The following is a 110493-nucleotide window of genomic DNA, read 5'->3' as shown; positions in this document are numbered from 1 at the left end:
GAAGCTCGCCCACCAGCTGCTCGCCACGCTGGCGCGCGCGGTCGCCAGCTACCTGGCGGCGCAGGCCGCCGCGGGCGCGCAGGCGCTGATGGTGTTCGACACCTGGGGCGGCCTGCTCGGTCCCGCGCCGTTTCGCGAGTTCTCGCTGCGCTACATGAGCGAGGTGGTCGCCGCGTTGAAGGCCGACCCGCAGGCCCGCGACCTGCCGGTGATCCTGTTCTCCAAGGGCGCCGGCCCGCACCTGGCCGAGATGTCGGGCACCGGCTGCGACGCGCTGGGCGTGGACTGGACCATCGATCTAGCCGACGCCCGCCGCGCCGTGGCGGGCAAGGTCGCCCTGCAGGGCAACCTCGACCCCGCCGTGCTGCGTTCCAATCCCGAGGTCATCCGCCGCGAGGCACGCGCCGTGATGGACAGCTACGGCAACCATCCCGGCCACGTCTTCAACCTTGGCCATGGCATCACGCCCGAGGTGGAACCCGATCACGTCAAGGTGCTGGTCGACGAGGTGCACGCCTACGGCCGCCGGCTGCGCGAGGGTTGAGGTGGCCTGGCTGATCACCAAGTACCTGGTTACCGCCGCCGTGGTGGTGCTGGTATCGGAGGCCGCCAAGCGCAGCGACCGGCTGGGCGGCCTGCTCGGCGCACTGCCGATGGTGACGATCCTGGCGCTGGTCTGGCTTTACGTGGAACACCAGTCGCCGCAGAAGATCGCCAACCACGCCTGGTACACCTTCTGGTACGTGCTGCCGACGCTGCCGATGTTCCTGGTCTTCCCGGCCCTGCTGCCCCGGCTGGGCTTCTGGTTCACCCTGCTCGCCTGCGCCGTCATCACGGTGGCGTGCTTCGGCCTGTTCGCGCTGGCGGTGCGACGCTTCGGGATCGAGCTGCTCTAGCGGGAAGCGCCCACCTACCATACCCCCGCTTGCCCTGTCCATACCTCAGGCGCATAGTGGGGCCGCCGGCGACTGGCCGGTCGGCAAAAAGGCATGGGGGTGCCGTTATGTCGCGAGTCAATCCTTTCAGCACGCCAGGCTCGATCACGAGCCAATCATCGGCGCCATCGGGGCAATACGTCTTTCGCTCTCCGAACTCACTCGGCAATGGGGTCCGGGGCGTGATCGGGGCCTTCGTCCTGCTGACGCTGGCGGTCCTCGGCGTCATGGCCTACGGGCTGCAGCTGCTCCAGCAGGGCATCGACAGCGGGATCACCGCGACACTGCAGGACAAGCTGGCGGGGGCCGGCTGGCTGCAACTGAACCTGTTCCGCCTGCAACTGGTGCTCATGCTGGCCTGCTACATCTGGGCCGGCTGCTGGGTGTACCGGATGGCCTGCAATGTCCGTGCGCTTGGGGCCAGGGGCCTGGACGACTCGCCCGGTTGGGCAGTTGGCTGGTACGCGGTCCCGGTCATGAACCTGGTGCGGCCGTTGCGCGCGATGACGCAGATCTGGCTGGGTTCCCAGGCACCGACGCGCTGGCAGAAGCTCGGCACGCCGTCGCTGCTTCGCCTGTGGTGGGTCTTCTGGATCGCCGGCAACCTGTCCTACTGGTTCGTCACGCAGTACCTGAAGCCCGAGCACACGTTCGATGGGCTGCATACCCAGCAGTTGCTGCTGATCGGTGGGCAGGGCCTGAACCTGTGCGCCGCGGCGCTGTTCCTGCTGGTCGTGACCCGCCTGACGCGCGTACAGGTGGAGCAGCACGAGCAACAGCAGGCGGTGCCACCTGTACACGCGGCGTCGCTGGCCGACGCCTTCGTGGCCTAGCTCCGGCCGTGATCTGGCCCATCCGGGGCCCTGGCTCGCCACGAGCCGGGGCCTTTCGGCTGTCTGCGTGAGACTGGCCGGCGGACGGTCTGCTTGGGGCGATCACGCGCGCCCCGTACAATCACCGGCTCACCTTCCATGACGCGCGCGCCGCACGGTGCGCATCGCGAGCCCCCGATGGACAAGAGTTTCGAACCCGGCCAGATCGAATCGAAGTGGTATGCCCATTGGGAAGAGCGCGGGGCGTTCAAACCCGCCGGCCACGGCGAGCCCTACTGCATCCTGCTGCCGCCGCCGAACGTGACCGGCACGCTGCACATGGGCCACGCGTTCCAGCAGACCGTGATGGACATGCTGATCCGCTACCAGCGCATGCGCGGCATGAACACGCTGTGGCAGGTGGGCACCGACCACGCCGGCATCGCCACGCAGAAGATCGTGGAGAACCAGCTCGCCGCCGAGGGCAAGTCACGGCATGACCTGGGCCGCGAGCCCTTCATCGAGCGCGTGTGGCAGTGGAAGGAGGAATCCGGTTCCACCATCACCAACCAGATGCGTCGCCTGGGCGTGGCCGCCGACTGGTCGCGCGAGCGCTTCACCATGGACGAGGGTCTCTCGGCCGCGGTGCGCAAGGTGTTCGTGCAGTGGTACCGCGACGGCCTGATCTACCGCGGCAACCGCCTGGTGAACTGGGACCCGGCGCTGGGCACGGCGGTGTCGGACCTGGAGGTCAACAACGTCGAGCGCGACGGCCACATGTGGTCGATCCGCTACATGACCGCCGATGGCGCCGGCTCCGTGGTGGTCGCCACGACGCGCCCGGAAACCATGCTGGGCGACGTCGCGGTGGCGGTGCACCACGAGGACGAGCGTTACGCGCACCTGATCGGCTCGATGCTGCACCTGCCGCTTTCCGGCCGGCAGATTCCGGTCATCGCCGACGACTACGTCGATCGCGATTTCGGCACCGGCTGCGTGAAAATCACCCCGGCTCACGACTTCAACGACTACGCGATCGGCCAGCGGCACAAGCTGGCGCCGATCAACATCTTCACGCTCGACGCCAGGGTCAACGAGAACGCGCCGGAGAAATATCGCGGTCTGGACCGGTACGAGGCGCGCAAGGCGGTGCTGGCCGACCTGGAAGCCGCGGGCCTGCTGGTCGAGAGCAAACCCCACAAGCTGCAGGTGCCGGTCAGCCAGCGCTCGGACGCGGTGATCGAACCGATGCTGACCGACCAGTGGTTCGTCGATCTCACCTCCGAGGTGCTGGCCGATGGCCGCCCGGGTGGCCGCACGGCGATCACCGAGCCGGCGCTCGAAGCGGTCAGTTCGGGTGACATCCGCTTCGTGCCGGAGAACTGGACCACCACCTACACGCAGTGGCTGGACAACATCCAGGACTGGTGCATCAGCCGCCAGCTCTGGTGGGGCCATCGCATTCCCGCGTGGTACGACGAGGCGGGCAACATCTTCGTCGGTGAGGACGAGGCCGATGCCCGTCGTCACGCCACCGCCCCGCCGGTGGGTGGACTTCGCCAGGACGAGGACGTGCTCGACACCTGGTTCTCCTCCGCGTTGTGGCCCTTCTCCACGCTCGGCTGGCCGATGCAGGGGCCGGTCAGGAACGAGCGCGGCGAGATCGTCGCCAACTGGGAGCAGGACAAGCTGTTCCTGCCCAGCGCGGTGCTGGTCACCGGCTTCGACATCATTTTCTTCTGGGTCGCGCGCATGGTGATGGCGACCCTGTACTTCACGAAGCAAGTGCCCTTCCGCGAGGTCTACATCAACGCCATCGTGCGCGACGCCGAGGGCCAGAAGATGTCCAAGTCCAAGGGCAACACGCTCGACCCGCTGGACCTGATCGACGGCATCGAGCTGGAACCGCTGGTGGAGAAGTCCACGCGCTCGCTGCTGATCCCGCAGGTGCGAGAGAAGGTGGAGAAGCGCATCCGCAAGGATTACCCGCAGGGCATCCCCTCGATCGGCACCGATGCGCTGCGTTTCACGTTCGCGGCGCTGGCCAGCTACAGCCGCACGATCAACTTCGACATCAAGCGCGCCGAAGGCTACAAGGCGTTCTGCAACAAGTTGTGGAACGCGGCACGGTTCGTGTTGATAAACCTGCCCGAGGGGGAGATTCCGGCACCCGCAGGCTGGCCGGCCACCGAGGCGGAGCGCTGGATCCTGACGCGGCTCAAGCAGACGTTGACCGAAGTGGAGGAACACTTCGCCACTTACCGGTTCGACCTGTTGGCGCAGGCGATCTACGAGTTCGTCTGGAACGAGTACTGCGACTGGTTCCTGGAGCTGTCCAAGCCGGCGCTCAACGGCGACGACGCGCAGTCCGCAGCCTCCACTCGCCACACGCTGCTGGTGGTGCTGGAAACCGTGCTGCGCGCGCTGCATCCGGTGATTCCGTTCATCACCGAGGAAATCTGGCAGTCGGTGGCGCCACGGCTGGGCATCGGCGCATCCAGCATCATGGAGCGGCCGTGGCCCGAGGTTCACAAGCTCGCAGGGAATGACACCACCGCCAGCGCAGAGATCGAATGGTTCAAAGCGGTGCTCTCCGGCATCCGCCGCATCCGCTCGGAAATGAACATCGCGCCGGGCAAGACCATTCCGCTGCTGCTGGCCGACGGCGACGCGGCCGACCGCTCGCGCACGGCCAAGTTCGCCGCGCAGATCGCTTTCCTTGCACGCACCGAGGCGCCGCAGTGGATCGAACCGGGTGCCGACGAGCCGGCGTCGGCCGCGGCGGTGGTCGGCAGCCTGCGCGTGCTGATCCCGCTGACGGGGTTGATCGACCTCACCGCCGAAAAGGCGCGCCTGGCCAAGGAGATCGCGCGCATCGAGGGCGAGATCAGGAAGTGCGAGGGCAAGCTGGGCAACGCCAACTTCGTGGCCAACGCACCGGCCGAGGTGGTGACGCAGGAGCGCCAGCGGATCGTGGACTGGGGCACGCAGCTCGAGGCGCTGAGGGAACAGGCGCGCAAGCTGGGCTGAGCCGGATCTGTGGAGTACACCTGTGCGGGATGATCCGGTCGCGCGCAGGGTGCGCTCCTACAGGGACGCCGACTCCCGATCCAGCGCCATCACGATCGCATCCTCGCGCCCGCCCTTGGCCGGGTAATAACGCGGGCGCCGGCCGATTTCCTTGAAGCCGACCGAGGCGTAGAGTTCCTGCGCCACCGGGTTGGACGGGCGTACCTCCAGGAACACCCGCTCGGCGCCGCTCCAGCGCGCCACGTCGAGCAACCGGCCGAGCAGGTGCCGGCCCAGGCCGCGGCCGCGCCAGGCAGGGCCGATGCAAAGGTTGAGCACGTGCGCTTCGCCGGCGGCCACCGAGAGGATTCCGTAGCCGGCCACGTCGCCCTCGCAACACAACACCCAGCACGGATGCCCGGCCTTCAGGCAGTCACTGAAAATGCCGGACGACCAGGGGAAATCGTAGGACGCGCTTTCGAGCGCACTGACCGCGGCCACGTCCTCGCGCCGCATCGCACGGATCTCGATGCGCGGACGTGCCACCGCGACCATCACGCACCTCCCGCCAGCGCACGCCGCAGTTGGCGCAGCGCGGTCCACAGCCTGCGCTTGCCGGCACCGTTGGCGAGCACCTCGTGCGGCTCGTCGGCCAGCACGATCTGCGCCTGGTTCATCACAGCTGCGGGCAGCTCACGCCCCAGCGCGTGCGCCTGCGCCTGGCCGAACACGAGGTAGGCGCGCACTGGCGGCACCGTGGCGGTGGGCCGCCCATCCCTGACCGTGATCCGCCCGGCGCGCGCAAGCCCGGGACCATAGGCGGCCAAGGCGCGGCCAAGCAGGTCCAGCTCACGCGCGACGCAACCGTCCGGCAACAGCACCACGCAGGAAGCTGGTGGCGCCATGGGCTCCGCAAGCGCCTCGTTGGGCTCGGCCGTCTGCGCTTCCGCGGTCGCGCGGCGCACCCAGGGCGTCACGCCGAGCACGCGCAAGACCCTCGTGCGGCGCGAGACGGGTCCGCGGCTGGCCGGCGCCGGGCTCATGGCCTGGCGCGACGGGTCCGCCGGCGATGGGCCGCGCGGCCCCACAGCGTCACCACTGGGCCGGACAGCAGGTACAGCGTGAACACCACGAACAGCACCCGCGGCGGATCGATCAGGAAAGGCACCAGGACCAGCACCGCCACCAGCACCCAAAGGAACGGCACGCGATCACGTTCGCCCATCGGCAGCGACTTGAAGCTGTAGTAGCGGAAGCGGCTGACCATTAGCAGGCCGACGACCACCGCCATGGCCAGGGTGAGGAAGCACAGGCTCGGGCCGGGAACCTGGAACTTCTCCATGGTCCATACGAACGACATGCACACCGCCGCCGCCGCCGGGCTGGCCAATCCCTGGAAGTAGCGCTTGTCGATCACTCCGACCTGGGTGTTGAAGCGCGCCAGGCGCAGTGCGCCACAAGCGGCATAGAGGAACGCCGCGGCCCAGCCGATCTTGCCCCAGACCAGCCCGTAGTCGCGCAGCGAGGACAGCGACCAGTTGTACATCACCAGCGACGGCGCCAGGCCGAAGCTGACCAGGTCCGACAGCGAGTCGTACTGCACGCCGAATTCGCTCTGCGTACCGGTCAGTCGCGCCACGCGCCCGTCCATGCCGTCCAGCACCGCGGCCACGAAAACGGCGATGGCGGCCTCGGTGAAGCGATGGCCGATGCTCGCCACCACGGCGTAGTAGCCGGCGAACATCGCCGCCGTGGTGAACAGGTTCGGCAACAGGTAAATGCCCCGATGGCGGGGCGTTCGGACTGGCGTGTTCTCGCTCATGCAACGATCCGTGACGGAATGCGCGAGAGTGTAAACCATCGCCCGTCAACGGCCCCGCCATGCTTGAGTCCGGCCGTTGGGAGTGTTAACTAGTGCCGGGGCCCCATGCCCCTCGGAGAATCCCATGCGCCGCCTGCCCTTCGCCCTCGTGTTGCTGCTGCTCGCGCCCGCGGTCGCCGCGCAGGTGTACAAGTGGACCGATTCCCACGGCACCGTGCACTACTCCGAGACCCCGCCGCCGCAGGGCACCCGGTACAACCGCATCGACACCAATGGCATGGAACAGCCCGCGGCGCCTGCGCCGTCGGCCGCCGCCGCACCTGCAACTGCCGCCAAGGCTGCGTCCACGGGGACCGGCGGGATGGCCAATACGCCCGAAAATCGCGCCAAGCTGTGCACCTCGCTGAAGACCAACCTGGACCTGCTCAAGGGCAAGGAAGGCGTGGTACTCGAGCAGGATGGTAAGTCGGTGCCGCTGGACGAGACCCAGCGCAGCCAGCAGGTCGCGCTGGCCGAACAGCAGTACCAGCAGTTCTGCAGCCAGTAGGACTCTGCACCGGCGTCTTTGACGCGTAAGCCGGGGATGGCCCACGTATAATCGGCCTCTTTGCCCCCGGATTACCCGCCATGCGCCTCAGCCAATTCCACCTGGCCACCGTCAAGGAAGTACCCGCCGACGCCGAAGTCGCCAGCCATCGGCTGATGCTGCGCGCCGGCATGATCCGCAAACTCGCCTCCGGGCTCTACACCTGGACGCCGCTGGGCCTGCGCGTGCTGCGCAAGGTCGAGAACGTGGTTCGCGAGGAAATGAACCGCGCCGGCGCGATCGAATTGCTGATGCCCGCGGTGCAGCCCAAAGAGTTGTGGGAAGAGACCGGCCGCTGGGAAAAGTTCGGCGGCCAGCTGTTGAAGATCCGGGATCGCAAGGACCAGGAGTTCTGTTTCGGTCCCACGCACGAGGAAGTCATTACCGACTTCGCCCGCAACGAACTGAAGAGCTACAAACAGCTGCCGGTCAATTTCTATCAGATCCAGACCAAGTTCCGCGACGAGATCCGCCCGCGCTTCGGCGTGATGCGCGCGCGCGAATTCCTGATGAAGGATGCCTATTCCTTCCATCTCTCGCCCGAATCACTGGGCGACACCTACGAGGTGATGTACCAGGCCTATTCGCGCGTTTTCGAGCGGCTCGGCCTTTCGTTCCGCGCCGTACAGGCGGACACCGGCGCGATCGGCGGCAACGCCAGCCATGAATTCCAGGTGCTCGCCGATTCCGGTGAGGATGCGATCGCGTTCTCCGACGGCTCCGATTACGCCGCCAATATCGAAAAGGCCGAAGCCCTGGCTCCCGCCGTCGGGCGCCCTGCCGCGCAGGCAGCGCTCGAGCGCGTGGACACGCCCACGCAAAAGACGATCGCCGAGGTCAGCGCCTTCCTGGGCGTCCCGCCCCAGCGTTGCGTCAAGACCTTGCTGGTTCGCGGTCGCGAGGGGTTGGTGGCGCTCTGCCTCCGCGGCGACCACGAGATCAACGAGATCAAGGCCGGCAAACTGGCCGAATTGCCGGATGAGCCGGTGCTCGCCACGGAAGAAGAGATTCTCGCCGCGACCGGCACGCGCCCCGGCTTCATCGGCCCGGTCGGCCTGCCCGATACGATCCCGGTAATCGTCGACCGCAGTGCCGCGGTGCTGGCCGATTTCGTCTGCGGTGGCAATGCCGACGGCACCCATTACACCGGCGCCAACTGGGAACGCGACGCGCGTATCACCCGCGTAGAGGACATCCGCCAGGTAGTCGAGGGCGATCCTTCACCCGACGGTCAGGGCACGCTGCGCCTGGCCCGTGGCATCGAGGTCGGCCACATTTTCCAGTTGGGCCAGAAATACGCCCAGGCACTGGGTGCCACGGTACTGGACGACCAGGGCAAGGCGCAGGTGATGATGATGGGTTGTTACGGTATCGGCGTGAGCCGCATCGTGGCCGCCGCGATCGAGCAATCGCACGACGAGGCCGGCATTATCTGGCCGGAAACCATGGCGCCCTGGCGGGTAGCGGTCTGCATCATCAACCCGAAGAACCTGCCCGACGTGCGCGCGGCTGCCGAAACCCTTTACCGCAAGCTCGAGGAACGCGGTATCGAAACGGTCCTGGACGACCGTGGATTACGCCCCGGCCAGATGTTTGCCGACCTGGAATTGATCGGCATTCCGCACCGCGTCGTGGTAAGCGAGCGGGGCCTGGCTGCCGGTACGCTCGAATACCGTCGACGCTCGGAATCGGAAAACCGCGCCATTACCGAGGACGAATTGTTCACATTGCTGGCGTAAAAGTAAGTGGCGATCCGGCGGCACGGTGAATTACCGTGCCGCCGGGTTTGGCAATGAACCGGGCGGTTTTTATGCGGTGGATCGCATTATTCCGTCCCGCGGGATAATCGGCCGTTTTGCAATCGCCCCCGTCATTGGGCGAGAATGCCTCCGACAGGAAGCACCGCTCTCATGACGAGAGGCAGAAAACACATAATCGAAGACTTATCCGGGAGCCCACGCATGGCAGTCGACATCAAGAACCTCAATCACAACCAGCTCAATGAACTGATCAGCAAGGCGCAGGTGCGCCAGAACGAGCTGCGCAAGGAGAAGGTCGCCAAGCTGCGCGAGAAGATCCATGCCATGGTCAAGGCCGAGGGCTACAACATGGAAGACATCTTCGGCGGCACCCGCAAGGCCCGTCGCAGCACCGGCACGGTGGCGCCGAAGTATCGCAATCCGGCCAATGCGGAACAGACCTGGTCCGGCCGCGGCAAGCGCCCGCGCTGGTTCAACGATGCGCTGAAGGCCGGCAAGAAGGAAAAGGATCTGGCGATCTGATCCGACGGCTGCAATGAAGTAAAAGAACACCGGCCTCGCGCCGGTGTTTTTTTATGCGCTGGATTTGGCCCCGCTCTGCTTCCGGCAAGCCTGGCCTCACCCAATCCTCTCTCTGGAGAAGGGGTAATCGTACGTCAGGCGGCGGTGCCGCCCATGGTCATGCCGTCGATTTTCAACGTCGGCTGGCCCACACCCACCGGCACGCTCTGGCCGTCCTTGCCGCACACGCCGATGCCCTCGTCGAGCTTGAGGTCGTTGCCGATCATGGACACGCGGGTAAGCACTTCCGGGCCGGCGCCGATCAGGGTGGCGCCCTTGACCGGGGCAGTGATCTTGCCGTCCTCGATCAGGTAGGCCTCGCTGGCGGAGAACACGAACTTGCCGCTGGTGATATCGACCTGCCCGCCGCCGAAGTTGACCGCGTAAAGGCCGCGCTTCACCGAGGCGATGATCTCGGCCGGATCGTGCGAACCGGCGCGCATGTAGGTGTTGGTCATGCGCGGCATCGGCAACTGCGCGAACGATTCGCGTCGGCCGTTGCCGGTCGGTTTCATGCCCATCAGGCGCGCGTTCAACTTGTCCTGCATGTAGCCCACCAGGATGCCGTCCTCGATCAGCGTCGTGCATTCGGTCGGCGTGCCCTCGTCGTCCACGCTGAGCGAGCCGCGACGGTTGGGCAGCGTGCCGTCGTCGACCACGGTGACGCCGGGCGCGGCCACGCGCTGGCCGAGGCGGCCGGCGAACGCCGAGCTGCCCTTGCGGTTGAAGTCGCCCTCCAGGCCGTGGCCGATCGCCTCGTGTAGCAGCACGCCGGGCCAGCCGGGGCCGAGCACGACGGTCATCTGCCCGGCCGGGGCATCGACCGAATCGAGGTTGACCAGCGCCTGGCGCACCGCCTCTTCGGCGAAGGCCAGCGCGCGGCCGTTCTCGATCAGCTCGCGATAGCCGTAGCGTCCCCCGCCGCCGCCGCTGCCCTGCTCGCGACGGCCGTTGGCTTCGACGATCACCTGCACGTTCAATCGCACCAGCGGGCGCACGTCCGCCGCCAGGGTACCGTCGGCGCCGGCCACCAGCACGGTGTCCATGGTCGCGGCCAGACTCACGATCACCTGCTTGACGCGCGGATCGCGCGAGCGCGCCCAGGCGTCCACCTCGCGCAGCAGCGCGATCTTGTCGGCATTGGGCAGGCTCTCGACCGGGTCCAGCGCCGGATAGAGCGACCGCGCGCCGTTGAGCGCCAGCGGCTTGCCGGCGCCCTGCCCGCCCTGGGCGATCGCGCGCGCGGCCTTGGAAGCCTCCAGCAACTGCGGCAGCACGATCTCGTCGGAATAGGCGAAACCGGTCTTCTCGCCACTGATGGCGCGTACGCCCACGCCTTGTTCGATCGAATGGCTGCCGTCCTTGACGATGCCTTCCTCAAGCAACCAGGACTCGCTGCGCGAATGCTGGAAGTACAGGTCCGCCGCGTCGATGTCCGGCCCCATCAGCTGCGCGAACACGCGCTCGAGGTCGGTGGTGACCAGGCCGCCGGGGGCCAGCAGCTTGTTCTCTACGTGGGCAATGAGTGAATCCATGGAGCCGGCAACCTTGGGCGAAAGGGACGACTATCCCACATGGGGTCGTACGGGGCCCTTTAAAGCACGTCGCGCGCGGCTGCCGCTACCATGCGCCGACGTCACCCATGGAGAGGCCACATCATGAGCAGGGATACCAGGCACAGGCGCACCCGCGGGCTGCTGGACAGCGCCGTGAAGGCGCCCATCGGCGAGACCCACGATCTCCTGCAACGTCACGGCGCGCTGCGCCCGGGCGTGGGCAAGCTCAGCAGCGTGGTGGCCTTGTCGCTGGGTTTCCTGAGCCTGCTGGCAGTGCTGGCCTTCCACTTCCCGCAGTACCTGACCACGCCGGACCTGCGCCACCGGTACTCGATCGACGTGCTGCGCCAGCTGCTGCTGGTGGCGCTGTTGGTCGCCGGCGGCATGTCGCTGGGCAACCTGGTGCTCGGGCGCCAGCGCAACCTGAACCTGGTCGCCTTTGCCCTGGTGCTCGCTGCAACCGCGCTGGGCGGCTCGCGGGTGCCGGTGGGCAACTTCCCCGACCACACGCCCTACATCGGGCTGGACTGGTTCATTCTGGACCTGCTCGGTTCCACGTTGGTGTTCGTCGTGATCGAGAAGCTGTTTCCGTTGTACAGGGGGCAGACGCTGTTCCGCGCCGAGTGGCAGACGGATCTGAAACATTTTGCGGTCAACCATTTCATCGTCGGGCTGGCGCTGCTGAGCGTGAACTTCCTGCTGCACCATCTGTTCGGCTGGCTGGTCAGCAGTGGTTTCCAGCAGGCCGTGCGGGATGTCCCGTTCCTGCCACAACTGCTGTTGTGCGTGCTGGTGGCGGACCTCGCGCAGTACTGGACGCACCGCGCGTACCACGAAGTGCCATTCCTGTGGCGCTTCCATGCCGTGCACCACAGCGTCAAGACGATGGACTGGCTGGCCGGCTCGCGCCAGCACATGCTGGAATTGATCGTCACGCGCGTGTGCGTGCTGGCACCGCTGTACATCCTGGGCTTCTCCGAGGCGGTGATGAACGGCTACATCCTCATCGTCGGGTTCCAGGCGGTGTTCAACCACGCCAACGTGCACCTGCCGTGGGGCCCGCTGAAGTACCTGCTGGTGACGCCCGACTTCCACCACTGGCACCACGCTTCGGACGAGGAGGCAATCGACCGGAACTATGCGGCGCATTACGCCTTCCTCGACCACCTCTTCGGCACGGCGGTGAAGTCGCCCAAAGTGTTTCCCGAGAAGTACGGCGTGGTGGGCGATTACATGCCGGACGGATTCGTGCGGCAGCAGCTGTTTCCGTTTCGGCGGAAGTAGGCCGAGTCGCGCCGCAAAAGCGACCCTGCCGGCCTTTGGGGCACCCTCCGTGATTCGGCGCATCGCGTCGTGCTTGCCGAACCTTCCCCGCGAACGCGTGGAAGGTGACGGCAGGCGGGGCGGAAGGGGCGCGACCTTGCAACGACTGGTTTCAGCGTCCCGCGCTTGACGCCGGTGCCGGGACCGAAGTGGCGGGCACCGGCTGCGCCTCGTGTTTTTCCACCAGCGTGAACACCGGCTTTTCCCAGCTCCCGGTGACGTGGTAGCGCGCGCTGGCGGCCTTGTTCAGCCCCTTGCCGAGCAGCCCCTGCACGGCGAAACCGGCGGCGGCCCCAACCGGTCCGGCGACCACCGCGCCGACCACCGGCAAGCTGTTGCCCACGTGTGGCAGCACGTAGACCTGCTGGTCGTAGTCGCGCGTGCGCAGGCCGGTGCGGCCATGAATGTCGATGTCCGCGGCGGGCCCGCGGATTTGCAGGTTGTCGGTGGTGGCGTTGCCGTCGGCGAAGCGGAAGTCGCCCTTGATCGAATCGAACGCCAGCCCCTTGCCGAACACGTCGCCGAAATCGAGCGTGAGGCGTCGCGGCAACTCGGCCACTGAAACCAGCCCGAACAGACGTCCCACGCCAGGAGCGAGCTCGGGAATACGGCCGTGGCTGACGTCGATGCCCAGCGTGCCGGTCATGTTCGCCAGCGCGAAGGACGTGGGCGCTCCGGGCCAGCTCGCATCCAGCACCGCATGCGTCTTGCCGCCGTTGAACAGCCCTTCGTACCCGAAGGCGGTCAGCATGCTGCCCAGGTTCTGCGCCGCGAAGTCGATGCGCATCTGCGTGTGGCTGGCCTGCGCCGTGCCGTTCCAGTCGCCGCCGGCATTGAGCTGCACACTCTTGGACAGCGCGCGCAACTGGTCGATGTGCATGCCCTGCGCGGTTGGCCAGGTCTCCAGCCGCGCCTCGCCAAGCCGGGCCGCGCCCAGTCGCAGGTCTCCAATCCACAAGTGGAACGGCGGCAGCGACCCCGGCTCGATGCCCGTAGCGGACGGATCGGCCAACGGTTCGGCCGGGGGTTGCGACGTGACAGCAGGCGTTGGCTGCGCGGCGCCTCGGGCCGGGCTCGGGGGCTTGCCCGCGGGCGGTGGCGCCGCCTGCGGCCAGTACAGTCGTTGCAGGCGTGCGGTGATGCCGCGCTTGCGCAGGTCGGCCGCGGGCACGTCCACATGGCCGGCCAGCGCCGGACTGTCCACGTCGATCGCCAGCCCGTCGGCCCCGGGCATGGCCTTGATATGCATCTGCGGGAAATCGTGTTCGAACACCAGCGCGCGGTCGGCCTGGGCGTCGATGCTCTCCAGACCGGGGCCATCGCTGCTGCTGCCGGCTACCGCATGCTGCACCCAGCCGGACACGTCGAGCGCCGTGGCGTGGCCACGGATGCGCAGGCCCCGGTCCGGCAGGCTCTCGGGCATGGCGGTGCCGAAAGCGATCGCCGCGGCCAGCGGCTGGGTGTCGCCCGCGGGGAGGCGGAAGCGCGCGCGCATCACGTCGCCCAGCGCCACGTCCAGCCGGGCGTTATCCACCGGCAAGCCCACGGTCAGGTGCAACGGCAGCACGGCATCGGCCGGCTTGGACAGAGGCACCGGAAGCTTCAGCGTGGTGCCGGCGAGCGTGCTGTCGGCGCTGAGCGTCTGCACCGACTCACCGCCACCGCCGTGGGCGATGTCGAAGCCGATCGTGTAGTCGCTGCGCCCTTGGGCGGCCTTGCCCAGCCATTCAAGTTGCGGATAGCCCTGCACCAGTTCGGCGATGGCATAGCGCCCCTGGAGCCGCGCCGAGAGCACCGTGTCCGGCTGGCCGGTCGCATCGGCGATCGCCAGGTCCAGCGACGAGGGCTGGCCGCGGAAACCGCCGGCGAGCGGACCGGCGTGCACGCCGTGGGCGTCGAAGCTCACCGGCCCATTCAGCTTGTCCAGTTTGAGCTTCCACTCGGGCGCGTCCACGTCCATGCCGGTGAGCCGGGCGCTGCCATCCAGTCGCAGCGCCCGGGTGTCCTTCACCGGCAGTGACAGGTGGAAGCCGAACGCACCGCTGCCGCCCAGGCGCAACTTGGCCAGCGTGTCGGCCTGGTCGCGCGCGATCGGGCTTTGCCGAAGGAACTTGATCAGGTCCGCGCCGCTGCCATTTCCCTGTGCGTTGAGATCGACCGTGGTGTCGGAGAACTCGGGGATCAGCGCCACCGCGCGATCGATCTTGATGCCGAGCGACTCGCCACCCTGGGCCTCGGCCAACATGCCGTTGCCGACGAAGCTCGCGTCCACGGATAGTCCCGTGGCCAGCGGCCAGCCCTCGCCGTAGTCGAAGGTGAGGCCGCTGATGCGCGCATGCGCCTCGAAGCGGCCTTCGTTGTGGCGGAACGGCCAGTCGGCCAGACTGCCGCGCACGATGAGGTCGCCCGCGTCCACCGTACCCGCGACCAGGGCGCGGTCCAGGTATTCGATGGCGGTCGGCGACATGGAATCGACCGGCCAGAACAACTTGGCGGCCACTACCTGTGCCTGGTCGATGTGCGCATAGAGATCGAGGAAGGGCCGGCGCCCATCGTCGGGCAGCGCCATCGTGCCGCGCGCGCTGCCGGCGAAGCCCTCGCCCTGGAACGCCAGCGGGTCGATGCCGACCTGCCACGCCCCGTCGGCATGCCAGGCCGCTACGGTGGTGGCCAGCTGCGTCAGCGCGAACGGCATGCGGAAGCCTGGGGTTGCGTCCACCACGGTGGCCTGCGCCGGGAGTTCCAGCGCAAAGCCCTGCGCATCCCCGCGCAGCGTGCCGTCGAGGCGGCTGATGCCGGGCAACTTGCCGATCGCGTCGATGCCGGCATTCGAGAACGACACCTGCAGATCCCGCACGCCGCCTGCACGCGACCATTGCAGCGCGGCCCGCTTCAGCAGGCCATGCGGATGTCCGCTACCGAGCCAGGCCCCCAGCGACGGCGCCAGGCCGGGCTTGAGCGCCAGCCATGGCAGCAGCGGCGCGAGGTCGAGATCACGCGCCGCCAGGCTCACGCTCGGCGTGCTCTCCGGCCGGTGCAGCGCCAGCGCCAGCGCCCCGCCGTTGTCGGCGGCATAGCGAACCTCGTAACCGTCCGCGCTCTGGCTGATGCCAGCCATCCCGCGCAGGACGGGCACCCGCGCGGTTCCCGCGGGCCCCTCGACGGCAAGGCCGGCAAGGTCCAGGCGCAAGGTGGCGCGCACGACCTTGCGATCCTTCCAGTCCAGCCAGGCGGCCAGGCTGCCGGTACCGGCTTTGGCCACATAGCCGTCCATCGCCACGTCGCCGAGCAGCGTGCGCAGGTCGAACCGATCGCCGGCCAGCCATAGGCGGCCCTCGCTGCCGTCCTCGCGAAAGCTGCCGGCACCACGCCACTGGCCGCTCGCACCCTCGCGCTGCAGCACCACGCCAAAGCGAACGCGGCTGCCTTGCCGGCTCAGCCGCAACTGGTCGGCAAGCACGGCGTAACGACGCCCGCTGGCCTCGTCGGTGACGATCAGGCGCAGGTCGCGCAGCCAGATGCCCAGCGAGACCGGGCCCATCGAAAAGTCCTGCCGCGCACCGCCATCGGGTCCGCCGATGCCGTTGACGTGCCAGCGGCCCTGCGCGCCGTGGCTCAGGTCCAGCTCCAATCCGCGCGCGCGCAGATCGAGCATGTGCCGCGAAGGCAACAGCCAGCTGCCGAAGTCGATCTTGAGTTCCGACTCGGGCAGATGCAGCGGGCTGCCGCCGCCGGGGCCGGGGCCGACGGTGACGTCGCGCATCACGAACAGCGGTCCGGAACCGCGCCAATGGCCCTCCATCGAAGCGAAGCTCACTGGTCGATGCAGGCGCTCGGAGAGCTGGGCGGCGACCCATTGCGGATGGCGCGCCAGCAGCGGCAGCAGCAATTGCGCCAGCGCGACCAGCACGGCCAGCGTGATCACCGCGATGCCGGCGCCCCAGCCGAGGCCGCGCAGTGCCAGGTGCAGGCGCTGTCGCCAGCGCGCGTTCACCTCGTTCCGTCCCGGCGGGCGTTGCGGGCAATCCTTCGCTTACAGCAAGACCACATCGAACTGTTCCTGCGAGTAATGCTCTTCCGGCTGGAAGCGTATGCTCTTGGAGATGAACTCCTCCAGTTCGGCCACCGCCGCCGATTCCTCTTCGAGGATGCGCGAGACGACCTTGGGGCTGGCCATCACCAGCAGCTTCTCGGCGTTGAACTGGCGCACTGCGCGGGTGATCTCGCGGAAGATCTCGTAGGTGACCGTCTCGGCGGTCTTGATGGTGCCGCGCCCGCCGCAGGCCGGGCACGGCTCGCACAGCTGGCGCTCCAGGCTTTCGGTGGTGCGCTTGCGGGTCATCTCGACCAGGCCCAGCGCCGACATCGGATAGACCGTGGTCTTGGCGTGATCGCGCGCCAGGCCCTTCTCCAGCATGCGGATCACCTGGCGCTTGTGCTCCTCATCGTTCATGTCGATGAAGTCGATGATGATGATGCCCCCGAGGTTGCGCAGGCGCAATTGGCGCGCGGCCGCCTGGGCGGCCTCCAGGTTGGTGCGGTAGACCGTCTCCTCCAGGTTGCGCGTGCCGAGGTAGCCGCCGGTGTTGACGTCGATCGTGGTCATCGCCTCGGTCTGGTCGACGATGAGGTAGCCGCCGGATTTGAGCGGCACTTCCTTTTTCATCGCGCGCTGGATCTCGTCCTCCACGCCATAGAGGTCGAAGATCGGCCGCTCGCCGGCATAGTGTTCGATGCGGTCGTCCAGGCTGGGCATGAACTTGTGCACGAACTTGACCACTTTCTCGTGCGTCTCGCGCGAGTCGACGCGGACCTTCTCGATGTCGTCGGTGAGCATGTCGCGCAGGCTGCGCAACGGCAACGAGAGTTCCTCGTAGACGCGCTCGCCGACCTTGGCCTTGGCGATGTTCTCCTGCACCACGCGCCAGACCTTGCTGAGGTAGGTCACGTCGAAGGCCAGCGACTCGGCCGACTGCCCTTCGGCGTTGGTCCGCACGATGTAACCGAGCGGATTTTCGCCGATGAGCCCGCCGAGCACGTCCTTCAGGCGCGCACGCTCGGTCTCGTCCTCGATACGCGCTGAGATGCCCAGGGTGCGTGCATGTGGCAGCAGCACGAGGTAGCGCGAAGGAATCGACAAGTGGCTGGACAAGCGCGCACCCTTGGTGCCGATCGGGTCCTTGACCACCTGCACGACGATCTCCTGGCCCTCGTGCACCAGCTCGCTGATCGAGGGCGTGTGGCCATTGCCATGCACCTCGGCACCCTCGGGCAGCGGCGGGCGCACGATATCCGAGGCGTGCAGGAACGCCGCGCGCTCCAGCCCGATTTCCACGAACACCGCCTGCATGCCGGGCATCACCCGCTGCACGCGGCCCTTGTACACGTTGCCCACATAGCCACGCCGGGAGGCGCGCTCGACGTGCACCTCCTGCAGCATGCCGTTCTCGACGACGCCCACCCGGGTTTCACGGGGCGTCACGTTGATCAGAATCTCTTCGCTCACACCCACCCCCGTTGATCTGTGTCTTTATAGCGGGTGGGCGATGAAACTGTCGATGCGCCTGCCCATGGGACGGAGGGACAGCCTCCAACCCCGCCATCCTTCCGGCGGGCGCAACGGCCGCCCACTGGGTAGACTCCGCCCACATGAAACTCCTGCTGGTGGAAGATTCCGAACGCCTGCGCGGCACCCTGCAGCACGGCCTGCGGGGCGCCGGCTTCACGGTCGACGCGGCGGCAGACGGTATCGAGGCCAAGGGCTTCCTGGCCGGCTACGACTACGACCTGGTCGTGCTGGACCTGATGCTGCCGAGGCTGGACGGCCTGGGTGTGCTGCGCACCCTGCCCGCCGGCGGACGGCGCCCGCGCGTGCTTGTACTGTCCGCGCGTGACCAGGTGGGGGATCGCATCGAGGCGCTCAATGCCGGTGCCGACGATTACCTGGTCAAGCCCTTCGCCTTCGACGAACTGGTCGCCCGCCTGCACGCGCTGGCACGCCGGCCACTGCAGGCACAACCGGTGGTCCTGACGCTGGGCGCGCTGGCGTGGGACCCGCTGGCCCAGCGCGCCAGCGTGGATGGCCAGCCCCTGCCGCTCACGCCGCGCGAATTCGCCGTGCTGGGCTTGCTGCTGCGCCACCGCGGGCGCGCCTTCACGCGCCAGGAAATCCTCGAACGCACCGCCGGCAGCGATACCGACGTCTCCGATCGCAGTGTCGAAGTGCTGGTGTTCGGCCTGCGCCGCAAGCTCGATGCCGCCGGGCTGGCCGGCCTGATCGAAACCCGCCGCGGCGCTGGTTACCTGATCCCGTGAAACCGCCCTCGCTCGCGGCACGCATCACCCTGCTGCTGGTGGGTACCAGCCTGGCCCTGCTCGGCGGCGGTGCGCTGCTGATGGACTGGCGCATCGACCACGCGATGGAAACCCGCTACCGCGAGAATCTCCTGACCCAGGCGCAGGCGCTTACCACGGTGGTGGAGATCGAGCAGGAGGCCGGCGAACCGCAGGGGCCCGCGGGGCTGCTCGGGGGCAGCGACGGCGAATGGTACGAGTTGCGCTGCGAGGGCATGCCTTCCCAACACAGCACGCCACCGCCACCGGCGATGCCTCGCGACTGGCCTGCGGCCGCCGGGGCCACGCCGCGCTTCGTCAACCTTCACCACGGGTCCGGACGGCTGGGTGCGGTGATGTTCGCCTTCCAGGAGCCCTCCTCCACCCGACCACCCACGCACCGCTGTGCGTTGCTTTTCGTGCAGGACCGCCGCGCGTTCGATCGCCTGCTGACCACGCTGGACTGGATTCTCGCCCTGGGTCCCGCGCTGGCGCTGCTGGTCGCGCTGGCGGCCGTGCCGCTGATCGTGCGGCGGGGCCTCAAGCCGGTGCGCGCGCTGGTCGAGCGCATGCGCGACATCGGCCCGCATGCCCCCGGACAACGACTGCCCGCCAGCGGCATGCGCGAGCTCGACCCGCTGGTGACGCGCTTCAACGACGTGCTGGTGCGGATGGACGAGGGCCTCGCCCGCGAGCGCCAGTTCGCCAGCGGCCTGGCCCACGAAACGCGCACGCGGCTGGCCGAACTGCGCGCGCTGGCCGAGGTGGAGGCGCGCTATCCGAGCGGGCGAGATCTGGGGCAGATTCTTGGCGAGATCGGCCAGATCGGCGCGGAGCTGGAAGCGACCGTCGCCGCGCTGTTGTTGCTCACCCGCCTGCAGTCGGGCCTGGAGCACCCGCAACGCCAGCCGCTGGAACTGGCGCCCTGGCTCGAGCGTCAGTTCCAGCGCCAGCGCGCGCATGTGGCTGGACGGGGCGTTGCGCTGTCCGTGTCAGGCAGGCCGCCGGCCAGCCTGTACACCGATCCGGCGTTGCTGGAGGTCGTGCTGGGAAACCTGCTCGGCAACGCCCGCGCCTATGCGCCCGCCGGCGATACGGTGCGGATCGACCTGGATGCCGAGAGCCTGCGCATAAGCAACGCCGCACCCGAACTGGAACCGGCCGACCTCGCGCGCTTCGGCCAACGCTTCTGGCGCAAGCAGCCGCCACACGCCGGGCATGCGGGCCTGGGGCTGGCACTCGCGCACGCCGCGGCCGAAGCGCTCGGCATGGAGCTGTGCTTCGAACTCCGCGACGGCCGGGTCCATGCACGGCTGGCATGGGCGTTGAACTGAGCACCGAAGGGTGCGGCCCACCGGGCTTTCCACTGGGCGGCGGTGGGCTCTAGCCCACCTACGGATGTTCTCGTAGCTGGTCGACCACTCCCGGCGGTTCTCCTACCTCCGCGCGCATCCGCGGCAGGCTGTCCGGATAGTGCTGCTGGACGAACGCGATCATCCCCTCGCGCACATGGCAGCGCAGATCGAAATTGCTGCCCGAGTCGGCCGAACTGGCGAGGATGCGTATCTGCAGCGTGCGATCGGTAGTGTCGGTCACTTGCAGCACGCAGACGCGCCCATCCCACTGCGTCGCTTCCTTGCACAAGCGCCTGACCTCCTCGCGCAGCGGTTCCAGCGGCACGCGGTAGTCCAGCCACAGGTAAACGGTGCCGATCAGCTGCGAACTGGTGCGCGTCCAGTTCTGAAAAGGGTTCTCGATGAACCAGTTCAGCGGCACCACCAGCCGCCGCTCGTCCCAGATGCGCACCACCACGTAGGTGCCGGTGATCTCCTCGATGCGGCCCCACTCGCCTTCGATGATCACCACGTCGTCCAGCCGGATCGGCTGGGTGATGGCGATCTGCAGGCCGGCGATCAGGTTGCTCAGCACCGGCTTGGCGGCCAGGCCCACGGCCAGCCCCGCCAAGCCAGCCGAGGCGAGCAGGCTGGCGCCGATCTGGCGCACGCCGGGGATCATCATCAGGCAGGCGGCCAGGCCGATGAGGATCAGCAACACCGAGCCCGTGCGTCCCAGTACGCGCGCCTGGGTAAGCACCCGCCGCGCGCGCAGGTTGTTCTCGGTGTTGACCGGAAAGCGCCGGCAGAAGAAGAACTCGACCGCGTTGATGCAGCGCACGCCCAGCCAGGTGGCCACCGCGATCAGGGCGATCACCAGGATCTGTTCGGCGGTTCCGGCCACGCGCAACTGATCCGCTTCCGGTCGCGTATGCAACGCCACCACGAGCACCAGCAAAGGAACCAGCCAACCCATCGGCGAACGCGCCTGCCTGAGCATTTCGCGCGCCATCGGATGGCCCTCGCTGAAGCGCCACAGCAACGCACGCACCAGCCGGTGGACGACGATCGCAACCAGCAAGGCCACGACTACCGTCACGCCCAGGCGGACCCAGGGCTGGTGGTTCCATATCTCCAGCAGGTTTTCCGTCATCCCCCAACCCTGCCCGTCCGCGCGTCCACGCCGCGTGGGCAGGCCATAGGCGGAACGTTCAGACGGCCAGCCTGACACCGTAGGTGTGGACATTACCCTCCCGCTCTTCGCTCACCGGCAGCATGAGCCGAAGTCCACCTGCGGAGTTCGGCGTGCCGTAGAGTAGGACGATGACTGCGACTCCCATCCTCCTCGCATGGAGCGGCGGCAAGGACTGCCTGATGGCCCTTGAGCGGCTGCGCGCCGATCCGCAGTGGCAGGTCGCCGCGCTGTTGACGACCGTCAATCGCACCTACGGGCGCATCGCCATGCACGGCGTGCGCCGCGACATCCTGCTCGCGCAGGCCGATGCGCTGGGCCTGCCGCTGCTGGAAGTGGAGATGGACTGGCCCGGCAGCAACGAGGCCTACGAAGCGGCGCACGAACACGCGCTCGCCGAGGCGCGCATGCGCTGGCCAGGCATTCGCCACTGCGCCTTCGGTGACCTGTTCCTGCAGGACGTGCGCGACTACCGCGTGCGCCAGCTCGGGCGCGCCGAGTGGCGAGCGGTGTTTCCGATCTGGGGCGAGGATACCGAGGCGCTGTCGCGCCGCTTCGTGGGCCAAGGGCATCGCGCGCTGCTTTGCTGCGTGGATACGCACCAGCTGGCGGCGGAGTACTGCGGCCGCCCCTACGACGGCGCCCTGCTCGACAGCCTGCCCGCTGGCGTAGATTCCTGCGGCGAGCGCGGCGAATTCCACACGCTGAGCTACGGCGGCCCGCTCTTCACGCGCGACCTGCGCCTGCGCCGCGGCGAGTCGGTGTTGCGTGACGAGCGTTTCCAGTTCACCGATTTCATGCTCGATGAAGCTACCGGCTGAGCAGCACGTACTGCCCGACCTGCTGCGTCCGGGCCTTGCGCTGGTGTTCTGCGGCACCGCGGCCGGCGAGCGCTCGGCGCGCGAGGGCGCGTACTACGCGCACCCAGGCAATCTGTTCTGGCGCGCGCTGTTCGAGGCCAGCATCACGCCGCGTCGCCTCCGACCGACCGAGTACCCGCAATTGCTGGACCTGGGCATCGGCCTCACCGACCTTGCCAAGCGTCACAGCGGCAACGATGCCGATCTGCCGCGCGATGCGTTCGACGTCCCCGCGCTGCTCGCCAAGATCGAACGCTTCCAACCGCGGCTGCTCGCCTTTACCAGCAAGACCGCCGCGCGCGCGGCGCTTGGCCGGCCGATCGGGGATTGTGGATTGCAACCCGAGCGGATCGGACAAACCCGCGTGGTCACCCTGCCCTCGCCTTCGGGCCAGGCGCGCGGGCACTGGGACCTCGAGCCCTGGCGCGCACTGGCAAGACTGGCCGCCGGATAGCGTGCGGCCCGCGCGGCGGCCGCCCCGCGACAGCCCCGCCGGCTTGTTATTCGACAGGCGTGTGTCGATACGCGGCGACGTCACGCTCCATCACCGGAGCGGCATTGTTGTCCCAGGCGTGGCGGATGTAGCTGACTACCGAGGCCACGTCACCATCGCTCAGTTGCTGGGCGAACGGGGGCATCGAGTAGGGACGCGGGTGGGCGGCGGTGGTGGGTGAGAAACCACCGAGCAGCACGATGCGGATGGCATTGATGCCGGTCGGTTCGGTCACCGAGGTGTTGCCGGCCAGCGGCGGGTACACGCCCGCCACGCCCCGGCCGTCCTTGCCATGGCAACTGGCGCACTGTCGGCCATACACACCGGCGCCGCGGTCGAGCAGCGCGGTGGCGTCGACCTGGCTGCCCTTGTTGGCGGGCGCGGGACGCGGCGGCAGCGACTGCAGGTAAACCGCGATGGCGCGCAGGTCCTCTTCATGCATGTGCTGCGTGCTCTGCATGACCACGTCGGCCATCGGACCGAAGGCTGCTCCCTTGCGGGACTGCCCGGTCCTGAGCAAGGTCACGATGTCGTCCGTACCCCAGCCTTCCAGACCACCGTGGGCGTGGGTACTCAGATCCGGGGCGTACCAGTTCTGCGCGGGAATCTGTCCGCCGGTGAGCGTCTCGTTGCTGGGCAGGCCGCCGAGGTTGTCGCGCGCGACGTGGCACTCGTTGCAGTGGCCCAGGCCCTGCACCAGGTAGGCGCCGCGATTCCATTCGGCCGACTGCTTCGGATCAGGCACGAATTCGCCGGGGCGGAAATAGAGCGTGCGCCAGGTGGTCAGGCCCGCCCGCAGGTCGTAGGGAAAACGCAGCGATGGCGCGGCCGTATGGTTGCGTACCGGCGGCAGGGTCCTGAGGTAGGCGAACAGGGCGAACGCGTCCTCGCGGCTCACCCGCGTGTAGGAGGTGTAAGGGAAGGCCGGATAAAGCGCGTGGCCGTCCCTCCCGATGCCTTCGTGCAGCGCGCGCCAGAACGCGTCGAACGACCACTGCCCCAGTCCCGTGGCATCGTCGGGCGTGAGGTTGGGTGCGGGAACGTCGCCGAACGGGGTGGGCAGCGCGCGCCCGCCGGCGTATGGCTTGCCGCCTTGGGCGGTGTGGCAAGCCGCGCAGTCGCCGACCGTCGCGAGGTACGCGCCGCGGGCGATCAACGCAGGTTCCTGCAACCTGGCCGCAGTGGTCTGCGAGGGCGGCAAGGCGGCGTGGTGGCGCGCGGACAACCACCAGGCCAGGACGGCTACGGCCAGCACCAGCAAGGCGAAAAACGCACGCAACAGCCACTTCATCGCTTCGCATCCTTCGTGCCCAGGACACCGCAGGCCAATGGAGGCTTCACTGATCCGGCCGGCTGGGCATGGGTGTCGGCGGGCACCTCATGGCTGGCCAGCCAGGCCGATACCGCGGTGATGTCCGCCTCGCTCAGGCGGCTGGCGATGGCCGCCATGCAATCGGGGGCCACCATCGCGCGAGTGTGGGTGCGCCACGCGCCCAATTGGGCGCTGATGTAGTCGTAGGGGAGGCCGATCAGCCCGGGAATATCCGGTTCCACGCCGGTCAGGCGCTCGCCGTGGCAGGCAGCACAGGCCGGCACCTTGCGCGCCGGATCGCCCTGGGTCGCCAACACCTGGCCGCGCTCGAGGATCGCATCGGTGACGCGCGGCAGCGGCGAGGGCTGGTAGGGCACCTGTTGCGCGGCGAAGTAGACGGCGATCTCGTGCATGTATTCGGGCGTCAGTCCGCGCACCGTGTATTCCATCGGCGCGTACTTGCGCAGGCCATCCTGGAAATTGCGGATCTGCCGCGCCAGGTAGCCAGCCGGCTTGCCGGCCAGGCGCGGGAAGAAGCCGCTCTCGGGCGTACCCTCGCCGTGCTCGCCATGACAGGCGGTGCAGGCGGCGATGCGCTGCTTGAGGGTATCGGGCACGGTCGGGGCATCGGCGGCCCGGGCGACGGTGGCGAACAGCGCGACAACCAGGATGGCCGGCGCCAGGCACACGGAGGAAAGCAGGCTCATGCGTCGGATTATAGGTAGCGTCTGATGCGCGACCGGCGCGCGGGAAGGATATGCTGCGTCAGCGCGACACCATGCCGCACCGTCATGCGCCATTGCACACCGACCCACCGGAGGCCGCCGTGAAACCCTCGCCCGCCCGCCTTGCCCCGCTCATCGCCCTGTTGCTCGCCGCCCCGGCGATGGCGGCCCAACCGGCCCAACCGCTGGCCTTCGCCTCGATCGACCAATTGCAGCAGCAGATGGACGCCGGCACGCTGGACAGTCGTACGCTGGCGCGGCAGTTCCTCGACCGCATCGCGCAGCTCGACCAGGCCGGGCCCACGCTGCGGTCGGTGATCGAAACCAATCCGGACGCGCTCAAGCTTGCCGCGGCGCTGGATGCCGGGCGCGCCAAGGCCAAGCGCGGGCCGCTGTACGGCGTGCCGGTGCTGCTCAAGGACAACATCGACACCGGCGACCGCATGCTCACGACCGCCGGCTCGCTGGCGCTCACCGACGCTCCGGCGCCCCGCGACGCGGGACTGGTCGAGCGGCTGCGCAAGGCCGGCGCGCTGGTGCTGGGCAAGACCAACCTGAGCGAGTGGGCCAACTTCCGTTCCAACCACGCCAGCAGCGGCTGGAGCGGTCGCGGCGGGCAGACGAAGAACCCCTACGTGCTCGATCGCAACCCATGCGGTTCCAGCGCCGGTTCCGGCGCGGCGGTGGCGGCGGGCCTGGTGACCGTGGCGATCGGCACCGAGACGGACGGCTCGATCATCTGTCCGGCCGCTAGCAACGGCATCGTCGGCATCAAGCCGACGCTGGGCCTGGTCAGCCGCAGCGGCGTCGTGCCGATCGCGCACAGCCAGGACACCGCCGGCCCGATGGCGCGCAGCGTGGCCGACGCCGCGGCGCTGCTGAGCGTGATCGCGGGCAGCGATCCGCGCGATCCGGCCACGGCCGAGGCCGACAAGCACGCCACCGACTACACCCGCTTCCTCGACCCCAACGGCCTCAAGGGCAAGCGCATCGGCGTGGTGCGCCAGCTCGCCGGCGCCGAGCCCAATGCCGATCGCGTGCTCGAGCAGGCGATCGCGCTGATGAAGGCACAGGGCGCGGTCATCGTGGACCCGGTAACCGTGCCCCACCTGGCGGATCTGGGGGGACCGGAAATGACCGTGCTGCTGTACGAGTTCAAGCACGACATCAATGCCTATCTCGCCACGCGACCGAACCTCAAGGTGAAGACGCTGGCCGACCTGATCGCGTTCGACAAGGCGCATGCCGAACAGGAGATGCCCTGGTTCGACCAGGAACTGTTCGAACAAGCGCAGGGCAAGGGTCCGCTGACCGATAAGAACTACACCGATGCGCTGGCCAAGGCGAAACGGCTGGCCGGGCCCGAGGGCATCGACGCGGCGCTGACCAAGGACCACCTGGACGCCCTGCTCGCACCGTCCTGGGGACCGGCCTTCGTCACCGACCCGGTGCTCGGCGACCACATCGTCAGCGGCGATCCGACCGTGGGTGGCGCGTCGCAGCCCGCGGCGGTGGCGGGCTATCCATCCATCACCGTGCCAGCGGGATTCGCGCACGACCTGCCGGTCGGCATCGTGCTGTTCGGCGCCAGGTGGAGCGAGCCCACGCTGATCTCGATCGCCTACGGCTTCGAGCAGCATGCCCGGGCCTGGCAGCCGCCGCGCTTCCTGGATACGGTGGGCGGCAAGTCGGTGGCGGGCTTGCCCTGAGCGCCGTGCAGCCGCGCCTGCAAAGCACGTTGACCTGCCCGCGTTGTGGGCATCGGTCGGTGGAAACCATGCCGACCGACGCCTGCCTGTTCTTCCACGACTGCCCCGGCTGCGGTGCGTTGCTCAAGCCGAAGCCCGGCGACTGCTGCGTGTTCTGCTCCTGGGGCGACGTGCCGTGCCCGCCGGTCCAGGCCCAAAAGGGATGTTGCCGATGAGGGAACCGTCGAGCCCGACGGCGGTCTGACACCGGCCTCCCTGGCAAGGACATGGCCATGCACGCTTTTTCGCGCTTCCTGCTGCGCAACCGCGGCTTCTTTCTTTTTCTGCTCGGCATGCTGATGTTCCGCAGCGCGCTGGCCGACTGGAACACCGTTCCCACCGGTTCGATGCAACCGACCATCCGCATCGGCGACCGCATCGTGGTCGACCGGATGGCCTACGACCTGCGGCTGCCGTTCACCCATGTCTCCCTGCTGCACCGGGCGGACCCGCAGCGCGGAGACATCGTGATCATCGACTCCGCCGCGACCGGCGAGCGGCTGGTCAAGCGCGTGATCGGCCTGCCGGGCGATACCGTCGCGCTGCGCGGCAACGTGCTCTACGTCAACGGGCACGCGGCACGTTACCAGCCCGCCCGCGTGGCAGGCATCGCGGCGGACCGGGCGCTACCGGCCAGCTATGCGGTGGAATCGCTGGACGGACCCGGCCATCTCGTCCGGCTGTCGCGCTACCTGCCGAGCCCCGCCAGCAACTACGGCCCCGTCACCGTAACGGCGGGGCATTACCTCGCCATGGGGGACAACCGCGACGACAGCTATGACTCGCGGTTCTTCGGTTTCGTACCCCGCGAGGAGATCGTCGGTCGGGCGCGTTTCGTGGCCTTGTCGCTCGATCCGGCGAGGCACGGCCTGCCCCGGGCAGATCGGTGGGGATTGACACTGCACTAGCGCAACAGTCGCTGCAGGCGTGAGCGAGCTGGTCGGCCGTCCGCAGCCTACCGAGGCTCCTCGTAGGCGCCCGGGCAAGAGCGGGCTTTCCCTTTTGCTTTTCCCTTTATTGAACGAAAGGACCTCAACGCCCTTCGGTCAACCCCCTTTCCTCCATGGGCGGGATGACTGGGCAATCATGCGACAGGCCGGCATCAGCCGCCGGCACCCTCGGACTTGCGCACGATAAGCATGGCCAGCTCCAGCGACTGCTCGTAATTGAGCCTTGGATCGACCATCGACTTGTACGCGCGCTTGAGATCCGACTCGGACAGGTCGCGCGCGCCGCCCATGCATTCGGTGACATCCTCACCGGTCAGTTCCAGATGCACACCGCCCAGCCGCGTGCCGGACGCCGCATGGATGTCGAATGCCTGGTCAAGCTCGCCACGGATATTGTCGAAGCGGCGAGTCTTGTAGCCGTTGGAAGTGCTTTCGGTATTGCCGTGCATCGGATCGGCCACCCACAGCACACGCCGCCCCTCGCGCCTGACCGCCTCCAGCAGCGGCGGCAGCGCACGGGCGATGCCGGCGTTGCCCATGCGATGGATCAGGGTCAACCGTCCGGGTTCGTCGTGCGGGTTGAGCGCGTCGATCAGCGGTAGCAACTGATCGGCGGTGACCGAAGGACCGACCTTCACCGCGACCGGGTTGCGGATACCGCGGAAGTACTCCACGTGCGCACCGTCCAGCGCAGCCGTGCGCATGCCGATCCAGGGGAAGTGCGTGGACAGGTTGAACCAGCCGGGATTGCGCGGCACCTCGCGGGTCAGTGCTTGCTCGTAGTGCAGCAGCAGCGCCTCGTGCGAGGTGAAAAAATCCACCCGCGAAAAGCTGGCAATGGGGCCGGCGAGGGTTTCCATGAAGCGCAGCGAGTCGCCGATGGCGGCGACCATGCGCCGGTAGTCGGCGGCCAGCGGTGAATGCTCGACCCAGGCCAGATCCCAGTATTCGGGATGATGCAGGTCGGCAAAGCCGCCGTCGATCAGGGCACGCACGAAGTTCATGGTCAACGCGGAGTGCGCATGGGCCTGGATCAATCGCTGCGGATCGGCGCGGCGCGCCTCGGCGGTGAAGGCCGGACCGTTGACCACGTCGCCGCGAAAACTGGGGAGCGTCACGCCGTCGCGCGTCTCCGTGTCGGCCGAACGCGGCTTGGCGTACTGGCCTGCGAACCGGCCAACGCGCAGCACGGGTTTCTTCAGCCCATGCACGAGCACCAGGCTCATCTGCAACAAGACCTTGAGCCGGTTGGAAATCACCGGACTGGTGCAGTCTGCGAAACTCTCGGCGCAGTCGCCGCCTTGCAGCAGGAACCGCTCGCCGTCTTGCGCTTCGGCCAAGGCCTGCTTGAGCGCAAGCACTTCCCAGGAAGTCACCAGGGGCGGCAGCGCGGCCAGTTGCGTCGTGGCCCGCGCCAGTTCCGCCGCATCCAGGTATTGCGGCTGCTGCAATGCCACGCGTCGCTGCCACGATGCCGGTGTCCAGTCTGCGGGCAGTTCGGCCAATCGGTTCGGTCGGTTGTTCACGAGGATGTCCGGTCAGCTATTGCGGCGACGCGCGGTGGCGACGAGTGCGAGGATCGCCAACAGCACGAACCACAGCAGGGTCCAGGCGGGCATCGGCAGTCCGAGAACAGGCTCGACCTTGGCGCATTCGCCCGAGCCGGTAAACACCATGCGCAGCACCTGCGCGAACGGGAAGGCGTCGAACATGTAATCGAGCGGTGGCCCGCACGAAGGCACCTGGTCGGCCGGCAGCGACTGGATCCACAAATGCCGACCCGCCACGGCGATGCCCCACAAGGCCCCCGTCAACACACCGGCGGTGTACATCCAACGCAGCCCCCGCCGCGGCGCGTGCAGTGCGCCGATCAGGAAGAAAACTGCCATCACCAGGAAGCCGATGCGCTGGAAGATGCACAGCGGGCAGGGGACAAGCCCCCACGCGTACTCGGTGTACAGCGCAAAGCCGAGCAGGGCCGCGCAGACGACGAAGCCCAAGAGGAAGCTGATGCGGTACGACCAGTGCAGAGGGTTCATGGCGGATTGTTGCGTTGCGGAAAGTCGACATTACCCGCTTGCCGGGGCGCTGTCAGCAAGCGGTCCCGAAAAACAAAAAACCCCGGCAGGTTGCCCGGCCAGGGTTTCGTGTTTGGACGTCTGGACGCCCGAATATCAGGAGGCTTACTCGGCCTCGGCCGCCGTGGCGTTCTGCGGGCGGTCGACCAGCTCCACGTAGGCCATCGGGGCATTGTCGCCCGGGCGGAAGCCGCACTTGAGAATGCGCAGGTAGCCGCCGGGACGCTCGCGGTAGCGCGGGCCCAGTTCGACGAACAGCTTGCCCACGGCTTCCTTGTCGCGCAGGCGCGAGAAGGCGAGGCGGCGGTTGGCGACGCCATCGGCCTTGGCCAGCGTGATCAGCGGCTCGGCGACGCGGCGCAGTTCCTTGGCCTTGGGCAGGGTGGTGCGAATCAGCTCATGCTTGATCAGCGAGGCGGCCATGTTCTTGAACATGGCTTCGCGGTGCGAGCTGGTGCGATTGAGCTTGCGGCCCGATTTCTGGTGGCGCATGGTGAGAACTCTCTTCAGTCTGTTGTTATGAAAAACCGGCGGTTGTGTCCGGCTTTCCGCGGTTGCCCGCTGTTCCGAGCCCTTTGAGAACAGGCTCTCGTGAGAAGTGCGACCATGAATGGCCGTCTATTGCTCTGGCGATCGCAAGGACCGCTTGGGACCAAGCAGGTCCCACAACGGGCGGTCAAAACGACCGCTCAACAAGGACTGGCACGAACCGGTCGGAACCCGCCAGCTTGAAACGCCGGCGGCGATCTCGCGATCGCCGCCGCAAACATCAACCCAGCTGCATGCCGTGCGAAAGGCCCGGCGGCGGCCAGTTTTCCAACTTCATGCCGAGAGCCAGACCGCGCGAACCGAGCACGTCCTTGATCTCGGTGAGCGACTTCTTGCCCAGGTTGGGAGTCTTGAGAAGCTCGACTTCGGTCTTCTGCACCAGGTCGCCGATGTAGTAGATGCTCTCGGCCTTGAGGCAGTTGGCCGAACGCACGGTCAGCTCCAGGTCGTCGATCGGGCGCAGCAGCAGCGGGTCGAAACCGCCCTTCTCCGCCTTGTCCGAAGCGCTCTCGCGACGCGAGAAATCGCCGAACACCGACAGCTGGTCGTTGAGGATCTCGGCGGCCTTGCGGACCGCGTCTTCCGCACCGATGGTGCCGTTGGTCTCGATGTCGAGCACCAGTTTGTCGAGGTTGGTGCGCTGTTCCACGCGCGCCGCGTCGACCTCATAGGCCACACGCAGCACCGGAGCGAAGGAGGCATCGAGCTGCAGGCGGCCGATCGGACGCGCTTCGTCGTCCGGATGCTGGCGCGCGCTGGCCGGCTGGTAGCCGACGCCGCGACGCACCTTCAGGCGCATGTTGAGCGCGATGTCCTTGGTCAGGTGGCAGATCACGTGTTCGGGATTGACGATTTCCACGGTATGGTCGACGACGATGTCGCCGGCCGTGACCACGCCTTTGCCCTTCTTCGACAGGGTCAGGGTGACCTCGTCGCCGGAGTGCTGACGGATGGCCACGTCCTTGAGGTTGAGCAGGACTTCGATCACGTCCTCCTGCAGACCTTCAAGGGTGGTGTACTCGTGCAGCACGCCATCGATCTCCACTTCGATGATGGCGCTGCCCGGGATCGACGAGAGCAGCACGCGGCGCAGCGCGTTGCCCAGGGTGTGGCCGAAGCCACGCTCGAGCGGCTCCACCACCACCTTGGCGCGGTTGGCTCCGAGCTGCTCGACGCTGAGGCCACGAGGCCGCAGCACACTAGTTGACGAAACTGCCATGCAGGGCTCCGGTAATTACTTCGAATACAGCTCGACGATCAGGGCTTCGTTGATGTCCGACGGCAGATCGCCGCGGTCGGGCATCGACTTGAAGGTGCCAGTGAACTTCTTGGCATCGACTTCGAGCCAGATCGGACGCAGGTCCATGGTGTCGAACACGGTCGCCGCTTCCTGCACGCGCAGCTGGCTGCGGGCGCGCTCGGTCAGCGCAACCTCGTCGCCAGGCTTGACCTGGTACGAAGGGATGTTGACCTTCTTGCCGTTGACCAGCACCGCCTTGTGGGCGACGAGCTGGCGGGCCTGGGCGCGGGTCACCGCGAAGCCCATGCGGTAGACGACGTTGTCCAGACGGCTCTCGAGCAGGCGCAGCAGATTCTCACCGGTGTTGCCCTTGAGGGTCGACGCCTTGGTGTAGTAGTTGCTGAACTGGCGCTCGAGCACGCCATAGATGCGCTTGACCTTCTGCTTCTCGCGCAGCTGGACGGCGTAGTCGGACATGCGCATGCGCTTGTTGGCGCCATGCTGGCCGGGCTTGTTTTCAAGCTTGCACTTGGAGTCCAGCGCACGCGCCGGGCTCTTCAGGCTGAGATCCGCACCCTCGCGGCGGGCGAGCTTGCAGGTAGCTCCACGATAACGGGCCATGGGTTACTCCTTAGACTCGACGCTTCTTGGGGGGACGGCAGCCGTTATGCGGGATCGGCGTGACATCGATGATGTTCAGGACCTTGTAACCCAGCGCGTTCAGCGAACGCACGGCCGACTCGCGGCCCGGGCCGGGGCCCTTGATTCGGACTTCCACGGTCTTCACGCCGTAATCGCCGGCCGCGCGGCCAGCCTTCTCGGCAGCGACCTGGGCAGCGAACGGGGTGGACTTGCGCGAACCGCGGAAACCCGCGCCGCCGGCAGTCGCCCACGACAGCGCGTTGCCCTGGCGGTCGGTGATGGTGACGATGGTGTTGTTGAAGGAGGCCTGCACGTGGGCCACGGCATCCGTGACAACGCGCTTGATCTTCTTCTTGGTCTTGACAGGCTTGGCCATAATTGGAATCCGTTACTTCTTGATCGCGCGACGCGGACCCTTGCGGGTGCGTGCATTGGTACGCGTGCGCTGACCGCGCACCGGCAGGCCGCGACGGTGGCGCAGGCCACGATAGGTGCCCAGGTCCATCAGGCGCTTGATGGCGATACCCACCTCACGGCGGAGGTCGCCCTCGACAACGTACTTGCCGATTTCGTGGCGGAGCTTCTCCACCTCGCCCTCGCTGAGGGATTTGATCGGCGTGGTCGGAACCACCCCGGCATCCGCACAGACCTTCTTGGCCCGGCTGCGGCCGATGCCGTAGATGCTCTGCAGGCCAACCCAGACATGCTTCTGGACCGGCAAATTGACACCCGCGATGCGCGCCATGATGTACTTTCTCCGATGCGTTTCTTGCGCGGTAAACGCGCAATTTTAACCTGAATTACCCTAACAGGAAAGCCCTGCGGCGCTGTGCCGCCCGCCTTCCGACGTGACCCGCCTCCACCGCCCCAGCAGCCACTAGCTGCGGCGGAGGTTAGCCTTCTTGAGCAGACTTTCGTACTGATGGCTGACCAGATGCGCCTGCACCTGGGCGGTAAAGTCCATGACCACCACCACGATGATCAGCAGCGATGTGCCGCCGAAATAGAACGGAACGTGCCAGTAGTTCTGCATGAACGTGGGCACCAGGCACACCAGCACCAGGTAAATCGCACCCACGCCCGTCAGCCTGGTCATCACGCCGTCGATGTACTCGCCGGTGGCCCGGCCCGGACGGATACCCGGGATCAGTGCACCCGACCGCTTGAGGTTGTCGGCCGTTTCCTGCGAGTTGAAGACGATCGCCGTATAGAAGAAGGCGAACACGATCACCAGTACCGCGTAGACGATCTCGTACAGCGGCTGGCCCGGAGCGATCGCCTGGGTCAGGCTCTGCAGCCAGCGCGACTGGTGACCGGCACCGAACCAGCTCACCGCGGTCGCCGGAAACATCAGCAGACTCGAGGCGAAGATCGGCGGGATCACGCCCGACATGTTGATCTTCAGCGGCAGGTGCGAGGTCTGGTTCATGTACGCCCGCTGCCCACCGGACCGCCTTGCGTAATTCACGGTGATGCGCCGCTGGGCGCGCTCCATGAACACCACGAAGGCAGTTACCGCCAGCACCAGACCCACCACCATGATCAGGCGCAGCACCGACAACTCGCCATTGCTGGCCATGCCCAGGGTGCTGGACACCGCGCCGGGGAGACCCGCCACGATGCCGGCGAAGATCAGCAGCGAAATCCCGTTGCCGATACCGCGCTCGGTGATCTGCTCGCCCAGCCACATCAGGAACATCGAACCGGCGGTGAGACCGACGACCGACGCCAGGATGAAGCCGAAACCGGGGGTATAGACCACCGGCGCACCGCCCGCAGCCGTCTGAGACTGCAGCGCCGCGGCGATACCGAATGCCTGGAACGCGGACAGACCCACCGTACCGAAGCGCGTGTACATGGTCATCGTGCGACGACCCGCCTCGCCTTCTTTGCGCAGCGCCTGAAGGCTCGGTACCACCGAACCCATCATCTGCACCACGATCGACGCGGAGATGTACGGCACCACGCCTAGCGCGAACACCGAGAAGCGCTGGAGCGACCCGCCGGAGAACATGTTGAACATGTTCAGCAGGCCACCGCCGCCCTGGATCAGGCGCGTCATGGCTTCCGGGTTGACGCCCGGCACCGGAATGAACGAGCCAAGACGGAAGACGACCAGCGCACCGATCACGAAGAAGATGCGCTGGCGGAGTTCCGTCAGCTTGCCGAGCGCGCCGAGCGCATTGCCCTGGGCTTGCGCCACCGTCTTACTCCACGCTGCCGCCGGCAGCCTCGATGGCCGCCTTGGCACCGGCCGTGGCGAGCACGCCGGAGAGCTTGACCGCGCGGCCGATTTCGCCCTTGGCGACGACCTTGATCTTCTTCGCCTTGCTGTCGACCAGACCCGCCTGGTGCAGCGCGATCGGGTCGATCACGTCCGCCTTCAGGTTGGCAAGCTGGTACAGGAACACTTCCTGGCTCTCGGCCTTCTTCTTCGAGCGGAAGCCGACCTTGGGCAGGCGACGCTGCAGCGGCATCTGGCCGCCTTCGAAGCCGAACTTGTGGGTGCCGCCGGCGCGGGCGTGCTGACCCTTGTGGCCGCGGCCGGCAGTCTTGCCCAGGCCCGAACCGATACCGCGACCGACGCGCAGGCGCGTCTTGCGCGCACCGGCAGCCGGCTTGATGTCGTTGAGACGCATGATGATTACTCCTCGACCCGGACCAGGTAATAGACCGTGTTGATCAGGCCACGCACCTGCGGGCTGTCCTTCAGTTCACGGACATCATTGAGCTTGTTCAGACCCAGCGCCTTGACGCTGAGACGGTGACGCCCCTGCACGCCGCGCAGGCCCTTGACCAGGCGCACGCGCACGGTGGCGGCGGTGTCGTTGTTCTTAGCCATTGCCCATCACCTCTTCCACGGTCTTGCCACGCTTGGCGGCGATGCGCTTCGGCGAGGCGATCGCCTGCAGGCCCTTGATGGTGGCGCGCACCAGATTGATCGGGTTGCGCGAACCGACCGCCTTGGCCAGCACGTTCTTGACGCCGACCACTTCCAGCACGGCACGCATGGCGCCGCCCGCGATCACGCCGGTACCCTCGGCAGCCGGCTGCATGAACACGCGAGCCGCGCCGTGGTTGGCCTTGATGGCGTACCACAGGGTGCCGTTGTTCAGGTCGATGCTCACCATGTTGCGGCGGGCACGGTCCATCGCCTTGGAGATGGCAACCGGCACTTCACGCGCCTTGCCATAGCCGAAACCGACCTTGCCTTCGCCGTCGCCGACCACGGTCAGCGCAGTGAAGCTCATCTGGCGGCCACCCTTGACGGTCTTGGCCACGCGGTTGACGGCAATCAGCTTCTCGAGCAGGCCGTCCGAATTTTCGCGATCGTTCGAAGACATTTCTCTATTCCGTGTGCCCGGACCATCCGGGACTTTTGCTTGCGGCTTGGCCGCTTGTTGTTGTGTGTGGTGCTACGGGACCAGGAGCAATCGCTCCCGGTTCCTCAGAATTTCAGGCCCGCTTCGCGCGCCGCATCGGCCAGGGCCTGGATGCGACCGTGATAACGGAAGCCGGAGCGGTCAAAGGCGACCGACTCGATACCCGCGGCGAGCGCACGCTCGGCCACGGCCTTGCCCACCGCCGCGGCGGCGGTCAGGTTCTTGGTGCCCTTCAGCCCTTCGGCCACCGACTTCTGCACGGTGGAGGCAGCCGCCACGACCTTTTCGCCGGAGGCGTCGAACACCTGGGCGTAAAGATGCTGACCGGTGCGATGGACCGACAGGCGGGCCACGGCGAGCTTGCGGATGTGGGCGCGCGTGGACTTGGCGCGACGCAGGCGGGATTCGTTCTTGTTCATCTGTCTGTTCCTCGAAAGCGGATCGGCGGTAGTTACGCAGTGCTCTTGTGAGTAGTGCGGCCATGGATGGCCGCTCCCACACGCAGGGAAAGCGTACTCAAGCCTTCTTGGCTTCCTTCAGGGTGATCTTCTCGCCGGCATAGCGCACGCCCTTGCCCTTGTAGGGTTCCGGCGGACGGAAGCCACGGATCTTGGCGGCAACTTCGCCGACGCGCTGCTTGTCCGTACCCTTGATCAGGATCTCGGTCTGCGTCGGGGTCTCGAGCGTGATGCCTTCAGGCGCGTTGAACACCACCGGGTGCGAAAAGCCCAGGCTGAGGTTCAGCGCCTTGCCGGCCATCGAGGCGCGATAGCCCACGCCGACCAGCTCGAGCTTGCGCTCGTAGCCGTCGGACACGCCCTTGACCATGTTGGCCAGCAAGGCGCGCGCGGTACCGCCGAACTTGTCGTCGGCGCCGTCGGCGAGCGTGATGTTGGCGACGCCGTCATTGACGGCCACCGACACGCCCGGCAGGACATGAATCGACAGCGTGCCCTTCGGGCCCTTGACGGAAATGCCGCTGGCGTCGGACTTAAGTTCCACGCCCTTGGGCAGATTGATCGGTTGTTTGGCAACGCGGGACATGGAAACTCCTTACGCCACTTGGCCGATGACTTCGCCGCCCAGACCCTTGGCGCGGGCCTGTGCATCGGTCATCAGACCGGCGGAAGTCGAAATGATCGAGATACCCATGCCGCCGAGCACCTTCGGCAGCTCGTCCTTGCCGCGATACACGCGCAGGCCGGAGCGGGAAACACGGGAGATGGCCTCGATGGCCGGGCGGCCTTCGAAATACTTGAGCTTGATCTCGAGCACCGGCTTGCCTTCCTGGGCGGAAGACTTGGCGTCGAGGATGTAGCCCTCGTTCTTGAGGAGGTTGGCGATCGCCAACTTCAGCTTCGACGACGGCATGCTTACGGCCTGCTTGCCCGAGAGCTGGGCATTGCGGATGCGCGTAAACAGATCGGCGATGGGATCAGTCATGCTCATGAAAACATCCTTCAGAGTGCACCGATATCCGATAAAACCGGAAATCAATCAAATTGTGAGCTGACAAAAAGCAGCCAGCCTGCGTTGCGCAGACCGACGACTATAGCAGCTATTTCCACTTTTAGCGAACATCGGCGCGATTTATGCACCGGGCAGCCGCGAAGGCGGCCTGCGGAGTGGCGGGCGCAAGGACGCCCGCCGCCTGGAGACTTACCAGCTGGCCTTGCGCAGGCCCGGCACGTCGCCGCGCATGGTCGCTTCGCGCAGCTTGTTGCGGCCCAGGCCGAACTTGCGGTACACGCCGCGCGGACGACCGGACAGTTCGCAGCGGTTGCGCTGGCGCACCGGGCTGGCGTCGCGCGGCAGCTTCTGCAACTTGGTCTGCGCGTCCATCTTCTCGTCGTACGAGGCGTTCGGGTTCACCACGATCGCCTTCAGTTCGGCGCGCTTGGCGGCGTACTTCTTGACGAGCTTGGTCCGCTTGATGTCGCGGTTGACCATCGAGGTCTTTGCCATTGCGTTTCTCTCGCTCTTAAGTTCGGCGCGATCAGTTGCGGAACGGGAAGCTGAAGGCTTCCAGCAGCGCCTTGGCTTCTTCGTCGGTCTTGGCGGTGGTGGTGATGGAAATATCCATGCCACGCATCGCGTCGATCGCGTCGAAGTCGATTTCCGGGAAGATGATCTGTTCCTTGATGCCGAAGTTGTAGTTGCCACGGCCATCGAAGGCGCGACCGGACACACCGCGGAAGTCGCGGGTACGCGGCAGCGAGATGTTGATCAGGCGATCCAGGAATTCCCACATGTTGGCGCGACGCAAGGTGACCTTGCAGCCGATCGGCCAGCCGTCGCGGATCTTGAACGAGGCCACGGACACGCGCGCCTTGGTCGTGATCGGCTTCTGACCGGCGATCTTGGTCATGTCGGCCACGGCGTTCTCAAGAATCTTCTTGTTGCCGGCAGCCTCGCCCACACCCATGTTCAGGGTGATCTTGGTGATGCGCGGAACCTGCATCACGTTCTCGTAGCCGAACCGCTCGGTGAGCTTCGGAACGACCTGTTCTTTGTAAAAACTTTCAAGGCGCGTCATGACATTTGTTCCTTACACGTCCAGCTGTTCGCCATTGGAGCGGAACACGCGGACCTTGCGCCCATCCTCGAGCGTCTTGGCACTCACGCGCTCACCCTTGCCCGTGGCGGGGTTGAACGGCTGCACATTGGAGATGTGGATCGAAGCCTCGCGCTCGACGATGCCGCCGGCCTGGTTGGCCTGCGGGTTCGGCTTCGTGTGGCGCTTGACGATGTTCGCGTTGGACACGAACACGCGGTCACCATCCACGCGCAGCACGTCACCGCGCTGACCCTTGTTCTTGCCGGCGATCACGAGGACCTGATCACCCTTGCGGATACGGTTCATGGTTCTTATCTCCGCTCAAAGCACTTCGGGCGCGAGGGAGACGATCTTCATGAACTTCTCGCCGCGCAGCTCACGCGTGACCGGCCCGAAGATGCGGGTGCCGATCGGCTCGAGCTTGTTGTTGAGGAGCACCGCTGCATTGCCGTCGAAACGGATCAGCGAGCCATCGGCGCGGCGCACGCCCTTGGCGGTACGCACCACCACGGCGTTGTAGACCTCGCCCTTCTTTACCTTGCCGCGCGGAATCGCATCCTTCACGGTGACCTTGATCACGTCACCGATCGCGGCGTAGCGACGGTGGGAACCGCCGAGCACCTTGATGCACATCAGTTCCTTGGCGCCGCTGTTGTCGGCCGCGGAAAGCGTGCTCTGCATCTGGATCATGTCTGCACCCTCCTCAGACGGCCGCGCGCGTGACGATTTCGACCACGCGGTGATGCTTGGTCTTGGACAGCGGACGGCACTCGGTGATGCGCACCAGGTCGCCCTCGTTCGCACCGATGTCGTCCTGCGCGTGCAGCTTGGTCGACCGGCGGATGATCTTGCCCAGCAGGCCGTGCTGCACCTGGCGCTCGATCAGGACGGTGACCGTCTTGTTCATCTTGTTGCTGATGACGCGACCCTCGAGGGTACGCGCCTGCTTCTGGTTGTCGCTCATGTCGGCGGTCCCTTACTTCTTCGTGCCGAGCACGAACTTCGTGCGGGCGATGTCGCGCCGGACGCGGCGCAGCTGGTGCGGCTGGCTGAGCTGGCCGGTACCCTTCTGCATGCGCAGGTTGAACTGCTCCTTGCGCAGGTCCAGCAGGTGCTGCTTCAGCTCGTCGGCCGACTTGGTGTTCAGATCGTTGGTGGCCATCACATCACCGCCCGGGTCACGAATTGGGTCTGCACCGAGAGCTTGGCGGCGGCCAGGCGGAACGCTTCGCGCGCCGTGGTCTCGTCGACGCCCTCGATTTCATAGAGCATGCGGCCCGGTTGGATCGGGGCGACCCAGAACTCGACGCCGCCCTTGCCGGCACCCATACGCACTTCGATGGGCTTCTTGGTGATCGGCTTGTCCGGGAACACGCGGATCCACAACTTGCCGCCACGCTTGACGAAACGGGTGATGCAACGACGGGCCGCCTCGATCTGGCGCGCGGTCAGCGCGCCGTGGGTGGTCGCCTTCAGGCCGTACTCGCCAAAGCTGACGAGGTTCGAGCACTGGGCCAGGCCATCGTTGCGGCCCTTGAACTGCTTGCGGTATTTGGTTCGCTTCGGTTGCAACATGGCAACTCTCCTTACTTCGCCGTCCGCTCGCGGCGGCCTTCACCGCCCTCGCGACGCGATTCACGACGACCCTCGCCACCTTCGCGGCGCGGCTGCGACTGCTCGTCCTTCGACTCCTGCGACGCTGCCGCCAGATCGAAGATCTCGCCCTTGTAGACCCACACCTTGATGCCGATGATGCCGTAGGTGGTCTTCGCCTCGGCAAAACCGTAGTCGATGTCGGCACGCAGGGTGTGCAGCGGCACGCGGCCCTCTCGGCTCCACTCGGAACGGGCGATCTCAGCGCCGTTCAGACGGCCGGACACGTTGATCTTGATACCCAGGGCGCCCAGGCGCATCGCGTTGCCGACGGCGCGCTTCATGGCGCGCCGGAACATGATGCGGCGCTCCAGCTGCTGGGCGATCGACTCGGCCACCAGCTGGGCGTCGAGTTCGGGCTTACGCACTTCGTTGACATTGATGTGCGCCGGGACGCCCATCATGTCGCTGACTTCCTTGCGCAGCTTCTCGATGTCCTCACCCTTCTTGCCGATCACCACGCCCGGGCGGGCGGTGTGGATCGTCACGCGGGCGGTCTTGGCCGGACGCTCAATCTGGATCTTGGAGATGCCAGCCTGTGCCAGCTTCTTGCGCAGCATCTCGCGGACCTTGAGGTCAGCCGCGAGGTACTTGGCGTAATCGCCCTTGTTGGCGTACCACTTCGAATTCCAGTCCTTGGCGATGCCGAGGCGGATACCGGTGGGATGAACTTTATGACCCATCGTCTTCTGTCCTCTTTACTCGCCGACGACCACGGTGATGTGGCTGGTGCGCTTCAGGATGCGAGAACCGCGACCCTTGGCGCGGGCAAACATGCGCTTCATCGACGGACCTTCGTCCACGAAGATGCGCGAGACCTTCAGTTCGTCGACGTCGGCGCCCAGGTTGTTCTCGGCGTTGGCGACGGCCGAGAGCAGCACCTTGCGGACAAGGTGGGCGGCCTTCTTGTTGGTGAACTGGAGCACGTCGCTGGCGCGGCCGACGGGCATGCCGCGGACCAGGTCAGCCACCAGGCGTGCCTTCTGCGCCGAGATGCGGGCGCTGCGCAGGATCGCTTTGGCTTCGGTGCTCATCTTACTTGCCCTTCTTGTCGCCGCCGTGGCCCTTGAAAGTACGGGTCACCGCGAACTCGCCGAGCTTGTGCCCGACCATGTTCTCGTTGATCAGTACCGGCACGTGCTGGCGACCGTTGTGGATGGCGATGGTCAGGCCCACCATTTCGGGCAGGATCATCGAGCGGCGCGACCAGGTCTTGATCGGACGCTTGTTGTTGGCGGAAACGGCGGCTTCCACCTTCTTTGCGAGGTGCAGGTCGATGAACGGACCTTTCTTTAGGGAGCGCGGCATGATCGTTTCCTGTTACTTGCGACGACGCACGATGAACTGCTGCGTGCGCTTGTTGTTGCGGGTCTTGTAGCCCTTGGTCGGCGTACCCCACGGGCTGACCGGATGACGGCCGCCGGAGGTACGGCCTTCACCACCGCCATGCGGATGGTCGACCGGGTTCATCACCACGCCGCGCACGGTCGGGCGGATGCCCTTCCAGCGCTTGGCACCGGCCTTGCCCAGCTTCTTCAGGCTGTGCTCGGAATTGCCGACTTCACCGATGGTGGCGCGGCAATCGACCGGCACGCGGCGCATTTCGCCGGAGCGCAGGCGCAGCGTGGCGTAGCCGGATTCGCGGGCGACCAGCTGCACGGAGGCGCCGGCGCTGCGGGCGATCTGCGCGCCCTTGCCTGCCTTCATCTCGATGCAGTGGATGGTCGAACCGACCGGGATGGCGCGCAGCGGCAGGCTGTTGCCGGCCTTGATCGGCGCGTCGGAACCGGACACCAGGCGGTCACCCACCGCCACGCCCTTCGGCGCGATGATGTAGCGGCGCTCGCCATCGGCGTAGCACAGCAGCGCGATATGCGCGGTGCGGTTCGGATCGTATTCGATGCGCTCGACCTTGGCGGCAATGCCTTCCTTGTCGCGCTTGAAATCGATGATGCGGTAGGCCTGCTTGTGACCACCGCCGCGGTGGCGCGTGGTGATGCGACCGTAGTGGTTGCGGCCACCCGTCTTGGACTGCGATTCGGTCAACGGCGCGTACGGCGCGCCCTTGTGCAGGCCTTCGGTGCGGACGCTGACGGAGTCGCGGCGGCCCGGCGAGGTCGGCTTGTGAGTGATCAGTGCCATCTCAATTCAACTCCTTGAGCTCAGGCCTTGGCCGACACGTCGATGGACTGGCCATCGGCGAGGCGGACATAGGCCTTGCGCTTGCCCTGGCGATTGCCAGTGCGGAAACGGAAGGACTTGACCTTGCCCTTGGCGTTGACGAGGTTCACCTGTTCGACCTTGACGTCGAACATCTGCTCCACCGCCGCGCGGACGTCGGCCTTGGTCGCCTCGGGGGCGACCACGAATACGTACTGGTTGTTCTCGGCCAGGCGCGCGGACTTCTCGGAGATGTGCGGCGCACGCAGCGTGTTGAGAATGCGTTCGTTGCTCATGCCAGCCATTCCTCGATCTTCTTCACGGCCTCGGCGGTCAGCACGACATAGTCGGAGCCGACCAGGCTGACCGGGTTCAGCGCCATCACGTCCACCACGTGCAGGTACGGGATGTTGCGCGCGGCCAGGAACAGCGCCTCGTTGGCATCCTCGGAAACCAGCAGCACGCGACCGCCGACCTGCAGCTCGGCCAGCTTGGCGACCATCGCCTTGGTCTTTGCTTCTTCGATGCCGAAGCCGTCGACGACCTTCAGGCGGTCCTGACGATTCAGCTCGGAAAGGATCGAACGGATCGCGACGCGGTACGCCTTGCGGTTGACCTTCTGCTCGAAGCTGCGGGGCTTGGCCGCGAAGGTGACACCGCCGCCGACAAAGATCGGGGCGCGGTAGTCGCCGTGACGGGCGCCGCCGCCCTTCTGCTTCTTGAACTTCTTGGTGGTACCCGACATCTCACCGCGCGACAGCTGCGCCTTGGTACCGGCGCGACCGCCGGCCTGGTACGCAACCACCACCTGGTGGATCAGGGCCTGCTTGAGCTCGGCGCCGAAGATCTCCTCGGACACGCTGAGCGGCTTGGCGCCAATGACATTCAGTTCCATGGCGTCTCTCCTCAACCCTTGGTGGTCGGGCGGATAACGACGTCGCCGCCGGTTGCGCCCGGCACCGCGCCCTTGACCGCGATCAGGTGACGCTCGGCGTCGACCTTGACCACTTCCAGACCCTGCTGCGTGCGGTTGACCGCACCCATGTGGCCGGCCATCTTCTTGCCCGGGAACACACGGCCTGGCGTCTGGCGCTGACCGATCGAACCCGGCGCGCGGTGCGACAGCGAGTTACCGTGCGTCGCGTCGCCCATCGAGAAGTTGTGGCGCTTGATGGTTCCCTGGAAGCCCTTGCCCTTCGAGACGCCGGCGACGTCGACGATCTGGCCGGCCGAGAAGATCTCGTCCGCCTTGATTTCGGCACCGACGCTGTACTTGCCAAGGTCTTCGGCAGCGACGCGGAACTCCCACAGGCCACGACCCGGCTCGACCTTCGCGCTGGCGTAGTGCCCCTTCAGCGGCTGGGTCAGCAGCGAGGCGCGCTTGACGCCCGCGGTGACCTGGATCGCGGTGTAACCATCATTGTCTTCGGTCTTCAGCTGGGTGACGCGGTTCGGGGTCGCTTCAATCAGCGTCACCGGAATCGAGCGTCCGTCTTCAGTGAAGAGCCGGCTCATGCCGCACTTGCGGCCAACCAGTCCGATACTCATCTTCGTATCCTGTCTATCGCTCAGCCGAGCTTGATCTGGACGTCCACGCCAGCGGCGAGGTCAAGCTTCATGAGCGCGTCCACGGTCTTGTCGTTGGGGTCGACGATGTCGAGCACACGCTTGTGGGTGCGGGTCTCGTACTGGTCGCGCGCGTCCTTGTCGACGTGCGGCGAAACCAGGATGGTGTAGCGCTCGATCTTGGTCGGGAGCGGGATGGGGCCGAGCACCGTAGCGCCGGTGCGCTTGGCCGTCTCGACGATCTCGCTGGCCGAGCGGTCGATCAGTCGATGATCGAACGCCTTGAGGCGGATGCGAATCTTCTGGTTCGCCATAAAACCGTGTCCTGTTATCGAAAGAACAAATACTGTGTTCCGGGATGGCTTCTCACCGTCCCGCACAACCCTTCTGGAGCGGCCTCGCACGCCTGGGCGCACTGGGCGAAAAAGCTAGGCGAGCACAAACGGCTCGCCTAGACAGAAAATTATAAATCGCACAACGCACAAAGGTCAACAGAACGTCGTCTGCGCCCCATGGTCACGTTGCGAGGGCCGTCCCGGCCTGCGAACTCGAAGTACGTCCTGTACCTCATTTCGCGGTATCGGCTCCAGGCAACAACGGAGCCGTCAGCTGACAAGTATAGCAGTGATTACGCGCCAGATGCCAACGTTTCAGGCACCTCCGCGAAAAGGCGGCGGCCCTGGGGCCGCCGCCTGGGTCTTACTTGATGACCTTGGCCACCACGCCGGCGCCGACGGTGCGGCCGCCTTCGCGGATGGCGAAGCGCAGGCCCTCGTCCATCGCGATCGGGTGGATCAGGCTCACCACCATCTTGATGTTGTCGCCCGGCATAACCATCTCCACGCCCTCCGGCAGCGTGACCGCGCCGGTCACGTCGGTGGTGCGGAAGTAGAACTGCGGACGGTAGCCCTTGAAGAACGGGGTATGACGGCCACCCTCGTCCTTGGACAGCACATAGACCTCGGCCTCGAAGTCGGTGTGCGGGGTGATCGTGCCCGGCTTGGCCAGCACCTGGCCGCGCTCGACGTCGTCACGCTTCAGGCCGCGCAGCAGCAGACCGGCGTTGTCGCCCGCCTGACCCTGGTCCAGCAGCTTGCGGAACATTTCCACGCCGGTGACGGTGGTCTTCTGGGTGTCACGGATGCCCACCACTTCCACTTCGTCGCCGACCTTGATGATGCCGCGCTCGATACGACCGGTCACCACGGTGCCGCGGCCGGAGATCGAGAACACGTCTTCGACCGGCATCAGGAACGGCTTGTCGATCGCACGCACCGGCTCGGGGATGTAGCTGTCCAGCGCGTCCACCAGCTGGATGATCGCCGGCACGCCGATCTCGGACTGGTCGCCTTCCAGCGCCTTCAGCGCCGAACCCTTGATGATCGGGGTGTCGTCGCCCGGGAAGTCGTACTTGGACAGCAGCTCGCGCACTTCCATCTCGACCAGCTCGAGCAGCTCGGCGTCGTCGACCATGTCGGCCTTGTTCAGGAACACGACGATGTAGGGCACGCCCACCTGGCGCGACAGCAGGATGTGCTCGCGGGTCTGCGGCATCGGGCCGTCGGCGGCCGAGCACACCAGGATCGCGCCGTCCATCTGCGCCGCACCGGTGATCATGTTCTTGACGTAGTCGGCGTGGCCGGGGCAGTCGACGTGCGCGTAGTGGCGGGTCGGCGACTCGTATTCCACGTGCGCGGTCGAGATCGTGATGCCGCGCGCCTTCTCTTCCGGCGCCGCGTCGATCGCGTCGTAGGCCTTGAATTCACCACCGAAGCGCTCGGCTCCGACCTTGGTCAGCGCCGCCGTCAGCGTCGTCTTGCCGTGGTCCACGTGGCCGATCGTGCCGACGTTCACGTGCGGCTTGGTGCGCTCGAATTTACCCTTTGCCATGACTTCAAACCTCTAGGAAAGAACGATGTTATTGAAGGAGGAAAGCCTTATCAGGCCTTCTTGATGACTTGCTCGGCGATGTTGTTCGGCGCCTCGGCGTAGTGATCGAACTCCATCGTGAACGTGGCGCGGCCCTGGGTCAGCGAGCGGATGGTGGTCGCATAACCGAACATTTCGCCCAGCGGCACCATCGCGTTGATGGTCTTGCCCGAGGGCGTGTCGTCCTGGCCCTGCAACAGGCCGCGACGGCGGCTCAGGTCGCCCATCACGTCGCCGACGTATTCCTCCGGCGTGACCACTTCGACCTTCATCACCGGCTCCAGCAGGACCGGGTTCGCCTTGGCGAAGCCCTGCTTGAACGCCATCGACGCGGCAAGCTTGAACGCCATTTCGGACGAGTCGACGTCGTGGTACGAACCGAAGACAAGCTTCGTCTTGACGCCCACCACCGGGAAGCCGGCCAGCGGACCGCTGGTGATCGTCTCGCGCAGACCCTTTTCCACCGACGGAATGAATTCCTTCGGGATAACGCCACCGGTGATCTCGTTGACGAACAGGAAATCGTCCTTGACGTCCGGGCTCTTGCGCTCTTCCTCGGTCATCGGCGACAGCTCGATCACCACGTGACCGTACTGACCCTTGCCGCCCGACTGCTTGGCATGCTTGTAGTCCGACTTGACGTCCGAGGCGCGGATCGTCTCGCGGTAGGCCACCTGCGGCTTGCCGACATTGGCCTCGACGTTGAACTCGCGCTTCATGCGGTCCACCAGGATGTCCAGGTGGAGCTCGCCCATGCCCGAAATAATCGTCTGGCCCGACTCTTCGTCCGTACGCACGCGGAAGGACGGATCCTCCGCGGCCAGGCGACCGAGCGCGATGCCCATCTTCTCCTGGTCCGACTTGGTCTTCGGCTCGACCGCCATCGAGATCACCGGCTCCGGGAACGTCATCCGCTCCAGGGTGATGATGTGGTCCTGCGCGCACAGCGTATCGCCGGTCGTCACGTCCTTCAGGCCGACCGCGGCGGCGATGTCGCCTGCACGGACTTCCTTCAGTTCGTGACGCTCGTTCGCGTGCATCTGCAGGATGCGGCCGATGCGCTCCTTCTTCGACTTGACCGGGTTGTAGACCTGGTCGCCGGCATTCAACGTGCCCGAATAAACACGGAAGAAGGTCAGCGAGCCGACAAACGGATCGGTCATGATCTTGAAGGCAAGCGCGGAGAACGGTGCGTTGTCATCCGCCGTGCGGGTCGCATCCTTGTCGTCGTCGTCCACGCCGGTGACCGGCGGGCGATCGGCGGGCGACGGCAGCAGGTTCACCACCGCGTCGAGCATCGCCTGGACGCCCTTGTTCTTGAACGCCGTGCCGCAGTAGACCGGGATGATCTCGCTGGACAGGGTGCGCTGGCGCAGGCCCTCGACGATCTCGGCCTCCGAGAGCTCGCCGCCCTCGAGGTACTTGTTCATGAGCTCCTCGGACGCCTCGGCAGCCGATTCGACCATGTAGCTGCGCGCCTCGGCGGCCTTGTCCGCGAGATCGGCCGGGATGTCCTGGTACTCGAACTTCATGCCCTGGGATTCCATGTCCCAGATGATCGCCTTCATCTTGAGAAGGTCGACCACGCCGTCGAAGTTCTCCTCGGCGCCGATCGGCACCTGCATCGGCACCGGGTTGGCACCCAGGCGCGCTTTCAGCTGGTCGACGACCTTGTAGAAGTTGGCGCCGGTGCGATCCATCTTGTTGACGAATGCAAGGCGCGGCACCTTGTACTTGTTGGCCTGGCGCCACACGGTCTCGGACTGCGGCTGCACGCCGCCGACCGCGCACAGCACGAACACGGCGCCGTCGAGCACGCGGAGCGAACGCTCGACTTCGATGGTGAAGTCGACGTGCCCTGGGGTGTCGATGATGTTGAAGCGGTGCTCGGGCAGCGAGCGATCCATGCCCTTCCAGAACGCCGTGGTGGCCGCGGAAGTGATGGTGATGCCGCGCTCCTGCTCCTGCTCCATCCAGTCCATGGTGGCCGCACCGTCATGCACCTCGCCAATCTTGTGACTGACGCCGGTGTAGAACAGGATGCGCTCCGTGGTCGTGGTCTTGCCGGCATCGATGTGGGCCATGATGCCGAAGTTGCGGTAGCGCTCGATGGGAGTGGTGCGTGCCATGGATGTTTACCTATTGCAGGGCAACCTTGCCCTCGATTCGTTGCGGCCGTCCGGGCCACAGCATTTATGAGAAATCCGCCGCGAGCGGCGGAGTGGCTCCTTGCCGTCGCGTGCGACGGCAAGGCAAACCGCTTACCAGCGGTAGTGCGAGAAGGCCTTGTTGGCTTCCGCCATGCGGTGCGTCTCTTCGCGCTTCTTGATGGCGCCGCCGCGGTTTTCCGAGGCTTCCAGCAGCTCGGCGGCCAGCTTGCGCGGCATCGAGGTTTCGCCACGCTTGCGGGCGGCATCGATCACCCAGCGCATCGCCAGCGCCATGCGCCGGCCCGGACGCACTTCGACCGGCACCTGATAGGTCGCGCCACCGACACGGCGGGACTTCACTTCGACCGCCGGAGCGACATTGCCCAGCGCCTTCTCGACCAGAGCCACCGGCTCGGCATTCTTTTCACCCAGATGGGTCAGCGCGCCGTAGACGATGCTCTCGGCGACCGACTTCTTGCCGCTCTTCATCACCATGTTGATGAAGCGGGCGATCAGCTGGCTGCCGTGCTTCGGGTCCGGCAGGACCAGGCGGGCGGGATGGGAACCTTTACGCGACATGTTTGGAGTCCGTTGTTTTCTTGCGGACCGTCCCGTCCGCGCCGAAAGCGACCGTCTTGGCCGCATCTCATTATCTTCGCGAACACCCTGTCCGCTTCAAAAAGCAGCCATCCATGACTGCACTCTTCAATAAAGAGCCGCCAGAACGACCGACGGTTACTTCTTCGGGCGCTTGGCACCGTACTTCGAGCGGGCCTGGCGACGCTTGGTCACGCCGGCGCAGTCGAGGCTGCCGCGCACCGTGTGGTAGCGCACGCCCGGCAGGTCCTTCACACGGCCGCCGCGGATCAGCACGACCGAATGCTCCTGCAGGTTGTGGCCTTCACCGCCGATGTAGCTGATGACCTCGTAACCGTTGGTCAGGCGCACCTTGGCGACCTTGCGCAACGCCGAGTTCGGCTTCTTCGGGGTGGTCGTGTACACGCGCGTGCAGACGCCGCGGCGCTGCGGGCTGCTCTGCAGGGCCGGCGAAGCGCTCTTGTAGGTCTTCGGGCTGCGGTTCTTGCGCACCAGCTGGTTGACTGTCGTCATGCGAAGCTTTTCCTGAGAAACATAAAGGCAGACCGAAACTCGGTCTGCCAAGAAGCGGGAATTTAACATGGGCGCCTTGCACCAGGCAAGAAAACACCCTGTCGTCCGTGACCCGAACACGAGGTGCATCCGTGCACCTCATTTCGTATGTCAGCGAGCAAAGCCCCTCAAGGCTTACTCGGCACCTTCATCGCTACCGGCAGTGGCTTCCGCGAAACTCACCGCGGAGGAGGAACCGGAAAGGGTTTCCAGTTCCGAGGCGGTCAACCCGCCCTGGCGACGACGCTGCGCGTGGTACGCCAGACCCGTACCTGCCGGAATCAGACGGCCGACAATAACATTTTCCTTGAGACCCCGCAAGGTATCGCGGGTGCCGCGGACGGCCGCCTCGGTCAGCACGCGGGTGGTTTCCTGGAAGGAAGCCGCCGAGATGAACGACTCGGTCGCCAGCGATGCCTTGGTGATGCCCAGCAGCACCGACTGGTACTCGGCCGGACGCTCGCCCTTGCTCTCGGCGCGATCGTTCTCCTCGTTGATCCGCACGCGCTCGACCTGCTCGCCGCGCAGATAGTGGCTCTCGCCCGGCTCGGTGATCTCGACCTTGCGCAGCATCTGGCGAATGATCGCTTCGATGTGCTTGTCGTTGATCTTCACGCCCTGCAGGCGATAGACGTCCTGGATTTCCTTGACCAGGTACGCGGCCAGCGGCTCCACGCCCAGCAGGCGCAGGATGTCATGCGGATTGGGCTCGCCGTCCACGACGGTCTCGCCCTTCTCCACGTGCTCGCCTTCGAACACGATGACCTGGCGCCACTTGGGGATCAGCTCCTCGTGCTCGTTGCCGTCGGCGTCCTTGATGATCAGGCGCTGCTTGCCCTTGGTGTCCTTGCCGAAACTGACCACGCCGGAGCGCTCGGCCAGGATCGCCGGCTCCTTCGGCTTGCGTGCCTCGAACAGGTCGGCGACGCGCGGCAGACCACCGGTGATGTCGCGGGTCTTGGAGGTTTCCTGCGGGATACGGGCCACCACGTCGCCCACGCCCACTTCCACGCCGTTCTGGATCGAAACGATCGCACCGGCCGGCAGCATGTACTGCGCCGGCACGTCGGTACCGGGCAGCTTGAGCTCGCGACCCTTGGCATCTTCCAGGCGCACGATCGGGCGTAGATCCTTGGCCGCCGTACCGCGACGCTTCGGATCGGTCACCACGGCCGACTCCAGGCCGGTCAGCTCGTCGGTCTGGCTCTGCACGGTGACGCCATCGAGGAAGTCGATGAAGCGCACGGTACCGGCCACTTCCGAGACGATCGGATGGGTGTGCGGATCCCAGTTGGCGACGGTCTGGCCGGCCTTGACCGCCGCGCCGTCCTTGACCGAGATGGTGGCGCCGTAGGGGACCTTGTAGCGCTCGCGCTCACGGCCGTTGGCGTCGATCACCGACACCTCGCCCGAACGCGACACTGCCACCAGATGGCCCTGCGCGTGCTGCACGGTCTTCAGGTTGTTGAACTTCAGCGTGCCGGTGGTCTTGACCGAGACGTTGTCCACCGCGGCGGCACGGGAAGCCGCGCCACCGATGTGGAAGGTACGCATGGTCAGCTGGGTGCCGGGCTCGCCGATCGACTGCGCGGCGACCACGCCCACGGCCTCGCCCATGTTCACCAGGTGGCCACGGGCCAGGTCGCGGCCGTAGCAAAGGGCGCACACGCCGTGGCTGGCTTCGCAGGTGATCGGCGAACGGACCTTGATCGACTGCACGCCGGCCTTGTCCAGCTTTTCGACAAGCGCTTCGTCCAGCAGCGTGTCGCGGGTGACGATCGCATCGTCGTCGTTGCCCGGACCGTAGACGTCCTCGACCACCACGCGGCCAAGCACGCGCTCGCGCAACGGCTCGACAACGTCGCCGCCTTCGACGATCGGCTGCATCAGCACGCCGTCCTCGGTGCCGCAATCGTGCGAGGTCACCACCACGTCCTGCGCCACGTCGACCAGACGACGGGTCAGGTAACCGGAGTTGGCGGTCTTCAGCGCGGTATCCGCCAGGCCCTTACGGGCGCCGTGGGTCGAGTTGAAGTACTGCAGCACGTTCAGGCCTTCGCGGAAATTGGCCTTGATCGGGGTCTCGATGATCGAGCCGTCCGGACGCGCCATCAGGCCGCGCATGCCGGCCAGCTGGCGGATCTGCGCCACGCTACCGCGCGCGCCGGAGTCGGCCATGATGTAGAGCGAGTTCATCGACTTCTGGTTGACCGTCTTGCCCTCGGCGTCGGTCACCTTCTCGGTACCGATGCCGTCGATCATCGCCTTGGCGACCAGCTCGTTGGTGCGCGACCAGATGTCGACCACCTTGTTGTAGCGCTCGCCGGCGGTGACCAGGCCCGATTGGTACTGCTCCTGGATCTCGACCACTTCCTTCTCGGCCTCTTCCAGGATCGGCTTCTTCTCGTCGGGGATGATCATGTCATCGATACCGATCGAGATGCCCGCGCGGGTGGCGAAGCGGAAGCCGGTATACATCAGCTGGTCCGCGAAGATCACCGTTTCCTTCAGGCCGAGGCGGCGGTAGCAGGCGTTGATCAGGCGCGAGATGTTCTTCTTGGTCAGCTCGGTGTTGGCCAGCTCGAAGGGCAGGCCCTCGGGCATGATCTCGGCCAGCAGCGCGCGACCGACGGTGGTGTCGACCAGCGCCACCTTGCTGGTGCGCTCGCCGTTGTCGGCGATGGTGACCTGCTTCAGGCGCACCTTGACCTTGGCGTGCAGCTGCACCGCACGGTTTTCATAAGCGCGACGCACCTCGGAGATGCCCGAGAACACCATGCCGGTGCCCTTGGCATTCACCAGCTCGCGGGTCATGTAGTACAGGCCCAGCACCACGTCCTGGGTCGGCACGATGATCGGCTCGCCGTTGGCGGGCGACAGGATGTTGTTGGTCGCCATCATCAGGGCGCGCGCTTCCAGCTGCGCCTCGATCGAGAGCGGCACGTGCACGGCCATCTGGTCGCCGTCGAAGTCGGCGTTGAAGGCGGTACACACCAGCGGATGCAGCTGGATCGCCTTGCCTTCGATCAGCTTCGGCTCGAACGCCTGGATGCCGAGGCGGTGCAGGGTCGGCGCGCGGTTGAGCAGCACCGGATGCTCGCGGATCACCTCTTCGAGGATGTCCCACACCATCGGCTCTTCGCGCTCGACCAGCTTCTTGGCCGCCTTGATGGTGGTGGCCTCGCCGCGGGCCTGCAGCTTGGCGAAGATGAACGGCTTGAACAGCTCCAGCGCCATCTTCTTGGGCAGGCCGCACTGGTGCAGGCGCAGGGTCGGGCCGACCACGATCACGGAGCGGCCGGAGTAGTCCACGCGCTTGCCGAGCAGGTTCTGGCGGAACCGGCCCTGCTTGCCCTTGATCATGTCGGCGAGCGACTTCAGCGCACGCTTGTTGGTGCCGGTGATGGCACGGCCACGACGGCCGTTGTCCAGCAGCGCATCGACCGACTCCTGCAGCATGCGCTTCTCGTTGCGCACGATGATGTCGGGCGCATTGAGCTCGAGCAGGCGCTTCAAGCGGTTGTTGCGGTTGATGACGCGGCGGTACAGGTCGTTGAGGTCGGAGGTCGCGAAGCGGCCACCGTCCAGCGGCACCAGCGGACGCAGGTCCGGCGGCAGCACCGGCAGCACGGTCAGCACCATCCACTCGGGCTTGTTGCCCGATTCCAGGAAGGCCTCGATCAGCTTGACGCGCTTGGTGAGGCGCTTGAGCTTGGTCTCGGAATTGGTCGAGGCGATCTCTTCCTTCAGGCGGATGACTTCGCCCTGCAGGTCGATCGACTTCAGGAGCTCGTAAACCGCCTCGGCGCCCATGCGGGCGTCGAATTCGTCACCGTGTTCCTCGGTGGCTTCGAGGTACTGGTCCTCGCTGAGCAGCTGACCCTTCTCCAGCGCGGTCAGGCCCGGATCGATGACCACGTAGGCCTCGAAGTAGAGGATGCGCTCGATGTCGCGCAGGGTCATGTCCAGCATCAGGCCGATGCGCGAAGGCAGCGACTTGAGGAACCAGATGTGCGCGGTCGGGCTGGCCAGCTCGATGTGGCCCATGCGCTCGCGGCGCACCTTGGCCAGCGTCACTTCCGTGCCGCACTTCTCGCAGACCACGCCGCGGTGCTTCATGCGCTTGTACTTGCCGCACAGGCACTCGTAGTCCTTCACCGGGCCGAAGATGGCGGCGCAGAACAGGCCGTCACGCTCCGGCTTGAAGGTGCGGTAGTTGATCGTCTCCGGCTTTTTCACCTCGCCGTACGACCACGAGCGGATCAGCTCGGGCGACGCCAGCGCGATCTTGATCGCGTCGAAGTCGGGCGTGGTGCGCTGCTGGTTGAAAAGGTTGAGCAGGTCTTTCATGGGTGTCTCCGGTCGGAGCAAATTCGGTAGAGGTCCGTGATGCGGGCTGAGGCATGGTCAGCGGCCCGGCGCCAGGCGCCGGGGCCGCTTTCGATCACTTCACCTCTTCCAGGTCGATGTCGATGCCCAGCGAGCGGATTTCCTTCACCAGCACGTTGAAGGATTCCGGCATGCCGGCCGCCATCTCGTGGTTGCCGTCGACGATGTTCTTGTACATCTGGTTGCGGCCCTGCACGTCGTCGGACTTCACCGTCAGCATTTCCTGCAGGGTGTAGGCCGCGCCGTAGGCTTCCAGCGCCCAGACTTCCATTTCGCCGAAGCGCTGGCCACCGAACTGCGCCTTGCCGCCCAGCGGCTGCTGGGTGACCAGCGAGTACGGGCCCGTCGAACGCGCGTGCATCTTGTCGTCGACCAAGTGGTTGAGCTTCAGGTAGTGCATGTAGCCGACGGTCACCGGGCGATCGAACGCCTCGCCGGTGCGGCCGTCGAACAGCGTGGTCTGGCCCGACGTGGGCAGGTCCGCCAGCTTCAGCATCGCCTTGATCTCGGTTTCCTCGGCGCCGTCGAACACCGGCGTGGCCATCGGCACGCCCTCCTGCAGGTTGTTCGCCAGGGTCAGGATCTCCTGGTCGGACAGCGTCTTCAGGTCCACGTGCTGCACCGCGCCGGCGGCGTGGCTGTTGTAGATCTGGTCCAGGAACTCGCGGATCTTGGTCACCTTCTCCTGCGCCTCGAGCATGCGCTGGATCTTGCGGCCCAGGCCCTTGGCGGCCCAGCCCAGATGCATTTCCAGCACCTGGCCGATGTTCATACGCGAAGGAACGCCCAGCGGGTTCAGCACGATGTCGACCGGCTCGCCGTTGGCCATGAACGGCATGTCCTCGACGGGCACGACGTTGGACACCACGCCCTTGTTGCCGTGGCGACCAGCCATCTTGTCGCCCGGCTGGATGCGGCGCTTCACGGCCAGGAACACCTTGACCATCTTCAGCACGCCCGGGGCGAGGTCGTCACCCTGGGTGATCTTGCCCTGCTTCTCCTTGAAGCGACGGTCGAACTCCTCCTTGTGGCGCTTGACCTGGTCGGCCGCGCGCTCGAGGAACTCGGTGACGCTCTCGTCCTTGACGTTGATCTTGAACCAGTCGTCCTTCTTCAAGCCGTCGAGGTAGGCGTCGGTGATTTCCGCACCGCGCTTGAGGCCACCCGGACCGCTCATCGCGGACTGGCCAACCAGCTGCGCGCGCATGCGGTTGTAGATCGCGCCTTCGAGGATGCGGAACTGATCGTCGAAATCCTTGCGGATCCGCTTGATCTCCATTTCCTCGATCTGCTTGGCGCGCTTGTCCTTCTCGATGCCGTCGCGGGTGAACACCTGCACGTCGATGACGGTGCCGTCCATGCCCGGCGGCACGCGCAGCGAGCTGTCCTTCACGTCGGACGCCTTCTCACCGAAGATCGCGCGCAGCAGCTTCTCTTCCGGAGTCAGCTGGCTCTCGCCCTTCGGGGTCACCTTGCCGACCATGATGTCGCCGGCCTTGACCTCGGCACCGATGTAGACGATGCCGCTCTCGTCCAGACGCGCCAGCGCCTGTTCGCCCACGTTCGGGATGTCGGCGGTGATTTCCTCGGCGCCCAGCTTGGTGTCGCGCGCGATGCAGGACAGCTCCTCAATGTGGATCGAGGTGTAGCGGTCTTCCTGCACGACGCGCTCGGAGAGCAGGATCGAGTCTTCGAAGTTGTAGCCGTTCCACGGCATGAAGGCGATCAGCATGTTCTGGCCGAGCGCGAGCTCGCCCAGGTCGGTGGACGAACCGTCCGCCAGCGTATCGCCCTTCGCCACGATGTCACCGACGTTCACCAGCGGACGCTGGTTGAGGTTGGTGTTCTGGTTGGAGCGGGTGTACTTGGTCAGCGTGTAGATGTCGACGCCGGCGTCGTTGTCGCCGACCTCTTCCTCGTTCACGCGCACGACGATACGGCCGGCGTCGACCTGGTCGATCACGCCGCCACGCTTGGCGGACACGATGACACCCGAGTCGCGCGCCACGGCGCGCTCGATGCCGGTACCGACCAGCGGGGTCTGCGAGCGCAGCGTCGGCACGGCCTGGCGCTGCATGTTCGCGCCCATCAGCGCGCGGTTCGCGTCATCGTGCTCCAGGAACGGCACCAGCGCCGCCGCGACCGACACGGTCTGCATCGGCGAGACGTCCATGTAGTCGACCTCGGCCGCCGGACGCAGCTCGGACTCGCCACGGAAACGGCAGGACACGAAGTCCTCGATGAAGCCGCCGTTCTTGTCCAGCGGCGAGTTCGCCTGCGCGATGACGTGGTCGCCCTCCTCGATCGCCGACAGGTAGTCGACGGTGTTGGTGACCTTGCCATTGGCGACCTTGCGGTACGGCGTCTCGAGGAAGCCGTAGGCGTTGGTGCGGGCGTACACGGCCAGCGAGTTGATCAGGCCGATGTTCGGGCCTTCCGGGGTCTCGATGGTGCAGACGCGACCGTAGTGGGTCGGGTGCACGTCACGCACTTCGAAACCGGCACGCTCGCGGGTCAGGCCGCCCGGGCCAAGGGCCGAGACGCGGCGCTTGTGCGTCACTTCCGAGAGCGGGTTGTTCTGGTCCATGAACTGCGAGAGCTGCGAGGAGCCGAAGAACTCCTTCACCGCCGCCGCGACCGGCTTGGCGTTGATCAGTTCCTGCGGGGTCAGGCCCTCGGACTCGGCCAGCGACAGGCGCTCGCGCACGGCGCGCTCCACGCGCACCAGGCCGATGCGGAAGGTGTTCTCCGCCATCTCGCCGACCGAACGCACGCGACGGTTGCCCAGGTGGTCGATGTCGTCCACGGTGCCGTGGCCGTTCTTGATGTCGATCAGCACCTTGAGCACGTCGAGCACGTCGGACTGGTCGCCCAGCTGCTGCACCAGCGTCTGCGCCGCCTCTTCCTTGCGCTCGGCGAAGTACTTGTGGTCGTACAGCACGCCCGGGCCCAGGATCTCCTGGCGGCCCACGCGGCGGTTGAACTTCATGCGGCCGACCGCCGACAGGTCGTAGCGGTCGAAGGTGAAGAACAGGTTGAAGAACAGGTTCTGCGCGGCGTCCTTGGTCGGCGGCTCGCCCGGGCGCATCATGCGATAGATCTCCACCAGCGCCTCGAGCTGCGTCTTGGTGTTGTCGATGCGCAGGGTGTGCGAAATGTACGCGCCGCGATCCAGGTCGTTGACGTACAGCGTCGGCACGGTTTCGATGCCGGCCTTGCGGAATGCTTCCAGCTGCTCGGCGGTGATCTCGTCGTTCGCCGAAGCCAGCAGCTCGCCGGTCTTCGAATCGACCATGTCAATGGCGACGATGCGGCCGATCAGGTAATCGTCCGGCACTTCGAGCGCAGTGATTTTCTCGGCCGCGAGCTGACGAACATGGCGCGCCGTGATGCGCTTGCCAGCCTCCACCAGCACCTTGTCGCCGATCATCAGGTCGAAGGTCAGCGTTTCGCCGCGCAGGCGCTCGGCGACCAGTTCCAGCGTGGTGCCACCCTTCTTGCCCAGGTGGAACACGTTGTGCTCGAAGAAGATGCCCAGCATCTCCTCGTTGTTGTAGCCGAGCGCGCGCAGCAGCACCGTCACCGGCAGCTTGCGGCGACGGTCGATGCGGGTGAACAGCGCGTCCTTCGGGTCGAACTCGAAGTCCAGCCAGGATCCGCGGTAAGGGATCACGCGAGCGGAGAACAGCAGCTTGCCCGAGCTGTGCGTCTTGCCGCGGTCGTGATCGAAGAACACGCCCGGCGAACGGTGAAGCTGCGAGACGATGACGCGCTCGGTGCCGTTGATGATGAAGGTGCCGGTGTCGGTCATGAGCGGGATCTCGCCCATGTAGACCTCCTGCTCCTTGACGTACTTGACGGCCTTCTTGGAAGCCGGGCTGTCCTTGTCGTAGATCACCAGGCGCACGGTGGTGCGCAGCGGCGCGCCGTAGGTCATGCCGCGGTTGCGGCATTCGCGCTCGTCGAACGCCGGCTCGCCCAGGCGATAGTCCACGTATTCGAGGGCGGCGTTGCCCGAATAGCTGGCAATCGGGAACACCGACTTCAGCGCGGCGTGCAGCCCCTTGTCCTCGCGCTTCTTCGGCGCGACGTGCTCCTGCAGGAACTCACGGTAGGAATCGGTCTGGATGGTCAGCAGGTTGGGCACGCCCAGCACGGGCGGGCGCTTGCCGAAATCCTTGCGGATGCGCTTCTTCTCGGTAAACGAGTAGGTCATGGGGTGACGCCTCGGTTCGCAGTGGCGCCGGTGGTGCACACACCGGCTAAATGGTTGAAGACTGAAATTGGGAATCACGATTGAGGACTCTCGCGAATCCGCAGTCGGGATGCCCAAACTTCAGAGCGTCCGTGCCTCATGTGTTCAAAAAAGGGCTCCTGCCCTTCTCGAACTCGCCCGCCCAACGGGCCAGCTCCGACAACCAGGCGCATGCGCCTGATTCGCGGCGAACCATCCTTCGGTCCGCAAATGGCGGCGAGCCGCCATCCGTAACGGGCAAAGCCCGGGGACTTTCGTCCCCAGGCTCGCTTGACGCTAAGCCAAACTGACGGCGCGCAAGGCGCCGATTACTTCAGTTCGACCGTGGCGCCGGCAGCTTCCAGGTCCTTCTTGAACTTGGCAGCGTCTTCCTTCGAAGCGGCTTCCTTCACGACGCCACCGGCCTCGGTCAGGTCCTTCGCTTCCTTCAGGCCCAGGCCGGTGATCGCGCGGACAGCCTTGATCACGTCGACCTTCTTGTCGCCGGCGGACTTCAGGATCACGTCGAACTCGGTCTGCTCCTCGGCAACCGGGCCGGCGGCGGCCGGGCCGGCGGCCATCATGACCGGGGCGGCGGCGGTGACGCCAAACTTCTCTTCGATGGCCTTCACCAGGTCCATCACTTCCATCAGCGACTTGGCGGCGACGGCGTCAACGATCTGTTCGTTGGTCAGGGACATTTTGTTTTACCTCTGGAAATAATTTCGTTTGGAAAGGTCGGCGAATCAGGCTTCGACAGGGGCTTCGGCGGCGACTTCGCCACCACCCTGCTTGTCGGCCACGGCCTTGACCACGCGGGCGAACATCGAAGCCGGCTCGGCCAGCACGCGGGCCAGCATCGCGAGCGCCTGCTCGCGGGTCGGCAGCGAGGCCAGCACGTCGACGTGCTCGGCGGGCAGCAGTTTGCCCTCCACCGAGACGAGCCGCGGCTTGAGCTTGTCGTTGGTCTTGGCAAATTCCTTGATCAGACGCCCGGCGGCACCGGGTTCCTCGGTCGAGAACGCGTACAGCAGCGGACCGGTCAGGGCGTCCTTGACGACCTCGAACTCGGTACCGGCCACGGCGCGGGAGACCAGCGTGTTCTTGACAACCTTCAGGAACACGCCCGACTCGCGGGCCTTCTTGCGCATCGCGGTCATCTGTTCGACCGTGGTGCCCGCGTACTCGGCGGCGACCAAGGAGTGGGCCTTGGCGGCGACGTCTGCCAGCTCGGCGACTACTTCTTGCTTCTGGGACAGATTGAGAGCCATTGCACTCCTCCACATGGAACTCCGCTCACGGCTCCTGCCGCTTGCGGTCCTGAGCGACGCCGTCCATGACGTCGGGGACACGACGTGTCCCGGGGTGATGGCCTTTCCAGAACGTGCATTCCAGAAAAGGGCAGCACCATCTACGCCGGCTGGCCTTGCGGCCGATTAAGCGATCGAGGTAAAGCGGCGACGGCGATTCCCTGCCACCAACGAGCTCCCTGCCCGTCGTCGTCGCACATCGATCACGCCTGCGGTCTTTGACGGCTGCCCCGGCCGGAGCCGGGGCTGCCCTCAAAAACTTGCCTCCGCGCCCGACCGGGCGCGAAGGGCTTGAACTTGTCTTACTTCGCGGTGGCCGCGCTCAGCGACGAGGTGTCCACCGGCACGCCCACGCCCATCGTGCTGGACAGGGCAACCTTCTGCAGGAACTGGCCCTTGGCCGCGGCCGGCTTGGCCTTGAGCAGGTCGGCGATCAGCGCGTTGAGGTTGTCCGCAAGCTGCGCAGCCTCGAAGTTGGCCTTGCCGATCGTGGCGTGGATGATGCCCGCCTTGTCGTTGCGGAACTTCACCTGGCCAGCCTTGGCGTTCTTCACCGCGGTGACCACGTCGGCGGTGACCGAGCCGTCCTTCGGATTGGGCATCAGGCCGCGCGGGCCAAGCAGCTGGCCCAGCTTGCCAACCACGCGCATGGCGTCCGGCGTGGCGATCACGCGACCGAAGTCGAGGTCACCGGCCTGCATGCGCTCGGCCAGGTCGTCCATGCCGACCGCATCGGCGCCGGCAGCCTTGGCGGCCTCGGCCTTCTCGCCCGCCGGGCAGAACACGGCGACCTTGATGGTCTTGCCGGTGCCGTGCGGCAGCAGCGAGGAACCACGCACGCCCTGGTCCGACTTCTTGGCGTCGATGCCGAGGCGCACGGCCACGTCGACCGACTCCACGAACTTGGCGGTAGCGTTCTTCTTGATGATGTTCAGGGCGTCTTCCAGCCCGTAGACCTTGCCCGGCTGCACAGCGGCCTGGGCGGCCTTCATACGCTTGGTGATCTTTGCCATGTCTTAACCCTCCACCACCAGGCCCATGCTGCGCGCGCTACCGGCAATGGTGCGCACCGCAGCGTCCAGATCCGCAGCCGTCAGATCCGGCTCCTTCTGCTTCGCAACGTCTTCGAGCTGCTTGCGGGTGATCTTGCCCACCTTGTCGGTGTTCGGCTTGGACGAACCCTTGGCGACGCCGGTGACCTTCTTGATCAGCACGGTGGCGGGCGGGGTCTTGGTAATGAAGGTGAAGCTGCGGTCCGAGTAGGCCGTGATGATCACGGGGATCGGCAGGCCCGGCTCCATCTTCTGCGTGGCAGCGTTGAACGCCTTGCAGAATTCCATGATGTTGAGACCGCGCTGACCGAGGGCGGGGCCCACCGGCGGCGACGGGTTGGCCTGGCCGGCCTTGACCTGCAGCTTGATGTAACCGACGACTTTCTTTGCCATGGGATTTTCCTTGCGAGTGCTGGCGCCTTGCGGCTCCTCGCGTGCTTGCCTTCCAGGCGGTGGAGAGCCTGCTTTCCGTGCAGGCCGTCGAAAAACGAACACGCCGAGTCGAAAGACTTCGGCGTGGAACCGCGTAGTTTAAGGAGTGATCAAGTTTTAAGCAAGTGGCGGGCCAGCGGGCCGATCTGCTCACCCACCCCTCCAGGGAAAGAGCTGGAGTGCGGGGCAGCTCTTGCGGAAGAGGTTGATTGAAGCGCGGCTCTGCTGGGATTTCCCGCGAGCCCCGGCCCCTCACCTCGATCCCCTCCCCGGAGGGGAGAGGAAGCAGGGCATCAAGCCTTTTCGACCTGCCCGAACTCGAGCTCGACCGGGGTCGAACGACCGAAGATCAGCACCGCGACGCGCAGGCGGCTCTTCTCGTAGTTGACTTCCTCGACCACGCCGTTGAAGTCGTTGAACGGGCCTTCGGTGACACGGACCATCTCGCCCGGCTCGAACAGCACCTTGGGCTTGGGCTTTTCCACGCCCTCGCGCACGCGACTGAGGATGGCGTCGGCCTCGCTGTCGCGGATCGGCAGCGGGCGGTCGGCGGTACCGCCGATGAAGCCCATCACCTTGGGCGTCTCCTTGACCAGGTGCCAGCATTCGTCGTCGATGCGGGGCGACTTGCCCTCGGTATCGGTCTCGATCTGCACCAGCACGTAGCCTGGGAAGAACTTGCGCTCGCTGCGGCGCTTCTGCCCGCCGCGCATCTCGATCACTTCCTCGGTCGGCACCAGCACTTCGCCGAACTTCTCTTCCATGCCAGCGCGCGCAATTCGCTCCGACAGCGACTTGCGGACCTGGTTCTCGAAGCCCGAGTAGGCGTGCACGACGTACCAACGCTTGGACATGGGCTACTCCTTACGAACCGAGTTTCAGCAGCCAGTCCAGCACGACCGACTTCAGGATCAGGTCGATCAGGCCCAGCAGCAACGAAAGCACGATCACGACCGCAATGATGACGAGCGTGGTCTTGAGGGTCTCGTCACGCGTCGGCCAGACGACCTTGCGCATCTCGAACTGCGACTCGGCGATGAAATTGCGCGCCTTGCGGCCCGGGCCGGTGAAGGCACCGATCGCCATCGCCGCGACCAGCGCGACCAGCACGCCAGCCAGGCGCACGGAGCCGGGGACGGTATTGTCGAACCAGGAATAGGCGAAGATGCCCGCCGCCAGCACCAGCACCGCCAGCACCAGCTTGCCGATATCCGCCGCACTCGTGCCGCGGGGCTGTTCTGCCTTGGTATTCATTGCGCAGTGACCGGTGGAAGGAGTCGCCGAAGCCGGATGGCCCATCGACGCCTACCCGCACCCGTCATCGGTCCTCGAAAGATGGCACGCCAGGAGGGACTCGAACCCCCAACCTGCGGTTTTGGAGACCGCTGCTCTGCCAATTGAGCTACTGGCGTATCGGTAAAACGGATCGGAAGCGGGAGCCGGCGTCGACAGGCAATGCCCGTGCGATACCGGCTCCCGGTTTCCGTATGTGCAGCTTACTTGATGACCTTGGCCACCACGCCGGCGCCGACGGTACGGCCGCCTTCGCGGATGGCGAAGCGCAGGCCCTCGTCCATCGCGATCGGGTGGATCAGGCTCACCACCATCTTGATGTTGTCGCCCGGCATGACCATCTCCACGCCCTCCGGCAGCGTGACCGCGCCGGTCACGTCGGTGGTGCGGAAGTAGAACTGCGGACGGTAGCCCTTGAAGAACGGGGTATGACGGCCACCCTCGTCCTTGCTCAGCACATAGACCTCGGCCTCGAAGTCGGTGTGCGGGGTGATCGTGCCCGGCTTGGCCAGCACCTGGCCACGCTCGACGTCGTCACGCTTCAGGCCGCGCAGCAGCAGACCGGCGTTGTCGCCCGCCTGACCCTGGTCGAGCAACTTGCGGAACATTTCCACGCCGGTGACGGTGGTCTTCTGGGTGTCACGGATGCCCACCACTTCCACTTCGTCGCCGACCTTGATGATGCCGCGCTCGATACGACCGGTCACCACGGTGCCGCGGCCGGAGATCGAGAACACGTCTTCGACCGGCATCAGGAACGGCTTGTCGATCGCACGCACCGGCTCGGGGATGTAGCTGTCCAGCGCGTCCACCAGCTGAATGATCGCCGGCACGCCGATCTCGGACTGGTCGCCTTCCAGCGCCTTCAGCGCCGAACCCTTGATGATCGGGGTGTCGTCGCCCGGGAAGTCGTACTTGGACAGCAGCTCGCGCACTTCCATCTCGACCAGCTCGAGCAGCTCGGCATCGTCGACCATGTCGGCCTTGTTCAGGAACACGACGATGTAGGGCACGCCCACCTGGCGCGACAGCAGGATGTGCTCGCGGGTCTGCGGCATCGGGCCGTCGGCGGCCGAGCACACCAGGATCGCGCCGTCCATCTGCGCCGCGCCGGTGATCATGTTCTTGACGTAGTCGGCGTGGCCGGGGCAGTCGACGTGCGCGTAGTGGCGGGTCGGCGACTCGTATTCCACGTGCGCGGTCGAGATCGTGATGCCGCGCGCCTTCTCTTCCGGCGCCGCGTCGATCGCGTCGTAGGCCTTGAATTCACCACCGAAGCGCTCGGCTCCGACCTTGGTCAGCGCCGCCGTCAGCGTCGTCTTGCCGTGGTCCACGTGGCCGATCGTGCCGACGTTCACGTGCGGCTTGGTGCGTTCGAATTTACCCTTTGCCATGCGCGCTAAACCCCGATGGAGTCAATGAAAAAAAGAAAACCTGCCGTAGGCCCGGAGCGACCGGCGGCAGCCGCGTGAGATGGTGCTCATGACAGGAATCGAACCTGTGACCTCTTCCTTACCAAGGAAGTGCTCTACCGACTGAGCTACATGAGCGAAAACGTTTGGAGACGAGATCAATGGAGCGGGAGACGGGAATCGAACCCGCACCATCAGCTTGGAAGGCTGAGGTTCTACCATTGAACTACTCCCGCCTGGTACAACTCCCGGCTTGACACCAGGTCCTGCGCGGAACTCGTCTGATGGTGGAGGGAGGTGGATTCGAACCACCGAAGGCGTAAGCCAGCAGATTTACAGTCTGCCCCCGTTGGCCGCTTGGGTATCCCTCCAACAAAGAACGCCTATTTTCGCGAGCGGGCCCGGGTGTGTCAACAGTTTGCGACGGTCAAATCCGCGTTTGGCCACATCTGGGGCAACTGGTCCGCCGCGGTTCCGCTGTCCGGATCGCTTGCACCGTCCGCGACGGCCGCCATATCCGTGCGAGGCCACCCGGAAGCATGCCATGTCCACACCGTTGAACGTTCCCTGCCCTCACTGCGATGCGCTCAACCGCGTCCCTGCCGATCGCCTGGCCGAGCAGCCGGTGTGCGGCCGTTGCAAGAAGGCCCTGTTCGAGGGCCGTCCGCTCGAGCTGACGGCGGCCAACTTCGATGCCGTGACCGGACGTGGCGACCTTCCGGTGCTGATCGACTTCTGGGCACCCTGGTGCGGCCCGTGTCGCGGCTTCGCGCCGGTGTTCGCAGAGGCGGCGCGCCAGTTCGAACCGCGCCTGCGCCTGGCCAAGGTCGATACCGACGCGCAACCGCAGTTGTCGCAGCGATTCGGCATCCGCAGCATTCCCACGCTAGCGCTGTTCAGCGGCGGGCGCGAGATCGCCCGTCAGGCGGGTGCGCTCAACGCCGCGCAACTGCGCCAGTTCATCGACCACGCGCTGCAATGAACCTGCGCGCGCCGCTTGCGCCGACGATTTAGGAACTGCAGGAGAGCATCGAGCAACCGGCGCGCTGTTTCGCCCATTCGGGACGCTTGCGCGCAAAGTGCTCGCGCCCGGGCTGCTCGTCGTAAGGGCGGCGCATCACGTCCAGCAGCTCGTGGACCGGCGCATAGTCGCCCTGCTCCGCGCGATCGATCGCCTCCTGGGCGAGGTAGTTGCGCAGCACATACCTGGGATTGGCCATCTGCATGCGGGTGCGACGCTGCTCCGCCGGCAACGGATCCTCGCGCAGGCGCGCGGCGTACCGCCCCAGCCAGTCGCGCAGCACCGGCTCGGCAGCCAGGCGTCGGCTCTCGTCGTAGCACACGCCCGCCAGCACGTCCGGCGAGGGCGCGGCAGGATCCAGTTCGATCAGCGCGCGCCAGGTGAGCGTCATGTCGGCCGTGGCCTCGCGCATCCAGGCATGCAGGCCGTCGCGCAGTTCCAGGTCTTCGTCGCGGGCCGTGGCAAGGCCGAGTTTCGCCGCCGCGCTGGCGCGGTCGGAGGCCCCCCACGCGCGGACGTAGCGATCGAGCCCCGCCTGCAGCGGCGCGACATCGGCGAACAGCGGCGACAACGCGCTGGCCAGCCGGCTGAGGTTCCACCACGCCACGTTGGGCTGCTGGCCAAAGCGGTAGCGTCGGCGCGCCGCGTCGGTGGTGTTGGGCGTCCACTCCGGATCGTAGTCGTCGATCCAGCCGTAGGGGCCGTAGTCGATGGTCAGGCCGAGGATCGACATGTTGTCGGTATTCATCACGCCGTGCACGAAGCCGACGCGCATCCACTGCGCCATAAGTCGCGCGGTGCGTTCGCAGACTTCGCCGAACCAGTCCGCATAAAGCGCTTCGCCCTTCCCGTGCAGGTGCGGGAAATCACGCCCGATGGTGAAGTCGACCAGCTGGCGCAGCAGCGCCACGTCGTTGCGCGCGTAGGGCAGTTCGAAGTGACCGAAACGGATGAACGAGGGCGCGGCGCGACAGACGATGGCACCGGGCTCCTCACGCGGGTGGCCGTCGTAGAACATGTCGCGCACCACTGCCGCGCCGGTCTCGACCAGACACAGTGCGCGCGTGGTGGGAACGCCCAGGTGGTGCATCGCTTCGCTGCAGAGGAACTCGCGGATCGACGAACGCAACACCGCGCGGCCGTCCGCGCCACGCGAGTACGGCGTAGGGCCGGCGCCCTTCAGTTGCAGCTCCCAGCGCCGACCTCGCGCGTCCAGTGCCTCCCCCAGCGAAATCGCCCGACCGTCGCCCAGTTGCCCAGCCCATACGCCGAACTGGTGGCCGCCGTAGTTGCTGGCCCACGGCTGCATGCCTTCCAGCAGCGCATTGCCGCCGAACACGCTGGCGAAGTCGGGACTTTCGATGTCGTGCCTCGACAACCCCAGTATCGCCGCCATCTCGGACGACCAGGCCACCACGCGCGGCGCGGGCACGGGCGTGGGCTGGACGTGCGACCAGGCGGCCCCTTCGACCTGGCGCAGGCGCGGCCCGTACTCGGGGTCGCCCGCGAGATCGCGCAGGAAGGCATTGTCGAAGTCCAGGCGCATCGCGGGATGATCGCATGCAAGTCCACGAGGAAACGTTCGCGCAGTGTGCGTTCGGCAACACGAATGTTTAGCGCACGGGATCGCCCGAGGCCCCATACTGACGCGTGAACGACGACTTCGAAGACGATCGCTACGCCACGAGCGTGGACCCTTCCGTGCAATGCACGGCCTGCGATGCGGTGTGCTGCCGGCTGACCGTGGTTTTGATGCCCGAGGACGACGTGCCCGACTGGCTGGTCACGCGCGACGACCACGGACTTGCGACGCTCGCCAAGGGCGAGGACGGCTGGTGCGCGGCGGTCGATCCGAATACCTCGCGCTGCACGATCTACGAGCAACGCCCGTCGATCTGCCGCAAGTACGCCATGGGCAGTCCCGGTTGCCGGGACGAGCGGCGCAAATGGTATGGCCCGTCCGTGCCCACGCCGGTGAAGCTCCTGTAGAAGCTCCTGCCGTTGGGTCCGCAACGCATGCGGGCCCAACCGGTCCTACGGCAGCGACGGCGGCTCGAAAGCCTCGGCGATCTCCTCCGCCGCCAGCGCGCGCCACGCACCCGGCGCCAGGCCGTCGAGCGTCAGCCGGCCGATCGCCACACGCTTGAGCGCGTCCACGTGGTTGCCCACGGCGGCGAACATGCGCCGCACCTGGTGGTAGCGCCCCTCGGTGACGGTCAGCCTGGCGCGGCGCGGCCCGAGCGGCTGCAACTGTGCCGGGGCGAGCGGCGTGGTTTCCGATTCCAGCATCAACGTGCCGCTGGCGAACACTTCGCCCTCGTCGCCACGCAGGTCGCGGGCAAGCGTGGCCTCGTAGACCTTGGCGACGTTCGCCTTGGGCGAAATGATCCGGTGCAGCAGCGCGCCATCGTCGGTGAGCAGCAACAGCCCGGACGTGTCGCGGTCGAGCCGCCCGACGGTAGACAGCGCCGGATCGCGGCTCCGCCAGCGCGGTGGCAGCAGGTCGTAGACCAGCCGGCCGGCGTCCTTGCGCGAGCAGGTGTAGCCGGTCGGCTTGTGCATCAGCAGTACCAGCCCGGTCGGAGGGTCCAGCGGTTCGCCGTCGATGCGGATGTCCGCGTGTTCGGCCCGGTCGTCGGTGTAGAGCACCTCGCCCGCCGGATCGGTAACGCGCCCTTCGCGGAACAGCTGCATCACTTCCTTGCGACTGCCGTAGCCGAGGTTGGCAATGAGGCGCACCAGCTTCATGCACGCACCGCCTCGATCACCTTGAAGCCCTCCTGCATGGCCACCGTGCGCACGTGGGCGAAGCGTGTAGCCAGCGTGGCCTCGTACGGCAGGTGCCGGTTGGCGACCATCCACAGTCGACCGTGCGGAAGCAGCGCATCGGCAGCCGCGTCGATGAAGGCACGGCCGAGCCCGGGCAGGTCCGCGCGCCCCTGGTGGAACGGCGGATTGGTCACGATCGCATCGTAGCGATGCGGCAGGCCGGTGGTGACATCGTGCCAGTGCACCTCCGCATTCACTTGTCGCCCGCTCGCAGCGATCGCCTCGGCGAGGTTGATGCGGGCCGGTTCCAGTGCACGGGCTTCGGCTTCGTACAGATCCATGGCGGTGACGCCAGGGCAGCGCGCGATCACCTGCGCCGCGAGATACCCATAGCCCGCACCGAGATCGGCGACACGGCCGTGCAGGTCGTTCGGCAGCTGTGCCGCAAGCAGCGCCGAGGCCGCGTCGATGCGATCCCAGGCAAACAGCCCGGGGCGGCTGAGATAACCACCGGCGATCCGGCGTGGCACGTCGAACGCTTCCCATTCGGCCAGCCGTGCGGCATCCACCGCCTCGCCGGCGCTCGCCCAGAACACCCGGCACTTGTGCTTGGACAGGCTGTGCACCGCGCCGAACAGCCGCACGGCATCCGCTTCGGCCGATTTCGCGCCTTCGGCATTGGGCACCGCCATCAGCACGACGCCACCGGGCTGCAGGTGTCGTGCCGCACGGGCGAACAGGGCGCGGGCCTCGTCGCGCTGACGCGGCGGCAGCACGAGGACCAGCGCGAACCGGTCGTCCTGCGCCGGCTCGCCGACGGTCATGCCCGCCCGGCGAAGCTCGTCGGCAAAGGGCCCGAAACTCTGCGCGCAAAGCCAGGCCGGGGTGGCGAACGCGCGTAACGGCAAACCCTCGCGGGCACGCAGGAAAAGCACCCGGCCGTCGTCGGGCAGGCGCAACTCGCCGCTGGCAATGGGCAGGAACAGGGCGTCCAGCTGGGGCGCGGGTGCGGTGGCGACGGTAGCTGCCATCGGATTCGGGCTGGCGGATGGGAGCGCGATTCTACGCGTTGACGCCAGGCGGCAACGCGGCCATCGGCACGAGTAGCCGCAAGAGCGCGGCGGGCTGGCCCACCTATGGTTGGTCTGCCTAGCGTGCGACCGAGCCGGCGCGCACCAGATACTGCACGCTGAACATCCCTTCGGGGTCCAGCCACACACGCAGCACCTCCAGTCCGGCCTTGCCCGCAAGCGTGGCGAAATCCTCCAGCGAATACTTGCAGCTGACTTCCACCCGGATCGCCTCGTCCTTGCCGAAGGCGATCTGGCTGCGGCCCACCCGGGCCTTCTGCTCGCGCTGGCTGACCAGGCTGGTTTCGATGCGGCCGGCCAACGCGTTGTAGTGCGCGCGGTGGCGAAATGCGCCCAGGTCGAAATCGCTGCCCAGCTCGCGGTTCAGGCGCGCGAGCATGTTGAGGGTGAATTCCGCCGTGACGCCGGCGGCGTCGTTGTAGGCCGCCTCGATGAGGGACGTGTCTTTCTTCAGGTCCGCACCGATCAGGATGCCGCCGTTCTCGCCCATCTCCGTGCGCATCTTGCGCAACAGGGCGATCGCCTCGCGCGTGTCGAAGTTGCCGATGGTCGAGCCGGGAAAATAGACGACCGTGCGTCGCGGCGCGCGCGGCGGGATCGGCAGGCGCAGCGGACGGGTGAAGTCGGCGCAGAGCGGTTGCACCGGGAGCTGCGGAAAGTGTTCGCCCAGGCGCCGCACGCTCTGCAGCAACGGTTCGGGCGAGATCTCCACCGGAACGTAGCTCACCGGTGCGGCCATGTGCTCAAGCAGCAGGCGCGTCTTGGTCGCGCTGCCACTGCCGTACTCGACCAACCGCACCTCCATGCCCAGCGTGTCGGCGATGCTGGCGGCGTGCTCGCGCATCAGGGCGGTCTCGCAGCGGGTCAGGTAGTACTCCGGCTGCTCGCAGATGCGCTCGAACAGCGCCGAACCCTGCGCGTCGTAGAACAGCCACGAGGGCAGGCGCTTGGGCTGCGCACGCAGCCCGCGGCGGACGGTCTCCAGCAGCCCACCGGCGGGCGGGGTCCGTCCGTCGGCGGGCAGGTCCAGGGCACGGATGTTCATCGGGGCAATGCTCCTTGAGATCTTATCGGTCCTTGGCCAGGCGCAGTCCGGCGAACTGCCAGCGCGCCTGCGGGGGGAAGAAGTTGCGGTAGCTCGCGCGCACGTGGCCGGCTGGGGTGGCGCATGAACCGCCACGCAGCACCCATTGGCCGCACATGAACTTGCCGTTGTATTCGCCGAGCGCGCCCGGCAAGGGGCGGAAACCGGGATAGGCCACGTAGGGCGATGCGGTCCACTCCCAGGCGTCGCCATACATCTGAGCCAGGCCCGTGCCGCCGGTCGGTTGCGGAAGCCGTGGCACGCCATCGAGCAGGTTGCCCTGGACCGGCAGCGTTGCGGCCGCAGCCTCCCATTCGGCTTCCGTAGGCAGTCGCGCGCCAGCCCAGCGGGCGAACGCATCGGCTTCGTAGTAGCTCAGGTGGCAGACCGGTGCGCCCGGGTCCAGTGCCTGCACGCCGGCCAGCGAGAACGCGCTCGCCAGGTCCGGCCGCCAGTAGATCGGCCGCTGCCATCCTTCGTTCTGCACGGTGGCCCAACCATCGGACAGCCACAACGACGGCTCGCGATAGCCGCCGTCATGCACGAACGCGGCGTACTCCTCGTTGGTGACCAGGCGGTTGGCCAGCGCATGCGACGCCAGCAGGGTTCGGTGCCGCGGGGTTTCGTTGTCGAAGGCGAAGTCGTCGCCGGCATGGCCGATCGCGACCACGCCTTCCTGTCCTGGCAGGAACTGCAGGGAAACCGGGGCCATGGACGCGGGCGGCGCCGCCTGCAGGTACGACGGCAGCAGCGGGTTGCACCAGAACGCATGGAGGATGTCGGTGAGCAGCAATTCCTGGTGCTGCTGTTCATGTTGCAGACCGAGCTCGATGATCGCGGTCGGCGCATTCTCGTCCCCGCGCAACAACATCGCGCCCAGGGCCTCGTCGACGTGGCGGCGATACGCCAGCACTTCGTCCAGCGAAGGCCGCGACAGCAGGCCTCGTTGCGGCCGCGCGTGCATCGGGCCGACGCTCTGGTAGTAGGAATTGAACAGGTAATGCCAGGCCGGGTCGCGCGGGCGGTAATGCGGATCACGCCCGAGCACGAACTGCTCGAAGAACCATGTGGTGTGGGCCAGGTGCCACTTCGCCGGGCTGGCGTCGGGCATCGACTGCACCATCATGTCTTCGGCCGTGAGGCCCGCGCAGAGCTGCAGGGTCTGTTGGCGGACCCGCCGGTAGCGCTGCGCGAGAGTGTCGCCGGCGAGGGGGCTCAGCTGCGTCATGGCCTGCTCCATCGTGGATCGGACTCGCGGTGTGCGTGGGCGTTGCCGGTGCCGCGGTACCGCGGAGCGGATCGAACCGTAGGCATCTTCCAAGCATGGCGCAACCCCCGTTCAATACGTGTGATCGGCCGATGGCAAGTTCCTGACACGGCAATGCTGGCGCCGGCGATGCCGGCGCGCGATGCTGGAGGGGCCTGCTCCCCATGTGTCTTTCCCCTCGCGAGGTGATGCCATGAAACGCCTGCCCGTCCTGCTGTTGCTCGCCACCGCAAACTGCGCCGCATTTGCCGCCGGCGCGCCCGGCAAGGCGTTGCCCTATGCGCAATGCATCCAGACCGACAAGATCAACGAGTGGCACGTCGTGGATGCGCGCACCGCGCTGGTGCGCACTGGCCCGTACCGCTACCTGGTGCACCTGGCCGCCGACTGCCCACGCCTGGGGATCGGCGCACCGGGCTTCCTGCTGCGTGCGAGCGAGTCGGGCAAATCCGTCGGCGACGGCCGCATCTGCGGGCAGGTCGGCGAAACGGTCAGTGGCCGCGACCAGCCGGCCTGCGCGATCTCATCGGTGGAGATGGTCGACAAGGCGAAATTCGAGCAGATGCGCCAGCACGCGGCGCGCCATGGCAGCGTGGCCGAATTGCCGCCTGCCGGATGATGCCTTGGGCAAAAAAAGGCCCGGCATGGCCGGGCCCTTTTTGTTCAACTAACGGCTTGTCAGTCGCCGTCGCCGTCATAACCCACGTAACGGGTGGATGGCGCCTGGTCCACGTAAACGGTGCGCGTCTCCACCACGCGGCGGGTGACGACCGGTTCCTCGTAGACCACCCGCACCGGGCGGCGATAGACCGGACGCTCGTAAACCACCGCGCGCGGCGGCGGATTGAGCGCATCGTCCACCAGGCCGATCACGGCGCCGGCGACGATCGCCCCGGCCACCCATCGACCGCCGCTCCAGTGGCCACGGTCGTAGCGGTCACGGTCGTGCCAGCCGCCGCGGTCATGCCACCCGCGATCGTAATGGCCGCGGCCGTGCCAGCCTCGGTCGTGCCAGTCGTGCGCCGATGCGCCCACCGGCAGCGCTGCGGTCGACGCCAGCAGCAGGGTCGCCATCGCCAGCGCGGGTTTGGCCAGCCAATGCGTGCTCATGCAGATGCCTCCAATCGGGCGACGTTGCCCTTCAAGGCGATGCTCCGGCTGGCGGGCTTAATCGGCACTTAAGCGCGCAGCGCGCGGGGTTCGCGGGAGCGCCCTTGGCTGCTCCCGCACAAGTAGCCGGACTCAGACGTTGAAGAGGAAGTGCAGCACGTCGCCATCCTTGACGACGTAGTCCTTGCCTTCCTTGCGCAGACGGCCGGCCGAGGCGGCGCCGGCTTCGCCTTTGTACTGGATGAAGTCGTCGTAGGAGACGGTCTCGGCGCGGATGAAGCCGCGCTCGAAGTCGGTGTGGATCACGCCGGCGGCCTGCGGCGCGGTGGCGCCCTTCTTCACCGTCCAGGCGCGCACTTCCTTCACGCCCGCGGTGAAGTAGGTCTGCAGGTTGAGCAGCTTGTAGCCCGCGCGGATCACGCGGTTGAGGCCCGGCTCGTCCAGGCCGAGGTCCTTGAGGAATTCGTCGCGGTCGGCGTCTTCGAGCTGGGCCATTTCCTCCTCGATCGCCGCGCACACCGGCACCACCTCGGCGCCCTCGGTGGCGGCGCGGGCGCGCACGGCGTCCAGGTGCGGATTGTTCTCGAAACCGTCCTCGCGCACGTTGGCGATGTACATCAGCGGCTTGAGGGTGAGCAGGAAGAGATCGCGCACCAGCGCCTTCTCCTCCTCGTCCAGGCCGATGCTGCGGGCGGACTTGCCTTCGTTGAGCGCGGCGGCGAGCTTGGCCAGCACGGGTTTCTTCGCCAGCGCCTCCTTGTCGTTGGCCTTGGCCGCGCGTTCGGCGCGGTTGAGCGCCTTCTCGACTGAATCCAGGTCGGCCAGCGCGAGTTCGGTGTCGATCGTCTCGATGTCGGCGATCGGGTCTACCTTGCCGGCCACGTGCACGATGTCGCCGTGCTCGAAACAGCGCACCACGTGGGCGATCGCATCGACCTCGCGGATGTGCGCCAGGAACTTGTTGCCCAGGCCCTCACCCTTCGACGCGCCAGCGACCAGGCCGGCGATGTCGACGAACTCGACCGCGGTCGGCACCACCTTCTGCGGATTGACGATCGCCGAGAGCGCGTTGAGGCGCTCATCGGGTACCGGCACCACGCCTACGTTCGGCTCGATCGTGCAGAACGGGAAGTTGGCGGCGGCGATGCCGGCCTTGGTCAGCGCATTGAACAGGGTGGACTTGCCGACGTTGGGCAAGCCGACGATGCCGCATTTGATGCCCATGGTGGGACTCCGGAAAACTGATGTGGGAAACCTGGAGGCGGGGTCGGAAAACCGGAAGGCGCGACGGGCGCGCTCACGCTCCGGCTAGCCGTTTCCTGCCCCCACGGTGTGCAGTTGTTGCATCGCCTTGTCGAACTGCCCGCCGACCGCCAGTGGAAGCACGTCGAGCGCGCGGGCGATGCCATCGAGGATCGCATCCTCGTCCTGCGCGGATGGCTTGCCGAGTACCCAGGGCGTGACCTTGTCCTTGTGGCCCGGATGGCCAATGCCGATGCGCAGGCGGTGGAACTTGCCGTGGCCCAGATGCTGGATCGTGTCGCGCAGGCCGTTCTGGCCGCCGTGGCCTCCGTCGAACTTCATCCGCACGGTGCCGGCCGGCAGATCCAGTTCGTCGTGTGCGACCAGGCACTCGTCGGGCTGGATCTTGTAGTAGCGCAGCGCGGAGGTGACCGCGATGCCGCTCTTGTTCATGAAAGTGGACGGCTTGAGCAGCCACACGCCCTCGCCGCCGATGCGCACGCGGCAGGCCTCGCCGTGCAGCTTGCCGTCGAAGGCAAAACGCTCGCCCTGGCCGGAAGCCAACGCGTCCACAAACCAGAACCCGGCATTGTGCCGGGTCCTGAGGTATTCGGCGCCGGGGTTGCCCAGGCCGACGATGAGCTTGAGTCCAGCCATGCCTTAAGCCGATGGCCGGGCCTCCCGCGGACGGGAGGCCCGGACAGGCTTACTTCTTCTCGGCAGGCTTGGCTTCGCCTTCCGGCGCCGCAGCGGCTTCGGCGGCCGGCTCGGCTTCTTCCTTCACCGTGTTGGCGGTGACCACGGCAATGTCGTGGTCCGCGCCCAGGTTCAGCGCCGGCAGGCTCACGCCCTTGGGCAGCTTGATCTGCGACAGGTGGACGATGTCGCCCGGCTTCAGGTCGGCCAGGTCGAGTTCGATGAACTCCGGCAGGTTCGCCGGCAGGCACGACACTTCCACTTCGGTCAGGTTGTGCGAGATCACCACGCCGGAGGTCTTGCCGGCCGGGGACTTCTCCTGGTTGAGGAAGTGCAGCGGCACGTTCACGCGGACCGCTTCGTTCTCGTTCACGCGCAGGAAGTCCATGTGCAGCATCTGCTGCTTGAACGGATGCTTCTGCCAGTCGCGCACCAGCACCTTCTGCACCTTGCCGTCGACGTTCAGGTCGAGGATCGAGGAGAAAAACCACTCGTTCTTGGCGGCGAGCAGGATGGTGTTGTGCTCGATCTGGATGCTCTGCGGCGGCTGGGTGCCACCGTAGACGACGGCAGGCACCATCGCCGCGTGACGCAGGCGGCGGCTCGCACCTTTCCCCTCGTCACTGCGGTTCTGCGCCTTGATTTCATGAATCTGGGCCATGTTCGTTTACTACCTTGGTTGTGTTTTGTTCGCCTCGCGGCGGACGAGCGACTTCCCCGCGACCAGGAAAGTCCGTTGCTTCCACGCAGCATCTTGCCGCGACAATCAGGCCCGCCCATCCCGGGCGGACTTTCCGCTTTTCAATCCACGTAAAGCGAACTCACCGACTCGCCGAAGGCGATGCGGCGGATCGTCTCGGCCAGCAGCTCGGCGACCGAGAGCTGGCGGATCTTGGCGCAAGCCTGCGCCTCGGGGCGCAGCGGCAACGTGTTGGTGACCACCAGCTGGTCGAGCTGGGAGTTCTCGATGTTGCCGATCGCGGCGCCCGAGAGCACCGGGTGCACGCAGTAGGCGACGACCTTTCGCGCGCCGCGCTCCTTCAGTGCCGCGGCGGCCGCGCACAGGGTTCCGGCGGTGTCGACGATGTCGTCGACCAGCACGCAGGTCTTGCCGTCGACCTCGCCGATGATGTTCATCACGGTGGCGACGTTGGCCTTCGGGCGGCGCTTGTCGATGATCGCCAGGTCCGCGTCGTCCAGCCGCTTGGCGATCGCGCGTGCGCGCACCACGCCCCCGACGTCGGGGCTGACCACGATCAGGTCGTCCATCGAGTGGTTGCGCCAGATGTCCGCCAGCAGGATCGGCGAGGCGTAGACGTTGTCCACCGGGACGTCGAAGAAGCCCTGGATCTGGTCGGCGTGCAGGTCGACCGTCAGCACGCGGTCGACGCCGGCGGTACCGATCAAGGTGGCGACCATCTTGGCGGTGATCGGCACGCGCGCCGAGCGCGGACGGCGATCCTGGCGGGCGTAGCCGAAGTACGGCATCACTGCGGTAACGGTGGCGGCCGAGGCGCGCTTGAGCGCGTCGACCAGGGCGAGCATCTCGATCAGGTTCTCCGCACTCGGCGCGCCGGTCGGCTGCAGCACGAACACTTCCTGCTTGCGGACGTTCTCCTCGATCTCGATCTGCACCTCGCCGTCGCTGAACTTGCCGACCAGGGCCTTGCCCAGCGGCACGCCAAGCCGTTGCGCGACGTCCTCGGCGAGGGTGCGGTGGGCATTGCCGGTGAAGAGCATCGGGGTGGACGTGTCCACGGTGTTTCCTCGAAGAAAGCCATTCGTGAATGGCTGGGGCGGCAGGATTCGAACCTGCGCATGCGGGAATCAAAATCCCGTGCCTTAACCAGCTTGGCGACGCCCCAGTGTTTCGTTTGGCGGGCCGTCGTCCTGACTGCCCGTCGTTTGTTTCAAGCCCGCAACGGCTGCCCCGGCGATGCGACCCGGGCGCGGTGGCGCGCCAAGGCGCGATGCAAGGGCGAAACCTCCACCCCCGCGGCCAGTTGCGCCGCGAACGCCGGAGGACACCGCCGCACCACCTTTCGCGCCTGCGCGAGCGAGGCGGTTTCCAGGAACACGCATCCGCCGCTGCCGGAAAGCCGGGCGCGACCGAAGCGCGAGAGCCAGTCCAGCGCCGCGGCCACCTTGGGGTGTCGCGCACGCACGACCGGCTCGAACGCGTTTTCCGCCGTTTCGCCGGAAGCAAAGGACGAAATTGTCGCCGGCGGTGCATTTCGTGTCAATTCAGACGCTTGAAACAGGGCCGCGGTAGGCACGTGTTCGCCCGGATCGAGCACCACGTACCAGCGTCGCGGCAGCGCCACGGGGGTGAGTCGCTCGCCCACCCCCTCGGCCCAGGCCGAGCGGCCGCGCACGAACACCGGCACATCGGCGCCCAACCGGTGCGCCAGGCGTGCCAGCGCGTCCTCGTCCAGGCCGCAGCCCCACAGGTGGTTGAGCGAGACCAGCGTGGTGGCCGCATCGGAACTGCCACCGCCGAGGCCACCGCCCATCGGGATGCGCTTGTCCACGGCGATCTCGGCGCCCAGCGCCACGCCGGCTTCCGCCTGCAGCAGGCGGGCGGCACGCACCACCAGGTCGGCGTCCGACGGCACGCCAGGCACGTCGTTCACGCGCACGATCGCGCTGTCGCGACGCACCCGCACGCGCAGTTCGTCGCCCCAGTCGAGCAGGCGGAAGACGGTCTGCAGGTCGTGGTAGCCGTCCGCACGGCGACCGACGATGCGCAGGAATAGGTTGAGCTTGGCCGGCGCGGGCCAGGCGGTCCACTCCTCGCGATCGGGCGCGCCAAGCGGGCGCGACATGAAGACGCGCAAGGCATCGGGGAAACCGTTCTCGCGATCCCGCTCGCGGGCTCGGGCGAAGGACGGATCGGTCTTGTCGACCGTTGCAAAGCCGTGCTTCGCATAGAACGGCGCATTCCACGGCACGTCCGCCAGGGTACCCAGGTCGACGCGCGCAAATCCGGCCGCCCGTGCCCAGGCGCAGGCGTGTTCGAGCAGTGCGGCGCCGATCCCGCGGCGACCGTGCGAGGGCAACACGTCGATCTCGGCGACTTCGACGGCGCCCTCGGCCGTGCCGTCCTGCAGCCACACGAAGCCGACCGGCGTACCCTCCTCCAGCGCGACCCAGACCAGGCCACGCGTCACCGCCACTTCCAGCAATTCCGGCGGGATCGCCATGGCCGCGTACGCATGCCACGCGCGATGACCGCGGAACAGTTCCACCGCCGCGCGCTCGATCGCGCACAACGCGGGCACCTGCGCCGACACGGCGCGTGCGAGGGTCACCGCCATGGCGTCAGCGCCCGCAATCGGCGCAGGGCGCCGGGCCGAGCCGGAAGCTGTCGATCGACAGCTTGACCTTGTAGGGCGGACGGCTGGCGAACACTTTCTGCGGCAAGGGCGGCTGGTGGGCCTGGTCCCAGGCGCGGTAGTCCACCGTCCAGCCATCCTGGGTGAGCAGGGACGGCAGGTCGTGTTCGCCGAAGCGCAATTCCGCGGGTGCGCCGGCCGCGCGCAGGCCCAGCACCCAGGCGCGCAGGTCGTCCAGCGGCACCTCCCAACCCAGCGCCTTGCGCATCAGCGCCTCTGCGTCAGTGCCGCGCAGCGGACCGCCTTCGATGCCTTCCAGCAGCGCGCCGCCAGGACCGCCACTGAGGCGGAAACTCTTGCCGGTGATCGGCGCGCGCAGCTCGAAGTCGTAGCGCTCGCCGTCCTGCATCCAGCGCAGGCTGCCGCTGCCGCCATCGTGGCCATCGGAAACGGCAAGATGGCCTTCCAGCGTCCACTGGTGGACGTCCGCCAGTTGCCCTTCCCGCGCGGCCTGCGCGGCGAGGGCGGCCTCGTCGGCCGGCTTGCGCACCGGCACCGGCGCGCAGGCGGCCAGCAGCAGGCCGGCTGCCGCGACCGGAAAGAGGAGGCGCCTCATGGCTCCAGGCGCCGCAGGGTGTCGCGCAGGTTGGCGTTGCGCGGATCGATCTTGCGTACCTGGTCGAACACGTGCTTCGCGTCCTGGCGCTTGCCCAGCTTCCACAGCACCTCGCCCAGGTGGACGCCCACGTCGGCGTCCTTCGCGGCGCTCCAGGCTTGGCGCAGCGCGCGCGCTGCCTCGTCGAGGTGGCCCAGGCGGTACTGCAGCCAACCCCAGGAATCGGCGATCGCCGGGTCATGCGGCTTGGCTGCACGAGCCGACTCGATAAGCTGCTTGGCTTCGGGCAGGTCGCGGCCGGCATCGGCCAGCGTGTAGCCCAGCGCGTTGCTGGCGTCGATATCGTCCGGCTTGAGCTTGAGCAGGTGGCGGAAGTCGGCCACCGCGTGGTCGATGTTGCCCGCCTCCGCATAGGCCAGGCCGCGGCCGTACAGCAGGCCCGGATCGTCTGGCAGCACCTGCAGCGCGTGGTCGTAGGCCTTTGCCGCCTGTGCGTAATGCCCCTCGCGCATGTACAGCTCGGCGTCGGCCTGCCAGGCACGGCGCAATTCCTCGGGCTGGTCGAGGTAGGCGGTTTCCAGTTGTTCCATCAGCGCATGCGCGTCGTCCACCTTGCCTTGCGTGTGCAGGATCACCGCGCTGCGCAGGTCGGCGTCGAACGCGTGCGGATCGTCGTCGCCGACCTGGTCATACCAGTCCAGCGCCTCGTCATTGCGGTCCTGCATCTCGGCCAGCTGGCCGAGCAGGAAGGCGCTGCTTTCACGAACCCCGGCGGGCGCCTGCTTGAGGTCGCGGTAAAGCCTGGCCAGCGCCGTCTTGTCGTGCGCCTGCGCGGCCAGTCCGGCGCGCAGGGCGTAGGTTTCGGCGCTTTGCGGGCCCTTGTCGAGCAGCTTTGCAGCGGCCTGGTAATCGCCGCCCTGGCTGAGCAGGCTGGCGTAGGTCAGGCGAAGGCGCACATTGTCCGGCGAACGGGCCAGCGCCTGCTTGAGCAGTCCGGTGGCCGCTTTCTTGTCGCCGGCCTTGAACTTCATCTGCGCCGCCCAGGCGTAGGTTTCGGTGTCGTGGAAACGGGCCACCGCGGCATCGGCGATCTGCATGGCGTACTTGGGCCTGCCGAGCTTGTCGCCCAGCTCGCTCATCGCCAGCCAGGCCTGTGGATCGGCCGGCAGGCGGTTGGGGGTAGCCAGGGTTTCGAGCAACTGGGCTGCCTGCGCCGGGTCGCGCGCGCCGACCAGGGCGCGGCCGAAACGACGCCAGGCATGCGGATCGCCGCTGCCGACCAGGCGCTCCAGTTGTTCGCGCGCGCCGGCGGTGTCGCCGGTGGCCAGGGCCAGTTCGGCGCGCGCCTGGGCCAGGTCGGCAGTGCCGGCGCCGAGCGCCTGCCAGCGGTCGATCGCCTGCTGCGTGGCTTGGGTGTCGCGCACCGCAAGGGCCAGCTCCACCGCCCGCTGGGCGACCTTGGGATCGTCCGACAGCGCCATGGCCTGGGCGTAGCGGGCCGACGCACCCTTGAGGTCGTTGCGCGTCAGCGCCATTTCACCGGCCAGCAGCTGCGCGAGCAGGTCATGCTGCTCGTCCGGCGTGACGACGGTGAGCCGGTCCAGCGGCTGCCTGGGAGCGGGCGCGGGAGCCTTGCCGCCGGGCAGGCTGGCGCAGCCGGCCAGGCCCAGCGCGAAGCCGGCCATGCCCGCAAAATGCCGCAGTTGCTTGAACTTGCCCTTCACGCTCAGCACACTAGTCCTCATCCCATCGTCCGTCCGGCCCGTACCTGATCGCGCCCCGGTACCGAAAGCTTAGCCTACGCCGCCGCGGATACCCCGTCGTCAATTCGCATTCCACGCCATGCCGCTGATCGCCCTCGGGCTCAATCACCTCACCGCGCCGGTCAGCCTGCGCGAACAGGTGGCGTTCGATGCGGACGCCGCCGGCGAAGCGCTGCGCGAACTGCGGGCCGAGCCGGGCGTGGAAGAAGCGCTGATCCTCTCCACCTGCAACCGCACCGAGTTGTACGTCGGCGTGGCCGAGGGTGCCGAGCAGGCGCCGCAGGCGTGGCTCAACCGCCACCATCGCTTGACCCCCGGCAAGCTGGACGAGTTCCTCTACCGGCATGACGAGGACGCGGCGGTACGCCACATGTTCCGCGTCGCCACCGGACTGGACTCGATGGTGCTGGGCGAGCCGCAGATCCTGGGCCAGGTGAAGGACGCCTACCAGCTCGCGCGCGACGCGCGGGCGCTCGGTGCGCCGCTGGACCGCCTGCTGCAGCACACCTTCGCCGTCGCCAAGCGCGTGCGCACCGACACCCGCATCGGCGCGCATACCGTTTCGGTGGCCTTTACCGCCGTGCGGCTGGCCGAGCAGGTGTTCACCGACCTGAAGCAGGCCTGCGTGCTGCTGATTGGCGCCGGCGACACCATCGAGCTGGCCGCGCGTCACCTGGTGGACAAGCAGGTCAGCCGCCTGATCGTGGCCAACCGCACGCTGGAAAACGCACAGGAGCTGGCCACCCGCTACGGCGGTTACGCCATTGCGCTGGCCGATCTGCCGCAACATCTGGCCGAGGCCGACATCGTGATTTCCTCCACCGCCGCCCGGCAACCGGTGGTGACCCGGCCGATGGTCGAGCGCGCGGTCGCGGCGCGCAGGCGCAAGCCGATGTTCATGGTCGACATCGCGGTGCCGCGCGACATCGATCCGGCCGTCGCATCGCTGGAGGACGTCTATCTCTATGCAATCGATGACCTGCAGCAGGTCATCGACGGGAACCGCCGCTCCCGCGAGGCCGCCGCGCGCGAGGCCGAAACCATCATCGACCTGCAGGTCGACCACTACATGGCCTGGCGCCGCGCGCTGACCCTGCGCAATCCGGCGATCGACCTGCGCCAGCATGCCGAGCGTTATCGCGACGAGGTTCTGGTCAAGGCGCAGGCGATGCTGGCGCGCGGCAAGTCACCCGACGAGGCGCTGGCGTTCCTCGCCAACACGCTGACCAACAAGCTGCTGCACCATCCCAGCGCACGCCTGCGCGAGGCGGCGCTCAATGGCGACCTGGACCTGCTGCACGCGGCCGGGCGGCTGTACGGACCCACCGACGAGCCCACCGACAAACGGTAGGGGCGCACCCCGTACTCGACCGGCGATAATCGCTCCATCGCGGTCGCGCACTCGTGCGCGCTCCTCCTATTGGAAAACGCATCGGCATGACCCCATCGATCCGCCGCAAACTCGAGTCCCTGGCCGAACGCCATGAGGAGATCGGCCTGCTGCTCGCGCAGCCGGACGTGCTCGCCGACGCCAACCGCTTTCGTGAGCTGTCGCGCGAGTACGCACAGATCGAGCCGGTCGCCGCCGCCCTGCGCGAACACGACGGCGCCGAGCGCGAGCTGGCCGAGACGCGCGCCATGCTGGCCGACCCGGAGCTGCGCGAGATGGCCTCCGACGACGTCGAACGCCTGGAAACGCGCCTGGCGGAACTGGACGGCGAGTTGCAGATCCTGCTGCTGCCGAAGGACCCGCGCGACGAGGCCAACCTTTTCCTGGAAGTGCGCGCCGGCACGGGCGGCGACGAGGCGGCCCTGTTCGCCGGCGACCTGTTCCGCATGTACGCGCGCTACGCCGAACGCCGCCGCTGGCACGTCGAAGTATTGAGCGAAAGCCCCGGCGAACACGGCGGCTACAAGGAGATCGTCGCGCGCATCGAGGGCAAGGGCGCCTACTCGCGGCTGAAGTTCGAATCGGGTACGCACCGCGTGCAACGCGTGCCCGAAACCGAGTCGCAGGGGCGCATCCACACCTCGGCCGCGACCGTGGCGATCCTTCCGGAAATGGACGAGATCGAGGACATCGAGATCAACCCGGCGGACCTCAAGACAGACACCTTCCGCGCCTCCGGCGCCGGCGGCCAGCACGTCAACAAGACCGACTCCGCCATCCGCATCACGCACCTCCCCAGCGGCATCGTGGTCGAGTGCCAGGACGAGCGCAGCCAGCACAAGAACCGGGCCCGTGCGCTGTCGTTGCTCAAGGCGCGCCTGCTCGACGAGGCGCAGAGCAAGCAGGCCGCGGCACAGGCGCAGGAGCGTCGCCTGCAGGTGGGCTCGGGCGACCGCAGCCAGCGCATCCGTACCTACAACTTCCCGCAGGGCCGCATCACGGACCACCGCGTCAATCTCACCCTGTACCGGCTGCCTGAAGTGCTGGCCGGTGAACTGGACGAGCTGGTCGATACGCTCACGCGCGAGCACCAGGCCGACGAGCTCAAGAGCCTCGCCTCGTGACGGGCGCGCGCGCCGAGCTCGAGGCCACGCTGCACCGCCTGGCGCACCTGCTTCGCCAGGGTGCCAGCAGGGATGCCGAAGAGGTTGCCGCCCGGGCGCGCCGAAGCTTTCCGCTATCCGGCGAACTGGTCCGGCTGCACGGCATCGCGCTGCTGCAGCTGGGGCGCCGCCACGACGGCACGAGCGCGTTGCACCGCGCCGCCGAGCTGGCGCCGGACAGCATCGAAGTGCAGTGCAACCTGGCCAACGTCGCGCTGGAGGATGGTCGGCCCGAGGCCGCCATCGAACGCCTGCACGCCGCGCTGGCGCGCAAGCCCGGCGATCCGGTCATCCTGCAGGTGCTGGGCGTGGCGCTGATGGTTGCCGTTCGCCACGAGGAAGCACGCGAGGCCTTTGCCCAGGCGCTGCGCGCGGCTCCGCAGCACCCCGGCCTTCACCTCAACCTGGCCGAAGCCGAGCTGGAACTGGGCGATACCGCAAAGGCCCTGGCGCATGTGCACGAGGCGTTGAAGCTGGCACCCCGCCTGGATGCCGCCCACGCCCTGCTCGGGCACGCACTACAGGCCCTGGGCCGCAGCGCGGAAGCCGCCCAGGCCTGGCTGGAGGCCGAGCGACTGACGCCGCGCGAGCCGCGATTCGCCTTCCAGGCGGCGAGGATGCTGGAAGAAACCGGCCAGTTGAGCGCAGCCGCCGACGCCTACGCCCGCGCGCTGGAACTGGCTCCGCAGTCCGGCGCCGCACTCAGCCGCCTTGCCTGCATGCGACGACGTCTGGCCGACTGGCGCGAGCAGGAAGCGTTGACCGCACGCCTTCGCGACGCGGTGGAAAGCGGTCGATCCGGCATCGTGCCCTTCGTGCTGCCGCTGGAGCCATTCGACCGCGCACTCCAGCGCAAGGCCATGGAAACGTTCACCCGCGCGATCGACCAACAGCTTGCGCCCCTGCGACAGAAGCTCGCCTTCGCCCTGCCGCGGCCCGCGCCAGACGCGCCGATCCGCGTCGGGCTGGTCTCCGACGGTTTCGGCGAACATCCGATCGGCCGTACGGTGGCGGCCCTGGTCGAGGCGCTGGCCGCGCTGGGCGGACTGGAGCTGCACCTGTTCGCCACGACGGCCGATGACGGCGGCCCGACCCGTCAGCGGCTGGTGGCGGCGGCCTCGTTGCATGCCATCGACACCGTGCCACCCCCGCAGGCGGCCGAGCGCATCCATGCGCAAGGCATCGAGGTGCTGTTCGATCTCACCGGCTACGGCGAACACACCAACGCCGACATACTGGCTTTGCGCCCCGCGCCGTTGCAGGTGAACTGGCTGGCCCTGCCGGGCACCGCCGGCGCGCCGTGGATCGACTACATCCTCGCCGACACCGTGGTGCTGCCGGCGCCGCATCGAGGGGACTACAGCGAGAAAGTGCTGTCGCTGCCGCGCTGCTTTCTTCCCATCGACACCCACACCGCCACGCCGCCACCGACGCGAGCCGAATGCGGCTTGCCGGACACAGGCACGGTATTCGCCTGTTTCAACGCCACCGCCACGATCGGCCCGGATGCCTTCGCGCGCTTCATGCAGGTACTGCACGAAGTGCCGGGCAGCGTGTTGTGGCTGCGCGCGGCACCGGGCGGCGCGGAGGAACGCCTGCGCGCCGCCGCCGCGACCCTGGACGTTTCACGGGGGCGGCTGGTCTTCCTGACCGACCTGCCTCACGCGGACCACCTCGCCCGCTACGCGCTGGTCGACCTGTGCCTGGATACCCTGCCCTGCGGCGCCCGCACCACCGCGGCCGACGCGTTGGGGGCCGGCTGCCCATTGCTCACCTGCGCCGGCGACACCTTCGCCGGACGCATCGCCGCGAGCCTGCTGCACCACGCCCACCTGCCCGAGCTGGCGGCCGACGATCCCGACGCCTTCGTGGCGATGGCCGTGCAGCTGGGCCGCGACCGCGCTGCCCTGGCCGCCATCCGTACGCACCTGACCGGCCTGCGCACGCAGTCGCCGCTGTTCGACATGGCCGGTTTCGCCGCCGACTTCCGCCGCGTAGTGCAGACGATCGGCACCCGCCACCGCATCGGCCGACCGCCGATCGACCTGGATTTCTGATCGTCGGTTTTTGGTCCACCCGCCGGGTTCAGCCCGTCGTGAAAGAACGCGGCGCCTCACCGTCATGCTGCGCGCGCTCGACGCCTTCCACCTCCGCCGCCGGCGGGCCCTGCCACAACCAACGTTCCAGCGCGTCCAGCGCCTCGGCCGAACCATGCGCAACCACCTCGACGCGGCCGTCCGGCAGGTTTCGGACGTGGCCGGTCAGGTCCAGTTGCCGCGCCTGGCCGCGGGTGCTCGCGCGATAGAACACGCCCTGCACCCGACCACTGACGAGGAAACGCGCGGCCGCCATGTCACTGGCCGATCGCCGCGTCTAGCGACTGGCCGGTCACCGGACCGACGAAGCGCTTGGCCACGTGGCCATCCGGCGAGATCAGGTAGGTGGTGGGCAAACCGCGCGGTTCGTCGAAATCCTTCGGCGAATCGTCCAGCGAGACCTGGGCAATCGGGTAGCTCACCGGGTGTTTGGCGAGGAAGGCCTGGATGTCCGCCTTGTCGCTGTCCTCATAAGCCAGCCCGATCGCACGCACGTTGGCGTGCGTCGTGACGAATTGCGAGATGTCCGGCATCTCCTTGATGCAGGGCACGCACCAGGTCGCCCAGAAGTTCACGATCACCCAGTGCCCGCGCTGCGCGGCCAGGTCGAAAGGCTTGCCGTCCAGGGTGGTCACTTTCAGCGACGGCTGAGCCGGCATGGCCGCCTGCACGGGAATGGCGGCGGCAAGCAGGCACGCGGCAAGGGCGAGCGGGGCGAGCTTCATGGGACGGGGGTCTCCGGTTCCGGCGGCGGCGGGAAAGTGTGGTCCAGCCGTCGGCCAAGCGTGTCGTCAAGCATCCGCGCGACCTCGGCCAGCAGTTCGATCAGCGCGGCCGGGAGGTTGATGCCCAGGGCCCGCGCTTCGTCGACGGGCTGCAGCGGCAGACGGTAATTGGTGTGACGATACACCCGCAGCAGGTCGGTGCTGTCGAGGCTGCGACTGAGCAGCCAGCCGCCGGCTTCGCCACGCTGGATCAGGTCGGCCCGCTGCAGGTCGTCGAAGTACGTGGCGATGCTGGCGCTGCGCAGGTAGGGCTCCTGCAGGCGCACGGTCGCCGGGTCCACGCTGCAGCCCTTGCGTTGCGCCTCGACGAAGTGGCGCAGCACCACCATCAGGCCAAGGAACTCTGCGCCTTCCTGAAGGGTCGCCGCTGGCGCGTGGTACTCGTACGCCGATAGCGACGCGGCCACCGAAGCGCCAAGGATCGCGATCACCCAGGACAGGTAGATCCACAAGAGGAAGATCGGGATGGTCGCCAGCACGCCGTAGATCTGCTGGTAGCTCTGCGCGTTGCTGACGAACAGCGTGAAGCCCCAGCGCGCGATCTCGAACATCACCGCGCCGAGCAGTGCGCCGATCGCCGCATCGCTGCGGCGCACCTTGCAGTTGGGGATCGCCGCGTACATCAGCCACAGGGTGATGAAGGTCACCACGAACGGCAGCACGCCGAGCAGGCGCTGGCCCAGGCCCAGTTGCGCGTAGGCGCCGGCGAGCAGCGGCATGGCCGTGACGTACGAAGTCACCGCGATGCCGCCGACCGCAAGGATCGGCCCGAGCGTCAGCGCCGCCCAGTACAGCAGCAGGCGCGAACTCCAGCTGCGCGCCTGGTGCACGCGGAAGATCCGGTTCAGGCGGTCCTCGATGCTGATCATCATCGACAGCGCGCTGAACAACATCACCAGGATGCTGATGCCGGTCAGCTGACTGGCGTTGGCGGCGAAGGTCTGCAGGGTGGCCTGCACCTTCGCCACCGTCGCCGGCAGGAAGTTCTGGAACACGAAGGTGAGCAGCACGTCGCGCGCGCTCTGGAACACCGGGAACACCGACAGCATCGCCAGCACCGCCACCATCAGCGGCACCAGCGAGACCAGCGTGGTGTAGGACAGCGCGCCGGCGGTCTCGAAGCACTTGTCGTCGATGAACCGCTGCCAGATGAAGCGGCTGAAGCTGAGCGCGCGGTCGCGGTCGAAACGCCAGGCCATGGACGGCACCATCAAGCGGAAGGCGGCCGCTACACTACCCGATCGCCCGCGAACGCCCAACCGAGCCCGCATGAGCCTGACGATCCTGGTCCTCTACTACAGCCGAAGCGGCCACACCGCCCAGCTTGCTCGTCTGATCGCCCGCGGCGTGGAAGAAGCCGGTCTGGAGGCGCGCCTGCGCCAGGTGCCACCGGTCGCGCCAGTTACCGAGACGGCGCAACCACCCGTGCCCGAGGAGGGCGCGCCCTACGTCAGCCGCGCGGATCTGGCCGAGTGCGCCGGCCTGGCGCTGGGCAGCCCCACGCGCTTCGGCAACATGGCCGCGCCGCTCAAGCATTTCCTGGACACCACCGGCGCCGAGTGGGCGAGCGGTACGCTGGCTGGCAAGCCCGCGGCGGTGTTCACCTCCACCAGCACCATGCATGGGGGGCAGGAATCGACTCTGCTGACGATGGCCCTGCCGCTGCTGCACCACGGCATGCTGTTGCTGGGCATTCCCTATACCGAGCCGGCGCTGACCGCCACCGGCAGCGGCGGCACGCCCTACGGCGCCAGCCATGTTGCCGGCGCCAAGGGCGACAACGCGATCAGCGAGCACGAGCGGGAACTGGCCCGCGCGCTGGGGCGACGATTGGGCGAAACCGCACGCAAGCTGGCGACGTCCGCATGAGCACGCCGATCGCGCTGCCCTATCGCATCGGCCGGATCGCATGGTTCGCGCTGATCGCGTTGCAACTGGTGTGGCACGGCTGGCTCGCCCGCCCCGAACACCTGCCGACCTGGCTGGTCCTGGGAGTCACGGTGGTGCCACTGCTGGTGCCGCTCACCGCGCTGCCGGACCTGCGCCGCGCGCTGCTGTGGGTGGGCATCCTCGGCCTGTTCTATTTCTGCCACGGCGTGGCCGAGGCGTGGAGCGCGCCAACGGAAAAGTGGCTGGCGCTCGCGGAGATCGGACTGACGCTACTGTTGATCGTGGCGCTCGGAGCGGGCGTGAAGCGCAGGAAGCCGCAAGGCTGAGCTGACGTTGCCGGTTGAAACGAGGATGAGGCAAGCGCTCGGCTTCCATCTGCGCGTACGCTCAGCGCACCTCGGCAGAATGCCACCGCTCACCCTGAGCGCAGGCGCGTAACGCCGACGTCGCGGGGCCTCGCGCCCCACCCACGAACCGGCACCTATACTCGCGCGTATCCTGCAAACAGGAACGCACCATGGATTTCCTGCAGACCGCGCCGCAGCTGGTCCACCCTTACCGCAACGACCGTACGCTGCTGGCCTTGCTGGACCGGGTGATCCCTGCCCAACGACGCCCGGCGCTGGATGCCGACCTCGACGCCCTGGGCGATTACGCCCAGCTCGCCTGGGAGCGGGCCCGCCGCAGTACGCCACGGACGCCGGTGCTCACGCGCTGGGATGCCTGGGGCCAACGCGTGGACCGCATCGAGCTGACCGCGGCCTGGCAGGAAGGCCCCGGCCTGACCACTCGTCACGCGATCCTGGCCGCCGGCCACGAGCCGCACGAACACGCGCGACTGGAACAGTTCGCGCGCGTCTACCTCTACCACCTGGCCAGCGAGTTCTACACCTGCCCGCTGGCGATGACCGACGGCGCCATCGCGGCGCTCAAGGCTTCGGCCAACCAGGCGCTGATCGACCGCGCGCTGCCGCATTTCCTGAGCCGAGATCCAGCCACCTTCTGGCTGAGCGGACAATGGATGACCGAGACCGCCGGCGGCTCCGACGTGGGCCACACCGGCACCCTCGCGCGACGGGATGAAGCCGGCCAGTGGCGTCTGCACGGACGCAAGTGGTTCAGCTCGGCGGTGGTCGGCGAAGCGGCGCTCGCGCTCGCGCGCCCGGAAGGAGCCGGCGACGGCACTGCCGCCCTGGCCCTGTTCTACGTCGAGACGATGGACGGCGCAGCGCGAAAACCGGAGCTTGTCGTCGACCGCCTGAAGGACAAGCTCGGCACCCGCGAGCTGCCGACCGCCGAGATCCACCTCGATGGCCTGCCCGCCTGGCCACTGGGCGAGCTGGCCCAGGGCGTGCGCCAGGTGGCGCCGATGCTCAACGTCACGCGCACCTGGAACGCGGTCTGCGCGGTCGCGAGCATGGCTCGCGCGCTGGCGCTGGCGTGCGACTACGCGGCGCACCGCGAGGCGTTCGGCCGTCCATTGATCGAGCAGCCCCTGCATGCACGCACGCTGGCGGACATGCGCGCCGAGTTCGAGGGCGCGTTCGTGCTGGCCTTCGAGGTCGTGCAGTTGCTGGGTCGCGTCGAACAGGACCTCGCGGCGCCGCACGAAACTGCGCTGCTGCGCCTGCTCACGCCGCTGGCGAAGCTCTGGACCGGCAAGGTCGCGGTAGCGCTCTGCTCCGAGGCGCTGGAGTGCTTCGGTGGCGCCGGCTACATCGAGGACACCGGCCTGCCGCAACTGTTGCGCGACGCGCAGGTCTACGCGATCTGGGAAGGCACCACCAACGTGCTCGCGCTGGACAGCCTGCGCGCGCTCGGCGAGGGCCTGGACGCGCTGCGCACCGCGATCGCCGGGTGGGTCGACGGCTGCCATGAGCCCGAAGCCGTGGCACCGATCCATGCCGCCTTCCAGGCCGCGTCGCGGCAACTGCAGGCGTCGCGCAACGATCGTGCGGACCTGGAAGCCTCGGCCCGCGGGCTGGCGCTCACGCTGGCCCGCTGTGCCGCGGCCGCCCTGCTCGCCCGCCAGTCCACGTTTGCCCGCGGACGCTGCGACATGCGCCCGGGTGCGGCGCTGCGGCGGTTCGTGGCGCACGGCCTGGACCGGTTGGCGACGGCGAACCTGGCCGATACGCGGTTGTTGTTGTGATGGGTTTCCGCCCGCCTCACCACGAGCCGCTAAACTACCCGCCCCACCTGCCTTCGAAGCCACCATGCAGCACCTGACCATCGTCACCACCGGCGGCACCATCGACAAGATCTATTTCGACGACAAGTCGGACTACAAGATCGGCGCGCCGCAGATCGGCGAGATTCTCGGCCAGCTCGGCGTGGCGTTCGCGTTCGACGTGATCCCGATCCTGCGCAAGGACAGCCTGCACATGGGCGCCGAGGACCGCGCGCTGGTGCGCTCGACCATCGAGGCGCAGCCGCACCGGCACGTGCTGGTCACGCACGGCACCGACACCATGGTCGAGACCGCGCGAGAACTCGCGTCCATCCCGGGCAAGGTGATCGTGCTGACGGGCGCGCTGAACCCGGCGCGATTCCAGGGTTCCGATGCGGTGTTCAACATCGGCTGCGCCGTGGCCGCCGTGCAGACGCTGCCGGATGGCGTCTACATCACCATGAACGGCCGCGTGTGGGATCCGGCCAAAGTGCGCAAGAACCGCGACGCAAATCGTTTCGAGCAGGCCTGAGCGAACGTCCGGACGTGGAACGAGGGGCCGCCGCCAGGCGGCCCCTCGCCGTTTGCGTCACTGCACCGTCAGCGTCACGTCATCAAGCACGAACGATGTCTGCAGCGAATAGTCCTCCGTCCCCACGAAGCGGATCTTCACGGTCCGCCCGATGTACGGCGCCAGGTTCGCCGTATGCACCACGTAGCCCGAAGCGGCGTTGAGGTTGGAGAATGTCGCCAGCGTGGCGAGCACGGTGCCCGAGCTGTTGAGCACCTGCACCTTCAGCTTGTCGTACGCGCGCGTGGAGGTGCCCTCGGCGGTGTCGATGTGCAGGTAGTACTGCAGTGTGGCCGTGCTCTTGCCGCTCGGAATGCTGACCTGCTGCGTGAGGCGGTCGGTGTGGCTCTGGCCGTACCCGTCCAGCCACGCCTTCCACGAGCCCTGGTGGGCCGGCTCCGCGCTGCTGCTGTCGATCACGCCGCTGGTGGCGTTCCACGGCGCGGCCGAACCGGTCTCGAAGCCGGTATTGCCCAGCAACTGGCTGCCGCCGCCACCGCCGCCGCTGACCGTTACGGCGTGCGTGACGCTGTCGCTGGCGCCATCGTTGTCGGTCACTGTCAGGGTGACGTTGTAGGTCCCGCCTGCCGCATAGGTGTGGCTCGGGTTGGGTGCCGTCGAAGCGCCACCGTCGCCGAAGTTCCACGAGCGCGAGGCGATCGAGCCGTCGCTGTCGCTGGAGCTGTCGGTGAAACTTACCGTCAGCCCGCTGATCGAATCGCCAAAGCCGGCGACCGGCGGCGTGTTGCCGCCACCGCCGCCACCCAGGTCGTTGGCGACGTTGGCGATGATCAGGCTGCCGCGGCCAGTGGTGAAGTCCCAGCCTGCGCTCGCGCTCTCGCCGCCGTTGTTGCCGGAAGTGACGTCGTGGAAGTCCGACGCGGGCAACTGGTAGAGCAGTGGCGCCGCGAAGCCCAGGCCGGTGCCCTTGATCGCCAGCATCCGCGCCCACACGCCAGCGAAGATCGGGGCCGACAGGCTGGTCCCGCCGACCTGCTCGCTGGCGCCGTTGACCACGATCACCGCGCCGCTGTTCGGATCGCCGTCGAAGGCGATGTCGGGCACGCCGCGGGTGCTGCCCGGCACCACCCCGTTCTGCCAGCTCGGCTGCGGCTCGAAGGTGCTCGGGCTACCGCCGGTGCCGCTCCATACCGTCTCGCCGTTCCAGGTGGTGCCGGACGTGTTGAGCGTGGTGCCACCCACCGCCACCACGTAGGGCGAGCTAGCCGGCTGGCTGGGCGTGGTGCCGCCGTCGCCGCATTCGTCGGCGCCGGAATCACCCGAGGACACCGAGAAGGTCTGCCCCTGCGCGATCGCCTGCTGGAAGGCCTGGTCGTCCGCCGCGGCCGAGCCGTCCTGCTGGGTATAGGTTTCGCACTCGCCCAGCGAGACGTTGATGATCTTGGCCTGGTTGTCCGACACGATCTTGTTGATGTCGGCGGTGAGGTTGGCGTTGGACAGCGTGGGAATGTTGTAGAAGATGATCTTGCCGACCTGCCCGCCGGCGGCGCCGACGATGTCCTGGCTGTCCAGGTTCCACTCGACCACGCCGCTGGTATCCGAACTGGTGCCATTGGTGTTGATGGTCTGCGTGGTGACCGCCGGCAGCCCGTTGTTCGAGGTGAAGGTATTGAGGTCGGTGATGGTCTGGGTGATCTTGCCCTGGGTGATGATTCCCACCGTCACGCCCGCCGCGCTCTGCACGCCGGCACCGCCGTAGATCGCCGAGAAGTCGACCGGGTTGTGGCCGGTCACCGATTGCGGGCTCAGTCCGCTGCTGCGCAGCTTCACCAACGTGTGCGGCCGATGGACGTCCTGCAGGCCGACGACCGAGAGCACGCTGCCGCGCAGCGACGCGGGAATGCGCACGTCGCCGGTGTTCATGAAGGCCGCGCGGCCTTGCCGGTCGCGCACTTTCGCGAACGGCGTGCCGAAGGCGGCGGTGGCCACGTCGGCGGTGCCGTCGGCTGAGACCAGCAGCCGGTTGGCGGCGATACGGACGTTCGTGAAGCCGGCCTTGCGCAGGTAGGTCGCCACGGCATTGGCCTGGTCCTGCGTGGGCGAGTGGTCGGCGACGAACTGCTGCGCGCTCATCGCACGCTGTGCGATCAGCAGGCTCGGCGACCGCGCCGCCTGGATGAAGCTCTGCAACTGCGCCTGGTTGCGCAGCTTCAGCGCGACCTCGATGTGCATGGGCTGCAAGGCCGCCAGCGGTCCGACGATGCGCTCGCCCGCGTGCAGGCGCGGGGCGTGCCCGATGGCGACCTGGGCGTCGGCGGCGCAGACGGAGGTGGCGGTGGCCGCGGCAAGCGCGGCAGCCAGCAGGGTGAGGCGGAATACACGGGTCATGGCAAATCTCCCTTTCGATTTTCAAAGACGCACGGCCCCGATGCGGCCCGTGCGGACCTCATGCGTGTGAGTCGCTGGTGCGACCGTTCCGGTTCTTGATGGCCAGCGATCCCGCGTGCCGTCGGGCCGGGCGCCTTCTCCCCTGGAATTCCCTGCGGAGGCGCGTTGCGTATCGGTCCGGCAGCTGGCGCCGTCATCACCTTCGGTGGCGGGGCCACGACAGGACGCCTCGTCGACTTCCCTGCGACGGAGCGGACCGACCATGGGCTCCGGGAAAGGGACCGTCAATAGGAATTTTTCAAAATGTGATTAGGTAATCCATGGCATTTATCGATGTAAATACCGCGTGCATATGCGTAATTTCTTGCGCATTAACTCTGCGGCCACGGCATCGGATTTTTTCGACAAAAAAAACGCCCGGCGTTTGGCCGGGCGTGTCATTACCATCGAAAAATGCCGAGGCAGCGGATGAACGTGCCCCGGCGTCTGACGTCACTGCACGGTCAGGGTCACGTCGTCCAGCACGAACGAGGTCTGCAGGGAGGAATCCTCCACGCCCCGGAAGCGGATCGTCACCGTCTGCCCGATGTACTTGGACAGGCTGGCGGTATGTACCGCGTAGCCGGAAACCTTGTTGAGGTTGGAGAAGGTCGCCAACGTGCCCAGCACGGTGCCGGAGCTGTTGAGCACCTGCACGGTCAGCTTGTCGTACGCGGTCGAGCCGGTGGTCTCGGCGGTGTCGATGTGCAGGTAGTACTGCAGCGTGGCCGAGGTCTTGCCGCTGGGGATGCTCACCTGCTGCGAGACGGTATCGGTGTGGCTGCTGCCGTAGCCATCCATCCAGGCCTTCCACGAACCCTGGTGCGCCGGCTCGGAACTGCTGCTGTCGATCACGCCGGACGAAGCCGTCCAGGGCGCCGCCGAGCCCGTCTCGAAACCGGTGTTGCCCAGCAGCTGGCTGCTGCCGCCACCGCCGCCGCTGACGGTCACCGATTTGCTGGTGCTGTCGGTGGCGCCGTCATTGTCGGTCACGGTCAGGGTGACGTTGTAGGTGCCCGCAGCCGCATAGGTATGGCTGGGGTTGGTGGCCGTGGAACTGGTGCCGTCGCCGAAGTTCCACGAGCGCGAGGCGATCGAACCGTCGCTGTCGGTGGAGCTGTCGGTGAAGCTGACGGCCAGGCCGCTGACCATGTCGCCGAAGTTGGCGACCGGCGGGTTGTTGGTGCCGCCACCGCCACCACCGATGTCGTTGATGGCGCTGGCCATGATGATGCTGCCGCGGCCGCTGGCCAGGTCGTAGCCCGCGCCGGCCGTCTCGCCGTCGTTGTTGCCCGAGATGACGTCATGGAAGTCCGAGGCCGGCAGCTGGTAAACCAGCGGGCCGGCAAAGCCCACGCCGGTGCCCTTGGCCGCCAGCACGCGCGACCAGAAGCCGGCGAACAGCGGCGCGGCCAGGCTGGTGCCGCCGATCTGCTGGATCGAACCGTTGACGATCACCTTGGAACCGGATTCCGGATCGCCGTCGAAGGCCACGTCGGCTACGCCGCGGTGGCTACCCGACCACAGCGTCTGCCAGCTCGGCTTGGGTTCGAAGGTGCTCTCGCTGCCGCCGGTGGCGCCTTCGTTGGCGGCCAGCTCGTTCCACACGGTCTCGCCGTTCCAGCTCGTGGTGGAGGCATCGAGCTTGGTGCCCGCCACGGCGATCACGTACTGCGAGGCCGCCGGCCAGCTCGGCGTGGTGCCGCCGTTGCCGCACTCGTCGGCGCCGCTGTCGCCGGTCGAGATCGAGAAGGTCTGGCCCTGCGCGACCGCCTGCTCGAAGGCCTGGTCCTGGGCGGCCGCGGAGCCGTCGCCCTGGGCGTCGGTTTCGCACTCGCCCAGCGAGACGTTGATGACCTTGGCCGTGTTGTCCGAGACCGCCTTGTTGATGTCGGCGGTGAGGTTCGCGTTGGACAGCGTCGGGATGTTGTAGAAAACGAGCTTGCCGACCTGGCCACCGGCCATGCCGACGATGTCCTGGCTGTCCAGGTTCCACTCGCCCACGCCGCTGGTGTCGGAGCTGGTGCCGTTGGTGTTGATCGTCTGCGTGGTGACGGTCGGCAGGCCGTTGTTCGAGGTGAAGGTATTGAGGTCGGTGATGGTCTGGGTGATCTTGCCCTGGGTGATGATGCCGACCGTCACCCCGGCGCCGGTCGGCGCGCCGGCGCCACCGTAGATCGAGGCGAACTCGGTCGGGTTGTGGCCGGTGATCGCCTGCGGCGTCAGCCCGTTGGGCTGGTAGTGCGCCACCGTGTGCGCGTAGTGCACGTTCTGCAGGCCGAGCACCGACAGCACGCTGTCGGCGATCGACGCTGGCACGCGGGGCTCGCTGGTGTTCATGAAGGCAGCGCGGCCATGCTTGTCGCGCACCTTGGCGAACTGGGTGCCGAAGGCCGCCGAAGCCACGTCGGCAGTGCCGTCGGCGGAGACCAGCAGGCGATTCGGCGCGATCCTGACGTTGGTGAAGCCGGCCTGGCGCAGGTAGGCGGCGACGGCGTCGGCCTGGCCCTGCGTCGGCGCGTGGTTGGCGCGGAACTGCTGGGCCGACATCGTGCGCTGCGCGACCAGCCGACTGGACGAATGCGCGCTCGCGATGAAGCTGTGCAGCTGTGTCTGGTTGCGCAGTTTCAGTGCCACCTCGACATGCAGCGGCTGCGTGGAAGAGAGCGGCCCAATGAGGGTTTCGCCCGTGTGCAGCGCCGGGGCGTGCCCGAGCGACACCATCGCCGGATGGGTGGTAACGGCGGCCGCCGAGCCGGCGACGGCCATGCCCAGCGCAGCGGCCAGCAGCTTGATGCGTACATCTGTTGCCATGTCCAACTCCTGTATGTTTTTTCGGGCCGAGCGACACCGATGCGGTCGCCGGACCCCATGCGCATATGCCGCACGTGTGCGGCGCCTGATTGCTTGCAGCGATCCCGTCCCCTCGAACGGACGCTCCTCCCCTTTTCCCTGGAAGCGTCGCGCTGCGGTTCTGAAGGTGCGCCTGCTGTCGTCGCAGGCGTCAGTCCGGAATGCCGGTCGCCAGCCGTGGCGATCGGACCGAAGAAAACTAGAGCTTTTGAAAATACGCGGTCAATAGGAAAAATAACCGAAATCCATTACCTACACGCATTTTCAATGCGCATTATCTTTCGATTTAATTTTCATTTATTCGCAAATAAATGAGGCGGTTTGCAAATGCACCGATCCGGTCGTTTCCGCCGACCGTCGAGTTAGCTTGGGGGCAATGCAGGGTCGGTGCGCCTCCGAATCGGCCCTGGCAGCGCAAGCCGCGTTGGGCGAACCACCCGTTCACGGCGATGACGCCAGAAGACGCCGGTACCAGCAGCGAGCAGGCGTGGTACCTGGCGATCCCGCGTTTTCAGGCTGCGGGCATAAAAAAACCCCGGCCGAAGCCGGGGTTTACTGGACCCGGGAAGCCCGCGTCGATTGCCAGACGCGGCCCCCAGGACCGACCTCAGTTGAGCGTTTCGGTCAGCGTCACGCCCGAGAACGTCTGGTACGCACGCACCTTGATGTAATAGGTGGTGGTCGTCGACGGGGTGAAGCTGCAGCTCTCGTTGTTGCCGGTGAGGTACGGACGGCAGCTGTAGCTGGTGGTGGTCGGCTCGGCGCCGGCCCGCACGTACAGGTCTGCGTCACCGGTGCCGCCGGAGATGGCGAACTTCGCCGTGTGACCGGCCTGCACCGTCTCGGTGTAGGTGGCCGACCAGTTGCCGGTGCTCACGGTCGGCAGGCTGACCGAGGTAGTGCCGCCGCCGCTGCCACCGCTGGTGCTGTAGGACGCCTTCACCGTCACGCTGGAGTACGAGGAGTAGCCGTGCACCTTGATGTAGTAGGTGCCCGTCTGCGGCGAGGAGACCGAGCAGCTCTCGCTGTTGCCGGTCTTGTACGGACGGCAGTCGTAGCTGCTGAGCGTCGGCGCCGAGCCGAACTTGGTGTACAGGTCCGCATCGCCGCTGCCGCCGGAGATCGACATCACCAGATTGGAAGCGCCCGCGGGCACCTTGATCAGGTAGTCGTGATCCTGGCCAGCCGAACCGGACACGCCGGTCACGGCCACGCCGTTCTGCAGTTCGACGGTGCTGCCACCGCCGCCACCGCCACCGGTCGGGCAGGTGACACCCACCTGGGTAAAGGCCGCCGCCACATCGGTCGAGCTATAGCCGAGGGCGGTCGCGGCCGACTCCACGCCGCAGGCGCCGTCGTTGAAGTTGGAGGTCGCGGTCCAGTACGACTTGTTGGCCAGCGCGAACGACTGGAAGGCCTTCTTCACGTCCCAGCCGGACGTCTTTGCGAGCAGGCAGAACGCCTTGTTATAGACGCCGGACGAATAATGCACGTCCAGGCCGCTGGTGTAGTCGGCCGCGTTGTCGATCGAGCCGCCATCCTGCGGGGGGTTGCACATGAAGCGCAGCGCGGTGCCGCTCTTCATGATGTCGGCGCCGACCAGGAAGTCGGCCTGGCCGCGATCATAGAATTCGGCCGCTTCGCCGGCGATGTCCGAATAGGCTTCGTTCATGCCGCCCGACTGCCCGCTGTACTGCAGGCCGGAGTTCTGCTCGGTATAGCCGTGGCTGATCTCGTGGCTGGTCACGTCCAGCGAAACCAGCGGATAGAAGGTGCTGGCGCCATCGCCGAAGTACATCGCGGTGCCGTCCCAGAACGCGTTCTCGTAGTTGCTCTTGTAGTGCACGTTCATGCGCAGCTGCATGTTGAGCGGGGGCGCTCCGTTGTACGCAACGTACATGTCGTGGACCACGCCGCCGAAGTGGTGGGCGTCGTTGACCGGCGAGTAGGCGCCGTTGATCGGGTCGGTGTTGCTGGTCGGGCAGGTGAAGCTGACCAGGGTGCCGCCGCTGGTGCCGTGGTTGAGGTTGTAGGTGACGACGTTGGTGTTCTGCAGGGTGCAGGTGCTGCCGGACTGGGTGACCTGCAGCGCCGGGTAGTCGGTGCCGTAGTAGTACTCGCCGGTCTTCTGGTTGCCGCCGGGACCGTTGGCCGTGGCGTCGGTCAGGCCATCCCAGCTCTGGATCACCGCGCCGGTGTGCGCATCGACGATCGCGGTCGGACGGCTCGGATGCTGGCCACCGACGACGTAGGAGGTGAGGTAGACCAGGCGCGGCGAGCCATTTTCCTGCGGATAGACGAACAGGTCGGCCTTCTTGTTGTAGATGGACGCGCCGCCGGCCAGCGTGGTGTGCGCGTGGGCCTGCAGCTTGGCGATGGCCTGGGCCCCGCTCAGCTTCGGGGTGACCGACAGCGGCGCGGCAAGGTTCGCCGGCAGCTTCATCACGTTGCCGGAGGCGTGCAGCACGTTCCCGTGCGCGTCCTGTTCCACCGCAACGCTGCGGCCGTATACCGGCACGCCGCGGTACATCTGCTGCTGGCGCACGACCTGCTTGCCGTTGGGCAGGTGGGCGGTGCTGCGCGCGGTCAACGACATGTTCGCGCCGAGGTTCAGGCGCGTCGCGAGGCTGCCGGCCGGCACCGCACCGAGGTTTTGCACGTTCACGTGCTCGCTGTTTGCTGCCATCGCGGTGGAGGCACACGCCATGCCGATGGCGGCAACCAGGAGCTTCAGACGGACATTACTTGGCATTTCAGGTACTCCATAAAAGAGAAATTCGGGGCGAGCGAACCTGATGCGGTCACTTCGGACCCCATGCGTGAATTGGCCGTGTCAGGCACGGCACCACGTGCTTATTGCCAACGGTCCCTGCTGCATCCCGATGCGCGCTGCTTCTCCCCCTTCCTTCCATGAGAGGGCAGTACGCGGGCTCATCATGCGAGGGCGAGTCAGGAACTCCCCCGACGTCGCTGCAGGACCATCCGTCAACCTCCCCGCCAACGGATTCGTCGACAATAAGCAGGAAATTACGGTGCAACAAGGGTGAATTTTTCCTAGGGGTTTGAACTGTGATGGGCCGTGTTAGGACCTTGCGAAAACCGCGTCACAGCGCGGTTACAGACGGGCCGGCCCGCGTGGCCCACGCACAAAAAAAGCCCGGCCGGGCCGGGCTTTGGAAGCCGATTCGAAGACCTCGCTAGAGCATGCCGGTCTCAAGCTTGGCCGCATCGGACATCATCGAATGATTCCACGGCGGATCGAACACCAGGTCGACATCCGCCTCGCCGACCGTCGGGATCAGCTCCAGTTTCGTGCGCACGTCGTCGACCAAGATATCGCCCATCCCGCAACCGGGCGCGGTCAGTGTCATCTTTACGTAGACCTTGCGCGTGGCGTTGTCGCCCGCTTCGATCGACACGTCATAGACCAGCCCCAGTTCCACCACGTTGATCGGGATCTCCGGGTCGAACACCGTGCGCAGCTGCTGCCAGACCAGCTTCTCCACGTCCTGGTCGCTCGCATCGGCGGCCAGCTCGATCGGCGGCGGCGGCTCCTTGCCCAGCGCGTCGGCGTCGTGGCCGGCGATGCGGAACAGGTTGCCTTCCACGTACACGGTGAAGCTGCCGCCCAGGGCCTGGGTGATGTACCCGATCTGGCCGGCCGGCAGCGTCACGCTCTCGCCCTGCGGAACCATCACGGCCACGCAGTCGCGTTCCAGGGTGAAGGGTTCGCTGCTCAGACTGAAACCACTCATGCCGATCCTGCCGATACTCAAGGCCGCGCGGGGACGCGGCGGAAGCGACCTATTATGCCGCGCCCGCGGCGTATCCCGCTGATCAAGATCAGGCCGGGACGGCCGATCTCAAGCAATGCACACGCGCTCGCAGCCGGGCTGGACGCTTGTGCGGGTTATCATGTGCGTTTGTTTCGACGATCCGGGAGCCGCATGCCGTTCGACCTTCCGCCACCGCATGGGCTTTGCCCGTGCGCCTGATCCCGCTGCTGTTCGCCGCCTTCAGCGCAGCCATGCTGGGCCTCGCTGCCGGCGCGGTCTGGATGCTTCCGACGATGGCGCTGCAACGCCCGCTGCCCGCGCTTGCGCCGCTGGTCGGCGCCCTGCTGGCGCTGGCCATCCGCAGTTGGGTGCGACCGGCCGGGCGCGTGGCAGCTGTGCTGGCCGCGGGCGCGACCGTACTGGCTGCCGCCTACGTGGACGTGCTGACTGCCGCCGCGCGCATCGCCGGCTCCATGGGCATCGGCCTGCTCGACGCGTTGCGCGGCGCCGGCCTGACGATGCTGCTGTCGCTGGCCGAACTGGCGGTACGGCCGACCGGTATCGCGTTCACCCTGGCCGGCGCGCTGCTGGCCGGCTGGATCGCCAGTCGCCAGCCGCGAAAGGCTTCCTAGGGCGGGCTTCAGCGCGCCGCTTCCCGAACGAGCCCTCGTGTACCGACACCCACGCTACGCCGCTACGCGTCCAGCGCCTTGAGCGCCGCCACCAGCTCTGCCGCCACCGCCTGCCCGTCGCCGTAGAGCATGCGCGCGTTGTCGGCGTAGAACAGCGCGTTCTCGATGCCGGCGAAACCGGTGCCCTTGCCGCGCTTGACCACGATGACGTTCCGCGCCGCCGCCACGTCCAGGATCGGCATGCCGTAGATCGGCGAGGCCGGGTCGGTCTTGGCGAGCGGGTTGACCACGTCGTTGGCGCCAATCACCAGCGCCACGTCGGTGCTTGGGAATTCGGCGTTGATCTCGTCCATGTCCGCGATCAGGTCGTACGGCACGCCCGCCTCGGCGAGCAGCACGTTCATGTGCCCCGGCATGCGCCCGGCCACCGGATGAATGGCGAACTTCACCTTGACGCCGCGCTCGATCAGCTGCCGCGCGAACTCCCACACCTTGTGCTGTGCCTGCGCCACGGCCATGCCGTAGCCGGGCACGATCACCACGCGCTCGGCGTAGGCCATCATCACGGCCGCGTCGCTCGCCTCGATCGGCTTCTGCGCGCCGCCGATTGCCTGCGCCGCGCCCGTGGTGGCGCCGAAACTGCCGAACAGCACGTTGCCCAGCGAGCGGTTCATCGCACGGGCCATCAGCTGGGTGAGCAGCGTGCCGGCAGCGCCGACCACGGTACCGGCGATGATCATCGCCTCGTTGCCCAGCACGAAACCCTCGAACGCCACCGCCAACCCGGTGAACGCGTTGTACAGCGAGATCACCACGGGCATGTCGGCACCGCCGATCGGCAGCGTCATCATCAGGCCGAACAGCAGTGCCAGCGCGAAGAATGCCGCGATAGCCCACGGCGCCAGCGTGCCGGTGACCAGTACCGCGCCCAGCGCGATGGCAAGCACCAGCAACAGCAGGTTGAACGCGCGTTGCCCCGGAAACACGAAACGCCGGTCCAGCCAGCCCTGCAACTTGGCGAAGGCGATCAATGAACCGGAAAAGCTCACCGCACCGATCAACGCACCCAGCACCGCCAGCACGAGCTGCACGGTGCCGGGCGCTTCCCCGTCCGCGGTGAAGCGGCCACCGTCGAGCAGGGTGACCGCCGCACCCGAGAAGGCGACCAGCTCGGCCGCACCGATCGCCGCCGCCGCGCCGCCGCCCATGCCGTTGTACAGCGCGACCATCTGCGGCATGGCGGTCATCGCCACGCGGCGTCCGGACCACCACGCGGCCAGTGTGCCCAGCACCAACGCGGCCAGGATCAGTCCGCGGTTGGCCAGCCCCGGCAGCGCGAAAGTCGCCACCACCGCCAGCGCCATGCCCACGCCGGCCCACACGATGCCGCCGCGCGCGCTGCGCGGGGAACTCATGCGCTTCAGGCCCAGGATGAAAAGCAACGCGGCGAGGAAGTAGCAGCCTTTGATCACCCACGGCAGCCAGGCCATCAGCGGGGCTCCCCGCCGCCGGGGCGGCTGGACTTGAACATCTCCAGCATCCGCTCGGTGACCACGTAGCCGCCAGCCGCGTTGCCGGCGCCCAGCAGCACGCCGACGAAGCCGATACCGATTTCCAGTGGCGTCTGCGCGTGCCCCAGCGCGATCATGGCGCCGACCAGCACGATCCCGTGAATGAAGTTCGAACCGGACATCAGCGGCGTGTGCAGGATCACCGGCACCCGCGCGATGATCTCGTAGCCCGTAAAGGCCGCGAGCATGAAGACATACAGCGCCAGGAAACCGTCGAGCATGACCCCTTCCCCTGTCCGCGCGCCCCTTCGAGCGGTTGTGACCGCATCATACGGTCGCGCGTCAACCCGTGCGAGCCTGCCGCGTTGAAGCATCCGACCGAACCGGAACCGGGCCAGCGAGCCGATGACGCGGATCTCGATGCCATGAACAGCCTTGCAGGCACCCTGGACAGCGACCTGCTGGTGCCCCAGGAACGCGCCGTGCCGGCGACGCTGGACGCGTTCCTGGCCGACGTGGAACGCCGCGCCTTCCGCCTGGCCGAATTGCAGCTGGGCCACCGCGAGGACGCGCTCGACGCGGTGCAGGACGCCATGCTGCGGCTGGTCAGGAGCTACCGGGACAAGCCCGCACAGGAATGGACGCCGCTGTTCTGGGGCATCCTGCGCCGGCGGATCGTGGACCTGCAGCGTCGCCGCAAGGTGCGCTCGATCGTGGTCGGCTGGCTTGGTGGACGCGACGACGACGGCGAGGACCTGCCCGCCTGGGAGCCGCCCGACAACGGCCCGAGCCCACTGCAGCGGCTGCACGACAGCCAGTCCTGGGCCGACATCTCCGCCGCGGTGCAACGCCTGCCGCAGCGCCAGCGCGAAGCGTTCCTGCTGCGCATGCTCGAAGGCCTGGACGTGGCGCAGACCGCCCAGGCGATGGGCTGCTCCGAAGGCAGCGTGAAAACCCACCTTTCGCGCGCCATGCACCACCTGCGCGACCAACTGGAGGACTGGCAATGACGCCCGATCCCGACAAGTCCCGTCCTGACAGGCCCGATCCCGACAAGCTGGCCCGGCGCGCCCGCGCGCTGTACCTGGATGCCAGCCGGCAACTCGACCCGGCCACCGCCGGCCGCCTGCGCGCCGCGCGCCGGCAGGCGCTGGACGCCGCGCGACCGGCGCCCGCCAAGCTGGTTCCGCGCCTGCTGCTGCCGGCCGGCGCCTTCGCGGTGCTCGCGCTGGCGACGCTGATGATCTGGCAACCGCTGCGCAACATGGACCACGCGCCTTCGCGCGCGGTGCCGGCGGCGACCACCGTCGATGCCGACAGCGACCTGCCGCCGGACGCCGACAGCGCCGATCCGCAGCTGTATCAAAACCTCGATTTCTACGGTTGGCTGGCCGCCAACGACCGCGTGAAGGTACGTCGCTGACCCATGACCCGCTTCGCACTGCTCCCACTGCTGCTCGCCCTGGCCGGCGTGGCGTCGCTGCACGCGCAGGACGCGCCGCCGCCCAGCGCCTCTTCCGCGCCCGCGGCTGCGCGCCCCTGGCAAAGCCTGGATCCGGCCCAGCAGGACGTGCTCGCCCCGCTGCGCGGCCACTGGAACGAGATGTCGCCACGCAAGCAGGCGCACATGCTCAAGCGCGCCGAACACTGGGTCACCCTGCCGCCTGACCGGCGCGAGGAGATCCGTCAGCGCATCGCCCGCTGGCAGACGATGTCGCCCGAACAGCGCGAACGCGCCCGCGAAAACATGCACAAGTTCCACCGCCTGCCGCCGGAGCAGCGCGCGCGACTGCACGAGGCCTACGAACAGTTCCAGCACATGCCGCCCGACCAGCGCGAGCGGCTGCTGCGGCAGTGGCGCTCGCAGACGATCGAACAGCGTTTGCAGGGGCTTGAGCATCCGCCGGGACCGCCCCCGCCCGCGCCGCCTCCGCCGCCACGGCGTCCGCCAGGGCACTGACTGGAATCCATCCCTGCCCGGCCTCCCCTTGGGGTGGGGAGCGGGCTGAGTGCTCGGCGGTCCGGAAATCTTCCTTCCGGAGGGTGTGCGGGGCTACGCCGCCTGACCAGGAAACCGCGGCTCGCCACCATGCGTTAGACAGGTCCTGGCAACCAGCTCATCCTCGAAATCCGGCTGCAGCGCGCCATCGCGCAACAGCAGCTCGACGAAGTTGAACACGTTGCGCGCGTACATCTCCGACGCATGCAACGGTGCACCAGCCGGCAGGTTCAGCGGACCGAGGATGGTGATCCCGGAATGATCCACGCGCTCGCCCGGCCGGGTCAGCTCGCAGTTGCCGCCGCTCTCGGCGGCGAGGTCCACGATCAGCGCGCCCGGCTTCATGCCTTCCACCATCGCCGCCGTCAGGATCTTCGGGGCCGGGCGACCGGGCACCGCCGCGGTGCTCACGATCACGTCCACGACCTTCAAATGCTCGGCCAGCGCCTGCTGCTGCGCGCGACGCTCATCCTCCGACAGCTCGCGCGCGTAACCGCCGCTGCCGGCGGCGCTGACACCGAGATCCAGGAACTTGGCGCCCAGCGATTCGACCTGCTCGCGCGTTTCCGGCCGCACGTCGTAGCCCTCGATCTGCGCGCCAAGCCGCCGCGCCGTGGCGATCGCCTGGAGGCCCGCGACACCGGCGCCGATCACCAGCACGCGCGAGGGGCGGATGGTCCCGGCGGCGGTGGTCAGCATGGGAAAGAACTTCGGGCAGGCCTCGGCGGCGATCAACATCGCGCGGTAGCCGGCCACCGCCGCCTGGGAACTGAGCACGTCCATCGCTTGCGCGCGGGTGGTGCGTGGCAGCAGTTCCAGCGCAAAAGCGGTGAGCCGCCGCTTGCCGAGCGCCGCGATGCGCGCGGCCGCGCCGTGCGGACGCAGCTGGCCGACCACGATGGCGCCCTCGCGCAACTGGCCCAGCGCTTCGTCCGTCGGCGGCAACACACACGCCAGCAGGTCCGACTGCGCCAGCACCTGCGAAGCATCGCCAAACTCGACATCGACGTACGTCGCATCCGGGAAGCCCGCGGCCGCCCCTGCACCGTGCTCCAGCAGCACCCGCACTTCCTTGCCGCGCAGCTTGCGCGCGATCTCGGGCGTGATCGCCACCCGCCGCTCGCCCGCCGCCACCTCGCGCAACGCGCCTACCGTGATCGCCATACGGTTCCCCCGGGACCTGACAGCTCATCCTAGCCCAACGGCCAGGGCCGCAAGCACCGGCCCGCTTGACCGGCGCCGAGCCGGGCGCAGTAGACTGGCCCACCGGCAGTGCCACGGCTGGCGCACACGGGGTCTTTGCAAGGGAGATCCCATGTTTACTCCGATGCCCGTTCCCGTCGTCGATCCGCTGATGCTCGCCGCCCGCGAAGCGCGCGAGCTGGCTTATGCGCCCTATTCGAACTTCCGCGTCGGCGCCGCCGTCACCACCCGCGACGGCCGTACCTTCACGGGATGCAACGTGGAAAACGCCTCCTACGGCTTGTGTAACTGCGCCGAGCGGACCGCGCTGTTCAACGCCATCGCGGCCGGTTGCCGGCCTGGCGATTTCGTGCAGCTGGCGGTGATCGCCGACACGCCCGGGCCGGTGAGCCCCTGCGGCGCCTGCCGGCAGGTGATGGCGGAACTCTGTGACGAGGCCATGCCGGTGCTGATGGGCAACCTCGCCGATGCGTTGGAGGAGACCACCGTCGGACGGCTGCTGCCCGGTTCGTTCCGCCTGCCCTGATCCCGGAGCGCGGGATGGCTTCGCCCTCACTGTCGCGAGGGCGCAGGTCTGAAGCCCACCCTGCGCACACCGACCTCACCCGGCCGTGGCGGCTATCATGGGCGGCCCGCCCTTTTCCGAGCCCGCCATGCCCCCTGCGCTCGAGCTGCTGATGCAGCGCCACTCCGTCCCTTCGCGCCAGCTCGGCGAGCCGGCGCCACAGGGTGCCGAACTGCACGCACTGCTGGAAGCCGCCGTGCGTGTGCCGGACCACGGCAAGCTGGTGCCGTTCCGTTTGATCGAACTGCGCGGCGACGCCAAGCAGGCGTTCGGCGACCAGCTGGCCGCCATTGCCGCGCGCAACCCGGCGTTGTCCGAGTCCAAGCGCGAGAAGGAGCGCACTCGCTACGCCTTCGCCCCGTTGGTGCTGGTCGTGGTCGCGCGGGTCACCGCGGGCAGCAAGGTCCCGCCGATCGAGCAGGAGATCGCCGCCGGTTGCGTGGCCTACAACCTGCTGCTGGGCGCGCATGCGCTGGGCTACGGGGCGCAGTGGCTGACCGGCTGGGCGGCCTACGACGAGGCCGTCGCCGCGATCCTGCGGCTGGCTGGCAACGAGCGGGTAATCGGCTTCGTGCATGTCGGCACGCCACAGATCGAGGTGCCCGACCGCGAACGACCGACCGTCGCCGAGGTGCTTTCGACGTGGACGCCATGACCACCGCGACGCCCGCCGTCCACCTGGTCGACGGCAGCCTGTACGTGTTCCGCGCCTGGCATTCGATGCCCGACCAGTTCCACGACGCCGACGGCCATCCGGTCAACGCCGTGCACGGCTTCACCCGTTTCCTCTGCGAGCTGCTGGAAAAGAGCCGCGCCGAACACGTCGCGGTGGCCTTCGATGCCTCGCTGACCAGTTCTTTCCGCAACGCCATCTACCCGGCCTACAAGGCCAACCGCGAACTGCCGCCGCCGGACCTGGAGCGCCAGTTCGTACTCTGCCGCGCGATCACCGAGGCGCTCGGCATCACGGTGCTGATCGACCACAGCTACGAGGCCGATGACCTGATCGGCAGCGCGCTGTGGAGTTTGCGCGGCCACGGCCTGGACAGCGTGATCGTCTCGGCCGACAAGGACTTCGGCCAGCTGCTGGGCGAGCGCGACGAACAATGGGACTTCGCCCGCAACGTGCGCTGGGGACCGGCCGGCGTGCACGAGAAGCTCGGCGTACACCCGCACCAGGTCGCCGACTACCTGGCGCTGTGCGGCGACGCGGTGGACAACATCCCTGGCGTCCCCGGCATCGGCGCCAAGACCGCCGCCGCCCTGCTCGCTCACTTCGGCAGCCTGGACGTGCTGCTGGAACGCGTCGACCAAGTCGCCTTCCTGCGCATCCGCGGCGCGGCCGCCTGCGCCGCACGGCTGCGCGAGCACGCGGAGCTGGCCCTGTTGTGCCGTCGCCTCACCCGCATCGCGCTGGATGCACCGGTCGCGCCGGCCGCCGACGCACTGCGCCGTCGAGCCGGCAACGGACAGCTGGAGGCGGTGTGCGATCAGCTGCGCCTCGGTCCGCTGACCCGCTCGCGATTGCGAGCGTTGGCGGGCTTCGGGGCGGATTGAGGTCCGCGCACGCGATGGCGGGCAATCCCCCGTTTTCGATCCGCAGCGCACGGGCCGGCCGCGGCCGGGACAAGCGCCTTGCCGAGCATTGTCGATTTCAGGGCGCGCTTTTCGTCGTCAGTGCATCACAGACAACGGAGTTCCCATGAAATACCTCGGCCTAGCCTACTTCACCCCCGAAAAATTCGCCGAACTGGCGCCGGACGATGTCAAGGCATTGGTGAGCCAGTGCCCGGCACTGGACGAGAAAATGCGCGCTACCGGCAAGGTGCTGGTTTCCGCGTCGCTCGGCGACCTGGACGGCTGGAGGACACTTCGCCCGCGCAGCGGCAGGACGCACGTCAGCGACGGGCCTTACACCGAATCGAAGGAAGTGGTGGGCGGCCTCTTCATCATCGAGGCGGACAGCCTTGACGAAGCGCTGGGCATCGCATCCATGCACCCGGCCGCCACTCTGGGCGAAGAAGGTGGATGGGCCGTCGAGCTTATCCCCCTGGATTTCTTCATGGCTCGATAAGGGCGTTGACGCAGCCGATGGGACGTACGCCGGTGCGAATCGACGTTGCGTTCCTTTCGCCATCATGGCGACGGAACGGTCGCGACTACGGTGCTTCCCTCATAGGTGCCAAACGCGAAGCGCGTGAACGCAGGGTTCCATGCGACCGGAGATGTCACGCCCAGCCCCGTGCCGGTCGCGAACGAGTGGCGCAAGGAGCCATCGGACACGCGCCAGAACCGGATGATGCCGCGTTGGTCGAAGCCTTCCGGCGTTTCGAATGGCTGGTATCCCGTCGTGACAAGCCGCGTCCCGCTCGGCGAAAACCGCACGAAGGACACGTCTTCATTGGCCGTCGGGTTCGTGAACCGCCGCAACACCATGCCATCGGAGACTCGGAACAAAGTCGTCTCGTTGGGCGTGCGGGCGTACGCCGCCAGCGTCATGCTGTCGGGCGAGAACTGCATGGGCGTAGTCCCGCGCACGTTACCGCCGCTGATCAACTGCACAACGGCGCCGTCGCTGCGGCGCCGGATAGTGATCGTGCCTTGCGACGCCGAAGCCTGCAGCGCGTTGTCCGGCGAGAACACCCAATTGGTCGAGATCTTCTGGTAACCGGTACCGGCCAGGCTCAATGTCGAAAAGCTCGCCACGCTCCAATGATCGAAGCCGCCATCGCCTGTGAACGCGGCCAACTGCGCATCCGGCGCAAAAACGACGACGCCGTTCGCCTGTAACGTCCCGACGAGCTTGCCGACGAACACTCCATCCGCCGCGCGATGCACTCGCCAGGTCCATCCCTGCCCGGAGTTGTGTGCGGCGATCATCGCGCCGTCGGTGGAGAAGATCGCCTGATCGGCGGTACCGGAGCCGATGGGGGTCTGCAGCGTCGACCATTGGAGGGCCCCGTTCGACGCCGCCCGCGCGCGGAGCCAGCGATCTGTCGACCCGACGGCGATGCGCCCGCCCGCGGGCGACCAACCGACCCCGACGATGGAATTGGCGAGCCCGCTGGGCGTGGGAACGGACCAGACGATCCGCGGGGAGGTCTGGGCGTGGAGGCCTCCCGTCGAAAGGCACAGGCCAAGGACCAGCGCCGAAACGGAGCGTTGCAGAGTCATGGCCGCCTCCCTTTGCCGCGCGGATCTGCGTGCTTTTGAGTGCCGCGGCGCCCGTGCGGAAGTTCGACTGCGCGCCACGTCGTGAAGAGTCGTTTAAGCCACTGTTTAGGATGCGAGGCGCGAGTCCGGACACGACGGAATGGCTTCCTTCGACACCGGAGGAAGCGCCGCCAGCGAGCTTGTTGCAAGCGATCTCCTGGCATCCCGGTGCGCGTCGCCAGGGGTTTTCACGCCCATCCCCATCGGGTCGCGGTGTCCTGCTCGGCCGCCGAAAGCAGGCGGATTGCCCGGCCACGCCAAGCGCGGCACCATGCCGTACTTCTTGCGCCGATCGCCTTATGAATGACAACCGCATCCCCGACGACGCCCGCGCCCCGGTCGAAACCCTCTGCGAAGGCCGCTGGCTCAGCCTGCGCAAGCGCGGACGCTGGGAATATGCCGAGCGCAACAATCCCGGCGGGGCGGTCATCATCGTGGCGGTGACGCCGGAGGACCGCGTGCTGTTCGTCGAGCAGTACCGCGTGTCGATCCTGAAGCACACCATCGAGATGCCGGCCGGGCTGGTGGGCGACCTGGCCGAGCAGTTGGACGAAAACGCGCTGCTGGCGGCCGCGCGCGAGCTGGAGGAAGAGACCGGCTACCGTTGCGGGCAGGTGGAATTCATCCACGAGGGCCCCTCCTCCTCGGGCATGAGTACCGAGATGATCGCCTTCGTGCGCGCCCACGACCTGGTCCGGGTCGGCGCCGGCGGCGGGGACGAGAGCGAGAATATCGTGGTCCATGAAGTACCCCGCCAGGAGGCCGGCGCCTGGCTGTTCGCGCGTGCCGCCGAGGGCTATTCGATCGACCCGAAGCTGTTCGCCGGACTGTGGTTCCTGGAGCACGCAGCCCAGGCCGGGTCCCGGGCGGGGCATCCGCGCTAAAGATTTCACGGCCGCGGCCGATTCCCGAGGGTGTCGCCTCCTATCGACATCCCTACTGCCACGGAATTTGCCATGAAAATCCTGCTCGCCTCTGCCCTGTTCTTGCTCGCGCCGATGGCCGCGCATGCCGCCTGCTCGCCGACCGACTTCGCCGTGCAGGATTTCAAGATCGCCGCCAGCGGCGGCCGCCTGAGCCTCAAGGGCCAGCTGGTCAACCATTGCGCCGAGCCCGCGGCCGCGCAGATTTCCATCGACGCCAAGGACGCCAGCGGCAAGGTGCTGGCGAGCAAGAAGGGCTGGCCGGCCGGTACCGCCAATATCGCCCCGGGCCAGTCGGTCGACTTCGACCTGGGCCGCCTGTTCCGCTACCAGTCGGACATGCAGAGCTTTACCGCCGGCGTGGCGAACGTGCGTACCTGGTAAGCATCGGACTGGATGCACCCCAGCAAAAAAGGCCCCGATCGGGGCCTTTTTTGTTTCTCGGGTCTTTCCCAGGAAGGTGGGTTGGGGTCGCCAGCCAAGCATCGTGGCGAGCCCCGCCCCCCCCCCTCCCCGGAGGGGAGAGGGAGCCAGCTCGCGGTTACCAGATGTGCACGCGCTGCTTCGGGTCGAGGTAGAGCTTCTGGCCCGGCTTGGGATCGAACGCCTGGTACCAGGCGTCGATGTTGCGCACGGTCTGCGCGCGGTAGCGGCCCGGCGCGTGGCCATCGGTGATGATCTGCTGGCGCAGCGCCGCGTCGCGGGTCTTGCTGCGCCAGGACTGCGCGAAGGCCAGGAAGAAGCGCTGCGCGCCGCTGAGCCCGTGCATCTCCGGAGCCGGCTTGCCACCCAGTGACTTCTGGTAGGCGATCCAGGCGGCGGTCAGGCCCGAGACGTCGGCGATGTTCTCGCCGAGGGTCTGCTGGCCGTTGATGTGCAGGCCGGGCAGCGGCTCGTAGGCGTTGTACTGCTCGACCAGCTTCTGGCCGGCGGCCTTGAAGTGGGCCAGGTCTTCGGGCGTCCACCAGTTGGCCAGCCGTCCCTGGGCGTCGAACTCGGCGCCGGTATTGTCGAAGCTGTGGCTGATCTCGTGGCCGATCACCGCGCCGATGGAACCGTAGTTGGCCGCCGCGTCCGCCTTCGGATCGAAGAACGGCGCCTCCAGGATCGCCGCCGGGAAATTGAGCGCGTTCTGCAGGGGCAGGTTCACCGCGTTGACGGTCTGCGGCGTCATCCACCACTCGCCACGATCCACGCTCTGGCCCAGCTTGGCCTTCTGGTGGCGGTACTCCTGCTCGCCCGCGCGCAGGTGGTTGCCGAGCGCGTCGTCCGGCTTGACCACCAGTGCGCTGTAGTCGCGCCAGGTTTCCGGGTAGCCCACGCCCACCTTGAGCGATTCGATCTTGGCCTTGGCCTTCTGCTTGGTGGCGTCGGTCATCCAGTCGAGCTGGTCCACGCGCTCGTCGAACGCGGCCAGGATGTTCTTGACCATGTCCTGCACTTCGGCCTTGGACGAGGCCGGGAAGTACTTCTTCACGTAGATCTGGCCGACCGCGTCGCCCAGGTCGTTGTTGACCGCGCCGATCGCGCGCTTCCAGCGGTCGCGCTGCTTGGGCGTGCCGGTCAGGGTGTGGCCGTAGAACTCGAAGCTGGCATCGGCGTACGCCTTGGGCAGCAGGCCAGCGCTTTCGTTGATGGTGTGGAAGGTGAGGTAGTCCTTCCAGGTCTCGAGCGGCTCGCTGGCAACCAGCGCGGAAAGACCCTTGATCGCCTCCGGCTGCCACGCGTCGACCACCGGCTGGCCGGCGAGGCCCGCCGCCTCGAAGTAGGCGTTCCAGTCCATGCCCGGCGCCTTCTGGGCATAGCTGCTGGCCGGCCAGGGGTTGTTCGCCTTGTGCACGTCCTCGCTCTCGACGAGGCTCGACTGCGCCTTGGCGATCTTCATCTCCAATCCGAAGATGGCGTCGGCCTTGGCTTGCGCGTCGGCCACGCCCGCGCGCTGCAGGGTGGCGGCCATGTAAGCCTTGTACTTGTCGCGGAAGCCGGCCATCTCCTTGTCGTCGCTCAGGTAGTAGTCGCGGTTGGGCATGCCCAGGCCGCCCTGCAGCAGATAGGCGATGTTGTGCGAGGGGTCTTCCAGGCCCTGCGTCACGAACAGGCCGAACAGGTGTTCGGTCTCCCAGTTGGTCGCGTTGATCGGGTCGACGTCGGCGCGCAGTTGGCCGCCGAGCACGCGCGAGAGATCGCTGCGGTTGCGGATCGCGGCGATCCTGTCCAGCTCAGGCTTGAGTGGCGTAAGGCCCGCCTTCTCGATCGCCGCCTCGTTCATGAAGGCGGCGTAGTAGTCGGCGATCTTGCGCTGGTCGCTGCCCGCGGCCGGATGACCGGCGCCGGCCTCGCGGATGATCTGCGCGTTGCGCTTCTCGGCCTTCTGGAACACCTGCAGGAAGATGCCGGTGCTTGCGCGGTCGGCGGGGATCACCGCGTTCTTGCGCCAGGTGCCATTGGCAAAATTGTCGAAATCGTCGCCCGGCTTGACCGAGTGATCCATGCCGGCCAGGTCCACGCCCATCGCGCCACCGGCCGGAATCCCCGCCGGCGCCTTGCCCTGCTGGGCTGCCGCCGCGAACGCCCCCGCGCTCACCGCCGAACCGCACAGCAGTGCGGTCGCCACCATCCATCGCATCGCTTGCATAGCCTTCGCTCCACGCCGAAACAGGCGCCCACGATAGCCGCGAACCGGCAAAGGGGTGTGCATGACCTCTGGGCTAGTCAAGCTCGTGCCCGGGGGCAGGCGCGCGTCCGTAGGAGGCCGCTTGCGGGGCGATCCGTGCGTCGCCGGTCGCCGAAGGTACGGCCCACGCACGGGCTCCGACAAAGGCTGGGGCGGCTTTCCGCAAGCCCCTCATCCGGCCCCCTCTCCGGAGGGGAGAGGGCGCAGC

Annotated in this window: 111 protein-coding genes and 5 tRNA genes (1 of these 116 running past the window's edge); 35 read left to right on the top strand and 81 right to left on the bottom strand. The window is 67.1% G+C overall.

The window, feature by feature from the left end:
* The 4 genes from hemE to ACFWZ1_RS05110 form a co-directional block, all read left to right on the top strand.
* Positions 1 to 544, top strand: partial view of a uroporphyrinogen decarboxylase gene (gene hemE / locus ACFWZ1_RS05125; RefSeq protein ID WP_439665643.1) — the 3' portion only. 527 nt of this gene lie to the left of the window's left edge; only the last 544 of its 1071 coding nucleotides appear in the window; its start codon lies beyond the left edge, outside the window; the stop codon is at positions 542 to 544.
* A gap of 1 nt (position 545) precedes the next feature.
* On the top strand, positions 546 to 896 hold the full coding sequence (locus ACFWZ1_RS05120) for a DUF3147 family protein (RefSeq protein WP_231324222.1): 351 nt from the start codon (positions 546 to 548) through the stop codon (positions 894 to 896).
* Between the two features lie 221 nt (positions 897 to 1117).
* Positions 1118 to 1768, top strand: coding sequence for a DUF4328 domain-containing protein (locus tag ACFWZ1_RS05115; RefSeq protein ID WP_231324220.1), 651 nt, complete (start codon positions 1118 to 1120; stop codon positions 1766 to 1768).
* A gap of 177 nt (positions 1769 to 1945) precedes the next feature.
* On the top strand, positions 1946 to 4777 hold the full coding sequence (locus ACFWZ1_RS05110; protein ID WP_439665642.1) for a valine--tRNA ligase: 2832 nt from the start codon (positions 1946 to 1948) through the stop codon (positions 4775 to 4777).
* Positions 4778 to 4834: 57 nt separating this feature from the next.
* Here ACFWZ1_RS05110 and rimI read toward each other — a convergent pair whose 3' ends face one another.
* From rimI to pssA, 3 genes are read right to left on the bottom strand one after another with little or no spacing between them, the layout of a single operon-like run.
* Positions 4835 to 5311, bottom strand: coding sequence for a ribosomal protein S18-alanine N-acetyltransferase (gene rimI, locus ACFWZ1_RS05105; protein ID WP_439665641.1), 477 nt, complete (start codon positions 5309 to 5311; stop codon positions 4835 to 4837).
* Complete coding sequence (locus ACFWZ1_RS05100; protein WP_439665640.1) at positions 5311 to 5799, bottom strand: hypothetical protein; 489 nt, start codon at positions 5797 to 5799, stop codon at positions 5311 to 5313. The genes rimI and ACFWZ1_RS05100 overlap by 1 nt, the downstream gene beginning before the upstream one ends.
* Positions 5796 to 6578, bottom strand: a complete 783-nt coding sequence (pssA, locus tag ACFWZ1_RS05095; protein ID WP_231324213.1) for a CDP-diacylglycerol--serine O-phosphatidyltransferase — start codon at positions 6576 to 6578, stop codon at positions 5796 to 5798. The genes ACFWZ1_RS05100 and pssA overlap by 4 nt, the downstream gene beginning before the upstream one ends.
* 124 nt (positions 6579 to 6702) lie before the next feature.
* On the opposite strand from pssA, the gene ACFWZ1_RS05090 reads away from it, so the two are divergent.
* From ACFWZ1_RS05090 to ACFWZ1_RS05080, 3 genes are all read left to right on the top strand, one after another.
* On the top strand, positions 6703 to 7125 hold the full coding sequence (locus ACFWZ1_RS05090) for a DUF4124 domain-containing protein (protein WP_439665639.1): 423 nt from the start codon (positions 6703 to 6705) through the stop codon (positions 7123 to 7125).
* An 80-nt stretch (positions 7126 to 7205) separates the two neighbouring features.
* A complete protein-coding gene (locus tag ACFWZ1_RS05085; RefSeq protein WP_231324209.1) occupies positions 7206 to 8903 on the top strand; it encodes a proline--tRNA ligase in 1698 nt (565 codons plus the stop codon).
* 222 nt (positions 8904 to 9125) lie between these two features.
* On the top strand, positions 9126 to 9446 hold the full coding sequence (locus ACFWZ1_RS05080; protein ID WP_231324207.1) for an H-NS histone family protein: 321 nt from the start codon (positions 9126 to 9128) through the stop codon (positions 9444 to 9446).
* A 134-nt stretch (positions 9447 to 9580) separates the two neighbouring features.
* Here ACFWZ1_RS05080 and tldD read toward each other — a convergent pair whose 3' ends face one another.
* Positions 9581 to 11020 carry a metalloprotease TldD gene (gene tldD, locus ACFWZ1_RS05075; RefSeq protein ID WP_439665638.1) on the bottom strand — a complete coding sequence of 480 codons (1440 nt, stop codon included), beginning with the start codon at positions 11018 to 11020 and terminating at the stop codon, positions 9581 to 9583.
* 123 nt (positions 11021 to 11143) lie between these two features.
* On the opposite strand from tldD, the gene ACFWZ1_RS05070 reads away from it, so the two are divergent.
* Complete coding sequence (locus tag ACFWZ1_RS05070; RefSeq protein ID WP_439665637.1) at positions 11144 to 12325, top strand: sterol desaturase family protein; 1182 nt, start codon at positions 11144 to 11146, stop codon at positions 12323 to 12325.
* A gap of 151 nt (positions 12326 to 12476) precedes the next feature.
* Here ACFWZ1_RS05070 and ACFWZ1_RS05065 read toward each other — a convergent pair whose 3' ends face one another.
* Both ACFWZ1_RS05065 and rng read right to left on the bottom strand, forming a co-directional pair.
* On the bottom strand, positions 12477 to 16358 hold the full coding sequence (locus ACFWZ1_RS05065) for a YhdP family protein (protein WP_439665636.1): 3882 nt from the start codon (positions 16356 to 16358) through the stop codon (positions 12477 to 12479).
* A 39-nt stretch (positions 16359 to 16397) separates the two neighbouring features.
* Positions 16398 to 17870, bottom strand: a complete 1473-nt coding sequence (rng, locus tag ACFWZ1_RS05060) for a ribonuclease G (RefSeq protein WP_231324199.1) — start codon at positions 17868 to 17870, stop codon at positions 16398 to 16400.
* A 143-nt stretch (positions 17871 to 18013) separates the two neighbouring features.
* Between rng and ACFWZ1_RS05055 the strand changes: the two genes are divergently transcribed.
* A complete protein-coding gene (locus ACFWZ1_RS05055) occupies positions 18014 to 18679 on the top strand; it encodes a response regulator transcription factor (protein ID WP_231324197.1) in 666 nt (221 codons plus the stop codon).
* Positions 18676 to 20031 (top strand): sensor histidine kinase, encoded by a 1356-nt coding sequence (locus ACFWZ1_RS05050; protein ID WP_439665635.1) that lies wholly within the window; start codon positions 18676 to 18678, stop codon positions 20029 to 20031. The genes ACFWZ1_RS05055 and ACFWZ1_RS05050 overlap by 4 nt, the downstream gene beginning before the upstream one ends.
* Positions 20032 to 20089: 58 nt before the next feature.
* Here ACFWZ1_RS05050 and ACFWZ1_RS05045 read toward each other — a convergent pair whose 3' ends face one another.
* On the bottom strand, positions 20090 to 21184 hold the full coding sequence (locus ACFWZ1_RS05045; RefSeq protein WP_439665634.1) for a mechanosensitive ion channel family protein: 1095 nt from the start codon (positions 21182 to 21184) through the stop codon (positions 20090 to 20092).
* A gap of 170 nt (positions 21185 to 21354) precedes the next feature.
* Between ACFWZ1_RS05045 and ACFWZ1_RS05040 the strand changes: the two genes are divergently transcribed.
* Together ACFWZ1_RS05040 and ACFWZ1_RS05035 are read left to right on the top strand one after the other, a co-directional pair.
* Positions 21355 to 22044 carry an ATP-binding protein gene (locus tag ACFWZ1_RS05040; RefSeq protein WP_439665633.1) on the top strand — a complete coding sequence of 230 codons (690 nt, stop codon included), beginning with the start codon at positions 21355 to 21357 and terminating at the stop codon, positions 22042 to 22044.
* On the top strand, positions 22028 to 22537 hold the full coding sequence (locus tag ACFWZ1_RS05035; protein WP_439665632.1) for a mismatch-specific DNA-glycosylase: 510 nt from the start codon (positions 22028 to 22030) through the stop codon (positions 22535 to 22537). The genes ACFWZ1_RS05040 and ACFWZ1_RS05035 overlap by 17 nt, the downstream gene beginning before the upstream one ends.
* A 46-nt stretch (positions 22538 to 22583) precedes the next feature.
* Here the strand turns inward: ACFWZ1_RS05035 and ACFWZ1_RS05030 are convergent, their stop codons facing one another.
* Both ACFWZ1_RS05030 and ACFWZ1_RS05025 read right to left on the bottom strand, forming a co-directional pair.
* Positions 22584 to 23867 (bottom strand): c-type cytochrome, encoded by a 1284-nt coding sequence (locus tag ACFWZ1_RS05030; RefSeq protein ID WP_439665631.1) that lies wholly within the window; start codon positions 23865 to 23867, stop codon positions 22584 to 22586.
* On the bottom strand, positions 23864 to 24595 hold the full coding sequence (locus tag ACFWZ1_RS05025; protein ID WP_439665630.1) for a c-type cytochrome: 732 nt from the start codon (positions 24593 to 24595) through the stop codon (positions 23864 to 23866). The genes ACFWZ1_RS05030 and ACFWZ1_RS05025 overlap by 4 nt, the downstream gene beginning before the upstream one ends.
* Positions 24596 to 24714: 119 nt before the next feature.
* On the opposite strand from ACFWZ1_RS05025, the gene ACFWZ1_RS05020 reads away from it, so the two are divergent.
* Genes ACFWZ1_RS05020 through lepB form a run of 3 tightly spaced genes read left to right on the top strand, consistent with a single transcriptional unit; the run spans position 24715 to position 27269 of the window.
* Positions 24715 to 26322: an amidase gene (locus ACFWZ1_RS05020; protein WP_439665629.1), complete on the top strand. Its 1608-nt coding sequence runs from the start codon at positions 24715 to 24717 to the stop codon at positions 26320 to 26322.
* 5 nt (positions 26323 to 26327) lie between these two features.
* Positions 26328 to 26537, top strand: coding sequence for a GDCCVxC domain-containing (seleno)protein (locus tag ACFWZ1_RS05015; RefSeq protein ID WP_439665628.1), 210 nt, complete (start codon positions 26328 to 26330; stop codon positions 26535 to 26537).
* Between the two features lie 57 nt (positions 26538 to 26594).
* A complete protein-coding gene (gene lepB / locus ACFWZ1_RS05010; RefSeq protein ID WP_439665627.1) occupies positions 26595 to 27269 on the top strand; it encodes a signal peptidase I in 675 nt (224 codons plus the stop codon).
* Positions 27270 to 27463: 194 nt separating this feature from the next.
* Here the strand turns inward: lepB and ACFWZ1_RS05005 are convergent, their stop codons facing one another.
* From ACFWZ1_RS05005 to ACFWZ1_RS04780, 46 genes are all read right to left on the bottom strand, one after another.
* A complete protein-coding gene (locus ACFWZ1_RS05005; RefSeq protein WP_231324180.1) occupies positions 27464 to 28837 on the bottom strand; it encodes a class II 3-deoxy-7-phosphoheptulonate synthase in 1374 nt (457 codons plus the stop codon).
* Positions 28838 to 28849: 12 nt separating this feature from the next.
* Entirely contained in the window at positions 28850 to 29350 is a 501-nt protein-coding gene (locus ACFWZ1_RS05000) for a disulfide bond formation protein B (protein WP_231324178.1), read from the bottom strand.
* Positions 29351 to 29494: 144 nt separating this feature from the next.
* Positions 29495 to 29881 (bottom strand): 50S ribosomal protein L17, encoded by a 387-nt coding sequence (rplQ, locus tag ACFWZ1_RS04995; RefSeq protein WP_231324176.1) that lies wholly within the window; start codon positions 29879 to 29881, stop codon positions 29495 to 29497.
* Positions 29882 to 30158: 277 nt separating this feature from the next.
* Positions 30159 to 31157: a DNA-directed RNA polymerase subunit alpha gene (locus tag ACFWZ1_RS04990; protein WP_091340547.1), complete on the bottom strand. Its 999-nt coding sequence runs from the start codon at positions 31155 to 31157 to the stop codon at positions 30159 to 30161.
* Positions 31158 to 31172: 15 nt separating this feature from the next.
* Complete coding sequence (gene rpsD, locus ACFWZ1_RS04985) at positions 31173 to 31799, bottom strand: 30S ribosomal protein S4 (RefSeq protein WP_231324174.1); 627 nt, start codon at positions 31797 to 31799, stop codon at positions 31173 to 31175.
* 10 nt (positions 31800 to 31809) lie between these two features.
* On the bottom strand, positions 31810 to 32196 hold the full coding sequence (gene rpsK / locus ACFWZ1_RS04980; RefSeq protein WP_007513384.1) for a 30S ribosomal protein S11: 387 nt from the start codon (positions 32194 to 32196) through the stop codon (positions 31810 to 31812).
* A 12-nt stretch (positions 32197 to 32208) separates the two neighbouring features.
* On the bottom strand, positions 32209 to 32565 hold the full coding sequence (gene rpsM / locus ACFWZ1_RS04975; RefSeq protein ID WP_231324173.1) for a 30S ribosomal protein S13: 357 nt from the start codon (positions 32563 to 32565) through the stop codon (positions 32209 to 32211).
* 132 nt (positions 32566 to 32697) lie between these two features.
* Positions 32698 to 34023 carry a preprotein translocase subunit SecY gene (secY, locus tag ACFWZ1_RS04970; protein ID WP_231324172.1) on the bottom strand — a complete coding sequence of 442 codons (1326 nt, stop codon included), beginning with the start codon at positions 34021 to 34023 and terminating at the stop codon, positions 32698 to 32700.
* 4 nt (positions 34024 to 34027) lie between these two features.
* Complete coding sequence (gene rplO, locus ACFWZ1_RS04965; RefSeq protein ID WP_175483825.1) at positions 34028 to 34465, bottom strand: 50S ribosomal protein L15; 438 nt, start codon at positions 34463 to 34465, stop codon at positions 34028 to 34030.
* Positions 34465 to 34662: a 50S ribosomal protein L30 gene (gene rpmD / locus ACFWZ1_RS04960; protein WP_209619607.1), complete on the bottom strand. Its 198-nt coding sequence runs from the start codon at positions 34660 to 34662 to the stop codon at positions 34465 to 34467. The genes rplO and rpmD overlap by 1 nt, the downstream gene beginning before the upstream one ends.
* Complete coding sequence (gene rpsE, locus ACFWZ1_RS04955) at positions 34655 to 35164, bottom strand: 30S ribosomal protein S5 (RefSeq protein WP_209619603.1); 510 nt, start codon at positions 35162 to 35164, stop codon at positions 34655 to 34657. Before rpsE ends, rpmD begins: the two co-directional genes overlap by 8 nt.
* Positions 35165 to 35268: 104 nt before the next feature.
* Positions 35269 to 35622, bottom strand: a complete 354-nt coding sequence (gene rplR / locus ACFWZ1_RS04950; protein WP_231324171.1) for a 50S ribosomal protein L18 — start codon at positions 35620 to 35622, stop codon at positions 35269 to 35271.
* A 97-nt stretch (positions 35623 to 35719) separates the two neighbouring features.
* Positions 35720 to 36247 carry a 50S ribosomal protein L6 gene (gene rplF / locus ACFWZ1_RS04945; protein ID WP_231324170.1) on the bottom strand — a complete coding sequence of 176 codons (528 nt, stop codon included), beginning with the start codon at positions 36245 to 36247 and terminating at the stop codon, positions 35720 to 35722.
* A gap of 9 nt (positions 36248 to 36256) precedes the next feature.
* Positions 36257 to 36652 (bottom strand): 30S ribosomal protein S8, encoded by a 396-nt coding sequence (rpsH, locus tag ACFWZ1_RS04940; protein WP_231324169.1) that lies wholly within the window; start codon positions 36650 to 36652, stop codon positions 36257 to 36259.
* A gap of 210 nt (positions 36653 to 36862) precedes the next feature.
* Positions 36863 to 37168 (bottom strand): 30S ribosomal protein S14, encoded by a 306-nt coding sequence (gene rpsN, locus ACFWZ1_RS04935; RefSeq protein ID WP_439665626.1) that lies wholly within the window; start codon positions 37166 to 37168, stop codon positions 36863 to 36865.
* A 31-nt stretch (positions 37169 to 37199) separates the two neighbouring features.
* Positions 37200 to 37739, bottom strand: coding sequence for a 50S ribosomal protein L5 (rplE, locus tag ACFWZ1_RS04930; RefSeq protein WP_091340520.1), 540 nt, complete (start codon positions 37737 to 37739; stop codon positions 37200 to 37202).
* Between the two features lie 12 nt (positions 37740 to 37751).
* The gene (rplX, locus tag ACFWZ1_RS04925) at positions 37752 to 38066 is read right to left on the bottom strand and encodes a 50S ribosomal protein L24 (protein ID WP_231324167.1); all 315 of its coding nucleotides are present in this window, start codon (positions 38064 to 38066) and stop codon (positions 37752 to 37754) included.
* Positions 38067 to 38081: 15 nt separating this feature from the next.
* Complete coding sequence (gene rplN / locus ACFWZ1_RS04920; protein WP_231324166.1) at positions 38082 to 38450, bottom strand: 50S ribosomal protein L14; 369 nt, start codon at positions 38448 to 38450, stop codon at positions 38082 to 38084.
* A gap of 13 nt (positions 38451 to 38463) precedes the next feature.
* The gene (gene rpsQ, locus ACFWZ1_RS04915) at positions 38464 to 38724 is read right to left on the bottom strand and encodes a 30S ribosomal protein S17 (RefSeq protein ID WP_231324165.1); all 261 of its coding nucleotides are present in this window, start codon (positions 38722 to 38724) and stop codon (positions 38464 to 38466) included.
* Positions 38725 to 38736: 12 nt separating this feature from the next.
* Positions 38737 to 38922 carry a 50S ribosomal protein L29 gene (rpmC, locus tag ACFWZ1_RS04910; RefSeq protein ID WP_091340512.1) on the bottom strand — a complete coding sequence of 62 codons (186 nt, stop codon included), beginning with the start codon at positions 38920 to 38922 and terminating at the stop codon, positions 38737 to 38739.
* Positions 38922 to 39335, bottom strand: coding sequence for a 50S ribosomal protein L16 (gene rplP / locus ACFWZ1_RS04905; RefSeq protein ID WP_136259088.1), 414 nt, complete (start codon positions 39333 to 39335; stop codon positions 38922 to 38924). Before rplP ends, rpmC begins: the two co-directional genes overlap by 1 nt.
* Positions 39336 to 39346: 11 nt before the next feature.
* On the bottom strand, positions 39347 to 40096 hold the full coding sequence (gene rpsC / locus ACFWZ1_RS04900) for a 30S ribosomal protein S3 (RefSeq protein ID WP_231324164.1): 750 nt from the start codon (positions 40094 to 40096) through the stop codon (positions 39347 to 39349).
* A gap of 15 nt (positions 40097 to 40111) precedes the next feature.
* A complete protein-coding gene (gene rplV / locus ACFWZ1_RS04895) occupies positions 40112 to 40447 on the bottom strand; it encodes a 50S ribosomal protein L22 (RefSeq protein WP_209619580.1) in 336 nt (111 codons plus the stop codon).
* Between the two features lies 1 nt (position 40448).
* Entirely contained in the window at positions 40449 to 40721 is a 273-nt protein-coding gene (rpsS, locus tag ACFWZ1_RS04890) for a 30S ribosomal protein S19 (RefSeq protein ID WP_091340502.1), read from the bottom strand.
* Between the two features lie 12 nt (positions 40722 to 40733).
* A complete protein-coding gene (gene rplB / locus ACFWZ1_RS04885) occupies positions 40734 to 41555 on the bottom strand; it encodes a 50S ribosomal protein L2 (RefSeq protein ID WP_231324163.1) in 822 nt (273 codons plus the stop codon).
* Positions 41556 to 41575: 20 nt separating this feature from the next.
* Entirely contained in the window at positions 41576 to 41869 is a 294-nt protein-coding gene (gene rplW, locus ACFWZ1_RS04880; RefSeq protein ID WP_425600822.1) for a 50S ribosomal protein L23, read from the bottom strand.
* On the bottom strand, positions 41866 to 42468 hold the full coding sequence (rplD, locus tag ACFWZ1_RS04875) for a 50S ribosomal protein L4 (protein WP_231324161.1): 603 nt from the start codon (positions 42466 to 42468) through the stop codon (positions 41866 to 41868). The genes rplW and rplD overlap by 4 nt, the downstream gene beginning before the upstream one ends.
* 11 nt (positions 42469 to 42479) lie before the next feature.
* Positions 42480 to 43121 carry a 50S ribosomal protein L3 gene (rplC, locus tag ACFWZ1_RS04870; protein ID WP_231324160.1) on the bottom strand — a complete coding sequence of 214 codons (642 nt, stop codon included), beginning with the start codon at positions 43119 to 43121 and terminating at the stop codon, positions 42480 to 42482.
* 20 nt (positions 43122 to 43141) lie between these two features.
* Positions 43142 to 43453 carry a 30S ribosomal protein S10 gene (gene rpsJ / locus ACFWZ1_RS04865; protein WP_014402136.1) on the bottom strand — a complete coding sequence of 104 codons (312 nt, stop codon included), beginning with the start codon at positions 43451 to 43453 and terminating at the stop codon, positions 43142 to 43144.
* A 385-nt stretch (positions 43454 to 43838) separates the two neighbouring features.
* Positions 43839 to 45029: an elongation factor Tu gene (gene tuf, locus ACFWZ1_RS04860; protein WP_231324151.1), complete on the bottom strand. Its 1191-nt coding sequence runs from the start codon at positions 45027 to 45029 to the stop codon at positions 43839 to 43841.
* Between the two features lie 50 nt (positions 45030 to 45079).
* The gene (fusA, locus tag ACFWZ1_RS04855; RefSeq protein WP_231324159.1) at positions 45080 to 47197 is read right to left on the bottom strand and encodes an elongation factor G; all 2118 of its coding nucleotides are present in this window, start codon (positions 47195 to 47197) and stop codon (positions 45080 to 45082) included.
* Between the two features lie 132 nt (positions 47198 to 47329).
* Complete coding sequence (gene rpsG, locus ACFWZ1_RS04850; RefSeq protein WP_091340757.1) at positions 47330 to 47797, bottom strand: 30S ribosomal protein S7; 468 nt, start codon at positions 47795 to 47797, stop codon at positions 47330 to 47332.
* 156 nt (positions 47798 to 47953) lie between these two features.
* Positions 47954 to 48328, bottom strand: a complete 375-nt coding sequence (rpsL, locus tag ACFWZ1_RS04845) for a 30S ribosomal protein S12 (protein WP_209620135.1) — start codon at positions 48326 to 48328, stop codon at positions 47954 to 47956.
* Positions 48329 to 48502: 174 nt separating this feature from the next.
* Positions 48503 to 52717 (bottom strand): DNA-directed RNA polymerase subunit beta', encoded by a 4215-nt coding sequence (gene rpoC / locus ACFWZ1_RS04840; protein WP_231324158.1) that lies wholly within the window; start codon positions 52715 to 52717, stop codon positions 48503 to 48505.
* Positions 52718 to 52811: 94 nt separating this feature from the next.
* Positions 52812 to 56972 (bottom strand): DNA-directed RNA polymerase subunit beta, encoded by a 4161-nt coding sequence (gene rpoB / locus ACFWZ1_RS04835; RefSeq protein ID WP_231324157.1) that lies wholly within the window; start codon positions 56970 to 56972, stop codon positions 52812 to 52814.
* Between the two features lie 347 nt (positions 56973 to 57319).
* Positions 57320 to 57691 carry a 50S ribosomal protein L7/L12 gene (rplL, locus tag ACFWZ1_RS04830; RefSeq protein ID WP_091340748.1) on the bottom strand — a complete coding sequence of 124 codons (372 nt, stop codon included), beginning with the start codon at positions 57689 to 57691 and terminating at the stop codon, positions 57320 to 57322.
* Positions 57692 to 57736: 45 nt separating this feature from the next.
* A complete protein-coding gene (gene rplJ / locus ACFWZ1_RS04825; protein ID WP_231324156.1) occupies positions 57737 to 58261 on the bottom strand; it encodes a 50S ribosomal protein L10 in 525 nt (174 codons plus the stop codon).
* Between the two features lie 341 nt (positions 58262 to 58602).
* A complete protein-coding gene (gene rplA / locus ACFWZ1_RS04820; protein WP_231324155.1) occupies positions 58603 to 59313 on the bottom strand; it encodes a 50S ribosomal protein L1 in 711 nt (236 codons plus the stop codon).
* A 3-nt stretch (positions 59314 to 59316) separates the two neighbouring features.
* A complete protein-coding gene (rplK, locus tag ACFWZ1_RS04815; RefSeq protein WP_019464005.1) occupies positions 59317 to 59745 on the bottom strand; it encodes a 50S ribosomal protein L11 in 429 nt (142 codons plus the stop codon).
* Between the two features lie 332 nt (positions 59746 to 60077).
* Positions 60078 to 60638 carry a transcription termination/antitermination protein NusG gene (nusG, locus tag ACFWZ1_RS04810; protein ID WP_231324153.1) on the bottom strand — a complete coding sequence of 187 codons (561 nt, stop codon included), beginning with the start codon at positions 60636 to 60638 and terminating at the stop codon, positions 60078 to 60080.
* 10 nt (positions 60639 to 60648) lie between these two features.
* A complete protein-coding gene (gene secE, locus ACFWZ1_RS04805; protein WP_231324152.1) occupies positions 60649 to 61038 on the bottom strand; it encodes a preprotein translocase subunit SecE in 390 nt (129 codons plus the stop codon).
* 82 nt (positions 61039 to 61120) lie between these two features.
* A tRNA-Trp gene (locus tag ACFWZ1_RS04800) sits at positions 61121 to 61196 on the bottom strand.
* Between the two features lie 84 nt (positions 61197 to 61280).
* Positions 61281 to 62471, bottom strand: a complete 1191-nt coding sequence (gene tuf, locus ACFWZ1_RS04795) for an elongation factor Tu (RefSeq protein WP_231324151.1) — start codon at positions 62469 to 62471, stop codon at positions 61281 to 61283.
* Between the two features lie 80 nt (positions 62472 to 62551).
* Positions 62552 to 62627 (bottom strand) — tRNA-Thr (locus tag ACFWZ1_RS04790).
* 24 nt (positions 62628 to 62651) lie between these two features.
* Positions 62652 to 62725: transfer RNA gene (locus ACFWZ1_RS04785), tRNA-Gly, on the bottom strand.
* Positions 62726 to 62774: 49 nt separating this feature from the next.
* A tRNA-Tyr gene (locus ACFWZ1_RS04780) sits at positions 62775 to 62860 on the bottom strand.
* A 173-nt stretch (positions 62861 to 63033) separates the two neighbouring features.
* On the opposite strand from ACFWZ1_RS04780, the gene trxC reads away from it, so the two are divergent.
* Positions 63034 to 63471, top strand: a complete 438-nt coding sequence (gene trxC, locus ACFWZ1_RS04775; RefSeq protein WP_439665625.1) for a thioredoxin TrxC — start codon at positions 63034 to 63036, stop codon at positions 63469 to 63471.
* A gap of 28 nt (positions 63472 to 63499) precedes the next feature.
* Here the strand turns inward: trxC and ACFWZ1_RS04770 are convergent, their stop codons facing one another.
* On the bottom strand, positions 63500 to 65056 hold the full coding sequence (locus tag ACFWZ1_RS04770) for a protein adenylyltransferase SelO (RefSeq protein WP_439665624.1): 1557 nt from the start codon (positions 65054 to 65056) through the stop codon (positions 63500 to 63502).
* A 104-nt stretch (positions 65057 to 65160) separates the two neighbouring features.
* Here ACFWZ1_RS04770 and ACFWZ1_RS04765 point away from each other — a divergent pair, with 104 nt between their 5' ends.
* Positions 65161 to 65499 carry a YkgJ family cysteine cluster protein gene (locus tag ACFWZ1_RS04765; protein WP_231324148.1) on the top strand — a complete coding sequence of 113 codons (339 nt, stop codon included), beginning with the start codon at positions 65161 to 65163 and terminating at the stop codon, positions 65497 to 65499.
* A 45-nt stretch (positions 65500 to 65544) separates the two neighbouring features.
* Here ACFWZ1_RS04765 and ACFWZ1_RS04760 read toward each other — a convergent pair whose 3' ends face one another.
* The 4 genes from ACFWZ1_RS04760 to egtB form a co-directional block, all read right to left on the bottom strand.
* Positions 65545 to 66258 carry a pseudouridine synthase gene (locus tag ACFWZ1_RS04760; RefSeq protein ID WP_439665623.1) on the bottom strand — a complete coding sequence of 238 codons (714 nt, stop codon included), beginning with the start codon at positions 66256 to 66258 and terminating at the stop codon, positions 65545 to 65547.
* Positions 66255 to 67310 carry a class I SAM-dependent methyltransferase gene (locus tag ACFWZ1_RS04755; RefSeq protein WP_439665622.1) on the bottom strand — a complete coding sequence of 352 codons (1056 nt, stop codon included), beginning with the start codon at positions 67308 to 67310 and terminating at the stop codon, positions 66255 to 66257. Before ACFWZ1_RS04755 ends, ACFWZ1_RS04760 begins: the two co-directional genes overlap by 4 nt.
* A 118-nt stretch (positions 67311 to 67428) precedes the next feature.
* Positions 67429 to 68415, bottom strand: coding sequence for an L-histidine N(alpha)-methyltransferase (gene egtD, locus ACFWZ1_RS04750; protein ID WP_439665621.1), 987 nt, complete (start codon positions 68413 to 68415; stop codon positions 67429 to 67431).
* Between the two features lie 22 nt (positions 68416 to 68437).
* Positions 68438 to 69682: an ergothioneine biosynthesis protein EgtB gene (gene egtB / locus ACFWZ1_RS04745; RefSeq protein ID WP_439665620.1), complete on the bottom strand. Its 1245-nt coding sequence runs from the start codon at positions 69680 to 69682 to the stop codon at positions 68438 to 68440.
* 232 nt (positions 69683 to 69914) lie between these two features.
* Between egtB and ACFWZ1_RS04740 the strand changes: the two genes are divergently transcribed.
* Positions 69915 to 70340: a DUF6491 family protein gene (locus ACFWZ1_RS04740; protein ID WP_439665619.1), complete on the top strand. Its 426-nt coding sequence runs from the start codon at positions 69915 to 69917 to the stop codon at positions 70338 to 70340.
* A 59-nt stretch (positions 70341 to 70399) separates the two neighbouring features.
* On the opposite strand, the gene ACFWZ1_RS04735 is transcribed toward ACFWZ1_RS04740, so the two are convergent.
* From ACFWZ1_RS04735 to ACFWZ1_RS04695, 9 genes are all read right to left on the bottom strand, one after another.
* Positions 70400 to 70831, bottom strand: coding sequence for a hypothetical protein (locus ACFWZ1_RS04735; protein WP_439665618.1), 432 nt, complete (start codon positions 70829 to 70831; stop codon positions 70400 to 70402).
* Between the two features lie 132 nt (positions 70832 to 70963).
* Positions 70964 to 72055 (bottom strand): redox-regulated ATPase YchF, encoded by a 1092-nt coding sequence (ychF, locus tag ACFWZ1_RS04730; RefSeq protein ID WP_231324141.1) that lies wholly within the window; start codon positions 72053 to 72055, stop codon positions 70964 to 70966.
* Positions 72056 to 72139: 84 nt separating this feature from the next.
* Positions 72140 to 72730, bottom strand: coding sequence for an aminoacyl-tRNA hydrolase (gene pth, locus ACFWZ1_RS04725; protein WP_439665617.1), 591 nt, complete (start codon positions 72728 to 72730; stop codon positions 72140 to 72142).
* A 49-nt stretch (positions 72731 to 72779) separates the two neighbouring features.
* Positions 72780 to 73430, bottom strand: a complete 651-nt coding sequence (locus ACFWZ1_RS04720) for a 50S ribosomal protein L25/general stress protein Ctc (RefSeq protein WP_231324139.1) — start codon at positions 73428 to 73430, stop codon at positions 72780 to 72782.
* A gap of 140 nt (positions 73431 to 73570) precedes the next feature.
* A complete protein-coding gene (locus ACFWZ1_RS04715) occupies positions 73571 to 74509 on the bottom strand; it encodes a ribose-phosphate diphosphokinase (protein WP_231325888.1) in 939 nt (312 codons plus the stop codon).
* Between the two features lie 48 nt (positions 74510 to 74557).
* Positions 74558 to 74634 (bottom strand) — tRNA-Gln (locus ACFWZ1_RS04710).
* A 45-nt stretch (positions 74635 to 74679) separates the two neighbouring features.
* Positions 74680 to 76086 carry a 4-(cytidine 5'-diphospho)-2-C-methyl-D-erythritol kinase gene (ispE, locus tag ACFWZ1_RS04705; protein ID WP_439665616.1) on the bottom strand — a complete coding sequence of 469 codons (1407 nt, stop codon included), beginning with the start codon at positions 76084 to 76086 and terminating at the stop codon, positions 74680 to 74682.
* Between the two features lie 4 nt (positions 76087 to 76090).
* Positions 76091 to 76720 carry a lipoprotein insertase outer membrane protein LolB gene (gene lolB, locus ACFWZ1_RS04700; protein WP_439665615.1) on the bottom strand — a complete coding sequence of 210 codons (630 nt, stop codon included), beginning with the start codon at positions 76718 to 76720 and terminating at the stop codon, positions 76091 to 76093.
* On the bottom strand, positions 76717 to 78465 hold the full coding sequence (locus ACFWZ1_RS04695; protein ID WP_439665614.1) for a tetratricopeptide repeat protein: 1749 nt from the start codon (positions 78463 to 78465) through the stop codon (positions 76717 to 76719). The genes lolB and ACFWZ1_RS04695 overlap by 4 nt, the downstream gene beginning before the upstream one ends.
* A gap of 97 nt (positions 78466 to 78562) precedes the next feature.
* On the opposite strand from ACFWZ1_RS04695, the gene hemA reads away from it, so the two are divergent.
* The 3 genes from hemA to ACFWZ1_RS04680 all read left to right on the top strand — a co-directional run bounded on the left by hemA (position 78563) and on the right by ACFWZ1_RS04680 (position 83093).
* A complete protein-coding gene (gene hemA, locus ACFWZ1_RS04690; RefSeq protein WP_231324135.1) occupies positions 78563 to 79834 on the top strand; it encodes a glutamyl-tRNA reductase in 1272 nt (423 codons plus the stop codon).
* 86 nt (positions 79835 to 79920) lie between these two features.
* Positions 79921 to 80997, top strand: a complete 1077-nt coding sequence (gene prfA / locus ACFWZ1_RS04685; RefSeq protein WP_439665613.1) for a peptide chain release factor 1 — start codon at positions 79921 to 79923, stop codon at positions 80995 to 80997.
* Positions 80994 to 83093: an O-linked N-acetylglucosamine transferase family protein gene (locus ACFWZ1_RS04680; RefSeq protein WP_439665612.1), complete on the top strand. Its 2100-nt coding sequence runs from the start codon at positions 80994 to 80996 to the stop codon at positions 83091 to 83093. The genes prfA and ACFWZ1_RS04680 overlap by 4 nt, the downstream gene beginning before the upstream one ends.
* 28 nt (positions 83094 to 83121) lie before the next feature.
* Here ACFWZ1_RS04680 and ACFWZ1_RS04675 read toward each other — a convergent pair whose 3' ends face one another.
* The 3 genes from ACFWZ1_RS04675 to ACFWZ1_RS04665 are packed head-to-tail and all read right to left on the bottom strand — an operon-like array spanning position 83122 to position 85116.
* Positions 83122 to 83388, bottom strand: a complete 267-nt coding sequence (locus tag ACFWZ1_RS04675; RefSeq protein ID WP_439665611.1) for an acylphosphatase — start codon at positions 83386 to 83388, stop codon at positions 83122 to 83124.
* A gap of 1 nt (position 83389) precedes the next feature.
* Positions 83390 to 83857, bottom strand: coding sequence for a TlpA family protein disulfide reductase (locus ACFWZ1_RS04670; RefSeq protein WP_439665610.1), 468 nt, complete (start codon positions 83855 to 83857; stop codon positions 83390 to 83392).
* Positions 83854 to 85116, bottom strand: coding sequence for a YihY family inner membrane protein (locus tag ACFWZ1_RS04665; RefSeq protein ID WP_231324130.1), 1263 nt, complete (start codon positions 85114 to 85116; stop codon positions 83854 to 83856). The genes ACFWZ1_RS04670 and ACFWZ1_RS04665 overlap by 4 nt, the downstream gene beginning before the upstream one ends.
* Positions 85117 to 85186: 70 nt before the next feature.
* Here ACFWZ1_RS04665 and wrbA point away from each other — a divergent pair, with 70 nt between their 5' ends.
* From wrbA to ACFWZ1_RS04645, 4 genes are all read left to right on the top strand, one after another.
* Positions 85187 to 85786: an NAD(P)H:quinone oxidoreductase gene (gene wrbA, locus ACFWZ1_RS04660; RefSeq protein ID WP_439665609.1), complete on the top strand. Its 600-nt coding sequence runs from the start codon at positions 85187 to 85189 to the stop codon at positions 85784 to 85786.
* On the top strand, positions 85783 to 86133 hold the full coding sequence (locus ACFWZ1_RS04655) for a DUF2069 domain-containing protein (protein WP_439665608.1): 351 nt from the start codon (positions 85783 to 85785) through the stop codon (positions 86131 to 86133). Before wrbA ends, ACFWZ1_RS04655 begins: the two co-directional genes overlap by 4 nt.
* A gap of 191 nt (positions 86134 to 86324) precedes the next feature.
* A complete protein-coding gene (locus ACFWZ1_RS04650) occupies positions 86325 to 87959 on the top strand; it encodes an acyl-CoA dehydrogenase family protein (protein WP_439665607.1) in 1635 nt (544 codons plus the stop codon).
* Between the two features lie 64 nt (positions 87960 to 88023).
* Positions 88024 to 88509 (top strand): asparaginase domain-containing protein, encoded by a 486-nt coding sequence (locus ACFWZ1_RS04645; RefSeq protein WP_439665606.1) that lies wholly within the window; start codon positions 88024 to 88026, stop codon positions 88507 to 88509.
* 57 nt (positions 88510 to 88566) lie between these two features.
* Here the strand turns inward: ACFWZ1_RS04645 and ACFWZ1_RS04640 are convergent, their stop codons facing one another.
* The 4 genes from ACFWZ1_RS04640 to sufT all read right to left on the bottom strand — a co-directional run bounded on the left by ACFWZ1_RS04640 (position 88567) and on the right by sufT (position 97544).
* Positions 88567 to 90897: a protease pro-enzyme activation domain-containing protein gene (locus tag ACFWZ1_RS04640; RefSeq protein ID WP_439665605.1), complete on the bottom strand. Its 2331-nt coding sequence runs from the start codon at positions 90895 to 90897 to the stop codon at positions 88567 to 88569.
* A 492-nt stretch (positions 90898 to 91389) separates the two neighbouring features.
* The gene (locus tag ACFWZ1_RS04635) at positions 91390 to 93750 is read right to left on the bottom strand and encodes a protease pro-enzyme activation domain-containing protein (protein WP_439665604.1); all 2361 of its coding nucleotides are present in this window, start codon (positions 93748 to 93750) and stop codon (positions 91390 to 91392) included.
* A gap of 646 nt (positions 93751 to 94396) precedes the next feature.
* Entirely contained in the window at positions 94397 to 96541 is a 2145-nt protein-coding gene (locus tag ACFWZ1_RS04630) for a M4 family metallopeptidase (RefSeq protein WP_439665603.1), read from the bottom strand.
* Positions 96542 to 96986: 445 nt separating this feature from the next.
* Positions 96987 to 97544 carry a putative Fe-S cluster assembly protein SufT gene (gene sufT / locus ACFWZ1_RS04625; RefSeq protein WP_231324113.1) on the bottom strand — a complete coding sequence of 186 codons (558 nt, stop codon included), beginning with the start codon at positions 97542 to 97544 and terminating at the stop codon, positions 96987 to 96989.
* A gap of 230 nt (positions 97545 to 97774) precedes the next feature.
* Here sufT and ACFWZ1_RS04620 point away from each other — a divergent pair, with 230 nt between their 5' ends.
* Entirely contained in the window at positions 97775 to 98197 is a 423-nt protein-coding gene (locus ACFWZ1_RS04620; protein WP_439665602.1) for a hypothetical protein, read from the top strand.
* 62 nt (positions 98198 to 98259) lie between these two features.
* Here the strand turns inward: ACFWZ1_RS04620 and ACFWZ1_RS04615 are convergent, their stop codons facing one another.
* A complete protein-coding gene (locus ACFWZ1_RS04615) occupies positions 98260 to 99687 on the bottom strand; it encodes an NAD(P)(+) transhydrogenase (Re/Si-specific) subunit beta (protein ID WP_439665601.1) in 1428 nt (475 codons plus the stop codon).
* On the bottom strand, positions 99687 to 99989 hold the full coding sequence (locus ACFWZ1_RS04610; RefSeq protein WP_231324107.1) for an NAD(P) transhydrogenase subunit alpha: 303 nt from the start codon (positions 99987 to 99989) through the stop codon (positions 99687 to 99689). Before ACFWZ1_RS04610 ends, ACFWZ1_RS04615 begins: the two co-directional genes overlap by 1 nt.
* 144 nt (positions 99990 to 100133) lie before the next feature.
* On the opposite strand from ACFWZ1_RS04610, the gene ACFWZ1_RS04605 reads away from it, so the two are divergent.
* Genes ACFWZ1_RS04605 through ACFWZ1_RS04595 form a run of 3 tightly spaced genes read left to right on the top strand, consistent with a single transcriptional unit; the run spans position 100134 to position 101668 of the window.
* A complete protein-coding gene (locus ACFWZ1_RS04605; RefSeq protein WP_231324105.1) occupies positions 100134 to 100718 on the top strand; it encodes an RNA polymerase sigma factor in 585 nt (194 codons plus the stop codon).
* Positions 100715 to 101131 carry a hypothetical protein gene (locus tag ACFWZ1_RS04600; RefSeq protein WP_439665600.1) on the top strand — a complete coding sequence of 139 codons (417 nt, stop codon included), beginning with the start codon at positions 100715 to 100717 and terminating at the stop codon, positions 101129 to 101131. Before ACFWZ1_RS04605 ends, ACFWZ1_RS04600 begins: the two co-directional genes overlap by 4 nt.
* 3 nt (positions 101132 to 101134) lie before the next feature.
* A complete protein-coding gene (locus ACFWZ1_RS04595) occupies positions 101135 to 101668 on the top strand; it encodes a DUF3106 domain-containing protein (RefSeq protein WP_439665599.1) in 534 nt (177 codons plus the stop codon).
* A gap of 93 nt (positions 101669 to 101761) precedes the next feature.
* Here the strand turns inward: ACFWZ1_RS04595 and ACFWZ1_RS04590 are convergent, their stop codons facing one another.
* A complete protein-coding gene (locus ACFWZ1_RS04590) occupies positions 101762 to 102871 on the bottom strand; it encodes an NAD(P) transhydrogenase subunit alpha (RefSeq protein ID WP_439665598.1) in 1110 nt (369 codons plus the stop codon).
* Positions 102872 to 103034: 163 nt separating this feature from the next.
* Between ACFWZ1_RS04590 and cdd the strand changes: the two genes are divergently transcribed.
* The 4 genes from cdd to ACFWZ1_RS04570 all read left to right on the top strand — a co-directional run bounded on the left by cdd (position 103035) and on the right by ACFWZ1_RS04570 (position 105549).
* Complete coding sequence (cdd, locus tag ACFWZ1_RS04585; RefSeq protein ID WP_231324097.1) at positions 103035 to 103436, top strand: cytidine deaminase; 402 nt, start codon at positions 103035 to 103037, stop codon at positions 103434 to 103436.
* Positions 103437 to 103563: 127 nt separating this feature from the next.
* Positions 103564 to 104130, top strand: coding sequence for a nitroreductase family protein (locus tag ACFWZ1_RS04580; RefSeq protein WP_231324095.1), 567 nt, complete (start codon positions 103564 to 103566; stop codon positions 104128 to 104130).
* A complete protein-coding gene (locus ACFWZ1_RS04575) occupies positions 104127 to 105032 on the top strand; it encodes a 5'-3' exonuclease (RefSeq protein ID WP_439665597.1) in 906 nt (301 codons plus the stop codon). Before ACFWZ1_RS04580 ends, ACFWZ1_RS04575 begins: the two co-directional genes overlap by 4 nt.
* 145 nt (positions 105033 to 105177) lie before the next feature.
* Positions 105178 to 105549 carry a YciI family protein gene (locus ACFWZ1_RS04570; RefSeq protein WP_439665596.1) on the top strand — a complete coding sequence of 124 codons (372 nt, stop codon included), beginning with the start codon at positions 105178 to 105180 and terminating at the stop codon, positions 105547 to 105549.
* Positions 105550 to 105611: 62 nt separating this feature from the next.
* Here ACFWZ1_RS04570 and ACFWZ1_RS04565 read toward each other — a convergent pair whose 3' ends face one another.
* Positions 105612 to 106649, bottom strand: coding sequence for a WD40 repeat domain-containing protein (locus ACFWZ1_RS04565; protein WP_439665595.1), 1038 nt, complete (start codon positions 106647 to 106649; stop codon positions 105612 to 105614).
* Positions 106650 to 106987: 338 nt separating this feature from the next.
* Between ACFWZ1_RS04565 and ACFWZ1_RS04560 the strand changes: the two genes are divergently transcribed.
* Together ACFWZ1_RS04560 and ACFWZ1_RS04555 are read left to right on the top strand one after the other, a co-directional pair.
* A complete protein-coding gene (locus ACFWZ1_RS04560) occupies positions 106988 to 107572 on the top strand; it encodes an NUDIX hydrolase (RefSeq protein ID WP_439665594.1) in 585 nt (194 codons plus the stop codon).
* Between the two features lie 72 nt (positions 107573 to 107644).
* Positions 107645 to 107995, top strand: coding sequence for a hypothetical protein (locus tag ACFWZ1_RS04555; RefSeq protein ID WP_439665593.1), 351 nt, complete (start codon positions 107645 to 107647; stop codon positions 107993 to 107995).
* A 157-nt stretch (positions 107996 to 108152) separates the two neighbouring features.
* On the opposite strand, the gene ACFWZ1_RS04550 is transcribed toward ACFWZ1_RS04555, so the two are convergent.
* Positions 108153 to 110246 carry a M13 family metallopeptidase gene (locus ACFWZ1_RS04550; RefSeq protein WP_439665592.1) on the bottom strand — a complete coding sequence of 698 codons (2094 nt, stop codon included), beginning with the start codon at positions 110244 to 110246 and terminating at the stop codon, positions 108153 to 108155.
* Positions 110247 to 110493: the final 247 nt, after the last annotated feature.

The sequence above is a fragment of the Frateuria sp. GZRe14 genome (genome assembly GCF_051900395.1).
Classification (GTDB): Bacteria; Pseudomonadota; Gammaproteobacteria; order Xanthomonadales; family Rhodanobacteraceae; genus Frateuria_A; species Frateuria_A edaphi.
This window is presented reverse-complemented; position numbering and strand designations above follow the sequence as displayed.

Bases quoted from the DNA above. Each gene is read 5' to 3' on its own strand.
- ACFWZ1_RS04720 (WP_231324139.1), bottom strand. From the start codon at position 73,430: ATGGCCCAGATTCATGAAATCAAGGCGCAGAACCGCAGTGACGAGGGG.
- ACFWZ1_RS04670 (WP_439665610.1), bottom strand. From the start codon at position 83,857: ATGAAGCTCGCCCCGCTCGCCCTTGCCGCGTGCCTGCTTGCCGCCGCC.
- ACFWZ1_RS04695 (WP_439665614.1), bottom strand. From the start codon at position 78,465: ATGAGGACTAGTGTGCTGAGCGTGAAGGGCAAGTTCAAGCAACTGCGG.
- ACFWZ1_RS04655 (WP_439665608.1), top strand. From the start codon at position 85,783: ATGAGCACGCCGATCGCGCTGCCCTATCGCATCGGCCGGATCGCATGG.
- ACFWZ1_RS05040 (WP_439665633.1), top strand. From the start codon at position 21,355: ATGACTGCGACTCCCATCCTCCTCGCATGGAGCGGCGGCAAGGACTGC.
- ACFWZ1_RS05045 (WP_439665634.1), bottom strand. From the start codon at position 21,184: ATGACGGAAAACCTGCTGGAGATATGGAACCACCAGCCCTGGGTCCGC.
- secE (WP_231324152.1), bottom strand. From the start codon at position 61,038: ATGAATACCAAGGCAGAACAGCCCCGCGGCACGAGTGCGGCGGATATC.
- rplF (WP_231324170.1), bottom strand. From the start codon at position 36,247: ATGTCCCGCGTTGCCAAACAACCGATCAATCTGCCCAAGGGCGTGGAA.
- rpsE (WP_209619603.1), bottom strand. From the start codon at position 35,164: ATGTCTTCGAACGATCGCGAAAATTCGGACGGCCTGCTCGAGAAGCTG.
- egtD (WP_439665621.1), bottom strand. From the start codon at position 68,415: ATGAACATCCGTGCCCTGGACCTGCCCGCCGACGGACGGACCCCGCCC.
- rplL (WP_091340748.1), bottom strand. From the start codon at position 57,691: ATGTCCCTGACCAACGAACAGATCGTTGACGCCGTCGCCGCCAAGTCG.
- ACFWZ1_RS05025 (WP_439665630.1), bottom strand. From the start codon at position 24,595: ATGAGCCTGCTTTCCTCCGTGTGCCTGGCGCCGGCCATCCTGGTTGTC.
- lolB (WP_439665615.1), bottom strand. From the start codon at position 76,720: ATGAGGCGCCTCCTCTTTCCGGTCGCGGCAGCCGGCCTGCTGCTGGCC.
- rplK (WP_019464005.1), bottom strand. From the start codon at position 59,745: ATGGCAAAGAAAGTCGTCGGTTACATCAAGCTGCAGGTCAAGGCCGGC.
- ACFWZ1_RS04715 (WP_231325888.1), bottom strand. From the start codon at position 74,509: ATGCTCTTCACCGGCAATGCCCACCGCACCCTCGCCGAGGACGTCGCG.
- tuf (WP_231324151.1), bottom strand. From the start codon at position 62,471: ATGGCAAAGGGTAAATTCGAACGCACCAAGCCGCACGTGAACGTCGGC.
- ACFWZ1_RS04755 (WP_439665622.1), bottom strand. From the start codon at position 67,310: ATGGCAGCTACCGTCGCCACCGCACCCGCGCCCCAGCTGGACGCCCTG.
- rpsD (WP_231324174.1), bottom strand. From the start codon at position 31,799: ATGGCCCGTTATCGTGGAGCTACCTGCAAGCTCGCCCGCCGCGAGGGT.
- rplA (WP_231324155.1), bottom strand. From the start codon at position 59,313: ATGGCAAAGATCACCAAGCGTATGAAGGCCGCCCAGGCCGCTGTGCAG.
- pssA (WP_231324213.1), bottom strand. From the start codon at position 6,578: ATGAGCGAGAACACGCCAGTCCGAACGCCCCGCCATCGGGGCATTTAC.
- lepB (WP_439665627.1), top strand. From the start codon at position 26,595: ATGCACGCTTTTTCGCGCTTCCTGCTGCGCAACCGCGGCTTCTTTCTT.
- ACFWZ1_RS04565 (WP_439665595.1), bottom strand. From the start codon at position 106,649: ATGACTCTGCAACGCTCCGTTTCGGCGCTGGTCCTTGGCCTGTGCCTT.
- ACFWZ1_RS04575 (WP_439665597.1), top strand. From the start codon at position 104,127: ATGACCACCGCGACGCCCGCCGTCCACCTGGTCGACGGCAGCCTGTAC.
- tldD (WP_439665638.1), bottom strand. From the start codon at position 11,020: ATGGATTCACTCATTGCCCACGTAGAGAACAAGCTGCTGGCCCCCGGC.
- tuf (WP_231324151.1), bottom strand. From the start codon at position 45,029: ATGGCAAAGGGTAAATTCGAGCGCACCAAGCCGCACGTGAACGTCGGC.
- rplQ (WP_231324176.1), bottom strand. From the start codon at position 29,881: ATGCGCCACCAGAAATCGGGCCGCAAGCTCAATCGCACCAGCTCGCAC.
- egtB (WP_439665620.1), bottom strand. From the start codon at position 69,682: ATGACGCAGCTGAGCCCCCTCGCCGGCGACACTCTCGCGCAGCGCTAC.
- rplN (WP_231324166.1), bottom strand. From the start codon at position 38,450: ATGATCCAGATGCAGAGCACGCTTTCCGCGGCCGACAACAGCGGCGCC.
- ACFWZ1_RS04580 (WP_231324095.1), top strand. From the start codon at position 103,564: ATGCCCCCTGCGCTCGAGCTGCTGATGCAGCGCCACTCCGTCCCTTCG.
- rpsQ (WP_231324165.1), bottom strand. From the start codon at position 38,724: ATGAGCGACAACCAGAAGCAGGCGCGTACCCTCGAGGGTCGCGTCATC.
- rpmD (WP_209619607.1), bottom strand. From the start codon at position 34,662: ATGGCTAAGAACAACGACACCGCCGCCACCGTGCGCGTGCGCCTGGTC.
- ACFWZ1_RS04665 (WP_231324130.1), bottom strand. From the start codon at position 85,116: ATGGCCTGGCGTTTCGACCGCGACCGCGCGCTCAGCTTCAGCCGCTTC.
- ACFWZ1_RS04740 (WP_439665619.1), top strand. From the start codon at position 69,915: ATGAAACGCCTGCCCGTCCTGCTGTTGCTCGCCACCGCAAACTGCGCC.
- ACFWZ1_RS04635 (WP_439665604.1), bottom strand. From the start codon at position 93,750: ATGGCAACAGATGTACGCATCAAGCTGCTGGCCGCTGCGCTGGGCATG.
- ACFWZ1_RS04600 (WP_439665600.1), top strand. From the start codon at position 100,715: ATGACGCCCGATCCCGACAAGTCCCGTCCTGACAGGCCCGATCCCGAC.
- rpsL (WP_209620135.1), bottom strand. From the start codon at position 48,328: ATGACGACAGTCAACCAGCTGGTGCGCAAGAACCGCAGCCCGAAGACC.
- ACFWZ1_RS05070 (WP_439665637.1), top strand. From the start codon at position 11,144: ATGAGCAGGGATACCAGGCACAGGCGCACCCGCGGGCTGCTGGACAGC.
- ACFWZ1_RS04760 (WP_439665623.1), bottom strand. From the start codon at position 66,258: ATGAAGCTGGTGCGCCTCATTGCCAACCTCGGCTACGGCAGTCGCAAG.
- ispE (WP_439665616.1), bottom strand. From the start codon at position 76,086: ATGGCGGTGACCCTCGCACGCGCCGTGTCGGCGCAGGTGCCCGCGTTG.
- rpmC (WP_091340512.1), bottom strand. From the start codon at position 38,922: ATGGCCACCAACGATCTGAACACCAAGTCGGCCGACGAGCTGAAGCAG.
- ACFWZ1_RS05100 (WP_439665640.1), bottom strand. From the start codon at position 5,799: ATGAGCCCGGCGCCGGCCAGCCGCGGACCCGTCTCGCGCCGCACGAGG.
- rplP (WP_136259088.1), bottom strand. From the start codon at position 39,335: ATGTTGCAACCGAAGCGAACCAAATACCGCAAGCAGTTCAAGGGCCGC.
- ACFWZ1_RS04570 (WP_439665596.1), top strand. From the start codon at position 105,178: ATGAAATACCTCGGCCTAGCCTACTTCACCCCCGAAAAATTCGCCGAA.
- ACFWZ1_RS04645 (WP_439665606.1), top strand. From the start codon at position 88,024: ATGCAGCACCTGACCATCGTCACCACCGGCGGCACCATCGACAAGATC.
- rpsJ (WP_014402136.1), bottom strand. From the start codon at position 43,453: ATGGCGAACCAGAAGATTCGCATCCGCCTCAAGGCGTTCGATCATCGA.
- rplD (WP_231324161.1), bottom strand. From the start codon at position 42,468: ATGGAACTGAATGTCATTGGCGCCAAGCCGCTCAGCGTGTCCGAGGAG.
- ACFWZ1_RS05030 (WP_439665631.1), bottom strand. From the start codon at position 23,867: ATGAAGTGGCTGTTGCGTGCGTTTTTCGCCTTGCTGGTGCTGGCCGTA.
- rplC (WP_231324160.1), bottom strand. From the start codon at position 43,121: ATGAGTATCGGACTGGTTGGCCGCAAGTGCGGCATGAGCCGGCTCTTC.
- rpsM (WP_231324173.1), bottom strand. From the start codon at position 32,565: ATGGCGCGCATCGCGGGTGTCAATTTGCCGGTCCAGAAGCATGTCTGG.
- ACFWZ1_RS05035 (WP_439665632.1), top strand. From the start codon at position 22,028: ATGAAGCTACCGGCTGAGCAGCACGTACTGCCCGACCTGCTGCGTCCG.
- ACFWZ1_RS04555 (WP_439665593.1), top strand. From the start codon at position 107,645: ATGAAAATCCTGCTCGCCTCTGCCCTGTTCTTGCTCGCGCCGATGGCC.
- ACFWZ1_RS04595 (WP_439665599.1), top strand. From the start codon at position 101,135: ATGACCCGCTTCGCACTGCTCCCACTGCTGCTCGCCCTGGCCGGCGTG.
- rplB (WP_231324163.1), bottom strand. From the start codon at position 41,555: ATGGCACTGATCACTCACAAGCCGACCTCGCCGGGCCGCCGCGACTCC.
- fusA (WP_231324159.1), bottom strand. From the start codon at position 47,197: ATGGCACGCACCACTCCCATCGAGCGCTACCGCAACTTCGGCATCATG.
- ACFWZ1_RS05080 (WP_231324207.1), top strand. From the start codon at position 9,126: ATGGCAGTCGACATCAAGAACCTCAATCACAACCAGCTCAATGAACTG.
- ACFWZ1_RS04640 (WP_439665605.1), bottom strand. From the start codon at position 90,897: ATGACCCGTGTATTCCGCCTCACCCTGCTGGCTGCCGCGCTTGCCGCG.
- cdd (WP_231324097.1), top strand. From the start codon at position 103,035: ATGCCCGTTCCCGTCGTCGATCCGCTGATGCTCGCCGCCCGCGAAGCG.
- nusG (WP_231324153.1), bottom strand. From the start codon at position 60,638: ATGTCCAAGCGTTGGTACGTCGTGCACGCCTACTCGGGCTTCGAGAAC.
- ACFWZ1_RS04560 (WP_439665594.1), top strand. From the start codon at position 106,988: ATGAATGACAACCGCATCCCCGACGACGCCCGCGCCCCGGTCGAAACC.
- rplR (WP_231324171.1), bottom strand. From the start codon at position 35,622: ATGAACAAGAACGAATCCCGCCTGCGTCGCGCCAAGTCCACGCGCGCC.
- rpsS (WP_091340502.1), bottom strand. From the start codon at position 40,721: ATGCCGCGCTCCCTAAAGAAAGGTCCGTTCATCGACCTGCACCTCGCA.
- ACFWZ1_RS04550 (WP_439665592.1), bottom strand. From the start codon at position 110,246: ATGCAAGCGATGCGATGGATGGTGGCGACCGCACTGCTGTGCGGTTCG.
- ACFWZ1_RS04650 (WP_439665607.1), top strand. From the start codon at position 86,325: ATGGATTTCCTGCAGACCGCGCCGCAGCTGGTCCACCCTTACCGCAAC.
- rplX (WP_231324167.1), bottom strand. From the start codon at position 38,066: ATGAACCGTATCCGCAAGGGTGATCAGGTCCTCGTGATCGCCGGCAAG.
- rpsC (WP_231324164.1), bottom strand. From the start codon at position 40,096: ATGGGTCATAAAGTTCATCCCACCGGTATCCGCCTCGGCATCGCCAAG.
- rplW (WP_425600822.1), bottom strand. From the start codon at position 41,869: ATGAGCAACGAACGCATTCTCAACACGCTGCGTGCGCCGCACATCTCC.
- rpsN (WP_439665626.1), bottom strand. From the start codon at position 37,168: ATGGCAAAGACCTCGATGGTCAACCGCGACATCAAGCGGACCAAGCTC.
- rplV (WP_209619580.1), bottom strand. From the start codon at position 40,447: ATGAGCACCGAAGCCAAAGCGATCCTGCGCAGCGCCCGCATCTCGGCG.
- rimI (WP_439665641.1), bottom strand. From the start codon at position 5,311: ATGGTCGCGGTGGCACGTCCGCGCATCGAGATCCGTGCGATGCGGCGC.
- ACFWZ1_RS04675 (WP_439665611.1), bottom strand. From the start codon at position 83,388: ATGGCGGCCGCGCGTTTCCTCGTCAGTGGTCGGGTGCAGGGCGTGTTC.
- rpsG (WP_091340757.1), bottom strand. From the start codon at position 47,797: ATGTCGCGTAAAGGTTCCCATCCCGCCCGCCTGGTCCTGCCGGACCCG.
- rpsH (WP_231324169.1), bottom strand. From the start codon at position 36,652: ATGAGCATGACTGATCCCATCGCCGATCTGTTTACGCGCATCCGCAAT.
- ACFWZ1_RS04610 (WP_231324107.1), bottom strand. From the start codon at position 99,989: ATGCTCGACGGTTTCCTGGCGCTGTATGTCTTCATGCTCGCGGCCTTT.
- rpoC (WP_231324158.1), bottom strand. From the start codon at position 52,717: ATGAAAGACCTGCTCAACCTTTTCAACCAGCAGCGCACCACGCCCGAC.
- rpsK (WP_007513384.1), bottom strand. From the start codon at position 32,196: ATGGCCAAGCCTGTCAAGACCAAGAAGAAGATCAAGCGCGTTGTCACG.
- pth (WP_439665617.1), bottom strand. From the start codon at position 72,730: ATGGCTGGACTCAAGCTCATCGTCGGCCTGGGCAACCCCGGCGCCGAA.
- ACFWZ1_RS05000 (WP_231324178.1), bottom strand. From the start codon at position 29,350: ATGAACCCTCTGCACTGGTCGTACCGCATCAGCTTCCTCTTGGGCTTC.
- ychF (WP_231324141.1), bottom strand. From the start codon at position 72,055: ATGGGCATCAAATGCGGCATCGTCGGCTTGCCCAACGTCGGCAAGTCC.
- ACFWZ1_RS05090 (WP_439665639.1), top strand. From the start codon at position 6,703: ATGCGCCGCCTGCCCTTCGCCCTCGTGTTGCTGCTGCTCGCGCCCGCG.
- sufT (WP_231324113.1), bottom strand. From the start codon at position 97,544: ATGAGTGGTTTCAGTCTGAGCAGCGAACCCTTCACCCTGGAACGCGAC.
- wrbA (WP_439665609.1), top strand. From the start codon at position 85,187: ATGAGCCTGACGATCCTGGTCCTCTACTACAGCCGAAGCGGCCACACC.
- ACFWZ1_RS05055 (WP_231324197.1), top strand. From the start codon at position 18,014: ATGAAACTCCTGCTGGTGGAAGATTCCGAACGCCTGCGCGGCACCCTG.
- rpoB (WP_231324157.1), bottom strand. From the start codon at position 56,972: ATGACCTACTCGTTTACCGAGAAGAAGCGCATCCGCAAGGATTTCGGC.
- ACFWZ1_RS04630 (WP_439665603.1), bottom strand. From the start codon at position 96,541: ATGCCAAGTAATGTCCGTCTGAAGCTCCTGGTTGCCGCCATCGGCATG.
- ACFWZ1_RS05085 (WP_231324209.1), top strand. From the start codon at position 7,206: ATGCGCCTCAGCCAATTCCACCTGGCCACCGTCAAGGAAGTACCCGCC.
- prfA (WP_439665613.1), top strand. From the start codon at position 79,921: ATGACCCCATCGATCCGCCGCAAACTCGAGTCCCTGGCCGAACGCCAT.
- rplJ (WP_231324156.1), bottom strand. From the start codon at position 58,261: ATGGCTCTCAATCTGTCCCAGAAGCAAGAAGTAGTCGCCGAGCTGGCA.
- ACFWZ1_RS04590 (WP_439665598.1), bottom strand. From the start codon at position 102,871: ATGGCGATCACGGTAGGCGCGTTGCGCGAGGTGGCGGCGGGCGAGCGG.
- trxC (WP_439665625.1), top strand. From the start codon at position 63,034: ATGTCCACACCGTTGAACGTTCCCTGCCCTCACTGCGATGCGCTCAAC.
- ACFWZ1_RS04770 (WP_439665624.1), bottom strand. From the start codon at position 65,056: ATGCGCCTGGACTTCGACAATGCCTTCCTGCGCGATCTCGCGGGCGAC.
- ACFWZ1_RS04990 (WP_091340547.1), bottom strand. From the start codon at position 31,157: ATGGCAGTTTCGTCAACTAGTGTGCTGCGGCCTCGTGGCCTCAGCGTC.
- rplE (WP_091340520.1), bottom strand. From the start codon at position 37,739: ATGACGCGCCTTGAAAGTTTTTACAAAGAACAGGTCGTTCCGAAGCTC.
- hemA (WP_231324135.1), top strand. From the start codon at position 78,563: ATGCCGCTGATCGCCCTCGGGCTCAATCACCTCACCGCGCCGGTCAGC.
- ACFWZ1_RS04605 (WP_231324105.1), top strand. From the start codon at position 100,134: ATGAACAGCCTTGCAGGCACCCTGGACAGCGACCTGCTGGTGCCCCAG.
- ACFWZ1_RS05110 (WP_439665642.1), top strand. From the start codon at position 1,946: ATGGACAAGAGTTTCGAACCCGGCCAGATCGAATCGAAGTGGTATGCC.
- ACFWZ1_RS04615 (WP_439665601.1), bottom strand. From the start codon at position 99,687: ATGGCCTGGCTGCCGTGGGTGATCAAAGGCTGCTACTTCCTCGCCGCG.
- ACFWZ1_RS04735 (WP_439665618.1), bottom strand. From the start codon at position 70,831: ATGAGCACGCATTGGCTGGCCAAACCCGCGCTGGCGATGGCGACCCTG.